A 115343-nucleotide genomic window follows, 5' to 3' on the forward strand; every position below is an offset into this window, starting at 1 on the left:
GGTGAGCAGCCCACCGGTTGTGAGCGCCCAGGTGACCAGTGGTGCCTTTGCCGATGACAACACAATCGAGGTGACGGCCATGGGCACTGGCGACCTTCAGGAGTTCGAGTACAGCCTTGACTATGGGGCGTACCAGGACAGCAACGTGTTCCACAACGTATCGGCCGGAGAGCACACGGTAACGGTGCGCGACAAGAACGGCTGTGGAGAGGCCAGCGTGACGGTAGCGGTGATGGACTACATGAAGTTCTTTACCCCGAACGGCGACGGCTACAACGACACCTGGACGATTTCCGCAATGGACAACCAGCCGGATGCAAAGATCTACATCTTTGACCGCCATGGGAAACTGATCAAGCAGCTGAGCCCGAATGGCGACGGTTGGGACGGAACCTTCAACGGTAGCCCAATGCCGGCAAACGACTACTGGTTTACCGTAGAGTACAGTGAACCGAGAACGGGCGAAAGAAAGACCTTTAGGTCGCACTTTACGCTCAAGAGATAGACCTTGTGTCTTTACATATAACAACAATGCCCGAGCAATCTGCTCGGGCATTGTTTTATTAAGTAGTTTTATTTTATGTTGAGCCTTGTCGACTTTTGTAAAATAAGTAAAGGATTTCTAACAGTGTTCTTGTTAGCTAAGTAGAGATAGTTTAGGTTATTTTGCAATCGACCTAATTGAAACGATTATCAATAGGTCGATAGCTAAAAAAAATCCCTGAAATAGCAGGGACTTAATATTTTCAATAAATGTATTGTAGAATTAAAAAATAACGTTTAGAGACAGAGTAAAATTATTGTTTCGATTGTCAAAATTGGCTCTATTAGTTAATCCTGTTTCGTATAATTGATACGATGTATTTTGATGGAATCCATCGTAAGTAAAGTCTAAGGATGCATTTCCAAATTTATATCCTATTCCTAATGAATATCCGTAAAGGTCACCTACAATGCTATTATTTTTATAGGGGCTTTCATGAAAACGATAGCCGCCACGTAAACTAAATTCGTTTAAACGAACTTCGCCTCCAATACGGTAGGTAGATGATGTTGTTAATATATCACTTATTAGAGCGTTTTGTTCTGAAAAGTAGGTGTCTGAAGTTGGGCGAAACTCAGTGTTACCATGGTTCTTAAGGGAGTAGTCAAAACTTATTAATCCATACCTTCCAAATATATAAGCTAGGCTAGCTGCAAAACTACCTGGTTCTTGTAGCCTATAACTTGGAAATACATTAATAGCGTAAGGGCTGATTGTTAATGAGGAGTTGGGACCATCAAAGGAGCCTTGAGTATTTAAAAACTGTTCGGTTTCTTCTTCTAAATAATACCAGGTTGGAGAGGTGTAAGTGAGCCCAGCCCTTAGGCCTTCAAAAATTTTAAATATACTTCCTATTTGAAATGAAAAACCAGTTCCAAAAGTGGTTAAATGGTTTTCAAAGTCTATATAATTAACAGTAGATCCGGGGTTGTTGTTGCCTTCAATAAGCCTGTTTACTTGATCGTAATAAAGGAAATGGGTGTTTAGATTTACCCCTAAGTGCATCCAATCTTCATATTGAGCAGAGGCATTAAAAGTGACTTTGCTGTTATATCCACTAGCGTCATAATAATACTTTTGATCGTAATTTCCTGAACCTATGTTGGAATAGTAAGAAGTGTTATCGTCTGTGTACTCGACTGGTTCAAGAATATAAGATTCATAACCAAGAAAAGCCTGTTGGTTACCATAACCATAAGCTTCACCAATTCCAATGTATGCATCAGTGTAGGTTTCGTTTTGAAACTTGGAAATTTCTACTAAGGGAAGTCCTTGCGCATAGTTTAGGAAATAACTATCGATTGATGTGTTTGTTGTTCCCCTTGCTGTCCACTCATCTCTGTAGTTAGCTGTTCTGTCATAGCCAATAGATAATGCGATAGTTTTCCAAGGAGAATCACTTTTTAAATTTTTTAAGACAAAAACACCGCCTATCTGAGGTAAGTTGAAATTAGTATCAGTACTTGAGTTGCTTGAATCACCATATTGTGTGTCATGGTAATTGTTCGTTAGTGCCATAGAGAAAGATAGTTGGCTTCTTGTAAAAACTGAAGAACTGGCGGGGTTTAGACTAATAGCAGAGATGTCTCCTCCCAATGCACCAAAAGCACCACTTAAGGCACGAAATCTAGCTGTTCCTTGAATTTCATTTTGGGAATATCTCATTGCATCCTGAATGTTTTGTGAAAACATTTGAGGTATAGTCAATAAGTAACCCATCAAAAGGACAATCTTTTTCATAGAATTCTATTAGTGGTTATTGGTTGTTTGAAGTAAAGTATTATCGTCTGCCTCCTCTTGATCCACCAGATGAACGACTGCCTCCATAGGATCCTCCTCCTGTATTTCCGGAACTTCTACTAGGTGTGTAAGAACGATTATACGATCTGTTGCTACGTGAAGGCGTGTTGTAATCACGTGTTGGCCTTGTGTTGGTTCGTGTTTGATTATATGAGCGTGGTGTGTATGTGCGATTAGTACTTCTTACGTTTCGAGTATTGTAGTTTGTGGATCTAGTAGATTGCATACGTCTCGAAAAATCAGCTGAACTCCGTCTCGTGTTATATGTTCTATTGTTGTAATAACTTCGACCATAGGAGTTATACCCTCTTCGCCCATAAGCGTAAGCTGTGCGATAACCGTGATAACCATAATAAGGTGAACCATAATAATATCCAGGATAGCCGTACCCGTAATAAGGATAACCGCCCCATCCCCAGCCATAGTAGAAGCCTCCATAAGGATACCAAAATGGGTCATAGTAGCCCCATCCCCAACCTATATTCCAATAAGGACGACCCCATCCGTAGGGATAACCCCATCCCCAATTGCCGTAGCCATAGTAAGGATTTGAGTAAACATTTATTGAAACTTCAGAACTCTCCTGTCCCCAACCAGCATAACCTCTATAGGAGTCTTGAATGGAATCGCTTTCTACATAGTTATTGGTACTATATGAATCTACATCTGTAAATACGGAATCCTGCTGTTGCTGGTAACTGTCGTATTCCATATTCTTTTCTTTGAAATAGTTTTGATAGTAATTATTATTGGTCACTTGCTGGGCTTCTCCATTACGAGTAGTCTCTTTATTATATTCAACATTTGGAGTAGAGTTGCCATAAATACCATCGTCCTCATAACCTGCTGGCTGATAAGAACCACAAGCAGTGGTGAGCAACACTAATAACCCGCTTAAGATAAATTGTATGGGCCGGTTATTTAAGTAGTATTGAAAAAGCATATCTAGAAAGTTTTTATTGTTGAACATAACAAAAATAGTTAGTTTTGCCGAACTATCTTTATATTTAACAAAGTCACAACTTTTGTGCCAAATAGCTGTTTATGAGTAAAAAACTTACTTCCCGTACTGAGGATTATTCAAAGTGGTATAACGAACTAGTGGTAAAAGCTGATATGGCCGAGAATTCGGCGGTAAGAGGCTGTATGGTTATTAAACCTTATGGTTTTGCCATATGGGAAAAAATGCAAGCTGAATTGGATAGGATGTTCAAGGAAACAGGCCATCAAAATGCTTATTTCCCTTTGTTTGTTCCAAAAAGTTTGTTTGAAGCAGAAGAAAAGAATGCCGAAGGGTTTGCTAAGGAGTGTGCAGTGGTGACTCATTACAGACTTCAGAACGATCCAGATAGAGAAGGTAAGCTTCGTGTTGATCCTGATGCTAAGTTGGAAGAGGAATTAGTAGTTCGTCCTACTAGTGAGGCTGTTATTTGGAACACTTATAAAGGCTGGATTCAGTCATACAGAGATTTGCCAATATTGGTTAACCAATGGGCTAATGTGGTGCGTTGGGAAATGCGAACCCGTTTATTTTTACGCACAGCAGAGTTCCTTTGGCAAGAAGGACATACAGCTCACGAAACTCAAGCCGAAGCGATTCAAGAGGCAGAATTGATGAACAACGTATATGCCAACTTTGTAGAGAACTTCATGGGGATTCCGGTTGTAAAAGGTATAAAGACCGAAAGCGAACGTTTTGCGGGAGCTGTAGAAACCTATTGTATTGAAGCATTGATGCAAGATGGAAAAGCGTTACAAGCTGGAACGTCTCATTTCTTGGGACAGAATTTTGCAAAGGCATTCGATGTGAAGTTCACAGCCAAGGATGGTAAGCAAGATTATGTTTGGGCTACTTCTTGGGGAGTGTCTACACGATTGATAGGAGCCTTGATTATGACACATAGTGATGATTATGGGTTGGTATTGCCTCCTAATTTAGCACCTAATCAGGTTGTTATTGTTCCTATATATAAATCGGAAGAACAATTAGAAGCTATTTCTAAAATAGCACGATTAATAATGAGTGATCTTAGAGACGTAGGTGTTTCTGTAAAATATGATGACAGAACAACTGTGCGTCCAGGAGCAAAGTTTGCCCAGCACGAATTACAAGGTGTGCCAGTACGATTGGCTATTGGTCCAAAAGATTTAGAAAACGGAACTGTGGAATTGGCTAGAAGAGATACCTTGACCAAAGAGGTGATTGCGTTAGATAATCTTACAAGTACGGTAAAAGGGTTGATGAAGGAAATTCAGGATGCCCTTTATCAACGTGCATTTAGTTTTAGAGCAGAACATACAACTGAAGTAAATTCGTTTAACGAATTCAAGGATGTTTTAGAAAATAAAGGAGGATTTATTTCCGCGCATTGGGATGGTACTCCAGAAACAGAAGATAAGATTAAGGAGCTTACAAAAGCCACTATTAGATGTATTCCTTTGGATTCCAAAGAAGAAGAGGGAGTGTGTGTTTACACGGGGAAACCGTCTAAGCAGAGAGTGTTATTTGCTAAAGCATATTAATGTGATTTTTTTTTAAAAAAAGTGATTACAACTATTGCGGCATTTAAAATTAGATGTATATTTGCAACCGCAATCAGGAAATGAAAACGGTTGCGAAAGTTCTTAAAAATATTTTCTAAAAACTTAAATTTAAAGTTGCAGTATTCGGAATTAGATGTATATTTGCAGCCGCAATGAGAAAGAGATTTTGAGTTGTGAAAGTTCTAAGAAAAAAGTTTTTAAAAAAAAGTGTTTGCAAGTTTGAAATTAATTTTTAAATTTGCGCTCTCAAAAACCCAAGGCCCGTTCGTCTATCGGTTAGGACGCCAGGTTTTCATCCTGGAAAGAGGGGTTCGATTCCCCTACGGGCTACAATTTTTTAATAAGATAAAGGTACAAATGGCAAATCATAAGTCAGCGTTAAAGAGAATTAGAAGTAGCGAGACCAGACGCTTGAGAAATAAATATCAGCACAAAACTACACGTAATGCTATCAAGAAATTGCGTAGTACTACTGAAAAGAGTGAAGCTGAAACTTTGTTTCCATCTGTAGTTTCTATGATTGATAAGTTAGCTAAGAATAACATCATTCATGCAAACAAAGCAGCAAACCTTAAGTCTGGATTAGCTAAGCACGTAGCTGCATTATAAGCGAAGAATTAAAGGTTATATAATAATATATAATGAGCTTCTCAGTAATGAGAGGCTTTTTATTTATAGTTTTTTTGAGTTGGTTTTGTTCATAGAAAGCCTTGACGTTACGTCAAGGCTTTTTTGTTGTTTGAAACATTTGAAGTGGTAAGCAGAAGGTTAGTGGCGTTCTTTGCCATATACTGTTATAATGGTATATCCATACTTTAACCATTAAGTATCCATTAAGTAGGGATTCTGCTAGATGAATACTGACCCGTCGTCCTAATATAACAAACGGGTTGATGGGGAAATCCTGTTGCCTCTAATCTCTCAGGATGGATAATAACAAACATTTGGTAAACCATTGTTCTGGCTTCTGGGATTGATAAGGAGATGCAATTTAATTGTTTGACGAAAGAGGATAAGAAATAAAACAAAAAATCCCACTTCTATCAAGAAGTAGGATTTTGTTATTTGGAGAATTCCTTTGTGTAATTATCCGTTCATGGAAATTAGGAACTCTTCATTATTTCTAGTTTGTTTAAAACGTTCCTGGATGAATTCCATAGCTTCAACGGGGTTCATGTCTGATAGGTATTTTCTCATGATCCACATGCGTTGAATAGTGGTATCGTCCAATAACAAATCATCACGACGCGTACTTGAGGACATTAAGTCGATAGCAGGGAAAATTCTTCTGTTAGCTATACGTCTATCCAACTGTAGTTCCATATTACCAGTTCCTTTAAACTCTTCGAAGATTACCTCGTCCATTTTCGATCCGGTTTCCGTTAATGCCGTAGCAATGATTGAAAGCGATCCTCCTTTTTCAATATTTCTTGCGGCACCAAAGAAACGTTTTGGTTTATGTAACGCATTCGCATCTACACCACCACTCAATATTTTTCCAGATGCTGGTTGTACCGTATTGTATGCACGAGCCAAACGTGTTATCGAATCCAACAGGATTACTACATCGTGACCACATTCTACCAAGCGTTTTGCTTTTTCCAAGACAATGTTGGCAATCTTAACGTGCTCATGTGCTTCCTTGTCGAAAGTAGAGGCGATTACCTCTCCACGAACATTACGTTGCATGTCGGTTACCTCTTCAGGACGTTCGTCTATTAGAAGGATAATTTGATATACTTCTGGATGATTTGCAGCAATGGCGTTGGCCACATCTTTTAATAACATGGTTTTACCTGTTTTTGGCTGCGAAACAATCATTCCCCTTTGTCCTTTTCCAATAGGTGAGAACAAATCCATTATTCTTGTGGAAAGTGTACTTTGTTTTTCTGCAAGGTTGAATTTTTCTTTAGGGAATAAAGGTGTTAAATGTTCGAAAGATACACGGTCGCGTACAACTTCTGGATCCAGGCCATTAATCTTGTTAACCTTGATAAGTGGGAAGTATTTTTCTCCTTCTTTTGGTGGGCGTACGTTTCCTAGAACAGTATCCCCAGTTTTTAAACCAAACAGCCTAATTTGTGATTGCGATACATAAATATCATCAGGAGAGGATAGGTAGTTATAATCGGATGAACGTAAAAAGCCATAACCATCTTGCATGATATCAAGAACCCCTTCACTTTCTATTATCGCATCAAACTCAAAGTCTGGCTCACGGTAACGGTTGCGGGTATCTTTATTCCCATTTGGTTCGTGTTTACCTTTTCCTTTGTGCGAAGATTGCAGATGTGGTTTTTGTTTTTGTTGCTGCTGCTGAGACTGCTGCTGTGGTTGGTTGTCTCTTTTAGGTTCGGCAGCTGTATCTTTTTGGTGTCTAGGCTTTTGTTTTTGCCTATTGTCCTGTTGTTGCTGTTGCTTCTGCTCAGCCTGTTTTTCAGGATGTTTTTTTGTTTCAGTTTTTTCTTCTGAAGCAGGCCCTTGATTTTTGATACGAGTACGGGTTCGTTTAGGTTTTTGTGGTGCATCGGCAGATTTGGCCGCTTCCTTTTTAGGTTCATTTTCTTTGTCAACTGTTACCTCTTTTACAGCTTTAGGGTTAGCTGCTTGGTGGTCAAGGATTTGGTAGACCAAGTCTAATTTCTTTAGAGTGCGAAATTTAGGAATGTTCAATTGCTTAGCTATCTCCTGAAGTTCAGGTAGCTTCATAGCTTTTAACTGTGATATTTCAAACATTGATGTTAGGTTGAATTGTTTGTTATAAATCCGTTGAATATTTCCGAAGAAAAATTGCTTAGGTAATTTTTTTGAAGTGTTAACCGGTTACGTGTGTGAGTTTTGCAAACGGTTACTGCAATTATACAACTTTATTTTGAGATTTTATGTGAAAATTATAAAGAAACTTTTATTTTTGCCAGCATCATTATAAAAATATGTTACAACGTATTCAATCCATATACTTACTCTTGGCAGCTCTTGTAGCTGGTGGGTTATCGTTTGTGTTCGACTTATGGACTAATGGCGATGGCATTACCGTTTTTGCTAAGGACCATATTGGTGTTATGGTTATGTTCATGCTGTCTGCAGTATTGTCGTTGGTAGCAATTTTTCAGTTTAAAAATAGAAAGTCGCAGTTTATGATAGGGCGACTTAACATCATATTAAACTTTATTTTACTAGGATTTTTCGTGTATCAATCACTAAATTTATCTGGAGAGACTGTAGTTTCTGAGAAAGGTATTGGGATGCTTCTTCCTATTGTTTCTATCGTATTTTTAGTGTTAGCTAATAAGGCCATTAAAAAGGATGAAGATCTTGTAAAATCGGTAGATCGATTACGTTAAACCTAACATCTTAGTAGTATTAGTGCGTTAAAAACCCAAACCGAAAGGCTTGGGTTTTTTTATGGAATTTTTTAAGAGATAATTACCTCGAATACTCAATAACCTCCAAATTTTTAATATCTGTACCGTCAATTTCAAACCTGAGCATGGTTCGTGCCTGATGAAACCCATGTTTACCAATAGCACCAGGGTTCATGTGCAGTAGGTTTAGTTTTTTATCGGGCATTACTTTTAAAATGTGTGAATGCCCACATATAAATAATTTGGGGGGATTGGCTTTTATTTCTTCTCTAATTCTTTGATTGTATTTTCCGGGGTAGCCGCCAATATGTGTAATCCACACATCAACACCTTCGCACATAAACCGATTATTTTCAGGGAAAACATTTCTGATATTGTAATCATCAATATTACCGTGCACGGCTTTTAAAGGTTTTAGTTTTTCAATGGCATCGGTAACGCTAAGGTCTCCAATATCACCAGCGTGCCATACTTCATCAACTAGTTTTGCATGGCTTAATATGGCATTGTCCATATAACTGTGGGTATCTGAAAGTAATAATATTTTTCTCATGAATGCGAATAATGGTAGGGAGCTAAACCCACAAAACTATTTATCTTTGTTGTCTAAACAAAAGTATCAAAAAAATAGTTTGAGGTATTTTATTGAATTGTCATACAACGGTGCTGGTTATCACGGTTGGCAAAACCAACCCGATGCCATATCGGTTCAGGAAGTTATAGAAAAAGGGCTGTCACTTTTATTGAGAAAGCCCATGCCAATTGTAGGTGCAGGTAGAACAGATACAGGTGTTCATGCCTCACAGATGTTTGCACATTTTGATTTTGAAGACGAAGTAGATAGTCTGCAACTGACTTACAAACTTAATGCCTTTTTACCCAAAGATATTGCTATAGACCGTATCTTTAGGGTTCGTGACGATGCCCATGCTCGTTTTGATGCTTTGAGCAGAGAGTACCTATACCGTATTGCTCTCAAGAAAAACGTTTTTGCTTATGATTATGCTTTCTACGTAAAGCAGAATTTGGACTCAGCTGTTATGAACGAAGCAGCAAAACAGTTATTTAACTATAGGGATTTTCAATGCTTTTCAAGATCGAATACTGATGTAAAAACATACAATTGTGACATTATGAAAGCGGAGTGGATTGTGAAAGATAATGAGTTACAGTTTATAATAAAAGCCGATAGGTTTCTGCGAAATATGGTTCGAGCCATTGTTGGAACCATGGTAAACATTGGTCTTGGTAAAACCTCATTAGAAGAGTTCCATGATATTATTCAATCAAAAAACAGAAGTAAAGCTGGTTTTTCGGTGCCGGGTCATGCGTTGTATTTAACGGCAGTAGAGTACCCTAAAGACATTTTGGATTATGAGTAAAAAAAGTGATCAATTATTGGATGTAAAATTGTTTAAACGCTTAATGGTGTTCATTCGCCCCTACAATCTAGTGTTTTTTGGGGTGTTGATAGCTGTAATCATGTTAGCGGGGTTTTCGGCAGCAAGACCAAAAATACTTCAGTTAGCCATTGACCAAAATATAGCTACTAAAACTGTAGAGGGCTTTTTACCTTATATAATGATAATGCTGGTGTTGTTGATATTCGAGGTAGTATTTCAGTTGTTGTTTGTGTACTATGCCAGTTGGTTGGGACAAACGGTGGTAAAGGATATCCGCGTGAAACTGTTTAAGCATATGCTTCGTTTTAAAATGAAGTATTACAATAATTCTTCTGTCGGAATGCTTATTACTAGGGCAGTAACCGATATGGAGCGCATTGCCGATATTTTTGGTCAGGGACTATTTATGATCGCTCGAGATTTGTTGACCATGTTTGTAGTTGCTGGAGTTATGGTGTTTATGAACTGGCAGTTGAGTTTAATAGTATTTTCAATGTTGCCTGTTGTGCTATATGCTACTAGGCTTTTTCAGAAATACATGAAAAAGGCTTTTGAAGAAGTACGTACCGAAGTTTCGAATTTAAACTCTTTTGTACAGGAACGTGTAACGGGGATGAAGATTCTTCAACTGTTTACCCGTGAGAAGGCAGAGTACGATAACTTTAAGGCTATCAATGAGCGTCATAAGAAGGCTTGGTTGAAAACCGTTTGGTATAACTCTATTTTTTTTCCTATTGCTGAATTATCGTCATCGATAACCATTGGTCTTGTAGCTTGGTATGGAGGTTTGGATACGGTTTTGGATAATACTTCCAGTTTGGGGGATCTTACGGCCTTTATCATGATGATTCCAATGTTGTTTAGACCATTAAGACAAATAGCAGACAAATTCAATACCCTGCAAATGGGGATGGTAGCTGCCAACCGTGTGTTTAAAGTCATCGATACCACTTCGCAAATCGATGATCACGGTACTTTGGAGGTAGATCACTTTAAGGGAGATATTTCATTCAAGGACGTTTATTTTAGTTATGTTGAGGATGAAACCGTATTAAAAGGAATCAATTTAGATGTGAAGGCGGGTGAAACGGTGGCCATTGTTGGGGCTACAGGGGCTGGTAAATCCACAATCATTAATTTGTTAAGTCGTTTTTATGAGATTAACAGTGGTACTATAGCTATTGATGGAATTGATATCAAACAAGTGACTTTGGCATCGTTAAGAAACCAGATTGCTGTGGTGCTTCAAGATGTGTTCCTCTTTGCTGATACTATACTCAACAACATCACATTAAACCATCCTGAAATTTCTCAACATCAAGTAGAGCAAGCAGCCAAGGAAATTGGGATTCACGATTTTATAATGAGTTTGCCTAATGGTTATCATTATAATGTGAAGGAGCGAGGAACAATGCTATCGTCTGGACAACGTCAATTAATTTCTTTTTTGAGAGCTTATGTAACCAATCCGAGTATTTTGGTGTTAGATGAAGCTACTTCTTCTGTAGATTCCTATTCAGAACAACTTATCCAAAATGCTACCGATAAAATTACTAAGGGAAGAACGTCCATAGTTATTGCCCACCGATTGGCAACTATTAAAAAAGCGGATAAGATAATCGTGATGGATACAGGTAAGGTTGTTGAGCAAGGAACTCACAAAGAATTGCTTAAAAAGACTGATGGGTACTACAAAAAACTTTATGAAGTACAGTTTAGTGCTGAGACACAAAGAGTGGTGTAGGTTTCTTTTGGAGAATAGACTCTAGATGCTAGAGCCTAGATGAAAGAAGGTGTGCTTTTTGGGTTGTCGTTTCATTTCGGCAGATAGCCACGTCGCCATTGGCTCCTCGCTATGACAGCTAATTCTGCATGGTTTTTTAGCGACAATCAAGTTTTTAGGGATATATTCGGAATTAGAAATAATTCAAAATATCTAGAAATTTCTTTACTACGACAAATCTTTCTTCACTAAAGAGGCAAGCTCCTGAGGGGTTTCGAAGCGTACAAATTCACCGTCTTTAAAATAGGAAACCTGCCCTGTTTCTTCACTAACAACTAGGGCTAAGGCATCTGTTTTTTCGGTAATACCTACTGCGGCACGGTGACGAAGTCCAAAGCGGCTAGGTAATTTCTTGTCGTTGTTTATAGGGAGGATAACACGGGTAGCTTTAACAATATTGTTCTCTATAATAATTGCTCCATCATGTAGCGGGCTGTTTTTGAAGAAGATACTTTCTATAATAGGTTGTGTAACCTTAATGTTCATTTCGTCTCCCGTACTCGTTAAAAAGTCTAGGTTATTATTGTTTTCCAAAACAATCAAGGCCCCTGTTTGTGAAGCGCCCATTTTTTGGCAGGCAGCAACAATAGAATCAATATCGGTTTCATTGATGCTTTCGGTCTTTAGAAACTTAAGTTGCTTGAAGAATTTTTTTCGTCGACCAATATTGGTCGATCCCAACATTAATAAAAACTTCCTGATTTCCTGTTGAAATACTACAATCAAGGCAAACATTCCAACACTAATAAAACCACCTAAAATGTTACTAAGCAACTGCATTTGAAGTGCTTGTGTTACCTTCCAAATCACATAAACAATTACAATTCCAATAAAGATGTTGATAGCCACCGTACCTTTTACCAGTTTGTAGACATAGTAGAGTAGGAAAGCCACTAACAGAACATCGATAACGTCTGTAATGGTGAATTTTAAAAGGTCGTCAAAAAGGTTCAATAGTTCAGGGTTTTGGTAAATTTATAAAAAATGTGTTTACGCTTTAAGTTGTTGATACAGTTTGATGCATTCCATGGCTTCCTTTACGTCATGTACCCTTAGAATAGATGCTCCTTTTTGAAGTGCTACCATATTCAATGCAGTAGTTCCGTTGAGGGCTTCTTGTGCCGAAATATCAAGTGTTTTATAAATTATTGATTTTCTGGAAACGCCAACCAATAAAGGAAGGTCGAGCATTTTTAAAAGTTCCATGTTGTTAAGCAGATGAAAGTTTTGCTCCAACGTTTTGGCAAAACCAAATCCGGGATCGGCAATAATGTCGATGATTCCCAATTGACGCGCTTGGTATATTCTTTCGGAAAAGTAATGAATAATTTCCTTGATCATGTCACCATATTGGATTTGCTGTTGCATGGTTTGGGGAGTACCGCGCATATGCATCATAATGTAGGGTACATGCAAATCGGCTACGGTTTGCAGCATGTTATCATCAAGATGTCCAGCAGAAATATCGTTAACCAATGCAGCTCCAGCATGTATGCATTGTTTGGCTACTTCAGCTCTAAAGGTGTCTATAGAAATAATAACTTCTGGAAACTTACAACAGATTAATTGAACCAATTTAACACTACGTTTGAGTTCTTCTTCCAAATCAATCGCCTCTGCATTGGGACGTGTGCTATAGGCTCCAACATCAATAAAGGTAGCGCCTTGGTTGAGGTAATTTTCCACTTTATTAAGTACATCGGTTTCGTTTTTATACGAACCGCCATCATAAAATGAATCGGGGGTAAGGTTTAAAATCCCCATCACCTTTGGTATTGATAGGTCGATGAGTTGGCCTTTGCAGTTTATGGATTTGGTCAAAATAATATCCTTAAGCGTTAAAGTTTTTTAATTCGGTTAAATTATGCGAAATTTACGCAAAATTCATGTCAAATCTATGCAAGATACCTCAAAACAGTACGATCATGTGATCGATATTTGTAGAAGTCTGTTTATTAATAAAATGAAGGATTACGGTAGTGCTTGGCGCATTTTAAGGCTACCATCATTAACCGATCAGATATTTATAAAAGCCCAAAGAATTAGAGGACTTCAAGAGAACGATGTCCGTAAAGTCGATGAAGGAGAGGTAAGCGAATTCATCGGTATCATCAACTACTGTATTATGGCGTTGATCCAGTTGGAGAAAGGTGTTGTAGAACAGCCCGATCTTTCGGTAGACGAAGCAACTGAGCTTTATGATAAAAAGGTAGATGCCACGAAAAAGTTGATGATGGATAAAAACCACGATTACGGTGAGGCTTGGCGCGATATGCGAGTAAGCTCGTTAACCGATTTAATTCTTCAAAAACTTCTTCGTGTAAAACAGATAGAGGATAACCAAGGTAAAACATTGGTAAGCGAAGGCATTGCTGCAAACTATCAGGATATGATAAATTATGCCGTTTTCGCCATGATTCACCTAAAAGCATAAAGAAAGTACAACCCAAAAATCACCATACATTTTAATGAAAGCACTAGTTAATATAAGCAGATGGATAGTAGGAGTTTTGTTTATCATTTCAGGAATGATAAAACTTAACGATCCCGTAGGATTCTCGTTTAAACTGGAAGAATACTTTGGTCCAACCGTTTTGGATTTGCCTTATTTTATTCCGTACGCTTTGGGAATTGCGCTTTTTGTTGTGGTGTTTGAGGTACTTTTAGGTGTATTTCTACTTATAGGCTACAAGCCTAAGTTTACGGTTTGGAGCCTTTTGGCAATGATTGTCTTCTTTACATTTCTAACGTTTTATTCGGCATACTTTAATAAAGTAACAGACTGTGGTTGTTTTGGGGATGCTTTAAAATTAACGCCCTGGGAATCCTTTACGAAAGATATAATTCTTTTAGTTTTCATATTGATATTGTTCCTAGGGGTTAAACACATCAAGCCTATTTTGGGACGTTTAGGCCTTACATCAGTAGTTATGCTTAGTTTTATCTTCTGTTTAATGTTTGCTTATCACGTATTGATGCACTTGCCGGTTAAGGACTTCCGTCCTTACAAAGTGGGCGATAACATTACAGAGAATATGATTATCCCTGATGATGCTCCAAAAGCAGATATCGATTACTATTGGACGTTTAAGGTTGATGGAAATGAAAAAGTAATCGTAAACAAAGGAAGTTATCCAAATGTTGATGGTGATTATGTTGACTTGCGAACCGAAATAATATCCGAAGGCTATGAGGCACCTATCCATGATTTCTCGTTAGAACAAGACGGAGCGGATTATACCGAAGACCTTTTGAATGAAGATAAGTTGATTTTTGTGGTAGCCTACAACTTGGCAAAAGCGGAGGCAGAGGGAATGGATAAGCTTAAGGCTATGGTAAAACAAGCCGAAACAAAAGGATACAAAGTTGTTGGGGCTACGGCTACAGGACCAGAAGAGCAAGCTCTGATTAGTGAGAAGTATAGTATAAACTTCGATTTTTATTTCTGTGATGAAACAGCTTTAAAAACCATTGTACGTTCTAACCCTGGAATTTTAAAACTTCATAACGGTACCATTCAACAAAAGTTGCACTGGAACGATATCGATGAGCTGGAGTTGTAAATTAAAACCATACTGTACATTTGCTACACTATCTATTGAATAAATCGTTTTATGCTTTACTCACTCTTTTTGGAGTTGTCACGGTAATATTCTTTTTGTTCAATGTATTGCCAGGTGATCCTGCACAGATGATGTTGGGACAGAATGAGGATAGTGAGCAATTAGCTATTCTAAAAGAAAAGTATGGGTTCGATAAGCCTATCGGAACACAATATCTTTATTATTTAAACGATCTGTCTCCTGTTTCGTTTCATTCTAAAACCGAAAGCGATTATACTTTTTTAAATCCAAAGAAATATTCGGCTGCATCATTATTCTCAGTAGGAAACACCACAGTGGCACTTAAAGTACCATATCTAAGGGAGTCATTTACTAAGCAAGGTAAAAAGGTGAGTGATGTGTTGGCAGAAACCTTGCCCAATACTTTTGTATTGGCGGTGTCGTCCATTATTTTGGCGATGTTGATAGGTGTGGTTTTAGGAATTGTTTCCGCTTTAAAAAAAGATACATGGATAGATAAGGGAATTCAGGTTTTTAGTACTATGGGAATGAGTGTGCCTTCCTTTTTCAGTGCAATTCTATTTGCCTGGATTTTTGGCTATGTGTTTCATAAGTATACCCATTTGGAAATGACCGGAAGCCTTTATGAACTAGACGATTTTGGTGAAAGGATCCATATCCGTTGGAAGAACTTAATTCTACCGGCTCTGGTATTGGGGATCCGTCCGCTAGCAGTTGTTATCCAATTGATGAGAAACTCACTTTTAGAGGTTTTTAATCAGGACTATATTCGAACAGCTAGAGCCAAGGGGCTGTCGGAGCTTCAAATAATTAAACACCACGCTATAAAAAACGCATTGAATCCTGTTGTTACCGCTATTTCAGGTTGGTTTGCCTCTATGTTGGCTGGTGCCGTTTTTGTGGAATATGTATTTGGTTGGAACGGATTGGGAAAAGAAATAGTTAATGCATTAAATACTTTGGACTTACCTGTAATTATGGGAGCGGTGCTGATTATAGCGCTACTATTCATAATTATCAATATTTTTGTGGACATTATCTACGCTTGGTTAGATCCGAAAGTAAAACTTCAATAAAAGAATTATGAGAAAACAAATTGTTGCCGGGAACTGGAAAATGAATAACGATCTGGCGCAAACAGAAGACCTAATATCAGCCCTTATAAAACAAAACCAAACCTCGAATGCAGAGGTAATGATAGCACCGACATTTACCAACTTATGGCATGCTTTTCAAGCGACAAGAGGCCTTTCGGTAGAAGTTGTTGCACAAAATATGCACTTTGCAGAAAACGGTGCCTATACTGGTGAAATCAGTGCCGATATGCTTAAGAGTATAGGGGTACAAACCGTAATTCTTGGGCATAGCGAGCGTCGCGCTTACTTTAACGAAACCGATGAATTATTGGCAAAGAAAGTAGATGCTGCTTTGAGTAAAGATATGCGTGTGATTTTCTGTTTTGGTGAGGAATTGGAAGACCGTAAAGCTGGACGTCATTTCGATGTTGTAAAATCGCAAATTAGTAATGCATTGTTCCATTTGGGAGCTAATGCTTGGGTAAATATTGTATTGGCTTACGAACCAGTTTGGGCCATTGGTACAGGTGAAACCGCTAGTCCTGAGCAAGCTCAGGAAATGCATGCTTTTGTTCGTGAGGTATTGACTGAAAAGTACAATAATGAATTAGCTCAGTCTGTATCTATTTTATACGGTGGAAGTGTAAAGCCAGCGAATGCCAAGGAAATCTTTTCTAAGCCTGATGTAGATGGCGGTTTAATAGGGGGAGCTTCGTTAAAAGCGGATGACTTTTTCGCCATTGTAAATGCAATCTAAACAACAGTAATAACTAGGGAAATGAGCAATGCTATTTATTTATCGTACCAGTTTAAAGTATCACCGTTACAGCCAGGTGTTGAGATATTGATAGCCGAATTGGGGTATGCCGGTTTTGAGAGTTTTGTGGAGACAGAAGAAGGGGTAACGGCCTATATTCAGAAAGAGGAGTGGCATGAAGGCATATTGAAAGATATCCAAGTATTGCATTCCGACGAGTTTGAAATTTCCTATGAATTTGAGGAAATAGAGCAGGTAAACTGGAATGCCGAATGGGAAAAGAACTTTACCCCAATTGTGGTTGATGATGTTTGTTCCGTTCGTGCACCATTCCATGAGGTGCCAAATACACAATATGATATTGTTATAGAGCCTAAAATGAGTTTTGGTACCGGTCACCATGAAACCACTCATATGATGATTCAGTTCATTCTGAAAAACGATATGGAAGGCAAGAAAGTATTGGATATGGGTTGTGGTACAGGAGTTTTGGCCATTTTAGCGGGTATGAAAGGAGCTAATCCAATAGATGCAATAGATATAGACAATTGGTGCTACCTGAACAGTATGGAAAATGTTGAGCGCAATGATACGAACAACATTACTGTTTATGAAGGGGATGCAAGCTTGTTGGAAGGCAAACAATATGATGTGATTATAGCCAACATTAATAGGAATATCTTGTTGAACGATATGGAAACATATGTGAAGAGTCTTAATAAAGGAGGGGTATTGTTCTTAAGTGGGTTCTATAATACCGACATCCCTACCATTCAGGAAGTTTGTGAAAAACATTTGTTAAAATTGGATGAAAAGCTAGAACGTAACAATTGGGTTGCGCTAAAATTCATAAATTAGCATAAAATATTGGAGATGAGTACGAAAGAGAAGACTTTAGAAGATGTGCTCTTGGGGGTAAACACCCAAAGGGAGAATGAGATAATTTTGTACAATGATGAGGTGAATACGTTTGATCATGTTATTGAAACACTAATTTATGTTTGTGATCATACACCGGAACAAGCAGAACAATGTTCCATTATTGTCCATTATAATGGAAAATGCACTGTTAAAACTGGCCCAATGAGGGAGTTAAAGCCACGTTGTTCCATGCTTTTGGAGGCGGGCTTGAGTGCCGAAATAGTGTAGCTTAAACTTTTTTCGCGTTTTTTTAAAAAAGGCTTTGGAGTAAAGAATTAATCTTCTATATTTGCAACCGCAAAACGGCCTCGTAGCATAACTGAATAGTGCACTTGATTACGGCTCAAGAGGTTGCAGGTTTGAATCCTGCCGAGGTCACAGAAAAAAAGCCCACAATTTTAGTTGTGGGCTTTTTCGTTTAAGCTTCAGGTTACCCTATTATATTTGCGTTTCAACTAGTTAGGTTTAAAGTAAGTGGCTGATTGTTAGGTGTCTTAATAAAATTCACTAAATTTAATCTGCTATAATCAATTACTTACATCAATGAAGGAAATGTCAAATACATCCACCCGGGTGCTGTTTTACTCCCTTCTTACTGTACTTAACCTCATCCAAGCGAATTATACAGGCTTGCTGTATGACGAAGCCAATTATTGGTATGCATCATTCTATATGGATTGGGGGCACTTTTACCATCCCCCTTTAATAGATGTTTTAGATCAAGCAGGGTATTTCCTTTTAGGGAACAGGCTCGGTTTACGGTTGTTTTTCATTATATTGAGTGTTATAAGTGTTTATTTGTTGGAAAAGTTGATTAGGCCAAAACAACTGTTGTTGTATTACTTGGTTATTTCAACTATTGTTTTTCTGCAAATAGGAGGCATATTTGCTGTACTTGACATTCCTTTGTTTTTTCTGGCAGTATGTTTCTTTAGTGTAGTTAAATTGTATATGATTAGGTCTACATTAGGTTACAGTATTCTTCTTGGTGTAATAAGTTCATTGATGCTTTACGCTAAGTATCATGGGATTATAGTAATTGTGTCCAGCTTTTTGTTTCTCTGGCCTATTTATCACAATAAGAGCTCATTTTACTTGTGGCCATTAATAGCGTTGCTCTTGTTTTTACCGCATTTGTATTGGCAGATCTCCCACCAGTTTCCAACTTTTAATTTTCACCTGTTTAACAGGCCTAGTACATCTTGGTTTGAGTTTCGGAATTTGGATTATATCCCAGGACAATTATTATTAGCAGGGCCAATAACCGGCTTTTTTATGTTCTATGGCGTGTACAAAAGAAAAATGTCCAATAGGTTTGAAAAGCTATTGCTAGTCAACCTTTTTGCTATCTATATCTTTTTTTTAGCTATTTCGTTATACACTCATATTGAAATGAATTGGGGACTCCTGGCTTTAATTCCATTAATTATTTTAGGTTATAAGGCATTGGAAGAGATGCCAAATCTTCAAGGTTATTTCAAAAAAACAGTGGTTGTTTCTTTAATACTGAGCTTTGTACTTCGATTGGTGTTGTTGTTCCCTGGGCAAAGCCCCATAGGTCGTTTAGATAAAGAGATGGCTGGTTGGGAGCAATTAGCACATACTATAGATAGTTTGGCTAAGGGAAAGCCAGTAGTTATGATGACGAGATATCAACATGCTGTAGCTTATGCGTTTTATTCTGAGAATAAATTTGTGCATGTAAGTTACCCAGATCAACCGAGTGATTTTTATTTGATGGGAACAGAGAAGCAGGTTTTAAACAAGGCTGTGTTGTTGTGTAGTAAAAAACCGTTTCAAGGGGCAGATTCTGTAAAAACCATAAAAGGTAAATGGTATTATAAAGATATTCCAAAGTTTAAAAGTTTATCGTTTGTAAAGGTTGAGGCAGTGAAGCCAAATCAAATTAATAAGAGTTTAGAGTATAGATTGCTATTGGAAAAGAATGAAAGTCCTGATAGTTTAAATGGAGAGTTGTCGGTTAAGTACTATAATAATGAGGCGGTTTTAGCTCTCCAAAACCTTGGTGGGTTGGAGTATCTAGGGCTAAGAACCGTGGAAGTCCCACGAAGAGTAGCGGAAACTCAAAATGTAAGGTGCCAGTTTTTTGTGAAAGCAGGCGATTTAATGCCTATGCCATGTAGCTTAGTATACGATTTAAGTTTTGAAAGTAACTAATGGGAACAAAAGAAACGAAAATATCAGTAGTAGTACCCTTATACAACGAAGAGGATTCTCTAAAAGAATTGTATAGCAGATTAACCAAGGTGTTACAATCTACAGATATGGACTATGAAATTATCATGGTCAATGACGGTAGTACCGACGCCACCCTCTCTATAGTTAAGGATTTTGAGTGTTCAGATAATCATATCAAGTACCGATCATTCTCAAGAAATTTTGGGCACCAAAGTGCTGTTACAGCGGGTATAGAAGTGGTCTCCGGAGATTGTGCGGTTTTGATAGATGCTGATTTACAGGATCCTCCAGAACTGATTTTGGAGATGTTAAAAAAATGGCGAGAAGGATATCATGTGGTGTATGCCCAACGTTATAAACGCAATGGTGAAACTTATATTAAAAAACTGAGTTCAAGACTGTTTTATCGTTTCTTAAGTAGCTTGACAGAGATAGACATTCCTGTAGACACAGGTGATTTTCGATTAATTGATCGTAAGATTGTAGATGTTCTTCAGTTGCTGCCCGAAAAACAACGATATACTAGAGGTCTTGTGTCATGGGCGGGATTTAATCAGATAGGTATACCTTATACACGAGACGCACGTTATGCAGGAAAGAGTCATTATTCTATCAGAAAATTGATGGTTTTGGGGCTGTCAGGGGTGATTTCTTTTTCTAATTATCCGCTAATGATTATTTCTGTGATTGGCTTCTTCTTGACGTTATTGGGTGTGTTAGCAAGTATTTATGTGCTTTTCATTAAGTTATTTACTGAAAATGTGGTGCCTGGTTGGACTTCTCTTATTCTTGTTGTTCTTTTTATTGGGGGGCTGAATATGGCCTTTATGGGAGTGATTGGTGTTTATGTTGGTAATATCGTGGCCGAAATCAAGGGGCGTCCAGTTTATATAGTGGAAGAAGAGCGGTTAAAGTAATGAGTGTATTGCAATTTTTTTATCTTGCCCCTCATTTACGTTTCAATTTAAAAGAGAATGAAAAAAGTTTGCCTAGTTTTTTTTGCTTTATTTTTTATCGTCACCTCATGCAGAATGGCCTCTTATCAAAGCACGGTTAATTCCGATGCTTATGGCATTGATTTTAGAGAGGGCACATGGTTGTTAGGTGATGTGGAATCCCCTCTGAGTATTAATGATAAACTCAATAAAATTGCAATTGATGGTTTTAGTAAGCATTTAGGTAACAATTTGCTTTTAGAAAAAGAGTTGAATCATGTTGGAGTACCTTTTGTCCCGTTGAGCCCTGATAACTTTACATTAGAGCAGCTTAAAGAAGACGTCAAAAGTGATTATTATATCAATATAAAATGTACCAAAATAAAGGGTGAGTTAGGAGTGATGCAGTTAGGAACGCTTTATAGCGAAGGTCAAAATATGGCGGAAACCACAGTTGAGGTTTACGACCTAAATACTTTTGAGGTGATTTATAGTAAAACTATAAAAGGAAACGTTACTGCTAGGGGGAAAGATGAGGATTTTAAATTTCAAAAGAGCACAACAGGAATGATGGTGTCTAGTTTAAAAAAGATTATCAGAAGTATTTAAAGAAAGTATCAAGATAGTGTAATAAATAACTTTTTATATTATGGTCTAAGATGATTAATTTTTACTTCGAGGCACTTTCTACAGCTTCCCAAGTATCCCAAATACCTTGTAAGTGATATTTAAATTGAGAGGCGTGTTCACCCTTGGCAAGACTATCAAATAGAGTATGCATATCTCCACGAAGATCTGGGTAATGGTCGGTTACTATGGTCATTCCCATCCAAGCATTTCGGTGTTCTATAAAAGCCTTTTTAAAAGAATTGGGGCAGCCACTATAATCCAATTGTCCCATGGCATTGGTGTAGTTTGTAATGGCCTGACTTAGGGGAATGTCTTTACAAGCAATATTGCGTATTTTTCCCAAAGCTCCATCTTTTGCAATAACGCGTTCAATACAAGTAATCTGAACATTAATTTGTGATTGAGTGTTTTCTGCAGGTGTTGATTTTGCATTCTGACAGGAATACAGAGATAATAAACAGATCATTATACTTCCGATAAGTAAGTCAATACGGTTCATACGAGTATATTAAGTACTTTTAAAATTACGGAAATATTTCGGGTTTCAGAGGAGCATAGTCATTAATGCTCGATGAATAATCCTATACAAAGACCTTGTCTATGAATTTAGAGTTAAGTAATCGAGCTACTGCCATATAGTTTGGCTTGAAAGTGATTTGGTCACCAACTTTAAAACGTTGTTTCCCATCATTACACTCGTTTCTGCCAATATCGATAACCATCATATCCGAGGTAACACCAACAAAAGTAATGCCTTTATCAAAAGCAACCAGGTTGTCTTGATCGACATCTAACAACCCAAAGTCTAAGATCGCTTTGTACGATTTGTCACTTTTACCTTCAGTGTTGAATTCGGCTGTTTGTCCAATATTAGCATCGCTAAGTATGCCTTCTGGAACTATTTTCTTTTCCTCCAATTCAATAATATTGGCTTTAAACTCAAAAGTATCAGTATGGAGATTTTCAAACTGCTCGTTGTTTAAAGGGCTTACTCCAAAAAAAGCGGCTTCACCAATACGAAAATGGTTGACGTCTTTAGGAACGGTCCCTTGATCTATAAGCGGTAAAGTGATGGACGATCCTCCTGATATAAGCTTAAGATCTTTCTTGAAGGTTGCTGAAATCAACTGTTTGTAAAGACAAAGATGAAGTAATTTATCATAGGAGGGTGCTACACCGTACATACAACCAAGATTTGATCCAATGCCAATTACATTGATGTTGGATAGGTTGAATACCTTTTGGTAAAAGTTCATAACATCATCACGTAAAACACCTTCGCGAAGCTCTCCAAGTTCAATCATGATAATGATATGGTGAGTTTTATTAGCTTCATTGGCGGCCTTATTCAAGGCAATAATAGTTGAAAATGAGGTGTTCAACGATATATCGGCATACTTTACAATATCTTTTGCATAAACAGCGGCAGGAGGCTTAATGTAAATAGTTCGCATCCTGGGGTTTACTGCCTTTAGGTTCTTTAGACTAGTGAGTCTGGAGTCCCCAACAGAGTTGATGTTTTGAATTATGTCTTCTGTAAGTACATTTTCCAAAAAGGCCATATCTCCAGAGAATACTTTTGTGATCAAGCTCCATTCTATATCGTGATTTTTGAAAAAGGCGCTTAAAGATTTTATGTTATTCTGTATTTTGTCTTTATGTATAATCAGTTCGGCCATAGTTTGGGCTTTATATATGAGGTATGAGGCTAATTTAGAAGAGTTGTCCTATCTTTTTAAACGCATTTCAAGGTAAGGGTTGGTAAAGCCGAGTTTTTCGTAAAGGTGCTTGGCTGGGTTATTATGTTCAACATGTAAAGCGATATCACCTTCGCAATAGTCAATAGCTGCTTTCATGAGTTTTTTGCCTACACCTTGGCCACGATAATCTTCGTGCGTAGCGATGTAAACCAAAATATTTTCCGGAATATACTCAGACATGCCCGTTTTGTTGATAACTACAGCGCCTATTATTTCAGATTTGTCTACCATTGTAAATACGTAGCCACCCAGGCCTGGTCGTTCTTTTGCAGCATATTGAATAGCTTTGGTAATGGCTGATTTGGAGTCGCCATATTCCCCTAAGTGTGTATAAAGAAAATTTACAACCTGTTCTATTTCTAAAGGTGAGATTCTGTTGAAAGCATCGTAGGCTTTTAATATCATAGGATTTTTTTTCTGATTTTTAATTTTTCTTACCCTATTATAACAAATTAATCGAGGATTCCAAATGGTTATCAGTTGATTATGATCTTTTTTGTTGCAATCCAATGAGCTGTAGTGAAGTAGAGGTAAAATCTTTTCCTACCAATTTAAATGTAATTTATAAAGACAAATTTCTATTTGGGGTTTAATTCCCCAGAGGTCATTTTTTAGAAATTGATAGGAATGGGCGTAAGTAATTTTTCCAATAAGATATTGGAATAAATAATGTGGCATTTAATAGCGTTAATTACTTTCCTTTATATAGCCCCATCCTTGTTTTTGTTTCGTGACAATCTCTAAAATTCCGTCGGGAACCACTTTAATACCCTTAATGAGCTTGTCTTGGGTAAGGTTATGACGCTTTAAAGTGCCATTGCACATCACAAAAGTGACATTATCACTATTGTTTATTAGTTCCGCAATATCTGCTGCTGCAGGTGATTTGTCTGGTAAAGCCATGTTTATTGCGCCGCTGTACATCACTACCTCAAATTGAGCATTAGGATATGCTTTAGACATTGCTTTTGCATGCCGTACTGCTGCTGCTTGGGTTTTTGGGTTGTCACTTGTAACGTCGAATACAATGTTTATAGGTTCATCTTGAGCCAGGCCAAAAAAACTATACCCTAAAGTAAGTAATAATAGAATGAATGTTTTCATAAGATCAAATGCTTTAAATTATCCTCCAGCATAAATGTAAGCGCAGCCGTGTTTCTGTGCGCGTTCAAGAGCCCATACACCAGAAGGTACTTTTTCGATGTCAGGTAGTACTGCAGCAGAAAAATCATTGTAAACTGTAGTTGCGTCCAAACCGCCTTTTTGAGCAATCATTCCACTGTAAACCTTCATGGCCAAATCGCAAACACAGAACATAGCACCACGTTCCTGTAGTCGTTTAATACCATCTATGCCAGGAAGAGGAAAATCTTTTTCCTTAGGCTCGTATAGAGTATTTCTCAGTGATGGTGCATCAGTATAATTATCTTTAATACCGAATACTTCCCCGAATTTATATTTTTCCCAAAGAGCAGAGTTAAAGGCGTAGGGGATGGCCGAATGTCTTAAAACGCAAACACCTGTAATATCATCATCTGGTGCCCCAGTTTGGTTATTTGTTAAATAAAACGCCCAAGTCCAGATAATTGGGAAACCATCATGAGGTGTAGATCCGTCATAAACCACGCGATGTGTTCCTTTGATTTTTTTGAACCATTCATCAGAATCCTGGATGGGCTTTTGATTGTTGAAAGTTGTTGCTGCTTGCAAGTTAGTGGTCAAAGTAGCGAGTCCTCCTGCTGCAGCACCAAGAGCCAATGCTTCTAAAAAGCTTCTTCTGGTTTTTAAGTTGTCGGTTGACATAATAGTAAAATTTTTTAAAGTAGATTTTGTACAGAAGAATTGAGTTTTACTATCACCAAGGAGTAATCCAAAGTTACGTAAATATTTGTTTACTTTTCTGGTTATTAGGTGTTTGGTTATTTTGTTTTCTCTATGTTGTAGTTTTTTTTGTAGTAATCCATTATCGGTTTATAGGGGCCTAGTTGATGTTGACTATGGGGAAAGCTATCCAAATATGGAGGGTAGGGAGTGGAAACGGGTTTCTTTTTTAAGTCAGGAAAGTCATTTTCTAGATTTGGTTTTGTTGGACGTTGTTGTTGGTTGATAAATCCAGCTACATCATAAGCTTCTTCGTCTGTAAGATAAGGTTTGTTGTAAGAAGTTCCATAAGGCATGTTGGCCTTAATGAATTGTGCGGCTGTAATAACTCGATTCATTCCTGCTCCATTATTAAAAGAATTTGGTCCCCAAAGAGGCGGGTATTCATAGCCATTGGATAGATACTGTTTTACACCTTGACCGTCAGTACCGTGACAAACACTACATATATTTTGAAATAAGAGTCTGCCGCGATTTAAGTCTACAGGACGATTAGGGATTTCAAGGGAAATGTAACCTTGCCCTTCAATGATTCCATTAGTGGGGGTGTCTTTATTAAGCCAGTTGATGTATTTGAGTAAAGCTTGCATTTCAGGAATATCAATGGGCATTGCCTTGCCGTTCATACTTCGTTCCATGCAACCATCTATGCGTTCTGTTATAGTGCCTTCTTTGTCTTCGCGTGCCCTATATTGGGGAAAGCGGTTGACTACTCCAACCAATGGACCAGAGTATGGCTTTGTTCCGGCGGAGAGGTGACAGTTACCACAAGCTAGATTGTTTCCAGAGAATATTTTTTTTTGGTTTCCATTATCGGGTCCAATATAATCAGCAGTATTGACAAATATGTCATAACCTAACCGGATTTCTTCGGCATCTTCTGTGTTTCCTAGAGTACTGATATCGTACTTGAGTTCTAGAGCACTTAGTGTTTTATCCTTTTTTATTTTGAAGACTTCAAAATGAAATAGAAGAGCTACCACCCCTATTGCTAAAACCGGTAAGCAGCAAAAACCAATTTTTCGCTTTAAGAGATTGAGCTGGGATATGAATTCCTTGTTTTCCATGGCCAACCATAAACTTAGCAGGGTGCGACATTAGGCTAAGGCGATTCATTTCAGTGGATTGATTGATAAAGATACTAAAAAAGGGAGTAATGGATTAATTGTAGTCAAAAGGTTAGAGCCATTTTTTTCGTTTAAAAAATAACAACGTTAATATAGATGAAGTTATCATAAGACAGATGGCTAGTGGGTACCCAAAAGAAAGATTGAGTTCAGGCATAAACTGAAAGTTCATGCCATACATACTTGCTATTAGTGTTGGGGGCATGAAAATTACCGTTACTACAGTAAATATTTTTATTATTCTGTTTTGTTCCATATCTACTAAACCCAAAAAGGTGTTTTGTAAAAACTCCAAACGCTCAAAGTTAAAGCTAGTATAATCCAGTAATGAACCAACATCCTTGATCATTATTCTGAGGGTTTCATAATCTTCTTTCGGAAAAAAGCGACTTTTAAGAATAGCGGATAATAGACGTTGCTTTTCAACAATATTTTCGCGAATGGCAATTGTTGATTCTTGTAGAGCCGTTATTTTTAAGAGAATTTCGCGTTCAAGCTCTTTTTCCTTTATCAATCCTTTGCTTATTGCTGTAATCTGATCGGTTATATTCTCGATGAGGTCAGCATCAAAGTCAATTCTGGTTTCCAAAAGAGTAAGAAAAATAGAATAGCCAGTTTCTGGTTTTAACACCTTTAATTTTCGATAGGTATCAGAAAAAGCCTTGTACTCATGGTCTCTCTGGGAAATTATAAGATGGCCTTTCAAAATAAATGAAACCGGTTCGTTGATGTAGCGATTTTTATCTGGACTTAAAAAGTTGAGGTTAATTCCAATTTCGTCTTCTGATTCGTTGTATTTTGAACTGGACTCAATTTCCTCACTTTCCTGTTCTGTAAATAGTTCAACTCCAAAAGCCGATTCTATAGCCTGCTTTTCGTCACTTGTTGGAGCAATAAGATCAAGCCAGACTACAGAATCAATATTTTCGGGAACACCTATAGAAACCTTAATGAGGTTATTTTCAAGGGTAACAAAATTAACCATCTTTTAAAAAACGTTTAATGTTTTGGTTGGAACCATAAACAACCAATATGTCTTCCTTTTTTAGAATGTGAGAAGGACTAGCCACACCGCTAACACGAGCTACATTTTTGCTACGACCGATAAAGCTTTTTACTTTTTCCTGAGAAATGGTGGTAAGCACAAGAAGATTGTGTTTTTCCCTAATGCCTGTGTCTTTAAGAGCTTTATTGTGATACTCTTCAGGAACATTTACCTCAACTATACTGTAATCATCCGTAAGTTCAAAAGAATCAACAACTCCTCTAAGACAAAGTTTTTTAGCCCAGCGTTCGGCAGTTTCCTCTTCGGGGTGTACAATTTCATCAACCCCAATGGCGTTGAGAACTTTTTCATGAAGCGGATTAATGCTTCTGCTTATTAACCGCTTCACTTGAAGATTTTTAAAAAGAGCGGTAACCATTAAGTTGGCACCTTGGTTTTCGCCAATAGAGACAATGACCATATCAGTATCTTTTAAAGGTAAACCGGTGACAGTAAGTTCATCGGTGGCATCCATGCAAATTGTATGTGATATTTTCTCTTTGAGGGTGTCAACCTTACTCATACTAATGTCTATACCAATTACTTCGTTTCCCTGCTCTGTAAGTTTTTGGGCTAGAGATGCACCAAAGTTTCCTAATCCTATTATGATAAACTTCATATTATCAAGGTGTTTTAGTTAATGGTGATTTCCTCTGTTGGATATCGGTAATTTTTATGTCTAGCTTTTTTGAAAACAGCTATTGCCATGGTAAGCATACTTACACGGCCAACAAACATAATCACAATAATTACAAATTTACTGTAGGTGCTTAGTTCGCTGGTAATACCCAAGCTAAGTCCAACAGTGCTGTAGGCTGAAAAACATTCGAAAGCAATACTTAACAAGTGTTTTTCGCTATCAAAGATAGAGATTAGCATAACACCAGAGCCAATAACCAATAAGGAAAGTGATATTACAGCGAAAGCCCTTCTTACCGATATGTCCGCTATTTCTCTTCTAAAAATTTCTATTTTGGATTTTCCTTTTGCAAGGCTTAAAAAATTAAGTGTTGCAATGGCAAAGGTACTTGTTTTAATACCTCCACCTGTCGATGCTGGAGACGCTCCAATCCACATAAGTAAAAATATCATCATTATAGTAGAGAAATGTAAAGCTCCCATGTCAATCGAGTTAAAACCGGCTGTTCTTGGGGTTGCTGCCCCAAAAAGGGCTGTGATAAATTTGCCAATACCTTGATGTTCGTTTAAAGTGTTATGGTACTCATTGATATAAAAATAAACAGTGCCCACAAATGTTAGTATTGAAGTTGTCATCAAGGTTATTCTACTATTAATAGTTAGCACCCAAGGCTTGTCATGGTGTTTTAGGCCTGAAAACCTAAAAATGTATTTCTTCATGAAGTACTTTATATACTTCAATATATTAACCACGATTGGAAACCCTAATCCACCAAGAACAAAAATAACGATTACGATAAACTGAAAGCTGTAATTATATCTAAAGCCAGCTTCGTATAAGCTATTAGGTAAGGTTGAGAACCCTGCATTACAGAAAGCAGAAACGGAGTGGAATACAGAGAAAAAAGTTGTATCGACTAAAGAGTTAAAAAGAGATTTATCTAAACTACTGTAGATAAGTAGAGCGCCAAGAGATTCAATCAATAATGTGATAACGATAATGCGTTTAAGTGTTGAAAATACTTCTCCAATTTTTTGAGAGTTGGTCATATCGCTGAGCACCAAGTGGTTCTCATAAGAAGTGCCTCCCTTAAAAAAATAGCTGAAATAGCTGGCAAAAGTTAGAATTCCAAGACCTCCAACTTGTATCAATGCTAAAATTATAGTTTGCCCAAAAGGAGTGAAATAGCTACCTGTGTCCACGACAATTAATCCCGTTACACAAACCGCACTAGTGGAAGTGAAAAGGGCATCGAAGTACCCAATACCCTCGTATGTAGCTTTAGGGAGCATTAAAAGAAAGGCTCCCAAAAGAATAATTGATAGAAAACTAACTATAAAAAGCTGTGCGGGGTTAAGTACTGTTCGTTTGTAATCTAATCGTTGTTCTGCTAGTTCCCTGAGAAAGGTAAGTACTATTGCAAATTTAATCCAATTGTCGTTGTAAAGTATGGAAATGTGCTTGTGGGCTTCTTCAGAAAAGAGATGAATGTAGATTACCCCTAGAGTGATTAGGATACTGATAATGTCAAACAGTAGTACGTTCTTTCTTAAATCCTTTGTTTTTGTGGCATACCTAACTGTTGTAGTAGTAAGTCCTAAGATTAAAACTATGAAATAAAATCCGTTGAGTATTTGTTGAATTTGTGAAGTTTGTTCGAACCCGAAGTCAATAATAAAAGCAAGCATGCCAATAAAACTTAAGGAGAAAGCAAGCTGAAAAATAGCTTTAGGTTGAAGAAGTAGATTAATTATGCTCTTCAATTGACTATGATTTTTCAATTCATTGTTAAAGTTAAGATAATTCGTGGATTTATTTAATAGTTGTTTCTGGGGTGGCACGCCTTACTCTGTACAAATGATCTGTTGCTTGCATTAATTTTTTATAGAGTGAGGGGTTGAGCTCCGGGTGGGATTCAAGGTGTTTTTCCAATATGTCGTATGCTTCTTGAGAAGAGTATTGACCAATAGTGTAGGTTAGCCAGTCTTTAGGGAAAAAGATATCCCCTGTGCGTTGTATTTCTTCCAATAAATCCAATGACATTTGCAAGTGCTTAATAGCTGTACCCTGTCGAAGAGGATGGTGAATGTATCCAAGTGCACTTAATACCCAAGACTCTTTTTCTCGATTTTCTTCTTCTTTTAGTGAAATGGTAAAGGAATCTCTAACGGAGTCTTTGATAGATAAAGCTGGAAGTAAAAATTCAAAGCGTTTTTGTTTGTCTGGATTTCTAATGGCATTGTGTGCTGTTTCTAAAATATATTCTGCTTTAGGATGTTCATACAAGGCTAAGGTCATCGCCATATCGGTATAATCATTCTCATTGAGTTGAAGACCAGGTATAGCGGTGGTTTTGTTCCAAATATTAAAAAGTTTTTCACGTCCTTCTTTTGAATAAGCTATACTACTAAACAATTTGAAAAGTGTTTTTTTGATATTTGAAGGCTTATTTGTGTAGAGTTGGTTGTGGATGAGGTCTTCTAAAGTTTTTTGTTCAGATTCCCTTTGGGAGTCTGTTAGGTAAGTCCAAAATAAGTTTTTTGTTTGGGCAGAAAGCATTTTAATTATTAGTTCATTGGATTCTGAAGCAAGACCGAGTTTTAGCAATTCAAGGTTTTCAATAGGGTATAGATTTCCATTTAGTGTGTTTTCATAACAGTTTAAATAGCTCTGTGCCCTTGCTACATCATTGTCAATTTTAACGATTTTTTTCATGCTGTTATTGTCAACCGGGAAGACGCCATATCCCAGCCCATTGTAATTGAAAACAATAGATTCAGGTTTTGGTAATCCCAGGGCTTTTAATATCTGTACGCTATTTGCTATACTATTTACGTTAATAAGTTTTGTGGAATCTGGGTAAACTAGACCAAGACTGAACTCTTGAGGCCAAATTTTTTCAGAACCATCTTCTGCGTGTTGGCTTAATGTTAATGAAGTTATAGTGTCGTTGCTGTAAGTTGTTTGGTAAGTAAATATGGGTCTTCCGTATTGATTAACCCAAACTTCGCTCCATTGTTTTAGATCAATTTCAGTTTTTGAGTCAAGAATGTCAATAAGTTGGTTCCAATCAGCATTTCCATATGCATATTTATTGATATATTCCCTTATGCCTTCACGAAATGCAGATTCACCAATAAGACGCTCCAATTGTCGCATCATAATAGGGGCTTTATGGTAAATAATATTACCATAAAGGGAGCCAGCATTGTTGAGGTTGTTCAAAGGTTGACGGATAGGATTACTACCACGGGTTCTGTCTTCATTAAATGCTGCAGGATAGTGGTTTATCAGAAATGACAGATTGTGGTTGATGCTAGGGAAAGAAGGGTTCATGATTTTGTCTGCCATAAAATTAGCGAAAACCTCTTTCATCCATACGTCGTTAAACCAGGTCATTGTTACTAAATCTCCAAACCACATATGTGAGGTTTCATGAGCTATCAGCTTGCCACGGTTAAGAATTTGGCTTTCTGTAGCTGTATGGTCTAAAAATAAAGAAGACTCCCTATATTGTATAGCCCCAACATGTTCCATACCTCCATATTGAAATCCCGGGATAGTGGCAATATCCATTTTGTTAAAAGGGAAAGGAAAATGAGTGTAAGCTTCCAGAAAATCAACCGATTTTTGATGGATATTGAATATTTTAGAAGTGCTCGATGTTATTTTAGCCGAATCAGTTTCTCGGTATAACATGGTCATATCGAAAGATTTAAGACTTTCTTTTGTTGAATTAAACTTACCGGCAACGAATGAAAACAAATAAGTGCTCAACGCTTCTGACTTCGCAAAAATATGTTCTATGGAATCTCCTTTTACAATTTGTTCAATTTCAGGTGCAGCACAAAGTACATCCCATTCCTTTGGTGCGGTAATTCTCAATAAATATTGAGCTTTTATGTTGGGTTGGTCAAAACAAGGAAACAAAGTACTAGCTCTATCAGGGACTAATAAAGTATAGAGATAGTCGTCGTTTCGATTGAGCGAAAGTTCTCCGGCGATAAAATTAATCGTAATGGTATTAAACCCTTTGGTAAGGTGTTCTGGTGCTATAATAACATGTTGTTTTTCGTGATGGATAGGAGTGGGTTGGCTGTTCACCGAGATGGAAATCAATTTATCTGGGCTCTCTCTAAAATCCAGAAATAAAGGATTTGATAAGTCTTTAATTGTTGTTTCCAATATTAGTTGAGCTGCAATAGGGGTCGTCTTGTCCTTAGGTATTTCGAAAGCTAGTTTATAGATGACATCAGATACTTGATTGCTTCTAAAATCAGCCATTTTCTTAGGAATGCCATTGTCTAAAAGTGTTAAGGAGCTGTCTTTTTTCTGGCAACTTATGCAGAGAATTAAAATGCAGACAATTCGTATTAGGAGTTTCATGTGATTTTATTTGGTTGGATGGTTTTAGGAATATAATATTTTATATGCCTAAGAGTTTTTCACTTTAACGAAATTACTGCTTTTAAAGGTTTAACCCAAGGAAAAACATTTAAACACAGTAGTAAATTGCTAGTATCTATTACTGTTTTTTTGGTTGCTCAAGAAACCGTTTTAAAAGTGTGTCTACTGCTGTTGATGTAAAATTGTGTTTGGCTATTTTTTCCAATTGAATAGGTTCAGCCGCACGAACTTCACAATTTTCAATAGGACAAGTTTCACATGTTACTCCCACAGATAACCTGCTTATTCTTTGGTCGTTTACGAATTTCACTTTGTTTTTAAGATGTTGTGTAATCAAAAAACCGATACTGATGCTACGGTAATGGTTTGCATTGAATGGGTCTTCGGTTGCAGATGAGAGTACTAAGTATTGGTTGCTGTCTTCTCCATAATCCGAAATTTGAAGGTCAAAAAGGTGTTTTGCTTGTGTTTCTTCAATACGTTGCAAGGTTTTTATGGAGATCCATCGTCTACAATAATGTTCATTCATTTCATTAGCTTGAGGTGACTGTTGGTGGGTTATGTGTAATTCCTTTTTTAAGTGGAATGATTCACTGCCAATTCTATGTTTGAACCTTAAAAAGAAAAGGTTTTTCATGTTGAAATCCTTAGGGAGTATATTTGTGAGTCGTTGGTAAAATGTTTCGGGCGAGCATTTGTAGGAGTTCATTATTTTGAGAAAGTCATTTTCGCTAAAATTTTCTGAATCAAAAAATGACTCTAATTTGGGGATTAGGTCTTTACGTGGAATAATCAAGGCTCCTGCAAAATATGAAGCATAAAAGTTATTTAGAACTTCATCAAAACTTTTAAACTCAATCCATGGAAAGGAATAGGGACGTTGTTCAATGTTGAGGAAATTAAAGGCAAGTTCTTTGGCGTAGATAAATGTACGCTGTGCTTCGGTAATCGAGTCATTTAAGAGTAATGTTTTACTGCTTGGAACAAAAACAGACCGCAAGGAGGTGAGGGCCTCTTCGTTTGAGAGTTCAGTTTCGTCTATAGTATAACCGTTCTCCTCAACTAATATTTCCTCTAAATCCTTGGATGTAATTGGAGGGTTGAAGCCTATTTGATAAGCTTTGGTAAAAGCTTCTACTTGCGACTCAATTTCTTCAAAGTAATTGTTGTTGGCTTCCTGGTAAGACCTCAAAGAGGCTAAGAAAAAATGCTCCTTACTTACATTGTAATTTTGAGCTATTTTAATAATCGTACTGACAAAGGCATTTACTTTGGCTGGAGCATTCGAGATAATGTCGATTAAGTCGTTTTCTTGAATGCCAAACAAATCCAAGGGGATTTCTTTAAGTATTTTAGAGTGTAATATTTCACCCAGGGGAGCTAGATTTTTATCTAGTTTTATCGACACCATTTGGTCGTAAGGTGTATCCAATGCTTCGGCCAGCAGTACTATTTTATCTGTTTTAGGGTATTTTTTTCCTTTCTCAATTTCATTGAGGTAGGATTTAGAAAGCCCTGTTAACTTGGATAGTCCAAACAGGGAGAGTTTTTTCTCGGATCTGAGCTGTTTGAGTTTTAACCCAAAAATCAAACGGATATATTCTTCTTCAATCATATAAGATAAAGATACACAAGTTTTTGCGAATATCGATTTTTTTAGGGATATGAGCTAATTAGCGAACGTTCGCTTTTAAGTGAAAGTTCTTTAATGTAATATTGAGTTCAAAATCTTAAATAAAATGGCAGATAAAGTACTAGACAAAGCGGTTATTGTAGAGGTTGTTAAATCAAGTAAGGCTTACTCAGATTTATTGACGCAGTCAGCGAAGGAGTTTTTAACCGAACTACACTTAAAATTTAATCTAAAGCGATTAAGTCTTCTTGAAAACAGGGTTTTGCAGCAAGCAAAATTTGACAAAGGAGAAATACCAAACTTTCCTGTAGAAACAGAATTTGTTAGGAAAGGAGATTGGATTGCTGCTTCTATTCCAGAAGATTTACAGGACAGAAGGGTTGAAATTACTGGGCCTGTGAGTTGTAAGATGATTATCAATGCACTTAACTCAGGAGCTAAGACTTTTATGGCTGATTTTGAAGATAGTACTTCGCCGACTTGGGAGAATATTATGGAAGGACAGAAAAATCTAATTGAGGCGGTGAATAAGACGATTTCCTTTTTCGATAGCAAACGTGAAAAACAATACGAGCTTAACGGTGAGATCGCTACTTTATTGGTTCGCCCAAGAGGGTTGCATCTCAATGAAAGTCACTTATTGGTCGATGGAGAGGAAATGTCTGCTAGTTTGGTTGACTTCGGATTATATATGTTCCATAACGCTAAGGAGTTAATTAGTCAGGGAACTGGGCCATATTTTTATCTTCCAAAGTTAGAGCATTATCAGGAGGCTCGTTGGTGGAACGAGGTATTCGACTTTGCTCAAGATTATTTGAATATTCCTAAGGGGACAATTAAGGCGACCGTACTTATAGAAACCATAACAGCAAGTTTTCAATTGGATGAAATTATATATGAGTTAAAGGATCACATAGCTGGTTTAAACTGTGGTCGTTGGGACTATATTTTTTCATATATCAAAAAACTCCGAAATCATAATGAGATAGTTATTCCCAATCGGGATCAAGTTACAATGACGACTCCTTTTATGAGTGCGTATTCCAATTTGGTTATTCAAAGATGTCACAAAAGAAACATTCATGCTATAGGGGGTATGGCGGCTCAAATCCCTATAAAAGGCAATGAAGTCAAAAATGAAAAAGCTTTTCATAAAGTTAGACTAGATAAGGAGAGAGAAGCGAAGAACGGTCATGACGGTACTTGGGTGGCGCATCCAGGTTTAGTACATGTGGCCATGGAAGTGTTTAATACATATATGCCAAACGCCAATCAAATAGAATTAAAAAAGGAAACATTAATTGTAACTCAAAAGGATTTACTGGAAGTGCCTAAAGGCACTGTCACAGAAGAAGGCATAAGAAAAAACATTAATGTGTCCATTCTTTATTTAGCCTCATGGCTGGATGGAAATGGAGCTGTTGCCTTGTATCATTTAATGGAAGATGCTGCTACAGCCGAGATCTCCAGAACACAGCTTTGGCATTGGCTTCACAGTAAGGTTGAGTTGGAGAATGGAGGTATACTTAATTCAGAGTTATTTGAGCGATTATTTAATGACGAGCTTAATAAGATTAGAGATTATTTGGGAGAAGATAAATTCGAATCAGGACATTACAAATTGGCAGCAGAATTATTAAAGTCATTAGTTATTTCAGAAGATTTTGAAGAGTTTTTGACTCTTCCCGCTTATAAATATCTATAACCCAAAATTAATTGATGCTAATTATTAGTTAACCACATTTTAAACCGTAAACACTATTAATATGGAAGCACAAGAAAGAATTCAGAGATTGATAGCCGATTGGTCTAGTAATCCAAGATGGGATGGGATTATTAGACCTTATACGGCTGAAGAAGTAGTACGTTTGCAAGGATCGTATTTTGTAGAACATAGTATTGCCAGACGAGGTGCAGAAACACTTTGGAGAAAACTAAACACTCAGTCATGGGTTGGAGGTTTAGGTGCACTTACTGGGAACCAGGCTATTCAGGAAGTAGATGCTGGCTTGGAAGCTATTTACTTAAGCGGTTGGCAAGTAGCAGCCGATGCTAATCTGGCGGGTGAAATGTATCCTGATCAGTCATTATACCCAGCTAATAGTGTCCCTATGGTTGTAAAGCGAATCAACAATGCATTACTTCGGGCAGATCAAATCCAATCAGTAAATGGATTGGAGGATAAGAAGGATTATCTTGTACCCATTGTTGCCGATGCCGAAGCGGGTTTTGGAGGCAATTTGAATGCTTTTGAACTCATGAAAGCCATGATTGAGGCTGGTGCATCAGGTGTCCATTTTGAAGATCAGTTATCTTCGGCCAAAAAATGTGGTCATTTAGGGGGTAAAGTTCTTGTGCCTACACAGGAGGCAGTTAATAAATTAATATCAGCTAGATTGGCTGCCGATGTAATGGGGGTGTCTACCATTATTGTAGCTAGAACAGATGCCAATGCCGCAGGATTGCTAACTAGTGATATTGATGATAGAGATAAACGATTTATAACAGGGGATCGAACAGCAGAAGGATTCTTTAGGGTTAGAAATGGTTTAGAGCAGGGAATAGATAGAGGAGTGAGTTATGCGCCTTATGCAGATTTGGTATGGTTAGAAACTTCTAAACCGGATATTGGTGAAGCCAAAGAGTTTGCTCAAGGTATTCATGAAAAGTATCCTGGAAAATTACTGGCCTATAATTGCTCACCATCATTTAATTGGGCTTCTAATTTAAGTGTAAATCAAATGGAAACCTTTAGAGAGGAGCTTGCAGATTTAGGATATAAGTTTCAGTTTATAACACTGGCAGGATTTCATGCCTTGAATACCAGTATGTTTGAGATTTCCAAAGCATATAAAGAAAAAGGCATGGCGGGCTATTCTGAGTTGCAGCAAAGAGAATTTGCATTGCAGCAAGAAGGGTTTAGAGCTATAAAGCACCAAGGATTTGTGGGAACAACTTATTTCGACGCTGTTCAGAATGCGGTTACCGCTGGCACTGCTTCTACAGTAGCAATGGTAAATTCAACTGAAGCTGCTCAGTTCTAAAATAGATAATTAATAAAATTGAAAAAGAACCCTTCCTGTAACGGAAGGGTTCTTTGTTTGAATTTTAATTATAAGTTACTTGTTTGTGAAGTCGGAATCGTCAAGGTTAAACTGTTGCATCACTTCATCTAAGTTGTTAATGTCAATATCAGAATCTAGATAATCGGCAGGTACAACCACTACACGGAATATTTGGTTTTGTGTGTAAGCGGAAGGCAAAGAGTCGAAATCAAGATAGCCGTCAAGAAATATTCTAACATCGATATCTGTGAAATCATAGTTGTACTGAAGTACTCCTTCATTAAAAAAGGCGTCTTGAGGCAATGGTCGCCAAATATCGGTGCCGTTTTGTACTTCCCAAAGAATATAAACCAGTGTAACATCAGAAGGGAAAACTTCGAACCCATATGGTTCAATTATGGAGTAATCATTATTGGCATTGAAGTCAACTTCTATTTCGAAAGCCGAAGCTACAAAAATAGCTCCAGGTTGACCAGGAGGGCCTTGTGGTCCTCTAGGGCCTTCGCAGGCAGATAGAAAAAGCGCAAAAAGAGCGAACAAAAGTAAAGTTGATTTTTTCATAAGAATATATTTTTAATAACCATCTTCAAAAAGCATACCTAATTTAAGGAAATGCAGAGCTAAGCTAAAACGAAGATAAAACTTATAAGATAAAATTACTTACTTTGCACGTATGAAAGACATCAGCAATTACATAAGGGATATTGCAGATTTTCCCAAGCCTGGAATAGTATTCAAGGATATTACACCAATGTTGAATGATTCGGAAGCTTCTCAATTTTGCCTCGAGGGCCTTATAAAGTGTATAGATGGTGAGAAAATTGATAAAGTAGTTGGAGTGGAGTCTAGAGGCTTTATTTTTGGACCAATGTTGGCGCAAAAACTAAATGCTGGTTTTGTGCCAGTAAGGAAACCTGGAAAATTACCTTATAAAACCATTCAAGAAAGTTATGACTTAGAGTATGGAGAGGATGTTTTGGAAATGCATGCCGATGCTATAAAAAAAGGTGATAAAGTTTTAATTCACGACGATGTACTTGCTACAGGGGGAACAGCTCAAGCCGTTTGTAAATTGGTTGAACGTTTAGGTGGTGAGATAGTTCAGTGTAATTTTATTTTAGAGCTTTCCTTCCTTAATGGCAAAGATAATCTTAAACCATATCCAGTTAAGGCTATAATTACCTACTAGTCTAAAGCACGAAGTGTAATATAGGAGCGCCATCCAATAATGGCCAATTGCAGTTTGTTAGCTTTGGCTATATCCAAACTTTTTTTTGTGTAACAGGGAAGTAATGCTTTGTTAACTTTTGCCAAAAGTTTAAAGAATTGCTTTTTCATAATCCATGATTCTTGGTTGTAAAAGTAGTAAAACTTATTCTAGAACTAAGTTTTACAATTGGATTAGATTATCCTACAGACACAATAATGTCGATGAGGATTTTAGCAATGGTAATCATAATACTTTTGGTTTTAGTGGTTAATTGTTTTCAATAGTTTGGTTATTGTTTTTTGAAGATAATAAGCGATAAGACTTACTTGCAAGAAACTTTAATGAAATCTGTGAAAGTGCCTTCGGGATATTTGTGAAAAAGATTAAAACTATTATAAGATGTTATTGTTTTTTCTTGGTAAGTGTTATGGAGTGTAATTAAATTAGCTTGTTTTTGTTTTAATATGAAATAATTCAAGGGGCTTTTTTGATGTGTCTTTAAAATCCAAGGGAGATTATAGGGTGAAAAGTGATGGTTTTTGTTGTTTTCATCTTTTTGTAAGATTTGGGGAATAAAAAAAGCACTCCCAAATAGAAGTGCTTTTTTAGATCAAATAATTGTTGTGTGGTTTATTTTTTTGTCTTGATGATAATAACACCATCTTCAGCTTTATCGCCGTACTCTTCTATAGCTTTATCTCCTTTTAAAACTTCTATGGTTTCAATGTCTTCGGAGTTTAGTTTTTTCATTTCTGATTTATCAACCTCCTTACCATCTATTAAAATTAGGGCATTATCACTATCGTTGTCTGAATAAAAATAAAAGTGGTTATCTCCTTTTTCAAAAGATTGAACATCTATGTTGGTGTCTCTGTTATTACTGTTCCAAATAATGGTTTTCACTTTTTTCTTGATTATTGAGTCGCTGGAAAACTCTACACCATCGTCTTCTACATCTATAGTGTAGGCAAATGCCTTGTCACTTCCTTTAAATTCAATCACTTTGTCTTCTCCGCTCAGTTCAATAATTTGGAAATCGTGATCGATCTCGTTATCAACATCGGATTTAATTTCATAACGGATTACTTTTTTGTTAGTACCATCTCCCTTTGATGCAAGGTGAATGGCATGAGGTGCAATGTTAGTTTGGCCAACAGATATGTTTCCGTCTTGGTCTAATGTTATAGCAATAGGTGAAATTGGTTTGTCTGTGCTAATACTGTGATTGCCTTTTCCGTTTTTACTTTCGTAATTGATGTTGATTGCAGTAATCTCGTCATTGGCGTTGCGCTTAATACCTTTAAATTTAATTTTTACATTCTCACCATTTAGCTTTTCTTTTAAACCATCCAATTTGCTATCCGTGGTAGATTTGGTTATAACAAACTTTTTGACTTCCGATTTGATCTCAACTACTTTCGCCGATTTGTCTTTGGGAGCTTGTTGCGCAATTGTTTTTGTATTAAAACCTAACATAAAGGCAGCGAGTAAAGGTAGAACAAGGACGACTTTAAAGAGGTGATTTGGGTTTGATTGGTTTTTGTGTAACATAACTATTCGTTTTTTGATTAATGAATTATAAAAAGTATTGGCCAAAGCCAGATGATAGTCGGAGATACTGTTTTTTAGCAATAAATGCTGATATTCTTTAGTCGATTCTGTTTGGTTTTGAGTCACTCTATCTGCGATAAATTCAAGATTGTGAATGATGGCTTTTTTATAGAGCCAAACAATTGGGTTAAACCATAATAAGGTACAGGCCAATTGTATCAATAATGTATCGATGCTATGCTTTTGCTTAGCATGAACAGATTCGTGGGTTTTTACTAATTCCAATTCTGATGAAGTAAAATTGTCCGGGTTATATATAATGTAATTGAAAAAAGAACAGGGAGAGGTACTTCTGGTTTCAACATAAACCAATCCTCCAGACCTATATCGTTTATTTTTTATTATGGTTTTTAAGATAGAAATAAGTTCTAAACCAAAATTAATTCCCAATAAAGTAACCCCTATTAAATAAACAAGCATGAGCATTTGCTCCCAAGTTAATATAGATTTTAGTTGGTCTTGACTTTCAATTAGGGGTAACCCCTCAAGTTGCCCTATAAGCATTGGTTCAACTTCTTTATATATAGGAATAACAACTAACGGAATTACAACACTACTTAACAACCCCAATAAAAGAAACCCGCGATTCCAGTTGAAAAAAGTATCCTTTCTTAAGAAAAAATAATAGCTCAAATAGAATAAGGTAATTACCGCCGATGCTTTTAAAAGATATTCCATGGTTAATCTTCTTTTTCTATTAGTGCTATAATTTCCTTAAGATCTGCTACGCTTATCTTTTCTTCTTTGGCAAAAAAGGAAACTACATTTTTATACGAACTGTTGAAATAACTTTCTATGGCCGAGTTCATAAACTTACTCCTATAAGCTTCTTTGCTTACCAACGGGTAGTACTCATGCGTTTTTCCATAGGCGTTATGGGATACGTACCCCTTGTCTTCAAGGTTACGGATAATAGTAGATAAGGTGTTATAGTGGGGAGTATCGTTTTTTATCTCAGCAAGTACGTCTTTTACAAAGCCCTTTTTTAGCTTCCAAAGGATTTGCATGATTTCTTCTTCTTTATTTGTGAGCTTTTGCATGGTTGTGGGGGTTCTAAATTTGTAATTCAAACCTACAACTAAAATTTTAGTTATACAACTGTTTTAATAGTTGTTTAACTAAAAATGTCGTTGGTTTAGGTTTCTAGTCAATTCGCTATTTGTGTTATCTTCGCAGGAAAATTAATTTGATGAGTTTAGTTTGGGTCATATTAGGTTTGCTTCTTTTAGTAGTGGGCGGAGAATTTTTGGTTAGGGCTTCGGTTGCAATGTCCTTTAAATTTAAGATCTCTAAAATGGTGATTGGTATGACGGTTGTATCGTTTGCTACATCGGCACCCGAGCTATTAGTTAGTTTACAAGCTGCTTTGGAAGGTTCTTCAGATATTTCTTTGGGAAATGTAATTGGTTCTAATATGGCTAACATAGGACTAGTTTTAGGGGTTACAGCCTTAATTTTTCCATTGAGCATAAGCAAGGATTTCTACAAATTGAACTGGCCAGTGATGATGCTTCTGTCCGTAGTGCTATACTTTTTCTTGAAAAGTGGCAATGTGTTGGACTTCAAAGAGGGGCTAGCCTTATTTGTATCACTAATAATATTCCTATATATATTGATTCGTCAATCACTTCGTAAAGATGATACGGTAGAGGTAGAGGAAATTGATGAAGCTTTAAAAGAAGTGTCCAATATAAAAACTTTGCTTTGGCTACTTATTGGTGCTTTGGCATTGTATTGGGGAAGTGAGTGGTTGGTGCATGGAGCGAAGACTATGGCGACTTCCTTAGGGGTCAGCGAACGTGTTATTTCGGTAACCATGGTTGCAGTCGGTACTAGCGTGCCAGAGTTGGCTGCTTCGGTAATAGCGGCCTTAAAACAGGAAAAAGCAATTTCTTTGGGAAATTTAATCGGTTCAAATATTTTTAATATTGCTTCAGTTTTGGGGTTAACGGCTATGGTTCAGCCTATTCCAGTGAAAAATGCAAATATTTTAGGAGTTGATATATTTTGGATGTTGGGCTTCTCGGCAGTATTACTGCCGTTGGTGTTCTTGCCTAAGGCCTTTAGTATTGGGCGCTACAAAGGAGGATTGCTTTTAATAGGGTATGTTATTTTTGTGTTCACAACGTTTTATTTTAACGGGTAAAATTTTAAGGGTTAAACATCTTTAAAGTTAAATTTAAGTAAAAGCACCCCTAATTTTATAGGGGTGTTTCTTTTTGTGTTGTATTTTTTGTTAGTTTTGTCCCATAATTAATTTGTTTTTCAAATAACTAATTTAAAATTATGTCAACGTTAAGATTTCATGCTATCAAAGAATCTCTTACCCGAAAACCAGTGAAGGTAGAGGAAAACGGACGTCGCTCAGCTATGTTTGGATCGAATGTATTCAATGATGAGGCTATGCGTCAGTACTTAACCAAAGAGGCGTACATCAGCGTGAAGGATGCTGTAGAAAACGGTTCTAAAATTGACCGTGTTGTGGCCGACCACATTTCTACAGGAATGAAGGAGTGGGCTATTTCAAAAGGGGCAACGCACTACACACACTGGTTCCAGCCATTAACTGGGGCTACTGCTGAAAAGCACGATGCGTTTTTCGAGCCTATCGGAAATGGTCAAGCTATTGAGAAATTTGGTGGAGGACAATTGGTACAGCAAGAACCAGATGCATCTAGTTTCCCTAACGGAGGAATTAGAAACACATTTGAGGCTCGTGGATATACTGCATGGGATCCTACATCTCCAGCTTTCGTTTACGGAACTACTTTGTGTATTCCAACAGTATTCGTATCGTATACTGGTGAGGCATTAGATTATAAAACACCTTTGTTACGTGCACTACAGGCAATTGACGGTGCTGCCGTAGCGGTTTGTAAGTACTTCGATAAAAACGTAAAGAAAGTAAATGCGTCTTTAGGATGGGAGCAAGAGTACTTCTTAATCGATCGTGCATTGGCTACTTCAAGACCAGATATTGTACTTACAGGTCGTACACTTTTAGGGCACTCACCTGCTAAGGGGCAGCAATTGGATGATCATTATTTTGGTTCTATACCAAGCCGGGCTATGGCTTATATGAGAGAACTTGAGCATGAGTGCATGCGTTTGGGGATACCTGTTAAGACACGTCATAATGAGGTGGCTCCAAACCAATTCGAGTTAGCACCTATTTATGACGAGGCAAACTTGGCCGTAGACCACAATTCCTTATTGATGGATGTAATGGAAAGAGTAGGGCAACGACATGACTTTAAAGTATTGTTGCATGAAAAACCATTTGCAGGAGTAAACGGTTCAGGAAAGCACAATAACTGGAGTTTAGGTACCGATACAGGTGTGAACTTGTTGAGTCCTGGTAAAACTCCAATGAGCAACCTTCAGTTCTTGACCTTCTTTATCAATACGATTAAAGCGGTTAATGATAACGAAGAGTTGTTAAGAGCTGCAATAGCATCGGCTAGTAACGATCATCGTTTAGGGGCTAACGAAGCACCACCTGCAATCATATCTATCTTCATTGGAGAGCAGTTAACTCAAGTATTGGAAGAGCTTGAAAGCGTTACCAATGGTAAGTTGTCTCCAGAGGAAAAAACTGATCTTAAACTTAACGTAGTTGGTAAGATTCCAGAAATTCTATTGGATAATACAGATAGAAACAGAACATCTCCATTTGCCTTTACAGGAAATAAGTTCGAATTCAGAGCAGTAGGATCCTTGGCAAACTGTGCCAACCCAATGACTGTGCTTAATACCATTATGGCAAAGCAGCTTGTTGAATTCAAGAAAGAGGTTGATGCTCTAATCGACGCTAAGTCAATGAAGAAAGATGATGCAATCTTTAATGTATTGCGCGAGTATATAAAGAAATCTAAAAACATCCTTTTTGAAGGGAATGGATATAGCGAAGAGTGGGAAAAAGAAGCTGAAAAACGCGGATTGAGTAACAATAAAACAACTCCAGAAGCTCTTAAAGTTAAGATATCTGATAAAGCTTTGAGCCTGTTTGAGGAAATGGGAGTGATGAGTAAAGTTGAAAGTGAAGCTCGTTACGAAATCGAAATGGAAGAATACGTATTGCGTATCCAGATTGAAGCTCGTACTCTTGGGGATATTGCTAGAAACCACATTGTTCCAACTGCAGTTAGATATCAAAACACATTGATTGAGAACGTATCTGGATTGAAAAATATCTTTGGTGATGGATTCAAATCGGTAGCTAGTGAACAAATAACTTTAATTGAAACTATCTCCAAGCATATTGAAGCAATCAACTCTAATGTTACAAAATTGATTGAAGCACGTAAAGTGGCCAATAAAATTGAAAACATTGAAGAGAAAGCTCATGCTTATTGTTTCGAAGTGAAACCGTTGTTTGATGATATCCGTTACCACTGCGATAAATTGGAGCTTTTGGTTGATGACGAATTATGGCCATTGACCAAATACCGTGAATTGTTGTTCACCAGATAAATTCTGTTTACATATTTAGTGTGAAAAGCCTTGCGAATGCAAGGCTTTTTTTGTGGGTGTGTAGTTTGGTTTACTAACGGTTTGTAACTATAAACATATGGGTTGTAGGTCTTTAACTGTATAATCATCTGCTTGTCGATTTTAATTAATTAAGTGTTTGTTATTTATTGGTTTACAGTGTTTTATGGTTAAATTTGATGTGCTATTAATCTATTTCAATTTATTATGAGAAGGCTAATTATAAGCGTATTGCTTTTATTGGCGGCCACGCTCTTATTTTCGCAAAGCAATGGAGACGATAAACAGTCGAATGAACAACAAGAGCTAATTAAAACACCGCTAGTGACCTCACAGGAGTAATTCCTATGCAGGGGCGAACCTAAGTTTTTTTACTGGTTATGGCCTTTTTATGAAACAGTAACCCGCGCATTGACGCGGGTTTTTTATTTCTAGCTAAAAAGCATCAATAAAAAATAAACAATCCTTACTTTTGCAACTCAATACAAGTACATTATCATGAGTCAAGAAATAAGCAAGCGATATGCGCAACGCGGGGTCTCAGCCTCAAAAGAAGATGTTCACAATGCTATTAAAAATATAGATAAAGGATTGTTTCCAAAGGCATTTTGCAAGGTGGTTCCAGATTATCTAACAGGTGATGAGGACTATTGCTTAATCATGCATGCAGATGGAGCAGGGACTAAAAGTTCATTGGCATATATGTACTGGAAAGAAACCGGAGATGTTTCGGTATGGAAAGGGATTGCTCAAGATGCATTGATTATGAACATAGACGATTTATTATGTGTTGGAGCTACCGATAATATTATGTTATCGTCAACCATTGGACGTAATAAAAACCTAGTGCCTGGTCAGGTGATTTCTTCAATAATCAATGGTACTGAAGAATTGATTTCCGAATTGAAGGAATTTGGGGTGACTATTCATGCTACAGGAGGAGAAACTGCCGATGTGGGTGACTTAGTAAGAACAATTATTGTCGATTCTACCGTTACGGCCAGAATGAAAAGAAGTGATGTTATAGATAATGCCAATATTCAATCTGGAGATGTTATTGTAGGTTTGGCTTCTTTTGGTCAGGCATCATATGAGAAAGAATACAACGGGGGGATGGGAAGTAATGGTTTAACTTCTGCCCGACATGATGTATTTGCTAAATATCTTGCTGAAAAATATCCGGAGAGTTTTGATGCCGCTGTACCAGATGATTTAGTCTATTCAGGAGGTGTTAAACTTACTGATAGTGTTCAAGATTCTCCAATAGATGCTGGAAAACTTGTGTTGTCTCCAACTAGAACATATGCGCCTATTATCAAAGCAATCTTAAATAAATACGACAAAACCTATATCCACGGTTTGGTACATTGTTCTGGTGGTGCGCAAACTAAAGTGTTGCACTTTGTTGACAATGTTCATGTTGTTAAGGATAATTTATTCCCTATTCCTCCGTTATTTAAGCTTATTCAGGAGCAATCTAAGACCGACTGGAAGGAAATGTACCAAGTATTTAACTGTGGTCACCGTATGGAATTATATGTGTCGCCAGAAGTTGCTGAGGATATTATTGCTATTTCCAAATCATTTAATGTTGATGCACAAATTGTTGGTCGTGTAGAAGCTTCAGACTCAAAAGAATTAACTATAAAAAGTGAATTCGGGGAGTTTAAGTACTAAGCACTTCCCATAAGCTAATTAATCAGTTCAAAAACAATTTGTCAGCCTCATGCGATTTGTATTTTGTTTACTACTTTGTTTTGCCTATGGTTTAGCCTATGCTCAACCAGATAGCCTTTATATTAAACCTGAGACGGTACCTGATTTAAGTGTGCCAGTTTGGGTTAAGATAAACAAAGCGGGGCTCGATATTAGTCAGGTTGCTTTTGTTAACTGGAATGCAGGAGGGACGAATTCTATTTCTGGTTTGTTCGGTTTTTTATCCGAGAGGAATTACAAAAAAAACCATTTGGTTTGGAACAATAAGTTAGAAGCGAAATATGGTATTAATAAGCAGGATGGAATTAGTGTTAGGAAAACAGATGATCTGTTAGAGTTTAGTTCAGCTCTGGGGTACAGGAAAAGTATAACCTCCAATTGGTACTATTCATCTAAATTTAATTTCAAAACCCAGTTTTCAAACGGATATAATTATGGTAACGAAGGGGCAAAGCCTATTTCTCGTTTTATGTCGCCAGGCTATTTGTTTCTTGGGGCAGGAGCGGCTTATGGAGAACATATAGAGTCCTTTTCTGCTTATCTCTCACCTCTAACGTTGAAGACTACTTTTGTGTTAGACGAACGGTTGGCAAACCTAGGGGCATTTGGTGTGGAGCCTGCAGTTTACGATGATGAAGGAAACCGAATAAGAAGGGGGCAGAAAGTGAGAAAGGAATTGGGGATTCTTGTTACTACAAACCACGAAACTCAGCTGACTACCAATATTCACATAAAAAATGAGTTAAGCCTCTATACAGACTATATCAACGACTTTGGAAACATTGATGTGGATTGGTTACTTAATGTGGATTTTAAGGTGAATGAATTCGTAAAAGCCACATTAGGCTCTCATATCAGATATGATAATGATATCAAGGTGCAGAAAGAAGTTGAAAACGCTGAGGGTGATACTGAGTATGTAGATGATGGTGCGAGAGTACAGTGGAAACAGCTTTTGGCTATTGGAGTAATTGTTGGTTTTTAAGATGGTTCATTCTCTATAAAAACAAGTTTTTCCAAACTAATTATTTCCCTTTACTTTTTAATGATTATGTGGTAAGAGGAAATTCTATTTCAATGTCCTCTATTAAGTGTAAATCGGTTTCAAAGCCATGAAGAAGATTTCATAATTTATCGTATTTTTGCCACTCAATTTGATAGCTAGATGTTAGAGAAATTAGAAATAGTAAAACAGCGTTTCGATGAAGTAAGTGATTTGATTATCCAACCGGATGTTATTGCTGACCAAAAGCGTTATATACAATTAAATAAAGAGTATAAAGATCTTAAGGTGCTTGTCGACAAGCGCGAAGAATATAAAACCTTAGTCGACAACTTAAAGGAAGCCGAGGAAATTATTGCAGATGGTAGTGATGCAGAAATGGTTGAAATGGCCAAAATGCAAATGGACGAGGCTAAGTCGAGAATCCCTGAAATGGAAGAGGAAATAAAATTCCTGTTGATTCCAAAAGATCCTGAAGATGCAAAAAATGCCGTTGTGGAATTACGTGCCGGTACAGGAGGTGATGAGGCGAGTATTTTTGCGGGAGATCTTTTTAGAATGTACACCAAATATTGTGAAAGTAAGGGGTGGAATGTAAGTACGGTAGATTTTAGTGAAGGTACTAGTGGTGGATTTAAGGAAATCCAATTTGAGGTTACAGGTGAAGATGTTTACGGAACACTTAAATTTGAGGCGGGAGTACACCGTGTTCAGCGTGTACCACAGACCGAAACTCAAGGACGAGTACATACTAGTGCAGCAACCGTTATGGTATTTCCTGAAGCAGAAGAATTTGATGTGCAGATTGACCCTAAAGATGTTCGTATAGATTATTTCTGTTCTTCAGGACCTGGGGGACAGTCGGTAAACACAACATATTCGGCTGTACGTTTAACGCACATTCCTACTGGATTGGTAGCGCAATGTCAGGATCAGAAATCTCAGCATAAGAACAAGGAAAAAGCATTTAAAGTATTACGTTCCCGTTTGTACGATTTGGAGTTGGCTAAGAAACAGGAAGAAGATGCTGCCAAGCGTGGTTCGATGGTTACCAGTGGAGACCGTAGTGCCAAGATCAGAACATACAACTATCCGCAAGGTCGTGTTACCGATCATAGAATTGGTTTAACACTTTACGATCTTCAAAATATTATCAACGGTGATATCCAGAAGATATTAGATGAGTTGATGTTAGCAGAAAACACAGAAAAGCTTAAAGCTAGCAACGATCAAATTTAAATAATACAAGAATTTTTAAAGCCTCTAATAGTAGGGGCTTTTTTTTAATATTAGCCTAATGAAAACAAGTGCCTTAGTAGAACAAATAAAAACGAAAAAATCATTTCTGTGTATAGGGTTGGATGTTGATGTCAAAAAAATTCCAAAGCATCTTTTGCAATTGGAAGATCCTATTTTTGAGTTTAATAAGGCAATTATCGATGCTACACATCATTTATGTGTGGCGTACAAGCCCAATACGGCGTTTTATGAAGCTCATGGTATTAAAGGCTGGGAATCACTAAAAAAGACCATTGATTATATCAATGCCAACCATCCTGAAATATTCACAATTGCTGACGCAAAACGTGGAGATATTGGGAATACGAGTACCATGTACGCCCAAGCCTTTTTTGAGGATATGGGATTTGATAGCGTTACGGTAGCCCCATATATGGGAAGGGATTCTGTAGAGCCGTTTTTGGCATTCGAAGATAAGCACACTATTCTTTTAGCATTGACGTCTAACCCCGGAGCTTTCGATTTTCAGACTCAGGAATTAAAAAATCAAACACTTTATAAGCAAGTGCTTGAAACTTCCAAAACCTATACTAATTCTGAAAACCTAATGTATGTGGTTGGTGCAACTAAAACAGAATATATTGCAGATGTCAGAAAGATTATTCCAGAAAGTTTCTTGTTGGTTCCAGGTGTTGGTGCTCAAGGAGGAAGTTTAGAAGACGTTTGTAAATATGGGATGACCGAAAACGTTGGGCTATTGATCAATTCTTCTCGAGGAATTATTTATGCTTCCCAAGCTGCTGATTTTGCTCAAGCAGCAGCAAGCAAAGCTCTAGAACTTCAACAGCAGATGAAGGCAATAATGGAAAACTAAATAAAACATGATCATTGTTGATCAGTTAAATAGAACCATTTCATTTCAGGAAACACCAAAACGAATTGTTTCTTTGGTGCCATCTCAAACCGAATTGCTGTGCGATTTAGGATTGGAAGAATTTATAGTAGGAGTAACAAAGTTTTGTGTTCATCCAAATCACCTTAGAAAAAGCAAAACGATTGTTGGTGGTACAAAAGAATTGCATATTGATAGGGTAAAAGCTTTAAAACCAGATGTTATACTTTGCAATAAAGAAGAGAATACCCAAGACATTGTTTTGGCTTGTGCTAAGATAGCTCCAGTCCATATTTCAGATGTCATCAGTTTAGAGGATAATTTTGATATGATTCAGCAATACGGTAAAATGTTTTCTGTTGAACAGCAAGCCAAGACTCTGGTAGCTGAAATTAATCATGAATACATCAGCTTTAAAGATTATATTCAAGAACTTCCTAAGATTAAAGTTACTTACTTTATATGGCGGAAACCTTGGATGGTAGTAGCAAATAATACATTTATCCACGAACTGCTAAAAGTAAATGGATTTGTTAATGTATATGCAGATAGTAAGCGTTATCCGGAGGTGCAATTGGAATCTCCTGATAGAGTTCCAGAATTGGTGCTGTTATCATCAGAACCTTATCCGTTTAAGGAAAAGCATTTAAGCGAATTAAAAGCGTTTTTTCCATGTGCCAAAATTCTATTGGTCGATGGAGAAATGTTTTCTTGGTATGGTTCTCGTTTAAAAAAAGCCTTTACCTATTTTAAAGAGTTTAGGGAAGAGTTTTCTGAAAAAATGTAAGGAATAGTAACACCTTAAATCGCTGCTGTAACATGAGCTTCTCGAGTGATATAGTTCAATCTGTTAATTTTACTTAGTAGTTTTACCGCTTTATATTCAAAGAAGTCTGCTAAAGCAGCATCTGTTTGTCTTACATTGTAGGCTTGCTCTATTAGTCTTTTGTACCGTCTAATGAGTTTTTGATGCTTTAATTGGATGGTATCGTTTGTTTCCATTGTTAATCATTAAGGGAGTAATGTTAAATTAAATATACGCTAATTATCTGAAAATAAAAACGTTATACTGTCTTTTGTTAATAAGAAAAAGCCAGATTCAATAATTGTTTGAAACTGGCTCAACTAACTCCTTTATAACTAACTAATTCAACTAACCAAGAGAAAATTTGTCTCTTATTTGTTTGATACAAATATCTGTTAATCATTGAAAATCAATGTTATGTTAATATTAGCTTTTTTTTAAAAAATATTCAATAGTTTTAATTGATAATCAATGTTTTAAATATGTTTTCAAGACTATTCTTTCCGTTCATTTTTATTTCATTTTTAAGCTTCTCACAGGGATTGAATTCTAACAAGTGTAATTGTTGTTCTGAAGTTTATAAGCAATTTGATTTCTGGGTTGGCGACTGGGTTGTTATGAAGCCTGATGGTAGTAAAGCCGGGGTCAATACCATTGTTAAGCAACAGGATAGCTGTGTATTGCAAGAGCAGTGGATAAGCTCCAGGGGGAATTATACAGGGACAAGCTATAATTTTTATAATGGTCAATTAAAACAATGGGAGCAGATTTGGATAGATAATCAAGGGGGAAGTTTACACCTAAAAGGGGAGCGTAAAGGAAATCTAATGATACTTAGGTCTGACGAACTTGTTAATGCTGATGGCAAACCATTTTTTCATAGAATTACCTGGACAAACAACTCTGATGGTACGGTAAGGCAACTTTGGGAAACCATTACCGAGGGGAGTGAGATCCAGATTTTGTTCGATGGATTGTACACAAAGAAGATTTCTGCTGAGTAGTTGCTCTGTCAATTCAAGCGAAGTCGAGAATTATTTCTATAGTGATTATTAATGATTTCGACTCCGCTCAATCTGACAAATTGATGTTTAGTTCCCACTTTAGGGGGAAGATTAGTCTAGCTTTTGTTGTCCTGTAATGCAAATACTTTTCTTAATAGGTCGGTACTTCTCTCGCTAACCTTATTTCTTATGTCTTTTTCTTCAACCGAAATCATGGTGAACACACCTTCAAGGGCTTCATTGGTTACATAATCCGTTAAGTCTGGATTTACATTTTGGGTAAACGGAACCTGATTGTATTTAGTAATTAGGTTGTTCCATATTTTATCGGCGCCAACCTTACGGAATGATTGTTTAATCACAGGATTGAACTTAGTGTAAAGCTGTGTTTGTGTTCTTTGCTGTAGATAATGTGTAGCGGCATTATCCCTGCCCATTAAAATGTTCTTAGCATCGGTAAAGGTAATGTTGTTTACAGCACTCACAAAAATAGGGGTAGCTTCCTTTACAGCGTCTTCGGCTGCACGGTTTAAAACCTTTAGGCCTTCATCGGCAAGATTACCCATTCCTATATCTCTTAAGGTTTTGTCAACTTTCTGTAGTTCTTCTGGAAGGAGGATTTTCACCATATTGTTTTTATAAAACCCGTCGGTAGCAGTAAGTTTTGTTACTTGATCGTCAATACCTTTATCTAAAGCTTGGCGTAAAGCTGCTGCGATGTCGGTATTGGTAATGCCCATTCCTGTTTGTGTAAGGTCTGGTAATTGGGTGGCCACTTGTTGTAACTCGGCACAGGAACATAAGCTCAATGCTAAAACAGAAGTTAATATGGTCTTTTTCATAATCTGGAGATTTTGGTTTTGTAGTTTTCAAAAATAGGGAATAGGATTTTAAGTTGACCCAATAAAAGTTTGTCTTAATTTTAAATCTTTACATTAGTGTTGTTAACCAAAGTTCTAACAACCAATGAAACCTGCAAAACAACAAATTACATTGACGCTTTATTTTTTGTTCAGTGCGATTTCACTAACACTTGTTTTATGTTTTACGGGAGACTCTATAGTTAAAGCTGCCTCTAGAGGGCTTGGAGCTTCAATACTTTCTACTCCAACATTGAATTTTTTGGTTATAAAACATTAGTGTGAATCTATGTAGTTTCCGCATACACTACGAAAATCTCTGCTCTAACAGAAGACGGTCTCATGTCGGGCTGTACCCTCTCCTCATGATGATAGCGGGATGTGGTGTTATTGAAAACTGAACCCCAAATTAACAAACCACTTATACAATACTGATTAATAATTTGTAACTTTAAAAAACAGAGCATCACCTCATTGTATTTGATTAAATTTTGCTGTTCGATTAACTTAAAATAAAGGCAATCCAATTTGGAAACACCAGTATTACATTGTGTATTTATCATGGCTAAAGCCTACAAAAAGCAACTGCTTCTTTCTTACAAGGAAGCAGTTGCTTTTCATTCACTATTGGAAAGTATTATTAAAAACGAAGTGTTATTAGTGAATACCAATATGGGGGTAGAGGTCTATTATCTGGCACCTCGCCAATACGATTTGGTTGTAGAGGAAGGCTTTGGGTTATACATCTTAAAGCAAAATCGTTCACTAAGCGACTTTCGTATTACCAGTTGCCATAATCCAGAGGAGATAAAAGCCTTTGTAAAGCACTCGCTTCGTTTGCTTTCTGCCATGCCTCAAACAGCTTTAAGTTATTCCAAGAGTTTGTTACATCAGCTAAACGACAAATACATTAAACACTCCTTAATTATCAGTGCCTTGTTTGTTATTTGGCAAGAAGCCATTATCGAGTTGAAAGCCAGCCAGATTTACTCTAAACGTTTGGATGAGTTTCAATATAGTCTTCAGGAGCATTTTTTATCTGCTAAGTACGAACCCCTTTTCAAGGATTTACTGATGGAGGCCATATCGGCTGCAAGGAGTAACTAACCTATTTCTTTCGAGTGTTCAAAAGTGTGAATACTACCTATCCTTACCTTAATTTTTTCAAGAAATGCGTAACTTGCAGCTCTTTAAAAAAGTTGATAAAAGGAAATGGAACAAATTGCACCTTACAAACCAAAACATAAAGTAAGAATTGTTACTGCAGCGTCGCTTTTCGATGGGCACGATGCAGCCATAAATATCATGCGCCGTATTATTCAAGCTACAGGCGTTGAGGTGATTCACCTTGGGCACGACAGAAGTGTGGAAGAAGTGGTGAACACAGCCATTCAAGAAGATGCGAATGCCATTGCAATGACTTCCTACCAAGGAGGACACAATGAGTATTTCAAATATATGTACGATTTACTTAAGGAAAAGGGAGCCGAGCACATCAAGATTTTTGGTGGCGGTGGTGGTGTAATCCTTCCTGAAGAAATCAAGGAGTTGATGGATTACGGAATTACTCGTATTTACTCACCAGATGATGGTCGTGAGATGGGGCTTCAAGGGATGATCAACGATTTGGTAATGCAATCGGATTTTGCCATTGGAGAGTCGTTGAACGGAGAAGTAAAGGATTTACCAAATAAAAATCCTAAAGCTGTAGCCCGTGTGATTTCATCGGCTGAGAACTTTCCACAAGTGGCGAAAGATGCGTTGGAAACCATCCACAAGAAAAATAAAGATTGTAAAACTCCAGTGTTGGGAATTACAGGTACCGGTGGAGCCGGAAAATCGTCTTTGGTAGATGAGTTGGTAAGACGTTTTTTAATCGATTTCCCTGAGAAAACCATAGGTATTATTTCTGTAGATCCGTCAAAACGTAAAACAGGAGGTGCATTGCTAGGAGATAGAATCCGTATGAATGCAATTAACAACCCTCGTGTATATATGCGTAGTTTGGCAACGCGTCAATCAAACTTGGCCTTGTCAAAATATGTGAACGAAGCTGTTGAAGTATTAAAGGCAGCCGAGTACGACTTGATTATTTTGGAAACTTCAGGTATTGGCCAGTCCGATACTGAAATTCTTGAGCACAGTGATGTGTCGCTATATGTAATGACACCGGAATTTGGTGCGGCGACACAGTTGGAGAAAATAGATATGCTTGATTTTGCCGATTTAGTTGCGATTAACAAGTTCGATAAGCGTGGTGCCTTGGATGCTTTGCGTGATGTGAAGAAACAATACATGCGTAACCATAATATGTGGCATGCAGATCCAGACGATATGCCTGTATTTGGAACGATTGCTTCTCAGTTCAACGATCCAGGAATGAACTCATTGTACAAATCGATTATGGATACTTTGGTAGAGAAAGCAGAGGCTAATCTAAAGTCTACTTTCGAGATCACCAAAGAGATGAGTGAGAAGATTTTTGTTATTCCACCGGCAAGAACACGTTACCTTTCTGAGATTTCAGAAAATAACCGTGCTTACGATAAGACAGCTGATGAGCAAGTTGATGTTGCGCAAAAGCTTTATGGAATCTACAAAACCATGGAAACCGTTTTGGGTTATGCGCCTAAACTAACGCGTTCTGGAGTAGATGAAGAAGCTTTGGAAGTAAGCGAAGACAACAAACTGTTGATGGACCTTCTTAAGAAAGAGTTCGACAGAATGAAAATGAACCTTGATCCATATAACTGGGAAGTAATTACCGGTTGGGATGAAAAGGTAAACCGTTATAAAGATCCTATATATTCCTTTAAAGTAAGGGATAAGGAAATTAAGATAGAAACACACACAGAATCATTGTCACACACTCAGATTCCTAAGGTGGCGCTTCCAAAGTACCAAGCTTGGGGAGATATCTTAAGATGGTGTTTGCAGGAAAACGTTCCGGGTGAATTCCCATATACTTCAGGATTATATCCGTTCAAACGTACAGGGGAAGACCCTACACGTATGTTCGCCGGAGAAGGAGGACCAGAACGTACTAACCGTCGTTTCCACTATGTGAGTTTAGGTATGCCAGCTAAGCGTTTATCAACAGCTTTCGACTCGGTGACTCTATATGGTAACGATCCAGACCACCGTCCGGATATCTACGGAAAGATCGGTAACGCAGGGGTGTCTATCTGTTGTTTGGACGATGCTAAAAAACTGTATTCAGGGTTTGATCTTGCTGATGCAATGACATCGGTGAGTATGACCATTAACGGTCCTGCACCAATGTTGTTAGGATTCTTTATGAATGCTGCCATTGACCAACAGTGTGAGATTTACATTAAGGAAAACGGACTTGAAAAAGAGGTAGAGACTAAGATTGCTAAAATCTATGAAGGAAAAGAGCTCCCTAAATACAACGGTGAGCTTCCTGAAGGAAATGATGGTTTAGGTTTGATGTTGTTGGGTGTAACCGGAGATCAAGTTTTACCTGCTGATGTGTATGCTGATATTAAGTCAAGAACTATTGCTCAAGTACGTGGTACGGTTCAGGCGGATATCCTCAAGGAAGATCAGGCTCAGAATACCTGTATTTTCTCTACTGAATTTGCTTTGCGATTGATGGGAGACGTTCAGGAGTACTTTATCGATAATAACGTTCGTAACTTCTACTCGGTATCTATTTCGGGTTACCATATTGCAGAAGCGGGAGCAAATCCAATTACCCAATTGGCGTTAACTCTTGCCAATGGATTCACTTATGTGGAGTACTATTTGTCAAGAGATATGGATATCAATAAGTTTGGGCCAAACTTGTCGTTTTTCTTCTCTAACGGTATCGATCCTGAATATGCGGTAATCGGTCGTGTAGCACGTAGAATTTGGGCTAAGGCGTTGAAGCATAAATACGGTGCCAACCCAAGAGCGCAGATGTTGAAATACCACATCCAGACTTCAGGACGTAGTTTACACGCACAGGAGATTGATTTCAATGATATCCGTACTACCTTACAAGCGCTTTATGCGATTTACGATAACTGTAACTCATTGCATACAAATGCTTACGATGAAGCTATTACAACACCTACTGAAGAGTCTGTACGTCGTGCTATGGCAATTCAGTTGATTATCAATAAAGAGTTAGGGTTGGCCAAGAACGAAAACCCTATCCAGGGATCGTTTATTATCGAAGAACTTACCGACCTTGTAGAAGAAGCGGTATTGACAGAATTTGACCGTATTACAGAGCGTGGTGGCGTACTGGGAGCAATGGAAACCATGTATCAGCGCTCTAAAATTCAAGAGGAAAGCTTGTACTATGAGACCTTAAAGCACAACGGAAAGTTCCCAATTATCGGGGTAAATACGTTCTTGAGTAGTAAAGGATCACCAACTGTAATTCCGGCGGAAGTTATCCGTGCGACTGAAGAGGAAAAACAATTCCAGATTAAGACCTTGGAAAACCTCAATGAGCGTAATGCAGCTGAGGTTAAGGAACAGTTGGCAGCGATTCAGCATGCCGCTATCAACAACCAGAATATTTTCGACCAGTTGATGGAAGCAACTAAATTCTGTTCGCTAGGTCAAATTACCAATGCTTTGTTTGAAGTAGGAGGACAGTACAGAAGAAATATGTAAGCTAAGCTTAATATCATAAAAGTAAAAACGCCACATTTTCTAATGTGGCGTTTTTTGTATCTCATTATTTTTGAGATTATGACTTTTTACCCTGATAGATTGGAACTTTAAGTCCGAAGTAAAGATCGATTTCTTTAGATTGATCTGAAATAAGGTTTGATAGTACAGAGCCAGATCCAACAAACAATGGCCCAAAACGCAATCCGGCACCCCAGGAGAATCCACTGTATTTCATTACGCTTGCAGGCGAATAAAAGCTAAACCATTTGGTTTCAAATCTAGGGGTAAGGGTTATGGCGTTTAGAGAATTGGAAGTGTTTAAATTATCTGCCGACCTCATGGAGATATCTGAGTTCAGGTTTAAATAAAGTTTTTTGTGTACATTCCAGTCTATGTTAAGGTGTAGTGCAGTTGGTAGATGAGCTTTTTCTCCCTTATTAGTTTCTGTAAGGGTGTAAAAAGTATCCAGAGCATCCTCAAAACCATCAGTATCCTCGAAAGCGTCTTCGTTAATGGTGTTGGTAACATCATAGGTGCTCTCGTTAAAACCTTTATATGTTAGGCTTCCCAAATCGGTTACCGACACGCCAACTTTTAAGATGTACTTATTTTGGTTTTTAAATGGAGTAGTGCTTAAGGAGTCTTTTACAAACTCTTTTCTACGGTATTCGTAGACAAAACCAAGGTCAATTCCTAAACCAGAAGCATTTCCGTTTGGCTCATAAGTGTTGTCAAAATCGTCAGTATCAAAATTGCTGCTACTCCCGTAAATAATGTTACCGCTACTTTCAATGGAGCCTGTAGTTTCGGTTGGTGAAATTTGAATACCATCGGCGTCGTAATTTACAGAAAGGTTTTCTGTTTTAATGTAGCCGTTTCCCATACCATATAGGTATTTTATGGATGTTCCTCCTTTTATGAAATGACGATCCTTATTATACAGTATCAATCCATAATTAACACCGACTTCTACCCATGAATTCGATGTAATTAGAACATTGTTGTTTTCAGTTATAAAGTCATCTTCAGATTCAATATCGTCAGCGATGTAAGACAATAGATCGCTATCAATACCAAAAACATTAATGTTTGACCTTCCTCTAGAGAAAAATCCAATGGAATGGTTAGGCAATAGGTTAAGCATAAATGAAGGCCCTAAAATATCAATATTAACAAAGCCATTTTGGCTATCGCCAGGGAAGGTTTTGGCCTGCTCGTTAAAATCGTAGTTGTTTTGGAGAACCTCTTGGAAACTAACGCCATAGTAGTCATTTCCAGCCAAACCACTAGAACTTATTATATTCGTCTCTGATTTAAAACGGGAGTCCACTACATTGGCAGGGTTTAATAAGGAACTGTGGATACCACTGTAGTTGTCGGTCAAAAATCCAAGGTAGGATTGAGCTTTGGCGTTAATTGAAAATAAAAAAGTAATACCAAGAGCTATAATGTACTTCATAGTTAAGTTTAATTATTGGTTTTTGTGGGCAAATATTTTCAGAATAAATTTCTTATTAAACTTTTTAAATTGCTTTTCGATAAATACCAAATTACTTCGACCAAATGAGTAAAGCGTAAATCTAAATTTTATTTTAGGCTACTTTTTATTTCTTTTTTTGCATCTTTTTTACATCTTTTCCGTCTATTAGATGGATACAAAATAAATCAATCATGAAAAATACTGAATGTACTTGTAATTGCGAAGCTTGTAAAAAAGGAAACTGCTCTGGCTGTACCTGTACCAATTGTACATGTTCTAACTGTAATTGTTAAACGTTATTAAAGACTAAGAACACGGAAATTATTCGTATTATAAGGAATAAGGTAATTTTCGTGTTTTCAATATGGTTTATGATGGACACAAAACAAATATGGGATTTATACAGTGATGATCTTTATCGATTTATTAAGAGTAAGGTGAGACATCTCGATATTACTGATGATTTGCTCCAGGAAACTTTTATAAAAATCCATGCCAATAATGAAACCCTGAGAGACGAAAGTAAATTGAAGTCATGGTGCTTCAGTGTCGCTCGCTATACTGTTATCGATTATTTTAGGAAGCAGGGAAAAGCAGTTGCATTTGAAGAAAATGATATTCAGGACGTTGATTCGGAACCAGTACCGGCACATACAGAGGTGGATTGTTTGCATGGCATACTCAAAACATTGCCAGATAAATATAGAACCCCCTTATTTCTGTCGGATATTAAAGGGTTGAAGCAAAGTCAAGTAGCTGAAAAACTAGACTTGCCATTGCCTACCGTCAAATCACAAATTCAACGGGCAAGAAAACTCATCACTCAAGGGTATATGGATTGTTGTGATTTTAGTATGAACGAAAAAGGTCAATTGGTAGGAGAAATTAAAGACAAAGAAGCGTGTATAGTTTGTAGTTAAGCTGTAATGTGATTTACAATAAACTTCGCGTGTACTCGTGAATTTTCAATAAACCATTTATGGGTTTCCATACCACCGCAGATTACACCAGCTAAATAAAGTCCGGGAACATTGGTTTCCATGGTTTCTGGATTATAAGTTGGAATGTGGTTATCATCTTCAGATAATTTAATTCCCATCTTTTCTAAAAATTCAAAATTTGGGCGATATCCAGTAAGTGCTAACACATAATCATTTGGGAGATGTATTATGCTATCTTTAGTTTTAACAACCACTTGTCCTGGAGTAATCCCAATAACTTTAGAGTCAAATTAAGTAGTAATACTTCCTTCAGAAATACGGTTTTCTATATCTGGCTTTACCCAATACTTTACCCGTTCACCAATAGTATTTCCTCTAACAACCATGGTGACGTTACCACCTTTACGCCATATTTCCAAAGCCGCGTCAACAGCCGAATTACTCGCGCCAATAACTACTACATTTTGCATACTATAAGGATGTGCTTCCTTGTAGTAATGCTTAACCTTATCAAGGTTTTCTCCGGGGACATTCAATAATTTGGGGATATCGTAGAAACCTGTTGCGATTACCACGTTTTTGGAGTGGTATTCTTGCTTTTCTGATAACACTGAAAACCTTCCGTTTCTTTTCTCAATGTTAATTACCTTTTCGTAAAGGTTGATGTTTAATTGGTTGGAAGTAGTTACACGTCTATAATATTCTAAAGCTTCATCGCGATTGGGTTTTGGGTTGTTGCTAATAAAAGGGATATCATCTATTTCCAAGCGTTCTGAAGTGGAGAAAAAAGTCATGTTTAATGGATAATTGAAAAGGGAGTTGGTTAAGGCTCCCTTTTCAAGAACCACATAGTCTAAGTTATGTTTTTTGCATTCCAATGCACAGGCAATACCAATAGGGCCTCCTCCAACTATTAAAACATCTTTTGTTATCACTTTACAGTCGATTTTTTGGTTTCCAAAATACGTTTGTTCGATCTGTTAACTGCCTGTTGCAACCACAACAATAGTCCACAACAACAAACAGTCAAGGCTGTAATAATAAACCAAGTTTTATTAAATCCCAAATGGTCTACCAATTGCATACCAGTATTGTGCCCTAATATATGGGATACCGAAAAAGCAATGCTGTACAAAGCCATATATTCCCCTTGTTTCCCTCGTTTGGAGCGCTCCATGGCAAAAGCATTGGAAAACGGAAAGGCCACCATTTCCCCAAACGACATAAGTAGGATACCTACAACCAAAATGCCTGCCCACGAGAAAAAGTTGAGAATTAAAAAGCTGAGCCCAGTTAAAATGGCTCCAATAAGCATTAATCTTACTTGTGAAAAGCTGCTATTTTCAAGCCATTTTATCAAAGGCATTTCAAAAACAAAAACTAAAAATCCATTAAGCCCTAGTAATAGGCCAATATCAAACTCACTTAAGGCATGAGCTTCTTTGTAGTAAATAGGCATTGTGGAGAAGTACTGTAAGAAGATCACACCAAAAAGCATCATAGCTGTTAGGAAAACAAAGTAAACCTTATCGCTATAAGCTGATTGAGGATTGTGGTTAATCTCATTATCCAACACTTTCGCTTTTTTAGGGTGTAGTACTTTTATGAGCAACAAACCAGCAAGGGCACATGTAATACCGTCTACCCAAAACAATCCGCCGTAATCCAATGAAGTAATGATGATCCCTCCAAGAGCGGGCCCTGCAGAAAAACCAAGGTTTATGGCAAGTCTTATCAGTGTAACCGAACGTGTTTTATTTTCCGGTTTACTATAAGCGCTTAAAGCTACAAACATGGCCGGCCGAAACATATCGGCAATAGCCATGACCAGAAAAATACCAATACATATGGAAGTAAAGCTATTGAGAAACTGAAGCAGTACAAATAACACCCCTGTACTTAAAAGACTCATCACCATAATTTTGTAAAAACCAATAGAATCGGTTAGCTTTCCTCCCAACCATGATCCAACAACAGAACCTAAACCAAAGGCACTCATAATCCACCCAACATCGGCCAAAGTGAAATTGAGACTTTGTGTTAGGTAAAGAGATAAGAATGGTATAACCATGGTTCCGGCTCGGTTGATTAGGGTTACCAAAGCCAACCACCATACTTCCTGAGAAAGACCGCTAAAAGTATTAAGGTACGGCCTGATGATACCTGAGAATAATAATTTGAATAATTTCATGATTCTGTTGGTTACTAAAAACAAAAAGTCCAACGCTAACGTTGGACTTTGCAATATGGTCTTATTAATAGTACGAAACTATAACACACCACAAGGCCCAAGCATTGCATAACGCTTATAGGTTTGTTGATATGTGACAGTAATTCGCGACATGATTTCTTTTCTGTTCTTCAAAGCTATATAAAAATCTGATTCGTTGTATTTTTGAAATGAAAAAAATAAGCATGAGGAATTTTCTTTTGATAATTACAATGGTATTCTTGACAGGGTGTAAAGATGATAAACGTCCGATAACAGGAGTGACTGATTTTCAGCGCAAATTAAACGCATCGTTCAAGGATGCAACAACATCTCCGTTAAAAGATAAAGATCGAAAGGAGTTTTCCGGTTTGGATTATTTTCCGGTAGATTCCAGTTATGTAGTTATGGCTCGATTAGAGCGTACACCAGAAACCGAGTATTTTGAAATGCGCACCACAACCGATAGGATATCTCGCGAACGAGTTTATGGAGTGTTGCATTTTAATTTAGAGGGAAATGCCTATAAATTGAACGTTTACCAAGGTGAGGGAAATCTATCCAAAAAAGGATTTGAAGACTACTTGTTTTTGCCTTTTCTAGATCAAACCAATGGAGAAGAAAGTTACAATGGAGGTCGTTATATCGATTTAAGGACTCCTCAAGGTGATAGTATTACCATTGATTTCAACACAGCATATAATCCATATTGTGCCTATAACGAAAAGTATTCATGCCCAATTGTTCCTAGGGTGAATTATTTGCCTTTAAAAGTTGAAGCGGGAGTAAAGGCCTTTAAAAAACACTAAAGCCCTTTTACAAAATAAAGCCCTAGAAAGACAGCAACAAGTCCGAGTACTATACTTCCAATGGTGTAAAAGGCAAAATGAGTTAAGTCGCCAGACTTTAGCAAAGTGTGGTTTTCAAAAGCGAAAGAGGAAAAGGTGGTAAAGCCACCGCAAAATCCAGTAGCCAAAAGTAAGGTTTGGTTTTCGGTGAGGGTATTGCTTTTGAATGCAAGCCCCAAAATCAAACCAATAAGGAGACAACCAAAAATATTCACTGTAAAAGTGCCATAGGGAATTTCGGATGGAGTGGCATTAAGGTATTTGCTGATAACATAGCGTAGCACACTTCCCAACCCACCACCAAAAAAAACAAGAATAAGTTGTTTCATACGAGCGAAGATAAATAAAAAACGCCATTCGGATTTAATCGAATGGCGTTAGTTATAATTGGTGGTTGTCAATTTATTTTACAGCAATGTAAATTTCTGTTAACCATTCTGCTGGGTTTGGGTGCTCTCCTGGGTCGTTGGCATAAACTTCAAGCATAGGCCCATCTTCAGTAAATTCCAAGCCTTGTTTTTCCATCTCTTTCATAGCTACATCCCAAGCTTCCTTTAGGTTGTCGTAATTACCTTTTAGGGTAACCTTAAGTGCTTTAAATGGTTCCATTTGTCCTGTAAGGATATCTCCTTCTGTAGTGATCACTCTCTCTGTAGTTGGTACGGCACATGAGAACATTGTTGTTCCGTTTTTTTCATCCCAACTATGGTAATAGGTAAACGGAGCTCCTGCCATTTGGATATTGTTAGACATCGCATAGCTGCCCACTTTAGGCATCATTTGCTGTATTTTACTTGCCACTTCATCGATACGGCAAGACACAGTATTGTATAGGTAGTATCCGCCACCGTGCTCTACAACACCATTTACTTTAATATTGTATGCTTTCATAGAAGAAATTGCTACACTGTCTAAACGCTCCAATCCTCGTTCAAAATCAGGTCCCATCATAGCGTCCATACCACCACTGAATGCGGCAAAACCTTTTAAGAAGAATGGTACTTTATCACTTTTCATGCCCCAAGTTACCTTAGTGCCATCTTCAGCAGGTTCAAATTTCCAGTAAACATCAGATGGATCGTAGTCTTCCCACTGCATTTGTTGATCGATAGTAGAGTATGGATTTGCGGCCAATGTTTTCATGTTACCATTGCCTTCTTTGTCTTCCCAAGAATAAGAGCCACCAACACCTTCGGTTTGCTCAGCCCAGTTAAGTTTCATATCTGGATTCTTTTCGATCCAGGCCATCCATTTTGGCCAAGACTTATAGTCAATAACTTCGTTATAAACCACAGAGGCAGGAGCCTTGATGGTTCTGGTTCGAGATACATCGTAACTGTTAGGCTGTACGGCTACGTAAATCGCTAAACCAATGACCACTATTAACAATAGTAGAAAAATGTACTTTAATGCTTTCATGTATGTGTTTTTGATTAGTTAGTTATCTCAAAGGTAAGCAATTTTGTCAATCATTGAAAAGTATTACATTTGCTTTCAACTTATTAAAATTATAACCAATGAAATTTAAGTCAATACTTGGATCGGCCTTGGCAGCTGGGGTTTTGTTAAGCTCTTGTGGTCAGGATAAATCTAATGAAAAAGAGGTAAAAATACCTCAGGAACAAAAAACAGAAGTTGCTTTTGATTATAACGTTGAGCAGTTTGCAGATATAAAGGTATTGCGTTACAAAGTTCCGGGTTGGGATAACCTGTCTTTGGAAAAGCAGAAGTTGGTGTACTACCTTACCCAAGCAGGTTTGGCAGGGCGTGATATCATGTGGGATCAAAACTACCGACACAACCTTTCAATTAGACAAGCGTTAGAGAATGTTTACAAAAATTACAATGGAGATAAGAATACTGATGATTGGAAAGCTTTCGAAGTATACTTAAAACGAGTTTGGTTCAGTAACGGAATTCACCATCATTATTCTAACGACAAGCTAAAAGCAGACTTTTCTGCAGATTACCTTAAGATGTTGTTAGCTGAAACTAATACCACTTTAGAAGGGGAGGCTTTCGATGTAATCTTTAATGATAGGGATACTAAAAAAGTAAACTTAGCTCAAGGCATAGACAACGTAGCTATGAGTGCCATAAATATGTATGGGCCAAATGTAACCAATGCCGATGTAGAAGCCTTTTATGCTACCAAACAGTCGCCAAACCCAGATAAGCCATTGTCTTTTGGTATCAATACGCAACTGGTAAAGGAAAACGGTGAAATTAAAGAACGCATATATAAGTCTGGTGGACTTTATGGAGGAGCGATTGATGAGATTATAAAGTGGTTGGATCTGGCTAAAGGTGTGGCCGAAAATCAGGCACAAGCAGATGCTTTAGGGTTGTTGATTGAGTATTATAGAACTGGAGACCTTCAAACTTGGGACGACTATAACGTTGCTTGGACTAACGCTACAGAAGGAGATATCGATTACATTAACAGTTTTATTGAAGTGTATAATGATCCGTTAGGCTACACGGGGTCTTACGAAACTATTGTACAGATCAAGGATTTTGATATGTCTAAAAAAATGGCTGTGTTATCTGAGAATGCACAGTGGTTTGAGGATAACTCTCCTTTGATGGACGATCACAAAAAGAAAAACGTAGTAGGGGTGACTTACAAAGTGGTAAATGTAGCGGGAGAAGCTGGAGATGCTTCACCAAGTACACCTATAGGAGTGAATTTACCTAACGCTAACTGGATTCGCGCTGCCGTAGGTAGTAAATCGGTGTCTTTGGGTAATATCATTGACTCTTATAACAATGCAGGCGGTTCCGAGCGACTTAAAGAATTTGCTAACGATGAAGAGGAAATAGCCTTAGAAGAACAATACGGAAAATTGGCCGATAAATTACATACTGCATTGCACGAAGTGATTGGGCATGCTTCTGGTCAGTTAAACCCAGGTGTGGGAGAAACAAAGGAAACTCTTAAAAACTATGCCTCTACTTTAGAAGAAGGTCGTGCGGACTTGGTAGGTTTGTACTATTTATACACTCCAAAACTACAGGAATTAGGATTAGTAGACGATTGGCAAAAAGTTGGTATGGCTGCTTACGATGGTTATATCAGAAATGGTTTGATGACTCAATTGATTCGTTTAAACCTAGGCGATGACGTAGAAGAGGCCCATATGCGTAACCGTCAATGGGTAAGTGCTTGGGTTTTCGAAAAAGGGAAAGCCGATAACGTTATTGAAAAAGTTACAAGAGAAGGGAAAACCTTCTATAACATTAACGACTATGATAAACTTCATGAGTTATTTGGGGTGTTATTAAGAGAGACACAACGTATTAAGTCTGAAGGTGATTTTAACGCTGTTCAGGCACTTGTTGAGGGCTATGGTGTAAAGGTTGATCAGGACATTCATGCTGAAGTACTAAAACGTAACGAACAGTTTGAATCTGCTCCTTACAGCGGATTTGTAAATCCTGTATTAGTGCCAGAAACCAATGATAACGGTGAAATTACTGCTGTTAAAGTAACACAACCAGAAACTTTTGCAGGACAAATGTTAGATTATAGTGCGCGTTACAACTTTTTACCTAACGTAAACTAAGTAAAGCACTGAAGGATAAATTGAAAGGCGACCAAAATGGTCGTCTTTTTTATTTAAAAATAAACTTTATGGAAACGATTAGAAGGATAAAAGCAATAAAGGCTAATAATACCCAAAAACTACCTTTATAATAGCGTTTGTGCAGTTTTAGGTCTTTTCTGTACATAAACACCATCACAATAATAAATGCGATAGCAAACAAAATTCCGAATATGATTTGACCTTTTGTAAACATGAGCTATTTTTAGCGCGAAGTTACTGAAATAATCAGATATAAATTACAAGTAAAAGACTATGCAAGATAAAATAGAAGCTGTAAAGGCATTCCATTCCGCATTTAAAATTGGACACCGCGAAACGCCAAAAGCCGATTTGGGAACCGATAAGAATATGTTGCGCTATAAATTGATGCACGAAGAAAACAAAGAGTATTTAGAAGCGGCTAACAATAACGATTTGGTTGAAGTAGCAGATGCCTTGGGTGATATGCTCTATATTCTTTGTGGTACCATTATTGAACACGGGCTGCAATACAAAATAGAAGAAGTATTTGAGGAAATTCAACGCAGTAATATGAGTAAGTTGGGTGATGACGGTGAGCCTATTTATCGCGAAGATGGTAAAGTGCTTAAGGGCCCTAATTATTTCAAGCCTAATATTGCTACAATATTGGAAGGTAAAAATTAAGCTTTTCTGTTAAAAAAAACGCCCACTCAAGGGGCGTTTTTTGTTTTGTGAGGGTTGGTATTTAATTTTTATTGAAAGTAAATATTCACTTATATTCAATTTCGAATCTCTTTATTTTAAGAGGATGATTAACTGTTTTATATAAAGCCAGTTACTAAGCTTCGTTTTCAATTTTATTTCTTTTTATCTCAAAGGTTTCTAAAGCGTCTTTTATGATATCAAAAGAATCAGATGCCCTTTGCATTACTTTATCAAGTTCTTTATCCAGTTCCTTAGATTGAATGCTAAAGAGCTCTACCTCTAAAACACCTATTTTTTCTATTAAGCTTTGCTGCGTGTTTTTTATGTCTTCCATTTTAACTAAAACAGAATTCATTATCGATAGTTTTTTTTCCGTTTTTTCGTCCATTTTCACCTTGTTTTGTTTGTTTAAATATACTAATTATCTAGTTATTAGTGTTTTAGGTGTGTTTTGTGTCGTGTGTAAAGGAATTTATAAAGAGAAAGAGTGTTGTGTTTAGGTGTAGGATAGGATTTTTGACTATAGTGAGATAATAACAAAAAAGCAACCCTATTAGGATTGCTTTTCAATATCTTTATTATGTCAATAATCTAAACTTCTTCCCTCCAGCTGTGAATATCTTCAGACTTGTTGTACTGTATGTTCATTAACTGTTGTTTGAAGAACGCAGAGTAAGGTTGCTCTGGTTTTCCAAATTCAAAAGTTTCACCTTGATGGGAGAAAGCTATAATCGGACTGATGATAGCTGCGGTTCCCGTACCAAAAATTTCCTTTAGTTCACCATTGCGGGCAGCTATTTTTATTTCTTCTACCGGTACACGGCGTACCTCAACTTTAATGTTATTGTCCTCAGCGATTTGTATCACACTCCTTCTGGTAATACCATCTAGGATTCTATCGTTTGTAGGAGCCGTTATCAAAGTATCGTTTATTCTAAAGAATATGTTCATGGTACCAGCTTCTTCCAGATATTCGTGGGTGTTGGCGTCTGTCCAAACAATTTGTTGGAATCCTTTGTCCTGTGCTAATGAAGTAGGGTAGAACTGTGCAGCATAGTTTCCGGCAGCTTTAGCAAACCCAACACCACCATCGGCAGAGCGACTGAATTTTTCTGAAAACATTACGCGAACATCACCAGAATAATAGGCTTTTGCAGGTGAACAAATAATCATGAATTTGTATTCATGCGATGGTGCTGCAGAAATAGCAGGCTCAGTGGCAATCATAAACGGACGGATGTACAAAGAGTTTCCATCACCCTTCTGTACCCAATTTCTGTCCATATCGATTAAGGTTTTTAATCCATCTATAAAATAATGTGCAGGTAACTCAGGCATAGCCAAGCGAGCAGCAGATTTGTTCAATCGTTTAAGGTTTTCCATTGGACGGAACAACCACACTTTATCGTTTTCGTCTTTATAGGCTTTCATACCTTCAAAAATGGCTTGGCCGTAGTGGAACACCCGAGCCGAAGGGTCGATGGTTAAAGGGTGGTATGGAGAAATTTTAGGAGTCTGCCAAGCACCGTCTTTAAAGTCGCACTCAAGCATATGATCGGTAAAGGTGCGGCCAAAAGCTAAATTGTCAAAATCCACTTCGGGGAGTCTGCTTTCAGTAACCTTTACAATATCGATATCGGTAGTTATGTTGTTCATTTTTATTGAGTTGTTTTGTGTTGCGAAAGTAGCTATTTAATGCTTGTTTTGAAACAGAAACATTTTTAAAAAAAATGGTATCTTTACCGGAAAACTTTTAATTAATCAATCCCTATTTTAGCTATGAAAAAGATTGTAGGTCTTCTAGTGGCCTTGTCCTTTATGCAGGCCTGTAAAAAAGAACCAAAAGCTGCACAAGCCGAAACGGAAACCAATGTGGAAATTACCACTTCACAGAATTCTGAATATGTTTTTTTTGGTGAAAAAATCACAGATGAAAACGCAGTTCAAATAACCGAGTTTGCAGAAAAATATTCATCTATGTCTGTTGGAGACAGTCTGCCTGTTAAATTAATTGGGAAAGTTGATGCCGTATGTCAAGCTAAGGGGTGTTGGATGAAACTTGACATGGGAGATGGTGAAAAGGTTATGGTAAAGTTTAAGGATTATGCCTTTTTTGTACCAATGAATATTGCTGGGCAGGAAGTAGTTATCGATGGAAAAGCGTTTTTAGATGAGGTGAGTGTTGACGAACTCAAACATTATGCATCTGATGCGGGTAAAAGTGAAGAGCAGATAGAAGCCATTACAGCGCCAGAGCGCAGTTATTCTTTTATAGCTGATGGTGTTTTGATTAATCAATAAATATGAAACACTTATTAGTTGCTCTAATTTCTTTTTCATTTTTTGGGTGTAAAGAACAGCTAAAAGAGACTGTCAAGAAGAGTGATGCTCCTTTGGTTTTTGATATGTACGAACCTTCAGAAATGGCTAATTTAATGAATGCCATGTACGCGCATAATCTTGAAGTAAAAGAGCAAATAATAAAGGGGGAGCTTCCAGCGGAGTTCCCTTTGGGTTTTTTGAGAATTCATTCAGCTGAGTTGTCCGACTTTAAGAAACGCAATGCAACCTTTGAGAGTTTTTCTGAATTATTTATTCAGGCCGAAAGGGAAATCTACAATACCGAATCTAATCTAGAGCCTAAGGAGCGCTTTAACAATGCTGTTAATGTTTGTATTTCTTGCCACCAAACCGAATGTACTGGTCCAATTCCAAGGATTAAAAAATTACTGATACCCTAACTAAACCTTTGGAGAGAAAGATTATTACAACAGCAGATGGTTCCAAAACCATATATATTCCGGAATGGAATGAACACTATCATTCCAAACATGGTGCGATCCAAGAAGCTTATCATGTGTTTGTAGAATACGGGTTACGTTATTTTCTAGAGACTAATAAACCAAAGCAAGATTTGAATATACTTGAAATTGGTTTTGGCACAGGGCTTAATGCTTTTATTACTCTGCTTGAGAGTATTCGTGATGGTTTTGCTGTGAATTATACAGGAGTGGAAGCGTTTCCTGTAAGTCTGGAACAGGCCTTGGCGATGGATTACCCGAAGGAGCTTAATGTTGATGAAGTTCAGAATCTTTTTGTAAAGCTTCATGAAACACAATGGGAAGAAACAGCAGAAATAACTTCGATATTTTCATTGCATAAGAGAGAGCTCAAGTTTGAAGAGATTACCGATGAAACCAAATATGACCTAGTTTATTTTGATGCTTTTGGAGCTCGAGTGCAGCCGGAATTATGGACTGAGGATATTTTTGAAATAATGTACAAAGCACTTAAAAATAGCGGTGTATTGGTGACATATTCGGCGAAAGGAAGTGTAAGAAGAGCTATGCAATCTGTAGGCTTTACCGTTGAGCGATTGCCAGGCCCCCCAGGAAAAAGAGAAATGCTAAGGGCGACCAAAAGTTAAAATCTTAATGAGGCGTTACTTTTTTGTTAAACGTTGCTTAATCAATCCTTTGTTTCCGTTTACAATACCTAACTTTAAGTAAAAACCTCTATGAAAGTTCTAATTACAGGGGCAACAGGTCTTGTAGGGCAAGCAGTGGTAAGGCATTGTTTGTCCCAGGGGATTCATGTAAATTACTTAACTACTCGATCTAGTAAGGTTAAGGATGATATACAATACCGTGGTTTTTTGTGGAGTGTTGATGCTGGGAGTATTGATAAATCATGTTTTGATGGAGTAGATGTTATTGTACATTTAGCTGGTGCTACTGTTTCAAAACGTTGGACCCCTAGGTATAAAAAGGAAATAGAGGATAGTCGAATAAAGAGTACTGAGCTGTTGATTAATAGTTTGAAAACTGTCAATCATCAAGTTCGTCAGGTTGTGACTGCAAGTGGTGTGAATATCTATCCCGATTCCCTAACAGCTTATTATGAAGAAGATTGTAAAGAGGTAGATAATTCTTTCCTGGGAAAGTTGGTTTACCGCTGGGAAAGAGCTGTTGATGGATTTTCCAAATTGAATATCAGTATTACCAAGATGCGGATTGGTATGGTGCTTTCTGCACATGGAGGGGCGCTTCCGGAAATGGCAGCGCCAATTAAACTGGGTATGGGAGCTACATTTGGTAAGGGAACACAATGGCAATCTTGGATTCATATTGACGACTTGGCGGGTATTATTTTATTTCTTGCTGAAGAGAGATTACAAGGTGTATATAATGCTATAGCCCCTAACCCTGTAACTAACAGGGACTTTACAAAAACTCTTGCAACTGTTATGAAGCGGCCTCTTTTTTTGCCTGACATACCAAAGACTATCATGAAATTAGTTTTGGGCGAAATGCATGAATTATTATATTCAAGCCAACGTGTTAGTTCTAAAAAAATAGAAGCGGCTGGTTACATCTTTAAGTATCACAGTTTAAATATGGCTTTGAAAGCCGAGTATGGCGAATAAAAAAAAGCTACCATTGGTAGCTTTTTATAGTTAGTATAGTTGGGGCTTATGAATCTTGCTAATTAAGCTTGTTTTTTTGCTTTAATATTGACAGCCAAAACAATATCGTCATTAACGAATTTATCTCCTAAATCTTCAAAGATGGTTTTAGAGCCATAGTTAACGCCCCACTTGGTGCGGTCAATTGCAAATTCCTCACTCTTGATAGTAATATAATCTCCTTCTGTAGTTACAGTAACTGGAAAGGAAATATTGTGCTTAGAGTCCTTTAAAGATAGGTTTCCGGAAAGCAACAACAGTCCTCCGTCCATTGGTTTTGTTTCAGTAATTTCAAAAGTACCTGTCGGGAATTTTGCAACATTGAAAAAATGGTCTTCTTTGCCTTCCACGGTTCCTTTCAAATGTGACTCAAGATTGTTTTTGTACTCACCTTCTAAATCTAGAACGGTAATTGAGTTCATGTCGATTAGGAAAGTTCCACTAAGAATTTCGCCATCTTTTACTTGTAGTGTTCCTGTTTCAATGTTAATTGTTCCGTTATGGGTTCCGGTTGGTTTAGAGCCTTTCCATTCAATAATGGAGTTGTCGGCGTCGGCAGTGTAATTGTTTGTCAAGCTTTCGGCTACAGCAGCTGGCTGGGCTTCTGTAGTGTCAGCTTCCTTAGCCTTTTCTTTACATGATGAGGTTCCAAAAGCCAAGGCCATAACAACAAACATATTTAACAATGTTCTTTTCATAAGTTAAATTTTTAATGGTTAAACCACAAAAATACGTATTTGGGAGACTCACTGCCAAGAAATAAAAAAAAATATTGGTGACATTTTGACATTTATTTGATAATGGCAGTACTTTTGCCTACCAAAATTGCAAGATTGATTTAAATCACTTTACAAATGAGTAAAAAAGATAATAAAGAGCATTTAGTGGATGACCAGACCGAGACGACACAAGAGCAAACTGTTGAGGTAGAGGAACAAGAAGTACAGAGCATAGAGGAAAAACTTCAAGAGGAGTTAAAACAGGAGAAAGATAAATTTTTACGTCTATTTGCTGAGTTTGAAAATTATAAAAGACGTACAGCTAAAGAGCGTATTGAACTTTTTAAAACGGCAGGAGAGGATGTGATTAAGGCCTTGCTTCCTGTTCTTGATGATTTTGACAGAGCTTATGTAGAGATAGCAAAAACACAAGAAAAAGACTTACTAAAAGGGGTTGAGCTTATTAGTAGTAAACTAAAAAGCACTCTTGAGCAAAAAGGGCTGAGTCCTGTAGAAGTGGTTCAAGGAGATGTGTTTAATGCCGACGATCATGAAGCTGTTACTCAAATACCAGCGCCTAGTGAAGACCTTAAAGGTAAAATTATCGACGTTATAGAAAAGGGGTATAAATTGGGTGATAAGGTTATCCGTTTCCCTAAAGTGGTTATTGGGCAATAAAGAATCTATGTTTAATGCGTTTATTTAAAAGAACTACGCACGACAGCTTATAAATCAATATGAAGAGAGATTATTACGAAATATTAGGAGTAGATAAGGGGGCCAGTGCGGCAGAAATAAAAAAAGCTTACCGGAAGATGGCTATTAAGTATCATCCGGATAAAAACCCTAACGATCATGAAGCCGAGGCTAAGTTTAAGGAGGCGGCCGAAGCGTATGAGGTTTTGAGTAATCCTGAGAAGAAGTCGCGTTATGATCAATTTGGTCATCAGGCCTTCGATGGTGCAGGAGGATTTGGCGGTGGCGGTATGAATATGGATGACATATTTAGCCAGTTCGGAGATATTTTTGGAAGTGCCTTTGGTGGTGGAGGATTCTCTGGTTTTGGAGGAGGATTCAATGGCGGAGGCCAACGTCGCGTTAAAGGTAGTAACCTACGTATTCGCGTAAAATTAACCTTGGAAGAAATTGCCAATGGAGTTGAGAAAAAAATTAAGGTAAAGCGTAAGGTTCAGGCAGATGGTACAACTTACAAAACTTGTACTACTTGTAACGGAAGTGGTCAAGTAACCCGCATTACAAATACTATATTGGGCCGTATGCAAACGGCAACAACATGTAATGCTTGTGGAGGTGCAGGTCAGATAATTGATAAAAAACCAGCCGATGCCGATGCGCAAGGTATGAAGGTTAAAGAAGAAACTGTTTCTATTAAAATACCTGCAGGTGTTGTTGATGGTATGCAGCTTAAAGTATCTGGTAAAGGTAATGAAGCTCCTGGTAATGGTATCGCAGGAGATTTATTGGTAGCTATTGAAGAGTTGGAACATGCAACCTTACAACGTGAGGGTGATAACCTTCATTATGATCTTTACGTAAGTTATCCAGATGCAGTATTGGGAACTTCCAAGGAAATAGATACGGTTACAGGTAAAGTGCGTATTAAGATAGATCAAGGAGTACAATCTGGTAAAATATTACGACTTAGAGGCAAAGGGATACCGAGTATAAATGGTTATGGTAGAGGTGATCTTTTAGTTCATGTTAATGTGTGGACACCTCAAGAGCTAAATAAGCAACAAAGAGAATTCTTTGAAAGCATGAAAGATGATGATAATTTCAATCCAAAACCAGAAGGGTCCGAAAAATCTTTTTTTGAAAAAGTAAAAGATATGTTTTCATAACATATTGTAAGTAATATAGTTATAAAAAATCCACTTTGATAAAAGTGGATTTTTTTTATTTATTTTAACTTAAATGCAGAAAAATTAATAAATATTTAAGAAAAAACCTTATATTTGATTAATCACTAATCCATTTTAGTGGTAATTTTTCTTTTTCATAGCAATTTTTTCCCATCCTTATTTCAAGTTGATTACTTAAGGATGGGTTTTGTGTTTTATGAGGCTTCTCAAAATTTAAATCATCGAAGTAAACTTTGCTCTACAACATTTAATATCTTTATCCCCTAGCAAATAATTACGGATATGAACAACATATTAGAAGCTCAATCTGTTTCTAAAAAGTTTGGAGAAGCTACTGCTCTTAACGGCGTTTCCATTTCAGTGCCTAAAGGGAGTATCTTTGGGTTGTTGGGGCCTAATGGTGCTGGTAAAACAACACTTCTTAGAATTATTAACCAAATAACAATGCCTGATTCAGGTCAAGTGCTCCTTGACGGAGAACCTTTGCAATTAGAGCATATTAAAGATATTGGATATTTACCTGAAGAGAGGGGATTGTATAAATCTATGAAGGTTGGTGAGCAGGCTTTATATCTAGCACAGTTAAAGGGGCTTAGTAAAGCAGAAGCAAAAGTAAGGTTAAAAGTTTGGTTTGAGCGCTTGGAGATTGGCGATTGGTGGGACAAGAAAATCCAAGAGCTTTCCAAAGGTATGGCTCAAAAGGTTCAGTTTATAGTTACCGTGCTCCATAAACCTAAACTATTGATTTTCGATGAGCCTTTTTCTGGATTTGATCCAATTAATGCTAACTTAATAAAAGATGAGATTCTGCGTTTGCGTGAAGAAGGAGCTACTGTCATTTTTTCTACCCATCGTATGGAATCTGTTGAAGAGCTTTGTGATGATATAGCTCTTATTAATAAATCAAACCTTATCCTTAAGGGTAAGTTAATGGATATAAAGCGCCAGTACAAAACAAACACATACGAAGTAGGTATTACCAGTAAGGACAATGCCTTTCTAGAGAGAGAGCTTAAGAGTAAATTTTCTGTAACACCTGCGGAGTTTAAAACTATTGATGAACAACTTAAGCTTAATATCAAACTAAACAACGGAGAGTCACCTAACGAGCTATTATCATATTTGACCACTAAAGGTGAGGTTTCCCATTTTGTTGAGTTGATTCCAAGTATCAATAATATTTTTATTCAAGCAGTAAAGAGTCATAAACCATGAACCATTTACCACTAGTTATAAAACGGGAATACCTTACTAAGGTTAGAAATAAGTCGTTTATTGTTATGACTATTCTCAGTCCAGTTATAATGATAGTACTTGTTGCAGTAGTCGCTTATTTATCCCAAATCAACAATAATAAAAAGCGTAGTATCTCTGTATTGGATGAATCTGGAATGCTGCAGGAGGTATTTCAAAACACAGATAACATCACTTATACTTTATTGGGGCATATGTCCTTGACTGAAGCTAAGAAGATAGTAGCGGAAACCAATGCCTATGGTTTGTTGCATGTGGCACCAGTTCAAAGTTTGGATAGCTTGTCTAAAGGAATTACATTTTATTCTGAAGATAGTCCTTCCTTAAGTTTGATGACCGATTTGGAGAAGAAATTGGAAAAACAGATTGCAGATCAAAAATTGAGCAATTCAGGTGTTGATCTTCGGCTTATCAACGCCTCTCGAATTCAAGTAACAATTGATCAGGAAAGTTTTTCTGGAGAGAAAACCTCAAAAATTGATAGTGTTATTAAGCTAACGTTTGGTGGTGCGGCTGGTTATTTATTGTTCATGTTTATTATCATTTATGGTAATATGATTATGCGTAGTGTTATTGAGGAGAAAACCAGTAGAATTATAGAGGTTATCATTTCTTCAGTTAAACCTATTCAGTTGATGTTGGGCAAAATTATAGGAACATCTTTGGCAGGGATTACTCAATTTGTTATTTGGGTCATACTTGGAGGGGTGCTGTTAATGATTGTTTCTACTATTTTTGGGGTTAACTTTATGGAAATGCAAACCCAGCAACAAGTCGTGGTTGAACAAGCCATTCAAAGTCAAAATGTAAACATGGAAATACAGCAAATAATTACAGCTTTTTACCATTTACCCATAGCTAATCTTGTAATTGCATTTGTTATGTTTTTTATTGGAGGCTATCTTTTGTATAGTTCCCTATACGCCGCAATTGGAGCCGCTGTTGATAATGAAACAGATACCCAACAGTTTATCCTGCCAATTTTAATGCCTTTAATACTTGCCGTTTATATTGGTATATTTACAGTTATCGAGGATCCCCATGGAACGGTTTCTACTGTGTTTTCTTTTATTCCGTTCACCTCGCCGGTAGTCATGTTGATGCGTATTCCGTTTGGGGTGCCTTTATGGCAACAAATTCTATCACTAATGTTGCTTCTGGTAACGTTTATGGGAACGGTTTGGTTTGCCGCAAAGATTTACCGAGTAGGGATTTTAATGTATGGAAAGAAACCGAGTTATCGTGAACTTATTAAATGGATTAAATATTAGTTTTAATGAAGGAAATTAAAGAGGTTTTGTGGTATACTATCCAATTTACGGACCAAATTAGTATTCCGGTATATGGAATTTTAATGCTCTTTGTAGTATTGTTGGCTGCGAGCTTTTTAATGAGATTCCTTAAGCGGGTTATTACCAGTAAACTACCCCATGACGATAAAGTGAAATTTGGAATGCTGTTTTCTTATGGGCGATGGCTTATTTATCTTATTATTTTTCTGATAACCCTTCACTCCATGGGGGTGAATGTAACTGCGGTTTTTGCTGCATCTGCTGCGCTATTGATAGGTGTTGGTCTCGCTTTGCAAACCTTGTTTCAGGATATTATTTCCGGGGTATTCATTTTGGTTGATCAATCAGTTCATGTGGGAGATATTATAGAAATTGATGGTAGAGTAGGGCGTGTAGAGGAAATAAAACTACGTACTACAAGAGCGGTTACCATCGATAACAAAGTGATGATTATTCCTAATCACCTTTACCTAACCAATAGCTTGTACAATTGGACGCAGAATGGCACAGCAACACGAGAGAGTGTAGATGTTGGTGTAGCCTATGGTAGCGATGTACAATTAGTTAAGCGCCTATTATTGGAGGCGGCAAGCTCACATCCAGAGGTTTTGGATACCCCTCCTCCAGCTGTACGATTTATGGATTTTGGTGATAGTGCTTTGGTATTTAGGCTGATCTTTACAATTAACGACAGTTTCACAGCAGCCGTCCCTAAGAGCGATATCCGTTTTAAAATTGATGAGCTTTTCAGGGAGCATAATGTTAGTATACCATTTCCTCAACGTGATGTTCACATCATTCAAAAATAGAGATTTAAAATGCCTAAAATTTTAGTTATAGAAGATGAGGCTTCGATTCGTCGTGTCTTGGTAAAGATTCTTTCTGAAGAAAGTGAAAACTACGAAGTAGCAGAAGCAGAAGATGGTCTAGTCGGAATTGAAAAAATAAAAGATAACGATTTCGATTTAGTGCTATGCGACATAAAAATGCCTAAAATGGATGGGGTAGAGGTTTTAGAAGCAGCTAGAAAGATTAAACCTGAAACCCCTATAGTGATGATTTCAGGTCATGGTGATCTGGATACCGCAGTAAACACTATGAGACTGGGAGCCTTTGATTACATATCTAAACCGCCAGATTTAAACAGGCTATTGAATACAGTTCGTAACGCTCTAGATAGAAAGGAGCTAGTAGTTGAAAATAAGATTCTAAAAAAGAAAGTTGGGAAGAACTACGAAATGATTGGCAACAGTGAGGCTATTACACATATCAAAGGAATTATAGAGAAAGTTGCTCCAACCGATGCACGTGTTTTAATTACTGGACCCAATGGAACAGGAAAAGAATTGGTAGCTCATTGGTTGCACCAAAAGAGTGAACGGTCTAAAGGGCCTATGATAGAAGTGAATTGTGCTGCAATTCCAAGTGAGTTGATAGAGAGCGAATTGTTTGGTCACGTGAAAGGAGCTTTTACAAGTGCCAATAAAGATAGAGCTGGAAAGTTTGAAGCTGCCAATGGGGGAACGATTTTCCTGGATGAAATAGGAGATATGAGTCTCTCTGCACAAGCAAAAGTGTTACGTGCTTTACAAGAAAATAAAATTCAACGTGTTGGTAGTGATAAGGATATTAAAGTTAACGTGAGGGTTGTTGCTGCAACCAATAAGGATTTAAAGAAGGAAATTGAAGGAGGTAAATTTCGTGAGGATTTGTACCATAGATTGGCTGTTATTTTAATCGAGGTACCAGCACTGAACGATCGACGCGATGATATTCCGTTACTTGTGGAATATTTTGCAAATAAAATTGCATCAGAACAAGGTACAGCTGTTAAAGGTTTTGATTCTAAGGCAATAAGGCTGCTTCAGGAATATGATTGGACTGGAAATATTAGAGAGTTAAGAAACGTGGTAGAGCGTTTAATTATCCTCGGAGAAAAAAAGGTAAGTGTTAACGATGTTAAACTCTTCGCTTCAAAATAGAAAACACAAAAAAAAGCCGGAACTGAAAAGTTCCGGCTTTTTTGTTATGTGAATACTAATTAATTGCACAACTACTAAGTTTGTCAAGATAGCTAGAGGTAAGGGTTTTTAAGTAGTCAATGTAATAGTTTTTAATAGTTGTAAGACTTTCTGAGGAATCGGCCTTTTGAATGTTAGATGCAGAAATTGGATTCTCATTACAACCACAAATTTTCAATGCTTTGTTGTAATTCTCAACATTGTCATTGATAACCAACTGATACGATTTTATGAGTTCTTCCTTCTTTATCAGGAGTTCTTTTTCCTTTTGTTCAGCAAGCTTTTGTTTTAATTCCTCTTCTTGACGCTTTAAAGCTTCTTGTTGATCTTTTAAGCGCTCCTGTTCCTCTGCCAAACTGGCCAGCTCTGCTCCGGGACTCTCTTCTTCAATTTGAGAACACAAGGCGAGTTCATCCATGATTGTTACTGATAGCTCTTTTGCTTTTTGAGTGTAGTAGCGCCCTGTTTCGTATTTTTCAACCTCTTCAACTTTAGATAAATATTCAATGTTATCATAAGTAAGGTTGTTAGCTTTTTGACAGTTTCCACATTTGTCTAAAATAGCCTTAACCCTTTCGAAAGATTCCTTGGATCGGTTAGCGTAATATTTTAAATGGGTTAGGTTGTTGGCTTCGTAGGCTGATTTAACATGCGAATAAGCGTAAACCATATCGGAGTCTGCTTCGGAACATTGTGCCCGTCCTGATGTATGGACATAACATGTCAATATTAGGGAAAATAAGTAGTAATTTTTCATTGATTTGAGTTTTTAAAATTCATAAGTAGGTAGGGTAAAAGTAAGAAAAAATTTCTGTAGGGATTCTTTTCTTGGCAACTTCTACCGAATGTGGTATCTTGAAAATAGAAAATCTTTACACTTTATCTCATGAAATCCGTTAACGTAAAACAGTTCAAGGCTACTTCAAAAATGAATCTTTCAAAAATTCCAACTAAATTGGATCTTAATGCATCAGAAAAGAAACTGGAAAAAGAATTGGAAAAGGTGAGAGAGTCTTTGGGAAAACTTCAGGATACTATGTATGCTCATGGTAAATATTCTGTTTTGGTTTGTTTACAAGGGATGGATACGGCCGGAAAGGACAGTTTGATTCGCGAAGTATTCAAGGATTTTAATAGTCGAGGTATTGTAGTGCATAGTTTTAAAACACCTTCAAGTTTGGAGCTTAAACATGACTTTTTATGGCGCCATTATTTTAGGTTACCAGCAAGAGGGAAATTTGGGGTTTTTAATAGAACACATTATGAGAATGTGCTTATTACAAGGGTTCATCCCGAATATTTATTGAATGAAAATCTTCCCAATATTAATAAAGTTGAAGATGTAACAGAAGCCTTTTGGGATCAACGCTTTAAATCGATTAACGATTTTGAAAGACATATAACTAATAACGGAGCTATTGTGTTTAAGTTTTATCTTCATTTATCGAAAGGGGAACAGCGTAACAGGTTGTTAAGGCGTTTAAGAAAGGAAAACAAGCACTGGAAGTTTTCTGCCAGCGATTTAAAGGAACGTAAACTTTGGAGTCAGTATAGGATGTGTTATGAAGATGCCATCAACCGAACGTCTACAGATTATGCTCCTTGGTATGTAATACCATCTGACGATAAAGCTACAGCAAGGTATATAGTAGCAAGAATACTTTATGATAACTTAAAGAAGTATGAGGATATCAAGGAGCCAAAGCTTGATGAGGTAACTAGAGCTAATTTAGAATTGTATAAACGACAATTGGAGGAGGAGTAATAGGTTTTACATTCAATTTTTATGAATTTTTTACGACTGTCCTTAAGGGAAATTTTATCTTTAACCCTTAAATCACCAAAATGAAATTGCCAGGTATGAAGTATTTTTTTACGCTGTTTGTGGTGCTGTTAATCCATTTAAACAATTTTTCGCAAACCAATGAACAGGTAATCAAAACAATTTATAATAAAGCACTCACCAATGGTAAAAGTTATGAATGGTTGGATTATTTGTCCAATCAAATTGGTGGCCGTTTATCGGGGTCTTTGGGTGCAGAACGTGCTGTAGCCTGGGGGAAGGAAGAGCTTGAGCAATTAAGGTTGGATAAAGTTTGGTTGCAACCCGTTATGGTACCTCGCTGGGTACGAGGGGCTAAGGAATATGCTTATGTAGAATCTTCTAAAGGACAAACTACAACTGTTAATATTTGTGCGTTGGGAGGTTCTGTTGCTACATCTGCCCTTGGTATAAAGGCTCCAATTATAGAAGTGAAATCTTTTGAAGAACTCCAAGATTTGGGTAATGAAAAAGTTTCAGGGAAGATTGTGTTTTATAATCGACCAATGCAAGCCGATTTAATCAATACGTTTGAAGCTTATGGAGGATGTGTTGATCAACGTTACAAAGGTGCCCTCGAAGCGGCAAATTACGGTGCCATAGCCGTAATAGTAAGGTCTATGACTTTGAGTGATGACGATAGTCCCCATACGGGATATATGACCTATGAAGATTTGCCAGAATCACAACGTATACCTTCTGCAGCCATAAGTGTTCATGGTGCTGAATTGTTGAGTAGTATGCTGAAGCTTGACGAGGGGGTTCAATTTTATTTTAAACAAAATTGTAAGCAAATGACAGATGTACAATCGTATAATGTCATTGGCGAAATTAAAGGGAGTGAATTTCCTGATGAATATATCGTTGTAGGGGGACATTTGGATTCTTGGGATCTTGGAGATGGGGCTCATGATGATGGTGCGGGAATTGTACAGTCAATGGAGGTGTTAAGGTTGTTCAAGGAAACAGGCATTAAGCCTAAACGCAGCATTCGAGTTGTTATGTTTATGAATGAGGAAAATGGTTTACGAGGTGCAAAAAAATATGCTGAAGAAGCAAAAAGAAAAGGTGAAACCCATATTTTTTCTCTAGAAAGTGATGCCGGAGGATTTACTCCTCGAGGTTTTTCTTTTGATTGTAGTGATGCTAATTTTAATGCGGTATTAGAGTGGAGGTCACTGTTTGAACCGTATTTGATTCATTATTTCGTTAAAGAAGGAAGTGGTGCAGATGTTGGTCCACTAAAAACAAATACAAATGTAGTCGCAGGCTTGAGACCAGACAGTCAACGTTATTTTGATTACCATCATACCACAAAAGATACTTTTGAAGCTGTCAACAAAAGAGAATTGGAGTTGGGAGCAGCGACTATGGCTGCTTTGGTATATCTCTTTGATAGATATGGTCTTAATTAGATAATTAACAAGTGTTATGCGCAGATTTTTAATTTGTTTTACCCTTTTATTTTCAATATTTACTATGGCCCAGAATCCTTCAAATGAATTGCCTTATAAGGAGATTCCTGAAGCTCCTAAGAACTTTACGGCAGGAACGGTAGCTTCCCGAATGGTCGACGGTTTGGGCTTTCGGTTTTACTGGGCAACAGATTCGCTTACGGAAGAGGATTTAGCCTTGCGGCCAAGTCCTGAAGCACGTTCGGTAGGAGAAACCCTTGAACATATTTATAGGCTATCTAAAGTGATTGTTAATGCTGCAACAGGAACGCCAACAATCACAAACATAGAGGAGTCTGAATTGGATTACGAAACGCTGCGTGCTCAAACTTTGAGGAATTTAAAAGAGGCTTCAGGAATTTTGAAAGAAAGTGAAGATCTTTCCTTGATTACCATTGAATTGGTAGGGGGTGATAGTAGCGCAAGTTTTCCGTTTTGGAATGCAATCAATGGTCCCATAGCTGATGCAATATGGCATTGTGGTCAGATCGCATCGTTTAGAAGGATGTCTGGAAATCCAATTTACTCGGGAATAAGCCAGTTTTTAGGAAGTGTAAAATAACAAAGGGGCTTTAAGCCCCTTTGTCTTATATATAGTTACCATTTTTTTCTAGCCAATTGTCCCATAGATGAACGGACATAAGATTGGTATTCTTCGTGGATTTTATCCGCCTTTTCTTTGTCTCCTACCAGCTTTGTGAAAGCTTGGCGCCACTTAATATCATCAGGGCTAATTTCCCAATTCATGCTATCAAGCCCGTCTTTAAGTTTCCAGACTACCATTAAATCGTATTCCCCTGAGTTCATTTCCATAACCATATAAGGGCCAGGGAGATTAGCGCTTTTAGTAGCTTTCATATAATAGTTCTCTACAATATCCATGGCCTTTTGGAATTTACCGGTTTCATAGTCAATGTAAACAACATAATACCATTCAGGATTGTCGTACTTCTTTGGTTTCATTTCTTCATCCTGAGCATTCACAGTTCCGGAGAACATGAAAAGGGCCAGAGTAAAAAACAAATAATTGAGCGTTTTCATATTAAAGTGTATTTAGATGGTTAATAATCAGTATTGAAACGCTATAGGGGACCTTAGGGATAACATAGGTAGGTTTTGGAAGAAAAGTAGCAAGGTCAAAAGTAAGAAAAAATAACTCTTGTTGTTTGTTTAAATTGCTGTTTTTTAATTGTTTGGGAGTTTTATAAGTAGCTTAGCCACCACTTTTTAGGGTTTGTTGCTTTGTACTGCTGATACCATTGACACAAGGGGTATAACATAACAACTACCATAATCCAAACAACATATGTTACCCAAAGGTCGAAGCCGTACGAAGCTAAAGTGCTAGATGTAAATCGCGTAGGGGTTAGTATATACTCTTTCCAATTAAGTCCTAAAACATTTAATGCTATAAAGCCAATGAGGTGTACAATGTAGAGATGTATTATATAATAGAAAAATGGTACTCTTCCAATGATAACAAGGGCTTTGCTTAACCAACCCTTTGCTGATTCTGTAATCGCTAAAAAAAAGAGGGAGGGACCAACTGTCATCAATAAGTAAAGTAAAGATGGAGGGTATTTTGTTGTATTTAGGAAAGACATGAAGGTGAAAAGTCCATTTTTTTGAACACTCCAAGTACCCATATCCCCATAAATATTCAATGCCCGCAAAATTATAAACAAAACAATACTACTACTACCAAGTATGTATAGCCATTGCTTCCGCTTCGAAGCATAAAATTCTGGTTTGTAAAGACTTCCGAAGCAATACCCCAAAATCATTACGCCAATCCAAGGTAGTATGGGGTAAGCGAAAGCAACCATGTTTCCGTTGCTGAATGGTACAAAATTACTTTGATGTAATATATACCATAATATATTGAAAGGACTTGATCCAGAAAAAGTGATGTTGTCCAAAGTATTATGAAGAAAGACTATTGCCAAACCTATTACAAGTAGTGCTTTTTTGGAAAGGAAAACGCATACCGATAAAACTATCATAGAAAGTCCAATAGCCCAAATTACCTGAAGTATGTGAACACCTAAACGAATGTCAAATGTCCAGGCGAAGTTTACCACAGTCAATTCGATAAATACGAGCCATAGCCCCCTAGTAAACAAGAATTTTGAAAGTGTTTTAGTGTTTTCCTGTTTTTGTCCGTAAAGAAAGGCTGATGTTCCAGCTAGAAATACAAACACAGGAGCACAGAAATGGGTAATCCAGCGAGTAAAAAATAACGCAGGTGTTGTGGTGTTCAAATCGGTGGGATTGCTGAAAAGAAATCCATGATGTGTATAGTCTCTAACATGGTCCAGGGCCATTATAACCATAACCAATCCGCGCAATAAGTCTATTGATTGAATTCTTTTAGTTCGATTGGAAATAGTATTCATGGGTAGGGAGATTAGCTTTTTGGGGTGAAATTTCCATTATTTACATCCTTGATGAATTTAATAAGTCCACTGAAATAGGTTTTCTGATCATCATACTGGGATAAGTGACTCCCATTTGGGCAATATAAAAAGCGTCCGTTATGTACTTCACTGGCCATCCATTCCATGTATTTGGGATCCATGGTGTCATATTTAGCCCCAATCATTAAAGTTGGAACAGTTATGGAGTTTAATCTGTTGGAAACATCCCATCCTTTTAAAGAGGCATTACCTGTAACTCCAAACTCACTGTATCCTTGCATATAAACATATATGTTTGGGTTGAGATGCTCCATCATTAAGTTTATGGATTTGGGCCATTGATCTAAGGGCATTCTCAATACATGTTCAGGATAATAGTAAGAGGTAACCAACTCTTCGTATCTGGGATTGCCAAAATCATTGTTTGCTTCCAAAGATTTAATTTCTTCCAAGATGTTCTTAGGTAGTTGTGGGCCTAATACATCGGCTGCATATTGCTCATATTTTGGAATGCTCGCCATCATATTTGAGATAATAAGGCCCTTTAGATGTTGCTGGTATTTTAGAGCGTATTCCATAGCTAGGATTCCACCCCACGACTGTCCGTACAGATAGAAATTATCCTCATTCAAACCTAGCGCTTTCCTAACTTGCTCTACTTCTTCTACAAAGCGATCAGTAGTCCATAAGGTAGAATCATTAGGTTTATCACTATAGTACGAGTCTAATTGGTCATAGTAAATGTATTCAATTCCTTCTTTTGGTAAATAGCCATCAAAACAGCCGAACTGTTCGTGAGTGCAACCAGGACCGCCGTGAAGCAATAGTACTCTCATTTTGGGGTTGTTGCCAATACGTTTTGTATAAACCTTAAAAGTTCCTCTAGGCGTTTCTATGGGAATCATATTTATACCTCCTGTAAACTGATCAGGACTATTAGAGTAGTCCAAATAGGTTGAAATCGTAGATTGTTCAGGTGTTTTGGTCGATTGCTTTTGTTTACAGGAAAATGAAAGCATTAAACTTAAAAGTAAAACAACCTTTATGGATTGTTTTTGAAGGAAGAGTAGACTCATCATTTGGTTTGTTTGTAGAAGTAGGAGAGGTTAGTAGTAATGGGGGAAATTACATGTTTACATACTCATAACCAGCAAGCCCTACATTGCGCAAGTCTACATCGGTTTCATTTAGCATAATGTTGTACTCTAACTTTGCTTTGAGATTGGCCAACCAAAAGGTCCAGCCGTTGCTGCAGCCATAGAAAATTTCTAATTTACTTTTTTCGTCTTTTGGAATATTGGCCTGTTCTAAGGAAACCAATACACTTGAATCCTTTTGTTCCATTTTTACTGTTACTATGCATTTTCCTGCAAAAGTGAATTTTATGAGATTTTTGCCATTGGCTTCGAGTATTTGACCTTTTTCCTCTCCATCCCAATTATGCCATCTCCAAGTATAATCGTCCCCCTTTTGTATGGGCTCTTCGGGTGCCAGATGTTCACCGTGCCTGATAAAATCTGCCGACTCTAAAAACCATGAGGTAATTCCTTTTTCTGTAGACCAACAGTCGTAAATAATCCTTAAAGGTGCTTTAATGTGTATACGTTTAGTGAATGCATCCCAACTTAGTGCTTTCATAATCAGTGATGTTTATTCTAAAGGTATAAAAAAAGCGCCAACATTGTGGCGCTTACTATTTTAAAATTCCATTTCAACTTGGTTCCTTGTTAGGTCGTCGAATGTTTCTCTTTTTCTTATCAGATGGGCTTCGTTGTTATACCAAAGCACTTCAGCAGGTCTGTAACGTGAGTTATAGTTAGAAGACATAGAGTAGCAATATGCTCCTGCATTTTTAAACGCCAAAATATCACCTTCGGTAATTTCCTTAATGCGTTTATTGTTGGCGAAAGTATCCGTTTCACAAATGTAACCTACTACAGAGTAGAAACGTTCACGTCCGTCAGGGTTTGAGATATTTACAATTTCATGTTTCGCCCCGTAAAGCATAGGACGAATCAAGTGGTTGAAACCAGAATCTATTTGTGCAAAAACAGTAGATGTAGTTTGTTTAACAACATTTACTTTGGTTAGAAACATTCCAGCTTCACTTACCAAAAATTTACCAGGCTCGAAAGCAAGGGTTAAATCCTTTCCGTAGTTTTTACAGAATTCATTAAAACGCGCACTTAGTTTTTCGCCAAATTCTTCAATATTGGTTTCTATGTCACCTTCTTTATAAGGTACTTTAAAGCCAGAACCGAAATCTACAAATTCAAGATCTTTAAATTGCTTAGCAGTATCGAAAAGGATTTCACTGGCATAAAGAAATACATCAATATCCAAAATATCACTACCAGTATGCATGTGAATTCCGTTAATGTTCATCTTGGTATTTTCAACAATACGTAAGATGTGTGGAATTTGGTGAATGGAAATCCCAAACTTACTGTCTATGTGTCCAACAGAAATGTTTGTATTTCCTCCCGCCATTACATGAGGGTTAATACGAATACAAACTGGAGTATTTGGGTATTTGGTTCCAAATTGTTCTAGAATAGACAAGTTATCAATATTGATCTGAACTCCAAGTTTAGCCGCCATTTCTATTTCTTCAAGAGATACACCGTTTGGCGTATAGATAATCTGCTCAGGATTAAATCCAGCTTTAAGACCAATTTGTACCTCTTGGATAGATACTGTGTCTAAGCAAGACCCCAAAGTTTTAAGAAGTTTAAGGACTGATATGTTGGACAGTGCTTTTACAGCATAGTTCACACGGATGTTCTTTACCTTACTGAAAGCCGAGGTTAAGCGTTTATACTGACTTACAATCTTCTCTGCATCATAAACATACACAGGGCTTCCAAAATCATTTGCTATCTGCAATAAGGTATTATTATCCATTGTTTTATTAAGGTAAAATTAATAGGCTGCAAAATTAGCGAAGTTTTTTCATATATACTTTATGAAGTTAGGGCAATAAAGCAATAGGTGTATGAGTTGGTGAAAGAAAATGAATCTTAACAAAATTAATTGGTTAAAACCATTAGGTTGTTTACTTTTGTGCATCTATAAATTTTTTGATTAGGAAAATGAATTTACACGAATATCAAGGAAAAGAAATATTAAGCAGTTTTGGAGTACGCGTACAACGCGGTATCGTAGCCCAAAATGCTCAAGAGGCAGTAGCAGCTGCAAAACAGTTAACTGAAGAAACCGGAACCGGATGGCACGTTATCAAGGCTCAGATTCACGCTGGTGGCCGTGGTAAAGGTGGAGGTGTAAAGCTTGCTAAAAACCTACAGGAAGTAGAAGAAATTGCAGGACAAATCATAGGGATGAACCTTATCACTCCACAAACATCTGCTGAAGGTAAAAAAGTTCACCAAGTGCTTGTTGCCGAAGATGTTTACTATCCTGGAGATAGCGAGCCGGAAGAATTCTATATGTCTGTTTTATTGAACCGTGCTACTGGTAGAAACATGATCATGTATTCTACAGAAGGTGGTATGGATATTGAAACTGTAGCAGAAGAAACTCCTCATTTGATATTCACTGAAGAGATAGATCCTGCTGTTGGGATTATGCCTTTCCAAGCGCGTCGCGTAGCCTTTAACTTAGGGTTGTCTGGTGCTGCATTCAAGGAAATGACAAAATTCGTTACAGCTTTATATACTGCATACGTAGAATCTGATTCGTCTTTGTTTGAAATCAACCCAGTATTGAAAACAAGTGATGACAAAATCATGGCTGTTGATGCTAAAGTAACTATTGATGACAATGCACTTTACCGCCATAAAGACTATGTAAACTTAAGAGACCTTAGAGAAGAAAACCCAATCGAGGTTGAAGCTAAGGAAGTAGGTCTTAACTATGTAGACCTTGATGGTAACGTAGGATGTATGGTAAATGGTGCTGGATTGGCAATGGCTACTATGGATTTGATTAAGCAAGCAGGAGGTGAGCCTGCAAACTTCCTTGACGTTGGAGGAACTGCAGATGCTGCTCGTGTTGAGGCTGCTTTCAGAATTATCCTTAAGGATCCAAATGTAAAAGCTATTCTTATCAATATATTTGGTGGTATTGTACGTTGTGACCGTGTGGCACAAGGTGTGGTAGACGCATACAAGAACATGGGCGATGCTATTAATGTGCCAATTATTGTTCGCCTTCAAGGAACAAACGCAGAGATTGCTAAAGAGTTAATCGATAACTCAGGATTAGCAGTACACTCAGCAGTAGAATTCCAAGAAGCTGCAGATAAGGTACAGCAAGTACTTGCATAACAGAATAACAAGCTAATAAAAAAAGAGTAGTGTCGATCACTACTCTTTTCATTTTAGGTAACCTCCACATTCTTTAGGAAACAGTAGATTGTTAAACTCGTTTTTTGACAAACGAAGTGCGAACTGTATTCTTTTTAAGGAATAACGTTAAAAGAGAACAGCGTTAATGAGTAGGATTACAACCTAATGGATTAAAAGATTTTCCAGTTACTCAGGCCTGGATACCAAAAACCTGAATTAGTCTTTAGAAACCCCTAATGTCCACTATTAGGGGTTTTGTATTTTTAAAGGTGGAGCCCACATTCGGTTTTTGGGTTATTGTTCCAGCGCCCGCTTCTGTCTTCTCCAGGTACTGTACAGTGCTTACAGCCAATGGAATTGTAGCCTTTTGGTACAAGAGGGTGAAATGGTAAAGCATGTTCTTTAATGTATTCATCTCTTTCATCTTTGGTAACATCCAATAAAGGATAGAATTTTAGAATGTCACCACGCATTTCAAAAATATCCAATGTTGAGCGATGATCGCTTTGCCACTCCATAAGCCCGGAAACCCAAACACTATAATATTGTTTTATAATATCCAGAGGCTTGACCTTGTTTATTGAGCAACAAAAATCAGGGTTTTTGCTCCAGGTTTTATCTTTTAGAGTAAATTCGTGCTCTTCTTGTAGTGCACTAATTGATTTTACATCAAGATTATAAAGCTCTATAAGCATCTCCTTATAGGCTAGAGTTTCTTCAAAATGATAACCAGTATCAATAAAGTAAACTTTTTGTTGGTTGTTTACATCAGAAAAAAGCTTTAGTAAGAATGCAGACGTGGCAGCAAATGAGCTTGTTAGCATAACTTCGGAAAGGTTAAAGTCCGTATATAAAGTTTCAACACGCTGTTCAATCGTCAATGGCCTGTATCTGGCGTTGAGAGCTTTTATTTGTGAGGCAGAAAATTTGGGTCTTTTTTTGACCTGTACTAAGTCGGTAAACATAAAAGTTGGTTGAATTATATGATTATAAGCGGCTTGCAAGGTAATGGCTTTATATGAGCTATAAAAATAGGAAATAGAATTTTGTGAAATTTTTAAAGCTGTTTGTAGGATGATTTAGGAAAAACCTCTTGGAAAGACCAATATTGTTAGTGGTAATAAAGGTAGAATGTAATACTAATGAGGCTTTAAAGTATTTATATTTAGATGAAAACATAATAATAACCGACCAATACCCGATTTATTTTCGATAACTAGCGACTTATCAACGATTATCAAAACTTTCTTATATGTAAATTTATAAATGTATAATTATTAATAATATTGTTATGGCTAACAGAGTGGAAAAGTTGAGCTTATTATCGGAGATGATAGCTTTTGCCAAAACAGATAATTGCCTCAAAAATATCGAGTACAATTTCCTGTTGGCCATAGCCGGACAGTTAGATGTCAGTAGGGAGGATTTTGATTATTTGGTTAAAAATCCCATTAACTGTATCCATTTAAAGTCACATAGTGAACGCATTGTACAGTTTCATAGGCTATTATTGTTGATGAATATAGATCATAACCCTTCTGAAAATGAACTCTTTAAATTGTACGATTACGGTCTTAAAATGGGGTTAAGTCGTGAATCGATTAATCGAGTGCTTTACTTAATGGAAAGTTTTCCAAATCGAGTAGTTCCTGCTGATGTACTTATCGATATTTTTAAAGTTCAATATAACTAGCTAAGATTTGAGGTTTTGCAGTTGTTCTTGATAGGCCTTCATAGTGTCTCTTAATTTTGCTGCAGCTATGAAATCTAGGGCTTTAGCTGCTTCTTCCATTTGCTTTCTGGTTTCCCTAATTTTCTTTTCTACCTGTGGTTTGCTAAGGTATTCACTTTCTGGCTCTGCAGCCTTTTGTTTTTCCAACTCGTAGTATCCTGTACTTAGTGAGTTTTTAGCCAATGCACTATCCAAACTTTTGTTTAAGGCCTTTGGTGTTAAGTTATTGGCTAGATTGTAGTTAATCTGTTTTGTACGTCGGTAGGTTGTTTCATCAATAGTTTGTTGCATGCTTTTGGTAATTTTATCGGCGTACATGATAGCTTTACCGTTTAGGTTTCTTGCAGCACGTCCAACGGTCTGGGTAAGCGATCGTGCTGAACGAAGGAATCCTTCCTTATCGGCATCTAAAATAGCAACCAAGGATACTTCTGGAAGATCTAGCCCTTCTCTTAGTAGATTAACACCAACCAATACATCAAATAATCCCTTTCTTAGATCTTGCATGATTTCTACCCGCTCCAAAGTATCTACATCGCTGTGTATATAACGACAACGGATTTGTATTCTTGCCATATATTTGGTCAACTCTTCAGCCATACGTTTGGTAAGTGTTGTAACCAATACACGTTCATCTTTTTCAATTCTGGTTTGGATCTCTTCAAGCAAGTCATCAATCTGATTCAAACTTGGGCGGACTTCAATTTCGGGATCCAATAACCCAGTTGGTCTAATAACTTGTTCAACATAAACCCCATCACTTTTTTGAAGCTCATAGTCTGCTGGAGTAGCACTTACATAAATAACTTGATTTTGTAGAGCTTCAAATTCCTCAAACTTAAGTGGTCTATTGTCCATGGCAGCAGGTAGACGGAATCCATATTCAACAAGGTTTTCCTTTCGACTTCTATCACCACCATACATGGCGTGAACCTGAGACACGGTTACGTGGCTTTCATCAACCACCATAAGGTAATCTTCAGGGAAGTAATCCAAAAGGCAGAACGGACGTGTTCCAGAAGCGCGACCGTCAAGATACCTCGAGTAGTTTTCAATTCCTGAACAATATCCAAGCTCGCGAATCATTTCAAGATCAAATTCAGTACGTTCCTTAAGACGCTTAGCCTCCAGATGCTTACCTATTTCCTTGAAATAGTCGTACTGTTTTACCAAATCGTCCTGTATGTCTTTAATGGCATTTTGAAGTACATCCGGTGAGGTCACGAACATATTGGCCGGATAAATATTCAGACGGTCGTATTTTTCTATGACTTCGTTGGTTTGGGCATTGAATGCCTCAATATCTTCAATTTCATCTCCAAAGAAATGGATTCTGAAAGCATAATCAGCATAGCTCGGGAATATATCCACAGTATCTCCCTTTATTCTGAAGTTACCGTGGTTAAATTCGGCTTCGGTTCTAGCGTAAAGGCTTTGAACCAAACGGTGAAGCAATTTTGTTCTGGAAATGATCTGATCGCGTTCCAGTGAAATCACATTCTTTTGAAATTCTATTGGGTTACCAATACCATATAAACATGATACCGAGGCGACAACCAATACATCACGTCTTCCTGAAAGCAGGGAAGAGGTTGTGCTTAAGCGCAGTTTTTCAATTTCCTCGTTTATGGATAGGTCCTTTTCTATATAGGTTCCGGTAACGGGAATATAGGCTTCAGGCTGGTAATAGTCATAATAAGAAACAAAATACTCAACAGCATTGTCAGGAAAAAACTGTTTGAATTCAGAATATAGCTGAGCAGCCAAAGTTTTATTATGTGCTAAAACAAGAGTAGGGCGCTGTACTTCCTCAACTACATTGGCAACGGTAAAGGTTTTCCCCGATCCAGTAACCCCCAGAAGGGTTTGATGTTTTTCGTTGCTATTAATTCCCGCTACCAATTGCTTAATGGCTTGAGGCTGGTCACCCGTAGGCTTGTAATCTGAGCTTATTTTGAATCGCATATTGCAAATCTAAGGGAATTAGTAATTTGGAACAATACGGTTTGGAATATATTAACAGAAGCTAATATTATCGATGGAATGAATAGTAAAGATTATGTATTAAAGAATTAAAATTTGATTTATCTCTTAAGTGTGAAATGCCCCTTTACATCAAAACTCTCACTGTCCTGTCTAATTTTTGCCAAAAACCAATAATCGTTCGTTGGCATAGGGGTGCCGTTATAATTACCGTCCCACCCTTCTGAATTAGCAGATAATGTAGTTAATAGTTTGCCGTAGCGATCAAAAATATGAACTATGGTGCCAGGGAGTTGCTCAATGCCGATGATGTGCCAAGTGTCGTTATAGGTGTCGTTATTGGGTGTGAAAAATTTAGGGTAGTCAAATACCAGTACTTCTTGGGAAACTTCTAAGCAGCCATTTAAGTCAACTACCGTTACCATATGTACTCCTGGAGAAACGTCGTTAAAAACGTTAGAACTCTGTAAGGGGCCATTATCCAAAGAATAGGCATAGCTGCCTGAACCAGTTATGTTAACAGTAATGCTGTTAGGGTCTGAAAAATCAACCGTCGATGTAAATTCAATAGTAGCAGATTCCGAGGGGATTACAGTGAAGTTTTTAGTTGATATACAGCCCACTTCGTTGGTTACAGTCACCCAATGTTGTCCCAAATCTTCTTCATAAAGGTTTATTTCCGAAGTTGTTTCGCCTGTTGACCATAGGTAAGTATCAGAAGGTATTCCAGTATCTGCCGATATCGTTAAAGGCATATTGTCTGTACATAGCGTTACCTGGTCTGGAATATCGATTTCAGGTGTTGGATTAACAATGGTAATGAATTCGGCAAGGCCAACACAGCCTGTTGAACTGCCTTCTACACGAACATAAATGGTTTGCCCATTAAATGCAATATAGGGAGACTCTAATGGATTATTACCAGACATGGCATTGGCCAGACTATCAAAATAGTTAACGGTGAATATGTTTGGGTTTTGGTTGCCCAAAACTGTCGAGTCTTGTTGATTAAGATCGAAAGATGCGCTTCCGTCATTGTCTATATCACATACCACTAAGTCATTGGGAGTGTTAGCTTGAGGGGTTGGGTTGATTATCAATGTGAATTGGGTAGTTAGAAAACAACCTGTAGTTGGATTTTCAATACGCACATAAATAATGTGACTGCTAGCTGTGTACTCGAAAATATTGTTGAGTGGATTTGTTGCTGTTTCGGCATCACTCATTGAGCTGTAATAACTAACGGTAACCGGATCAATGGATTCAGGGTTGTTTATAAGTAATGGGGTTACTAAGTTAAGGTTGTAAGTGCCTGACGGGGTGTCGCAAATGGAAACCTCGGAAACGGGATTGTATTCTGGAGGAAGGTTAACTATTAAATCCAATGGAATTATGTTGAAGCAATCCGTTATGATGTTAGTCACTTTAATATATACTGTTTGAGGGTTTGTAAGGTTTGAATATGCTTCTGGGTTAGTTATAGGATTTGTATTGGTGTCAGCATCTTCAATATTTTCAAAATAGGTGATTTCAAGATCCTCTGGGCGTACCTCAAGTATTTCGTATTCAGCGTCTAATAAATTAAAAGAGGTAATGCCGTCGTAATCCTCATCACAGAGCACCATCGGCTCTGAATCTCCAACTTCAGGAGATGAAATGATACTTGTCTGGAAATCTGAGATAATGGAACAGCCAAATTGGTTTTCAATTCTTACATAAATTAGTTGAGGGTTATTGATGTTTGTGTACTCTAGCGGAAGAGCAGCGATATCCATCTGTGCTGTTTGGTAAGTTTCATGAAAAGTAATGGTTAGTTCGTCAGTTGAATTTAAACTGATTTCGATTAGTTTTTCGTTCAGATCAAAAGATGCAATGCCATCGTTGTCACTATCATCACAAATTAACCAATCTTCAGGTTCATTGTAGACGGGATTTGGAGCAACTTCTAGAGTAAAGAAGCTGGTTCCGAAGCAGTCAATATTATCTACGTTTTCAACCCTAACGTATATAGTTTGAGGGGAAGAGATATTCTGATAGGCCGAGAATTTATCTATAGAATTGGTTCTGTTAACGGCATCTGTTTGGGTTTCAAAATACAGTACATCTTTATCTGTTTGGGCATTAAGGATTTCTTCATCTTTTTCGTTTAGGAAAAAATCCGTTACCATATCGTTGTCATCTTCACAAAGTTGGTAATTGGAGATTTCTGTGAATTCAGGCAAGGTAGATATGATTACATCAAATGTTACGATATTATAACAACCAGTAATATTGCTTTCAACACGACAATATAGCGTCTGACTATATGTTGGAAAATTAGATGTGTTGGTTATTGGATTGGTGTTAGTTTCAGCATCGGATAACTCAGTAAAAAAGTTTAAGATTAAGTTTGTAGTATTCGGGGTAATATCGGGAATAATATTGTTTAGATTGATGGTGCTAAAACCGTCTTGATCATTATCACATATTAGTATATCTTCGGGTTGGGATGTTGCAGGTGCAGGAATAATATTTAGAACAAAGGATGAGGTTGAAGAGCAGCCATTTGTAGTATTGGCAAAACGAACATAAATGGTTTCTGGATTGGATTGGTTTTCGTAAGAATCAGGTAGCGGGTTTAGGTTGTCTTGAGCATCTGATTCGGTTGGATGAAAAGTAACACTAACCCCAGGGTAACTAGCCGTAATGATATCGTCTATAACTTGCATATCTACGGTAGTGAGCCCATCATCATCTGTGTCACAATAATCAATAGGGGCTATGGGAAGGTCACCAAGATATGGGAATACTTCTAAAGTAATTTCAGCAACCTCAGTACAATTGCCATCATCAAGTTGAATGTATAGGGTTTGTTCGATATTAACTTCATAGAGTTGGTTAATGTTTAAAGGGTTCGTGCCGTTATCTAAATCTTCTTGAGTTTCATAAAATGAGATGGAAACATCAGGAACATCGTAAGCGATAAAATCAGCAATGCTTTCAAGGTCGAACTCTTCAATACCATCGCCTCCCTCGTCATCACAAAGCGAAAAATCCTGAATTTGTGTACCGGTTAGTAGCAGATTAGTGTGAATTTCTACTTCTGTGATTGAAACACAGCCAGTGACATCATCTACTACTCGAATGTATAAAACCTGAACATTTTGATCGACGTTTTCATAATCGGTTTCGTTGGCAATAGGGTTGGAGCCAGTCTCAGCATCATCGTAGGAGGTGTAAAAAGAAGTGGAAACTCCCGTTAAGCCATCGATGATTTCATCGATAATTGTTGTTAAGTCGAATGCCGCAAAACCATCATGTTCGGGGTCACAAGCATCAATATAGTGGTTTGAAGTATCAATAACCGGGGTTTGAAGAACAGTAATTGTTAATGTAGTGGTGTTAAAGCAACTTGTGTCAGGGTCTTCTACTCTAACATATAAGGTCTCGCTTGGAGTTATTGTGTTGGTGTAGGGGGATGCTATGGAGTTTTCACCTGTTTCGGCATCTTCTTGTGTGTAATGGTAAGTTACATTATTTGTGCTTTCGTTGCCTGTAATCTCTTCATTTTTTACAGTTAGGTTAATTGCAGTATAGCCATCAGCGATGTCATCGTCACAAACTTCCAAAGGAGTGGGCGCGGTAATTGAAGGAAGCTCACCAACAACAAGGTTGAAGGTTGCGAAGGCGAGGCAGCCATTGTCAATATCTTCAATACGGACATAAATAGTTTGAGGATTGCCGTCATTTTGAATTGGGGAGGTAATGGGATTGTTATTATTTTGGGCATTTGCTTGTGATGCATGATAAGAAATACTGTAGTTTCCTCCGAGAACGGCAGCTAAGACGTCATCGTTTTTTGAATTAAGATCGAAGATTTCCAGACCATCTTCAGAGGCATCGTCACAAAGTATGTAATCGGGAATAGGGTCGGCGGTTTGTTCAGAGCTTAGTTCAATAACAATACTGTCCTCAATCACACAATTTGTTTCATTTAAAGGGATTGTAATTTCAACTGTATAAGTGCCGCTTTCGGTTACGGATAAAGTGGGTGAAATCTCACCGGTAATTGGAGTGTCATCTAGAAGCCAAACGTAATTAGCTTGTGGATTATCTATATCTCCATTAAGGGTAATTTGGCTAGCACAGGTAGTAATGTCTTCACCTAAATCAAAAATAGGTGCAAAGCTGTTCCCCTCTATAAATACTGCTGAATCGAAGAATTGGTCGGTTTGGTCTGCAATTATTAGTTTAATATGGTATTGAGTATAGGGTGTTACGCTGGCGGTGGCTGAAAGCACAGTCGTACGTCCATTAAAATTGGTGTCGCCTACATTGTAGCCAAAAAAGTATTCTGAATTTTCGGCAGGGCAACCTTGAGGTCCTGCAATCTGATCATGAATGGTTGTGGTGTTTACTGGTGTTGATGTTCCTGGAATTACAGCTAAATTTTGGTATGGGCTGCTACTCCCTGTCTCTTTAATTAAAAAAGCAAAACCGTCGGAATAGTTACAGGGATTAAACTCGAAATATTCCTCTGAGGCTAAAATGTAATTAAACTGAACTTCACTTGAAATGGAAATGAAATCGAATTCAATAGAGGTTGCATTAAGGGTATTGCTAAGACCTAAAGCCGTTTCGAGATCTGGGTCTGTTCCCCAATCTGTTCCTCCTTCGTTAAGCGTTGCCGTGTTTACCGGAGTACCTGCAGAATTGGCGTTTCCCGTAGATAATATTATTCCATTTTGAAAGGGGAAGTTAGATGTTCCTGCCTCGAAATATCCAAAACTTGAAAAGCCACTTTGGGAGCCGTTTATCGTTGAGATAACATTGGTGATATCAACACAACCTTCAACCAAAGTGTTCTGTATTAATTGCTGTGGAGTTTGGGAATCGTCAACAGTAATTTGTTGAGCATATGCAGAAATACAGACACAGAAAAATAAGTGTAAAAAAAAGTAAATAGGTTTTATTCTGTATAGCATTTCTTACTAAGTTATAATGATATAACAGTTAGGGTGGATAAAAATTAGAGATAAATAGATTATCTCCCAAAAAAATCAATTGAAATGCAGATATAGTAGTTCTAATGTAAATCAATAGGTGAGATATACCCATCCATTGATTGGTTTATAATTAGGGTCGTTAAGGTAAAGCACATAAAAATAGGTGCCTACGGGTACCAATTCATTTTGACTGCCTATTCCTCGATTTGCCCTACCATCCCAATGATTATTGTTATTACCTTCAAAGATAAGTACTCCATATCGGTTATAAATAAGGAGTTGGTGCTCTTCAAAAATGTTATAAAGACCTTGTATGTTAAACCAATCATTGTACGAATCATTGTTTGGAGTAAACACTTCTGGTATTGTGGGTGGACAATTCTCTATCAAAAGGTCAAATTGTGCAATTTCATAACAGATGTCTGTGAACAATTTTATCGCTATTGTTTGGGGAAAACTTATATTTTGATAGTGGAAAGGGTTTGTGATTTCATTGGTGTCGCCTTCAAGATCTTCCAGACTAGGGTAAAAGCTGTAGTCGTTGTATAGTGACATATTAATATCATTAAGTCCTTCCCATAAATTAAAGTGAGCTGTATTATATCCTTCGTCGCAAGCTGTAAGTGAGGTAAGCTGAAAGGGAGGAGGAATATTAATGAGACTAGTACTTTGGGAATTACTGTTGTTGTTTTCGTTAATTTCGGTTACAGTACTTTGTCCGGAACCATTATCATCTACATGAACCACTACTGTAAAATCACTTTCAACTGAAGATGGAACTGTAATGGTTGTGATATGCTGTTCTAACCCATCAATGGGAAGAGTGTTAAAAGTGGCATCTGTTCCTACTAGTTCTCCTTCAATGTAAATGGCGATAGGGGTATTTGCCGGAAGTGGGTCAGTAGCATTGGTATTGTAAATAGTGTATTCCAATTCAATTACTCTACTTCCACAATCTAATGGGACGTTGTCAATTTGAACAGTGGCATCAGGTAATTGACTATTAAGTACAGTAATAATATTGTTTAATATAATGAGGTCGGCTAAAAGATTGCCATTGGCATCGTAATCTCCAGTAGTTAATTTTATGGTTGCCGATGTATCTCCTATATCAATGTTGTTTTGAATATTGTACACGTCTAGGTCTCCATTGTAGAAAGTTGAGGAGTTTGTAAAACTGTTTGTACCATTGAAGGCGTTGTTGGCAGGGTTTAATGGAGGGTTTGAAAGTATGTTTCCATTTAATAAGAGCGATTCTCCATAATTTAAGTTGGTATCACCTTCCCATGCTAAAAAACCAATTTTCGCTCCTTCGTTATCCAAAACATTAATATTGTCCAGTATAATTGTTTTTTCTTGGTTATTTCTGTTGATTATGTCCAACCCCTGAAATAAACTAATTTGGTTGAGTGGTAAGTTTTCATCTTCATAAATGAGATAAACACTCCATCCAGCAAAATTTGTTCTGTTATTACAGTATCCTGGATTTGAAGCTAGGGCTTCAGAAATATCGAGTTCTGAAAATTCATAGGTTGTATTGCCTAAATCGGTAATTAAGTCTGTAACATCAGCGTAACAAGAAAAATAATTCAGTGTTCCATAGTTGGAGTCATCATAGTTTACGTAATAGGCTTGAGCAGCAGTTACAATACTGTCATTTAATTTTACATTTTCGTCGGCTTGGCCTGATCCAGCCCAATAAAGGTAGGCTGCTACAATGGTTGTGTTTTCAGGGAGCTCTAATGTGGCTTGGGATGATGGTAGGATACTACAAAAGCCTTGATCTAAATTATTCTCATTAATATTCAAGGTGTTGCCAATTGCCAAATAATCATAACGACCATTAAATTGTTGAAACAATTCAATGCTTTGTGCTTGTGCCTTTAAATTGCAAAAGATTATTAGGATGACAGATAATACTCGAACCATTTGTAATAAAATTGCTTAAAAGTACAAATTTTCAATTGATAGTAATAGAATACACCTAATCAAAAAATCTAACGGATTAATGAAAAATGTGATTTGTATACCCGTCCGTCTTCAAGGGTCACAACAAACCAATAATCGTCTGCGGGTAATGGTGTGCCATTATAAGAGCCATCCCAACCTCGACTCAATGGGTCTACCTTGGTGATGAATTTACCATAGCGATTAAAAATATAGATTTTTGAGTTGGATTGAAATTGGGGCGTTATACCGTAAACCTGCCAATAATCTTTAGTCCCATCTTGGTTAGGCGTGAAAAACTTTGGGAAACCTATTACAGAAACAAGTTGCTCTACAAGACCACAGTCGTTTTCAATGTCCTTAACGTAAACGGTGTATATACCAGGGGGAACATTTGTAAATGTATTGCTGTCCTGAAAAGGAACTACCACCAAACTACCTAAGAATAACGCGTATTGATATTCACCTTCTCCAGAGACAAAAACTGTTACTGTATTATTTTGTGAGGCATCATGAATTTCAATTTCATCTATTTCAGCTAATCCAGAAGGCTCAACAACTACCGTTCTGTTAGAAGAACAACCTTCCACACTTGTAATTGTTACGGTGTAGGTTCCTGTTTCGTTCACTTGAATTTGGGAAGTCTGTTCGCCAGTAGACCAATGATAATAATAACTGTTAGGAGCGTTTGAAATACCTCCAGTTAAAGTGATGGATGCAGGATAATGATTAAGGCAATAATAAACGGTTTCCTGTTCAATTACATTTGGTAGTTTGTGCACTACAAGTGTGACTTCACCAATTCCAAAACAAGCATTATCATTTTCTGCTCTAACGTATATTGTTTGTTCATATGCGATAGTATTGGTAAAAGAAGTTGTTAAAGGGTTTATCTCTAGAAGTGCATGGTCATAAGTTTTATACAAGGTTAGTTCAAGCTGGTTGGGAAGGTTACTGTTAATGTTGTTTAAAGCCTCATTGAGGTTGAAAATATGAAAACCATCTTCATTGCCGTCATCATCACATACTTCTAGTGAAGTATCTGGAATAGCTGTTGTGCTCACCTCTAGTTTCAATTCGGCTAGGTTAATACAGCCAGTAATGTTATCAATTACTTGTGCATATAAAATTTGAGGGTTTTGTGAGTTTTGATAACTATTTGGCGATACTGGATTGGATTCTGATAGGAAATCAAAAAGGGAACTATAATAAACAACCGAAATGTTATCGATTCCCGCTGTTATTTCCTCTTTCGACTGACTAAGGTTAAAAATAGTGATGCTATCAGAGTTACCATCTTCATCACACTGTATAAGGGTAGTATTAATGGCTAGAGGTATAGGGTTAACTATAAGGTTAAATTGTGAAGTAATGTAACAGTTAATATTATTTTTGTTTTCTAATCGAAAATATATGATTTCCTCAAAAGGTGTTAGGTTGTAGTAACTATTTGGTAGTGGATTAATTTTGTTTTCGGCATCTTCAAAAGAGCTGTGATAGCTAACTTCGAATTCCAGAGGGTTCAACCCATTTAAAATTTGACTATTCCAAGCTGAAAGATCAACTGTTGTTTTTCCATTAAAACTATCATTGTCTGTGTTGTCATCGCAGACTTCAAAGTCAGGAATATCGTTGGTGAGCGGTGTTTGAAATACGCTTAGGTAAAAGGAGGTTGTGTCAAAGCAATTTGAATTTCCATTGCTTTCTATTCGAGCAAAGATCTGCTGTGGGTTTTCCGTATTTGTGTAAATAGCAGAGATTTCATTAGTGTTGTTTTGAGCATTTTCAAGCGATTCAAAATAACTCACATTACAATTAGTTTGACTGCCTATAACTTCTGAGTCTTTCAAGCTAAGATCAAAAGGGAAATGGCCATCATTGTCATCATCACATGCCTCAAATGTTTCTGGAGTGTTAGCAATGGGAATATCGAAATAAGCAACATATGCTTGCCCTTCTATTATGCATTGTTCCCCATTATTTGCTTCAATATATACTTGATAATGTCCGCTTTCATCAATAAAAAGGTCTTGATCTGTTTCGGGAAGAGGTGATCCGTCAAGCATCCAGGTATACGTAGCGGTTGGAATATCTTCTGCGTTTAAAATGTAAGTGTCTCCTTCACAAAGCGCTAAATTAATGTTGCTAACACCGTTGTTTATAATGTCTACTTGTGTATTGAACAGGGATTGAATAAAAGGAGGAAGTCCTTGGGCTGAAAAACCAGGAGATACACTTATGGCATTGTGTTGGTAATCACAAAGTGCTCCAGCTAGATTTGGGTTGTTTATCACTCCAAGAAAGGGTAGGCCTTGGTTATAAGTTGCACTAAGGGCTCGATATATTTTACCATCTGGCCCCAATTGAAGACCTCCTCTGTATAGCTGACGTGTTTCTACCTCAAATTCTGATGTTTGTATAAGAGGGACGCTTAAGTCGAATTGAGTTAATGTTGAGCTGTGAACAGCAGGATCTGTCCCGTCATCTACGTTTACATCGTTTGAAGAATGAACGTATAAAAATCTGCTGTCAGGAGAGAATTCAATACCATAGGGTTTATCGTTAATCGAGTTAATGGCAAGAGAAAGTTGGTTGCTGACCAGCCCAGTTTCAACATCAAAATCATATAGAAACAAGCCATCGGTTACATTGGCATTTGCAAGTTTTGTACCATCGGGAGAAAGTTTTAAGTATCCTCGCTGGTCATTAATGTTCAAAAAGAAGTTTGAAGAAACCGAAGAGGAGTTAACTCCAGAAGCTGTTACTTGAAAAGCATGGAACGTGTTAAAGGTATTGGAGGTGCCATTGACAGAAGCAAATGTTATTACCCAAACCGACTCATCACTACAGTCTTTTAAAACGGCAGATATCTTTTCTGAGCATAAGGCAAGCAAGTTTATGTTTTTTGTTGTTACTGCTCCTAGTCCTCCATTTAACGAGATGTCTACTATTGAATAGTTTAATCCAAAATTTTGCCCATCTACGCCATTGTCTACAGTAAAAATGTAATATAAATTATCATCTTGGGGTTTAGGTACAATAATAGCCGATTGCGTACTTGAAGAATCTCCAAATAAGCCAAAACCATTGGCCATTACGTTATGGTTTTTATTGTAAACTACAGAACCATCTGTGTAAAACAATAGTTCTCCATTTCCATTGGAGATGGAAGTACAGCCTTCGTTAGTAGATAAAACTCCATTTGTCATCGTTTCTACTGTACCTAATGCCTGGTTAAAATGTATTCCTGCACCATAGCCAAAATACCAATTGGCAGCTTCTTCTTGGGAAAAACAAGAACCAGTAAATACGAAAAGGAATAGTAGAAAGAGGTGTTTAATCATGTTATTGATAGGCTAGCTATCAAATATATCATAAATCTCTTTTTTTCAATAATTCATACGACGAAAAGACAAAAACGGCAGTCCAAAATAAAACAATGGTAATTTCGCTCCAATGTACAGCATAATCGTACACCATTTCTGTTTTATCCGGGAATTTAGTCATAATAACCCTTTGAAATGGTTGATCTATCAGTTTGTACATGGATTTTAAGGGAAAGAAATTCTGGATTTTTTCGGCAGTGTCGCTATCTAGCTTCCATGCCATAATACCGTAGGCAACCCATTCTAAAATGTAAAGAATGAATAAAAAAGCTAATGCAAAGGCCGAACGTTTTACCAACATTCCAAAAAACAAACACAAACTAAAAAAGCCAACTAGTTTTATGAAATAACTAAATATAAAGTTGGTTTCCCTTAAAATAATACTAGCCTCGTTATAACTCGAATAGTAAAGACCAATGGCTAGTGAAATCAAGGTGATTAATACTGTGGATACTAGCGAAAAGAAAACAATTGTGTAAAACTTTGATAGAATAAACTCCTTTTTACTTAAACCATCAATAAGGTTTTGTTTTAAAGTGCGGTTGCTATATTCGTTACCAATCATACTCACCACAACTATGGCGAAAAAAAATTTAAACTGAGAAGCAAAAAAAGTAGTAATGTGCCAAATGATAGGGAAGTTAAAAATTCCCAATTCACCTAATTCGAGTGTAAACAGGCCAAAAAAGTTAATTTTAAATGATGATAGAAGAATTACAAAAAACGGTAGTACAAACGAGACGAAGATGAGAATCTTGCTTGTCCGATTTAATAATAATTTCTGTAATTCCAGATTTAAAAGGCGTATCATGAGGCAGTTTATTTATTGTCGGTTAGTTGTAAAAATTGCTCTTCTAGGCTTTCCTTGCGTTTTACTATATGAGATAGTACAATACCTTGGTCGAACATATATTTATTGAAATAATCAGCTTCCATAGGTTCATTTAAAAAAGCTGTGATTACTCCATTTTTAGAGTTTATCTTACTAAAAGAAGGGTTTTTTTCAAGATGCTTTAATAAAGTTTCTCGGTCTTTGCACTTTAGTTCAAAAAAGCCATGACTCGAAATCATTTCATCCACTCTACCCGAATAAAGCTTTTCTCCTTTACGGAGTACTACAACGTGAGAGCATACTTTCTCCACTTCGTCTAAAAGATGTGAAGCCAATAAAATGGTCGTGCCTTGAGCTGCAATTCCTTTTATAATTTCTCTAATTTGATGAATTCCTTGAGGGTCTAGACCGTTTGTAGGCTCATCAAGAATAAGTATTTCTGGATCGTTTAATAGAGCAGAGGCAATAGCTAAGCGTTGTTTCATACCAAGCGAATAAGTTTTAAACTTACTGTCTTTCCTTTCCAAAAGTCCAACCAATTCCAGTTTTTCGTCAATTTTAGAAAAGTCGACCTCCTTAATTTTACACACCAGCTTCAGGTTTTGCTCTGCTGTCATATAAGGGTAAAAGTTTGGTCGTTCAATAATTGCGCCTACTTTTTTCAAGGCATCATGAGTGGAAATTGAGCCATCAAACCAGTGAAAATCTCCTGATGTTTTGTTTACAACATTAAGTACTATACCTAACGTTGTGGATTTGCCACTTCCGTTAGGTCCTAAAATGCCGTAGACATTTCCCTTATTTATTGTAAATGAAAGATTTTGTACAGCCTTTACATGACCGTAATGTTTTGTAAGGTTATTGATGGTTAGGATTGGCTCCAAAATAGTACGTTTTTTTGGTTGTATAAATGTGACGACCGTAAATAGGATTTGTTACAATTCTATTTTGTTATTTAGGTTTTGGAAAGTTACAAAAACAAAAAAGCATCCTTTAAAAAGGATGCTTTTGTATTTGGATGTTTGCTATAAAGTTAATTCCAGTTTTCGTCGAAGTCGAAATTATCATAATCATCTACATCAAATTCGTCTTCAAACTCATTGTAGTCGTCATCAAAATCCTCTGCTTCAAAGTTTTTTTCTGGAGCGGTATCTGGAATTTGCCCATGAACATACATTAGGTTTGGATAGTCTGCACCTTCAGCTTCCTCAACAATTTCAGCCAATTCAACAAAGAATGTCCACATACTTAGAAAATCGTAAACATAAATCAGCTTGGTTTGTTCTTCATTAAGTGTGTCCTGAAGTGTTGTTTGACTCATTAGTCTTGCAGGAGCATTACCTTCACTCATGTCGAACAAAGAGATCTCCTCGCCTTGGTTCCATTCATCATCACTTAAATAAAAAGAAGCCATTTCAGAACCATCGAATCCAAAGGATTGGGTAATGACATTGTGAAGGTCTTCTAATGTATCGGTTTCACGGATTTCAATATCGCGGAAAATATCGTCTTCCGTATCGTTATCCAGTACTATTCTAAATCTGTAAATCATTGTTGTATATTGAGCTGCAAAGTTACAAAGATTGTAATTTCTTTTGGTTAACAAAAGCCTCTAAAATAATGTAAAACTGTACACCGAAAAGAATAGAGGCCAAAACCAAATGGATGGTCTGCGAACCGAAAGGAAAATGGAAATAAGCCATTGCTATACCTGATAGAACCTCAAAAGCTAGGAGTAACAATACTGTGTTTAGTTTATTAAATCCTAGTTTGTGTTTTCTATGAAGAATGAAAGCCCAAAGATTTACTAATAGAACTAGGATAGAAAAGGAGCGATGTACATAAAACTCAATTGTAGCTTCGTTTAACCAAAGTTCTGGATTCTGATCGCCTAAGAGTTTTACTTGCTCGTCAATAAACTGGCGTACCTGAGTTCCTATGATAATTTGAATTAAGGTAAGACCAAATGCAATTAACAACAGGTTTTTAAATCGGTTTGGGACTGCTTGTAATTGATTCAGAGGTTTGAAAATAAATATGATATAAAGAATTACAGCTACAATGGCAAGAGCCATAACCATGTGAGTTGTAATTTTTAGTGGCGCTAAGTTAGAGTCAACAACCGTTTTTCCGAGCCAAGCTTGGAAGCCCATTCCAATTACCACCAACCATGATAATATTGCTATAGTTTTGTTTTGTTTCCAATAGTATAGTGAAGCAATAGCCATAAGTAAAGTTGCTAGTCCCGCAAGAGCACCAAAAAGGCGATTGATGTATTCTACCCATGTGTGAACAGGGTTAAAAATAGCATAATCATGCTTGGTGTATGTTTCCCAATTAGAAGGTGAATATTGATCTGATGAGGTGAAGCTTTTAGTAGCTACTTTTAAGCTTTCGTCAAGGATTATAACTTGTCCTTTTTTATATTCATGGCTAGGGAGCCATTCTAATTGAGATTCTTCTGTTGGTGGAACAAAATAGCCAAAACACTTAGGCCAATCTGGGCAGCCCATACCGCTACCAGTCATCCTAACTACAGCGCCGGCAATAATCACAAGGTAGGTAAGCACCAAAGTGATTTTTGCAATTTTCAGAAAATTTTCTTTAAGTTTCAATGTGAAATATTATTGATTGTTCGAGGGGCTATTGTTAATTATTATTTTTTACTCTGAAATCTTTAACCCTAAACGATTTCCTTCCTTTAACATTAGTTGATAAGCTGCTTCATATTCATTAGGGATATCACCTTCGAGTATGGCTTCTTTGATAACTTCTTTAATAATCCCAATTTCTCGCGAAGGCTTAATATTGAAGGTATTCATAATATCGTCACCGCTAATCGGTGGTTGGAAATTACGAACCTGATCACGTTCTTCCACCTCAATGATTTTATCACGTACAATTTTAAAATTGTTGTGATACTTCTTGAATTTTTTAGGGTTTTTGGTTGTGATATCGGCTTCGCAAAGCGTCATTAAGTCGTCTACATTGTCGCCAGCATCAAAAACCAATCGCCTAACAGCCGAATCGGTTACGATATCCTGAGCCAAAACAATTGGACGCGAGCTCATCAATACCATTTTTTGGACAAATTTCATCTTGTCATTCAAAGGCATTTTCAAACGCTTGAACAATCGGTATACCATTTTTGAACCCTCGAATTCATGTCCGTGAAATGTCCAACCAACTTTTTTACTGAAGCGCTTTGTAGGTGCTTTGCCAATATCGTGTAACAAAGCAGCCCATCTTAACCAAAGGTTATCTGTGTTTTCAGAAATATTGTCTACAACCTCTAGAGTGTGGTAAAAATTATCCTTGTGACGCTGTCCCTCAATTTCATCAATACCCTTAAGAGCTGTTAGTTCTGGAAGGATAAATTCCAATAATCCTGTTTTCTCCAATAACAAAAAACCAATTGAAGGTATAGGGCTTTCCAAAATTTTATTCAATTCAACAACAATACGCTCTTTGGTGATGATTTTAATACGGCTATTGTTTCTTGTGATAGCGTCTAGCGATTCCTTTTCAATTGTAAAATTCAACTGGGTAGCGAATCTGATTGCGCGAAGCATACGCAAAGGATCATCACTATAGGTGATATCTGGGTCGAGCGGTGTTCTGATAATTTTGTCTTTCATATCTTGAACACCATTAAAAGGATCTAGCAATTTTCCAAAACGCTCTTCATGTAAATCTAGTGCTAATGCATTAATGGTAAAGTCACGACGGTTTTGGTCGTCTTCTAAACTTCCATTTTCCACTACGGGGTTTCTGCTGTCCTCATTGTACGATTCCTTGCGGGCACCAACAAATTCAATTTCCATGTCGTCGTAGCGCAACATTGCCGTTCCGTAGGTTTTAAAAACCTGTACTTTAGGTTTGGTCGGCAGGTTTTTGGCTACCTGTTTCGCCAGTGAAATACCACTTCCAATAGCAACAATGTCAATGTCCTTATGTGTGCCGCGATCTAGAATATAATCCCTAACATACCCTCCGATGACATAAGCATCCAATTGAAGTTCTTTGGCCGATTGAGAAACTATTTTGAAAATATTATGTTGTAAAGCGTTTTCGTACTTCATGTGCATTATTCCAAATAATGGAAACCCTTGGGTTTAATCGTTTTGACTTGAAAAAGTAATGGTGTTTACTTTCTGATTACTTGTACTTTACCGTCGTTACTTAGTTTGATGATAGATGAAGGTTTTGTACCCATTTTAATGTTGGGCAAATTTACTACATAGTCTACACCTTTTAAAATCTCCTCAGGGATTTCTTTAAACGATAATGGTGTAGGCTGTCCGCTAATGTTAGCCGATGTAGAAACGATAGGTTTTCTGAATTTACGAAGCAATTGGTTACAAAATTTATCTCGAACAACACGTATTGCCAGTGTGTTATCTGGAGCTATTAAGTTCTCAGAAACCCGAATAGGTTTATCGTAAATAACCGTTGTGGGTTTATCGGTATATTTTAATATATCGTAAGCTACTTCAGGAACGTCCTCAACATATTGTTGCAACATTTTAAAATCGCTTACAAGACAAATCATGCTTTTGCTTTCCTCTCTCTGCTTTAAAGCATATATTTTTTTTATGGCGTCAAAGTTTGTGGCGTCACATCCAATACCCCAAACAGTGTCTGTAGGATAGAGAATTAATCCGCCTTGCTTTAATGTTGTTAGAGCCTTATTTATATCTTCATTCATTTTTTAGTGCTTTTTGGCGCTACAAATTTAATGTTCTGTGGTTTAACAAAGGGTATTTAAGAGCTGCTTTTCCATAAATATGACGAGCTGTTTTTATCTCCATTGTAAAATGTTGTAATATTGCTTCATGAAAAATGAGTTTGCAAACACTTACCAATCTTATAAGGCGGACATTAATGGTATTATAGAAAGGTTTGATTCTTCGGGTGAAGAGTTCGGAAACCAAGATAGAAATACGATTAAATTATTTGAGTTTAATGGTCAGGTTTTAAACGTTAAATCGTTTAGGGTGCCTAATATTGTTAACCAAATCGCTTATAAGTTTTTTAGGAAGAGTAAGGCCCAGCGTTCATTTGAGTATGCAAACAAACTCATGGAGATGGGAATAGGTACACCACAACCTATTGCTTATTATGAGTTTACCTCTCCATTTTTATTTAAGAGAAGCTTTTATATAAGTGAACATTTAGATTGCGATTTAACGTATCGTGAATTGATAACCAACCCCAATTATCCCGATCATGAAGAAATTTTAAGGGCTTTTACTCGTTTTACTTTCGAACTTCATGAAAAAGGCGTTCATTTTTTAGATCACTCACCAGGAAATACATTGATTAAAAAGGTAGATGATGGCTATGCCTTTTATTTGGTAGACTTGAACCGGATGGAGTTTAAGACCATGTCTTTTGAAGACCGAATTAAAAACTTCTCCCGTTTATCCAAGTTTCAACCTATGGTTGAGGTAATGAGTGACGAATATGCCAAATGCATCGGAGCGCCTTATGAAAAGGTTTTTAAGGCAATGTGGGGCGAAATCCAAGGCTTTCAAGCTAGGTTTTCACGACGAAGACGCCTTAAGCGTATGTTTAAGCCTAAACGTAAATAATTAAACGGAATCTATAAATTTCTTTCCTTTAGGAATTTTTGGTAAGGTTAAATGGTCGCCAAAAATACGATTGTACTTTTCTGGATTGAACTCCGTTCTTCCATCTCCAGGGTAAAATGTCATTTCACCAAATATGGTTTTACCGTTAACAGAGAAAAAATCAACTCTAACAAAAGGGAATGGTTTTGATAGTTTTTTTGATAATTCTATCATTTCTTCAAGGTTTTCCGGCTTAGGAGAATCATCGGGGAATAATTGGTTTTTTCCCTTGGTAAATGGTAGCTTTTTCCAGGCCATATCATAGAAACATCTATAGTTGTTGATGTTTCTATCTATATCTATCTGAACAAATTTAGGTTCGCCGTTAAAGCAGTAAAACTTATAATCGTTAAGGACTTCTTTCCCTTCCTCTTCCATAAAGGTTTCGGCAATAACCCTTGGCGGAACATTTTTATAAGCCCATTCCAAGCCCGATCTGTAATAATAGTTACGCCCCAACCATTTTTTCATTTTCTTCTTAGAAGTCTTAATGGTGTCCTTATCCTTATTGGTTACGATGTAGTTGTAATTGCTACCGTGAGTTCCTTTTAATACAAACCTATTGGGTAGTTCGTCAAAATTAACTTCCTCAACAGAGCTATAAACCCCTAGTATACTATTAAGGTATTTATCTCCAATTACATCCTTTACATAGTCTCTTACTTCGTATTTGTCCACTAATTTGCTTAGAATGTTCGGTTTATAGAAAACTTTAATCCATTGTATTTTTTCGTTGAACTCTTTCGGATTGTCCAAATCAAGCTTTTTTCCAGTATAGTATTCATGATAAATCTTCATGTAAAATGGAGGAGGAAGAAACTTCAGTTTCTTTATTAAGCCGTATATTGTTTTCTTTATTGGGTTCATATGGGTCTTTCTGTTTGAATCAGAAAAATGGTTTGATTCACAATGTGATTAAAATGCAAAAATATTCATTACGCTTTTAATACTTTTGCTATTCTTAAATTAAGTTGAATGAATTTTTTAAAGAGGAAGTATTATCAATTTTTAGTAAAGCGGTTAAAACGCTATTCTAAGAATGACTTAAGCTATTTAAAGCCTTATTACTATTTGAAGAATGAGAAAACTTTAAATATTGATAATCCAATGGACTTTACTGAAAAACTTAATTGGCTAAAACTTTATAAATACAGGGAAGATTATAAAGATTATGTGGATAAATATGCTGTAAGAGAAATTGTAGAAAAAAGCATAGGAGAGAAATATTTAAATGATCTTATAGCTGTTTATGACAATGTTGATGATATTGATTTTAATGCATTGCCTGATAAGTTTGTATTAAAGGGTACGCATGGCTCTGGCTATAATATTATTGTAAGAGATAAAGCTAATCTTGATATAGATCAAACCAAAAAGGAACTCAACAAATTCTTAAGTGACAACTACTTTTATAAATATAGGGAGTATATTTATAAAGATGTGAAACCTCGTATTATAGCCGAAAAATATTTAGGTCAGTTCGATTTTGGACATATCATAGACTATAAGTTTCTTTGTTTTCAAGGTGAGCCTAAGTTAATCCTTGTGAAAACACAAGACCAAGGAACAGAGAAAAAGTGTTTTTACACAATGGATTGGGAAAAGGTGATCGATGACAACCCTACACAAAGTTATTTAGCTAAAGATATTCCAAAACCAGATAATTTTGATGAAATGGTGGAGGTTGCCACAAAACTATCGCAAGGTTTTATCTATGTTCGTGTTGATTTATATTCTATAGAAAAACAAGTGTATTTTGGTGAGCTAACCTTTTTTAATACTGGAGGTATGAAACGCATCAATATTGAAAAGCTCAATAAACAGTTAGGGGATCTTATTAAGTTACCTAGCATTAAGTACATTTTGTAATTCATTTAACATTTTCTTGGCTATGACTTCTTTGGTGAAATTATCCAATAAGTACTGATAACCATTTGTAATGAATTTTTGCTGTAAATCTTTATTATCAATAAGTGTCATTACCTTTTCTGCAAAATCCCTACCGTTGCCAACTTTTGCCAACAAGCCAGTTTCACCATCAACAACCACTTCAGAGATTCCTCCTGCATTGGCTGCTACAATAGGAACATTACAGGCATAGGCTTCCAATAGAACACCACCTGTTGGTTCGTTATTTGATGTGAAAAGGAACAAATCGAACTCAGGTAGAATTTCAGGGACATCCCTTCTAAAGCCGGCAAAAATAATGTGGTCTGTTAGACCTTTATCGTCCACATACTGTCTGATCTCTGCTTCCAATTTCCCCTTACCAACTAAAATGTATTTGGCTTTAAGTTGGTTCTCCTTGACCAAAATCTCTACAGTGTCTACCCAGGTGTAGTGATCTTTAAAACCAGTGAATTCTGCAATATTACCAATGATTTTATAGTCTTCAGGGATATTGAACTGCTTATGTAAAAGTCCAGCGCTTTCCTTTTTTGGGAATTTCTCAATATCGGTAACACTTCCAACGACACAAAGTTTACTGTGGTCATTTACAGCAAATTTTAAGGTTTCAACCACAGGGTTAGAGACACAAATGATTTTTTCAATACCCTTATAATTGTATTTCCACTTTCTGAAAAAGTTAGTGTCCACCCGTTTAATCAGGGTTCTACACAAAACCAAAGGAATGTTCAAGCCAAACAGTAAATGCGATAGTACAGCCAAAGTGTGTGATTTACTGTTATGTATAAAAACGATATCAGCTTTGTTCTTAACAGCAATTTGCTTGAGGGCTTTTGCGAATTTTAAATCGTATTCCGATTTCACTTCCAAGCCAATAACCTGCATGTTCTTTTCTGTGGCCACTTGGTAGATTTCAGAATCCTTGGGGCAAACAATCCATTGATCCTCAACATAGCCATATTTTTTAAAGGCTTCGTAGAGGTAAATTATTTTTTGTTCATGACCACGCCATACTCTAGAGGCAGTAACTTGTATTAATCGCATGCAGATGATTTAAAGGGCAAAAATATTAATAATTATTCGCATTGTGTTTTGTTTGCAATCAACTGTTTCTATACTTAAGTTGTAATTCCCTCAGTTTGGTGTATTTCAAGAAGGTAAGATTGGCTGATTGAATACAAATAACCAGTCCGTTCAATCCGTCTAAAAATCCAAGTCTCAAAATATAGGATTTAAAAAACGCCCAAGTAGGGTTAAAAAGAATTTTAAAAAGTGTTCCCTTTTTTCCCAGATCGTAATAAGCCTGAGCCGAAATACTTGAAAAATGTTCCATTTTCTGATTGAATTCCGAATAAGTTTGATAAGTCAAGTGGAGAATGTCTCCTTTTAGCCGCCCTGTTTTTTCAGTAGGTGTATTCATGACAATCTGGTCATGTGGGTTAATACCTTTCCATTTTGCCTTCCTTCTATCGAAAACACGGAGCTTTTTGTTTGGGTACCAATCGGAGTGTTTTATCCATTGACCACAAAAATTGTTATAGCGGTTGCAGTAATAACCATTGAGTTTCCAATTGGATTTCAGTTTGATAATGGACTGTTGTAATTCTTCCGAAAGGGATTCATCACCATCTAAAGAAACAATATGGTCAAAAGAAGCTTGCTTTAGGGCGAAGTTTTTCTGTTCGATATACCCCAAAAACTTCTGTTCTATGAACTTAACATCATAGCGGAGACAGATTTCCTTGGTGCTGTCTGTAGAGAAGGAATCGACCACCACAATTTCGTCTACAACATTGACCAGCGATTGTAAGCAGCTTTCAATATTCCGTTCTTCGTTAAAGGTGATAATTACGCCTGATAGTTTGATCATTTTGTATAGAATTGCTTGTAAAAATAGTACTTTTGCTTTAATGGAGACTTGTAAAGCATCGGTTATTATAAGTACGTACAACCAGCCTTTTTGGTTGCGAAATGTACTGTGGGGATATGAACTACAAACTGAAACAAAGTTTGAAGTAATTATCGCTGATGACGGCTCTTCAAATGAGACTAAAGCAGTGATTGATGAATTTGCCCAAAAGTCAAAATTGACCATTACTCATGTTTGGCAGGAAGATGATGGGTTTCAGAAAACAAAAATTTTAAATAAAGCCATTGGAAGTGCTCAATCTGATTATCTGATTTTTACTGATGGTGATTGCATTCCAAGAAGGGATTTTGTAGCAACACATTTAAAACTTCAGCAAGAGAATTGTTTTTTATCAGGAGGGTATTTTAAACTACCAAAAAAAATTTCTAAGTTGATTACAAAGGAGCATATTGTAAATCAGGATTGCTTTAATGCTAATTGGTTGTTAGAGCAAGGTTTGGATAAGAACTTTAAGTTAAATAAACTCACGGCTGAAGGAACTAAGGCATGGTTTTTAAATACCTTCACACCAACTAAGGCAACTTTTGATGGGATGAATGTTTCAGGGTGGAAGCGTGATATTTTGGAGGTTAATGGTTTTGATGAGCGTATGCAATACGGAGGAGAAGATCGCGAAATAGGTGAACGACTAATGAATAAAGGCGTAAAGTTTTTACAGGCGAGATATAGTGTTATCTGTGTGCATTTATATCATGATCGACCATACAAAAATGAGGAGGCCTTGAAGAAAAACCAAGGAATAAGAAAAGCAACAAAAAAACACAAATCGACCTATACCAATTACGGAATAGAACAATAATATTATGAGTAAACCGGATATTTCAATCATTATAAGTACTTATAATTCTGAGGCTTGGTTAGAGAAAGTCATGTGGAGTTATCAGGCGCAAACCTTCAGGAATTTTGAAATGGTAATTGCCGATGATGGCTCGAAACAGCCAACTTTCGATTTGATTGAAAAAATGAAATCTCAGTTGGATTACCCTATAATTCATGTTTGGCATGAAGATAATGGCTTTCAGAAGTCACAAATTCTTAACAAAGCCATATTGGCATGTAACGCCGATTATATTTTAATGAGTGACGGTGATTGCATGGCTCGTGAGGATTTTGTTCAGGTGCATATGGATAAGCGTGAAAAGGGATATTTTCTCTCAGGAGGCTATTTTATGTTGCCTATGAACATTTCTGAAGCTATTGAAAAAGATGATATTTTATCGCAACGCTGTTTTGATGTAAAGTGGTTGAAATCCAAAGGACTTAAGTCAACCTTTAAAAATAATAAACTTACAGCTTCTGGTTTTAAAAGCAAGCTTTTAAACACGGTTACACCAACCAATGCCAGTTGGAATGGACATAATGCTTCGGGTTGGAAAAATGATATTTTAGATATTAATGGTTTTGATGAGCGTATGCAATATGGTGGTCAGGATAGAGAATTGGGTGAGCGTTTGTTCAATAAGGGTATCAAATCTAAACAGATTAGATATAGTGCCATTTGTGTGCACTTAGATCATCCTAGGGGATATAAAACACAGGATTCTATCAATAAAAATCTAGCAATTAGGGCTACTACAAAAAAGGAAAAATTAAGCTGGACTGATTATGGAATAAAAAAGTAGTTTAAAACTGCTCTAAAAAACGTCCTAATTTAGGGAGAATCAATTGAGGTTCGAAGATTTTGTAAAGAGTATATACTTGTTTTTTCATTTCCTTATAGGTTTTTCCTTGGTAAAGTTCTGGGTTAATATCATTCAGGTGAATTGAAATGTTTTCTTTACCATCTTCAAACATATTCCAGGCATCTTTTCTAATCCATGGAGAGAAAATAGTGAACGTAGGAATATTTAGAGCTTTTGCCATATTTACGGCACCACCTTCGTTGCCTATAACTGCTGTACAATGTTTTGTTATAGATAAAAACTCTCTTAGACTTTTACCAAAAACATCAAAATAGATATGTTTTTGGGTTTCTGTTTTGCAGTTTTTAAAAATAACTTCGGCTTCTGCCAGTTGCTTCGGAATGTAATTGAACAGAATTTGACCTTTGGTTTTTGAAACGATGCCATCAATCAATTTGGCCATATAATCCAAAGGGTAGGTCTTAGTGTCTGAACTTCCTAAAACACTCATCATAAACAATGGTTTGTCTAACGCTATTTGTGAGTTGACTAAGTATTGCCTTGCCTTTTCAATTTCTTCTTCTTGTAAATAAATCTTCGGCTTAAAGATGAATTTTGAAAGATTTTCAGAAATTGGGGTTAATAACTTCAGTCGATTCTCTACTGCTAAACCAGCATTAGTGCTGGGATTTTTTTTGTTTTTAAAGGTATGGGTGTAAAAAAATACCGAATACGATTTGTCTTGAGATATTTTTGTTTTAGCTCCAGAGAAGTAAGTGATAAGATTACTGGAAAGTTTAGAATAAACATCAATAACCGTATCGTACTTTTCTTTTTTTACTGATTGTAAAAAACGCCAGAATTCGAGCTTGCTGTTCTCGATTTCTGGCGTGATAAATAAAATCCTATCTATAAAAGGGTTGTTCTCAACAACAGGAAAAGTGTGTTGGTTAATCACATAATGTAATTCCGAATTCGGGAATTGTTTTTTTAGTGCTTCAAACAAAATACTTGTTGTCAGCACATCACCAATCATTTTCTGTTGTATGATTAAAACCTTCATCCTAATGTTAAACCGCTACATCGTATTCACGCAAAGCGTCGTTCAAGGATGTTTTCTTATCTGTAGTTTCTTTACGCTTTCCAATAATCAACGCACAAGGTACATTATAGCTTCCAGCAGCAAATTCTTTAGTGTAACTTCCTGGGATAACCACAGACCTTGCAGGTACAATACCTTTCATTTCTATTGGTTCGTCACCTGTTACATCGATAATTTTAGTCGATGCCGTTAGTACTACGTTAGCACCTAGAACAGCTTCTTTCTCTACACGAACACCTTCTACTACGATACATCTAGAACCTATAAAGGCATTGTCTTCAATAATTACTGGAGCAGCTTGAAGAGGCTCTAAAACCCCACCAATACCAACACCT

General features: G+C 37.0%; 103 protein-coding genes, 2 tRNA genes and 1 pseudogene (1 of these 106 running past the window's edge). 53 read left to right on the forward strand and 53 right to left on the reverse strand.

What is annotated here, in order from left to right; genetic code table 11:
- Positions 1-505, forward strand: a 505-nt coding sequence (locus tag PWU04_RS11405; RefSeq protein ID WP_274476238.1) for a T9SS type B sorting domain-containing protein, incomplete at its 5' end; no start/stop codon positions are given.
- A gap of 261 nt (positions 506-766) precedes the next feature.
- Here the strand turns inward: PWU04_RS11405 and PWU04_RS11410 are convergent.
- Together PWU04_RS11410 and PWU04_RS11415 are read right to left on the reverse strand one after the other, a co-directional pair.
- The gene (locus PWU04_RS11410) at positions 767-2284 is read right to left on the reverse strand and encodes an OmpP1/FadL family transporter (protein WP_274476239.1); all 1518 of its coding nucleotides are present in this window, start codon (positions 2282-2284) and stop codon (positions 767-769) included.
- A 40-nt stretch (positions 2285-2324) separates the two neighbouring features.
- Positions 2325-3314 carry a hypothetical protein gene (locus tag PWU04_RS11415; RefSeq protein WP_274476240.1) on the reverse strand — a complete coding sequence of 330 codons (990 nt, stop codon included), beginning with the start codon at positions 3312-3314 and terminating at the stop codon, positions 2325-2327.
- 74 nt (positions 3315-3388) lie between these two features.
- Here PWU04_RS11415 and proS point away from each other — a divergent pair, with 74 nt between their 5' ends.
- The 3 genes from proS (at position 3389) to rpsT (ending at position 5497) form a co-directional block, all read left to right on the forward strand.
- Complete coding sequence (gene proS / locus PWU04_RS11420; RefSeq protein WP_274476241.1) at positions 3389-4867, forward strand: proline--tRNA ligase; 1479 nt, start codon at positions 3389-3391, stop codon at positions 4865-4867.
- A gap of 279 nt (positions 4868-5146) precedes the next feature.
- A tRNA-Glu gene (locus tag PWU04_RS11425) sits at positions 5147-5218 on the forward strand.
- A 27-nt stretch (positions 5219-5245) separates the two neighbouring features.
- The gene (gene rpsT / locus PWU04_RS11430; RefSeq protein ID WP_274476242.1) at positions 5246-5497 is read left to right on the forward strand and encodes a 30S ribosomal protein S20; all 252 of its coding nucleotides are present in this window, start codon (positions 5246-5248) and stop codon (positions 5495-5497) included.
- Positions 5498-5974: 477 nt separating this feature from the next.
- Here the strand turns inward: rpsT and rho are convergent, their stop codons facing one another.
- The gene (gene rho / locus PWU04_RS11435) at positions 5975-7624 is read right to left on the reverse strand and encodes a transcription termination factor Rho (RefSeq protein WP_274476243.1); all 1650 of its coding nucleotides are present in this window, start codon (positions 7622-7624) and stop codon (positions 5975-5977) included.
- Positions 7625-7821: 197 nt separating this feature from the next.
- Here rho and PWU04_RS11440 point away from each other — a divergent pair, with 197 nt between their 5' ends.
- On the forward strand, positions 7822-8232 hold the full coding sequence (locus tag PWU04_RS11440) for a DUF4293 domain-containing protein (protein ID WP_274476244.1): 411 nt from the start codon (positions 7822-7824) through the stop codon (positions 8230-8232).
- An 82-nt stretch (positions 8233-8314) separates the two neighbouring features.
- Here the strand turns inward: PWU04_RS11440 and PWU04_RS11445 are convergent, their stop codons facing one another.
- Positions 8315-8806, reverse strand: a complete 492-nt coding sequence (locus tag PWU04_RS11445) for a metallophosphoesterase family protein (protein WP_274476245.1) — start codon at positions 8804-8806, stop codon at positions 8315-8317.
- Positions 8807-8885: 79 nt separating this feature from the next.
- Between PWU04_RS11445 and truA the strand changes: the two genes are divergently transcribed.
- Entirely contained in the window at positions 8886-9635 is a 750-nt protein-coding gene (truA, locus tag PWU04_RS11450; RefSeq protein WP_274476369.1) for a tRNA pseudouridine(38-40) synthase TruA, read from the forward strand.
- Positions 9628-11400: an ABC transporter ATP-binding protein gene (locus PWU04_RS11455; RefSeq protein WP_274476246.1), complete on the forward strand. Its 1773-nt coding sequence runs from the start codon at positions 9628-9630 to the stop codon at positions 11398-11400. The genes truA and PWU04_RS11455 overlap by 8 nt, the downstream gene beginning before the upstream one ends.
- 207 nt (positions 11401-11607) lie before the next feature.
- Here PWU04_RS11455 and cdaA read toward each other — a convergent pair whose 3' ends face one another.
- On the reverse strand, positions 11608-12393 hold the full coding sequence (gene cdaA, locus PWU04_RS11460) for a diadenylate cyclase CdaA (RefSeq protein WP_274476247.1): 786 nt from the start codon (positions 12391-12393) through the stop codon (positions 11608-11610).
- Between the two features lie 36 nt (positions 12394-12429).
- The gene (folP, locus tag PWU04_RS11465) at positions 12430-13203 is read right to left on the reverse strand and encodes a dihydropteroate synthase (protein ID WP_274476370.1); all 774 of its coding nucleotides are present in this window, start codon (positions 13201-13203) and stop codon (positions 12430-12432) included.
- A 133-nt stretch (positions 13204-13336) separates the two neighbouring features.
- Here folP and PWU04_RS11470 point away from each other — a divergent pair, with 133 nt between their 5' ends.
- The 10 genes from PWU04_RS11470 (at position 13337) to PWU04_RS11515 (ending at position 21520) form a co-directional block, all read left to right on the forward strand.
- A complete protein-coding gene (locus PWU04_RS11470) occupies positions 13337-13873 on the forward strand; it encodes a DUF1599 domain-containing protein (protein WP_274476248.1) in 537 nt (178 codons plus the stop codon).
- Positions 13874-13907: 34 nt separating this feature from the next.
- Positions 13908-15002, forward strand: a complete 1095-nt coding sequence (locus PWU04_RS11475; RefSeq protein ID WP_274476249.1) for a BT_3928 family protein — start codon at positions 13908-13910, stop codon at positions 15000-15002.
- A 20-nt stretch (positions 15003-15022) separates the two neighbouring features.
- Positions 15023-16099, forward strand: a complete 1077-nt coding sequence (locus PWU04_RS11480) for an ABC transporter permease (RefSeq protein ID WP_274476250.1) — start codon at positions 15023-15025, stop codon at positions 16097-16099.
- 7 nt (positions 16100-16106) lie between these two features.
- A complete protein-coding gene (tpiA, locus tag PWU04_RS11485) occupies positions 16107-16856 on the forward strand; it encodes a triose-phosphate isomerase (protein ID WP_274476251.1) in 750 nt (249 codons plus the stop codon).
- A 21-nt stretch (positions 16857-16877) separates the two neighbouring features.
- A complete protein-coding gene (gene prmA, locus PWU04_RS11490) occupies positions 16878-17714 on the forward strand; it encodes a 50S ribosomal protein L11 methyltransferase (protein WP_274476252.1) in 837 nt (278 codons plus the stop codon).
- Positions 17715-17729: 15 nt separating this feature from the next.
- A complete protein-coding gene (locus PWU04_RS11495) occupies positions 17730-18005 on the forward strand; it encodes an ATP-dependent Clp protease adaptor ClpS (RefSeq protein ID WP_274476253.1) in 276 nt (91 codons plus the stop codon).
- A gap of 76 nt (positions 18006-18081) precedes the next feature.
- A tRNA-Arg gene (locus PWU04_RS11500) sits at positions 18082-18155 on the forward strand.
- Positions 18156-18329: 174 nt separating this feature from the next.
- Positions 18330-19955, forward strand: a complete 1626-nt coding sequence (locus tag PWU04_RS11505) for an ArnT family glycosyltransferase (protein WP_274476254.1) — start codon at positions 18330-18332, stop codon at positions 19953-19955.
- A complete protein-coding gene (locus tag PWU04_RS11510) occupies positions 19955-20893 on the forward strand; it encodes a glycosyltransferase family 2 protein (RefSeq protein ID WP_274476255.1) in 939 nt (312 codons plus the stop codon). The genes PWU04_RS11505 and PWU04_RS11510 overlap by 1 nt, the downstream gene beginning before the upstream one ends.
- A 114-nt stretch (positions 20894-21007) precedes the next feature.
- Complete coding sequence (locus PWU04_RS11515; protein ID WP_274476256.1) at positions 21008-21520, forward strand: hypothetical protein; 513 nt, start codon at positions 21008-21010, stop codon at positions 21518-21520.
- A gap of 61 nt (positions 21521-21581) precedes the next feature.
- Here the strand turns inward: PWU04_RS11515 and PWU04_RS11520 are convergent, their stop codons facing one another.
- From PWU04_RS11520 to PWU04_RS11570, 11 genes are all read right to left on the reverse strand, one after another.
- Entirely contained in the window at positions 21582-22040 is a 459-nt protein-coding gene (locus tag PWU04_RS11520; RefSeq protein ID WP_274476258.1) for a hypothetical protein, read from the reverse strand.
- 82 nt (positions 22041-22122) lie between these two features.
- A complete protein-coding gene (locus PWU04_RS11525; RefSeq protein ID WP_274476259.1) occupies positions 22123-23220 on the reverse strand; it encodes an alanine racemase in 1098 nt (365 codons plus the stop codon).
- Between the two features lie 48 nt (positions 23221-23268).
- Positions 23269-23706, reverse strand: coding sequence for a GNAT family N-acetyltransferase (locus PWU04_RS11530; protein WP_274476261.1), 438 nt, complete (start codon positions 23704-23706; stop codon positions 23269-23271).
- Positions 23707-23988: 282 nt separating this feature from the next.
- The gene (locus PWU04_RS11535; protein ID WP_274476262.1) at positions 23989-24405 is read right to left on the reverse strand and encodes a DsrE family protein; all 417 of its coding nucleotides are present in this window, start codon (positions 24403-24405) and stop codon (positions 23989-23991) included.
- An 18-nt stretch (positions 24406-24423) separates the two neighbouring features.
- Positions 24424-25104 carry a twin-arginine translocation signal domain-containing protein gene (locus PWU04_RS11540; RefSeq protein WP_274476263.1) on the reverse strand — a complete coding sequence of 227 codons (681 nt, stop codon included), beginning with the start codon at positions 25102-25104 and terminating at the stop codon, positions 24424-24426.
- Between the two features lie 116 nt (positions 25105-25220).
- Positions 25221-26249, reverse strand: coding sequence for a c-type cytochrome (locus PWU04_RS11545; protein ID WP_274476264.1), 1029 nt, complete (start codon positions 26247-26249; stop codon positions 25221-25223).
- Positions 26250-26361: 112 nt separating this feature from the next.
- On the reverse strand, positions 26362-27294 hold the full coding sequence (gene corA / locus PWU04_RS11550) for a magnesium/cobalt transporter CorA (protein ID WP_274476265.1): 933 nt from the start codon (positions 27292-27294) through the stop codon (positions 26362-26364).
- Positions 27287-27973, reverse strand: a complete 687-nt coding sequence (locus PWU04_RS11555; protein ID WP_274476266.1) for a potassium channel family protein — start codon at positions 27971-27973, stop codon at positions 27287-27289. Before PWU04_RS11555 ends, corA begins: the two co-directional genes overlap by 8 nt.
- Before the next feature lie 14 nt (positions 27974-27987).
- Positions 27988-29682 (reverse strand): TrkH family potassium uptake protein, encoded by a 1695-nt coding sequence (locus PWU04_RS11560; RefSeq protein WP_274476371.1) that lies wholly within the window; start codon positions 29680-29682, stop codon positions 27988-27990.
- 124 nt (positions 29683-29806) lie between these two features.
- Positions 29807-32380, reverse strand: a complete 2574-nt coding sequence (locus PWU04_RS11565) for a M1 family metallopeptidase (RefSeq protein ID WP_274476267.1) — start codon at positions 32378-32380, stop codon at positions 29807-29809.
- A 139-nt stretch (positions 32381-32519) separates the two neighbouring features.
- Positions 32520-34013, reverse strand: coding sequence for a helix-turn-helix domain-containing protein (locus PWU04_RS11570; protein ID WP_274476372.1), 1494 nt, complete (start codon positions 34011-34013; stop codon positions 32520-32522).
- Between the two features lie 127 nt (positions 34014-34140).
- Between PWU04_RS11570 and aceB the strand changes: the two genes are divergently transcribed.
- On the forward strand, positions 34141-35739 hold the full coding sequence (gene aceB, locus PWU04_RS11575) for a malate synthase A (RefSeq protein WP_274476268.1): 1599 nt from the start codon (positions 34141-34143) through the stop codon (positions 35737-35739).
- A gap of 61 nt (positions 35740-35800) precedes the next feature.
- Complete coding sequence (gene aceA / locus PWU04_RS11580) at positions 35801-37078, forward strand: isocitrate lyase (RefSeq protein ID WP_274476269.1); 1278 nt, start codon at positions 35801-35803, stop codon at positions 37076-37078.
- Between the two features lie 75 nt (positions 37079-37153).
- On the opposite strand, the gene PWU04_RS11585 is transcribed toward aceA, so the two are convergent.
- Positions 37154-37660: a hypothetical protein gene (locus PWU04_RS11585; RefSeq protein ID WP_274476270.1), complete on the reverse strand. Its 507-nt coding sequence runs from the start codon at positions 37658-37660 to the stop codon at positions 37154-37156.
- Between the two features lie 112 nt (positions 37661-37772).
- Here PWU04_RS11585 and PWU04_RS11590 point away from each other — a divergent pair, with 112 nt between their 5' ends.
- Positions 37773-38288 (forward strand): adenine phosphoribosyltransferase, encoded by a 516-nt coding sequence (locus PWU04_RS11590; protein WP_274476271.1) that lies wholly within the window; start codon positions 37773-37775, stop codon positions 38286-38288.
- On the opposite strand, the gene PWU04_RS11595 is transcribed toward PWU04_RS11590, so the two are convergent.
- From PWU04_RS11595 to PWU04_RS11605, 3 genes are all read right to left on the reverse strand, one after another.
- Complete coding sequence (locus tag PWU04_RS11595; RefSeq protein WP_274476272.1) at positions 38285-38437, reverse strand: SsrA-binding protein; 153 nt, start codon at positions 38435-38437, stop codon at positions 38285-38287. The two genes, PWU04_RS11590 and PWU04_RS11595, sit on opposite strands and share 4 nt — an antisense overlap.
- A 502-nt stretch (positions 38438-38939) precedes the next feature.
- A complete protein-coding gene (locus PWU04_RS11600; RefSeq protein WP_274476273.1) occupies positions 38940-40598 on the reverse strand; it encodes a M56 family metallopeptidase in 1659 nt (552 codons plus the stop codon).
- 2 nt (positions 40599-40600) lie between these two features.
- On the reverse strand, positions 40601-40960 hold the full coding sequence (locus PWU04_RS11605) for a BlaI/MecI/CopY family transcriptional regulator (protein WP_274476274.1): 360 nt from the start codon (positions 40958-40960) through the stop codon (positions 40601-40603).
- Between the two features lie 149 nt (positions 40961-41109).
- Here PWU04_RS11605 and PWU04_RS11610 point away from each other — a divergent pair, with 149 nt between their 5' ends.
- The 7 genes from PWU04_RS11610 to PWU04_RS11640 all read left to right on the forward strand — a co-directional run bounded on the left by PWU04_RS11610 (position 41110) and on the right by PWU04_RS11640 (position 50048).
- Positions 41110-42066, forward strand: a complete 957-nt coding sequence (locus tag PWU04_RS11610) for a calcium/sodium antiporter (RefSeq protein WP_274476275.1) — start codon at positions 41110-41112, stop codon at positions 42064-42066.
- Between the two features lie 140 nt (positions 42067-42206).
- Positions 42207-44393, forward strand: coding sequence for a glutamine synthetase III family protein (locus PWU04_RS11615; RefSeq protein WP_274476276.1), 2187 nt, complete (start codon positions 42207-42209; stop codon positions 44391-44393).
- A 516-nt stretch (positions 44394-44909) separates the two neighbouring features.
- Positions 44910-46088: an AIR synthase related protein gene (locus PWU04_RS11620; protein ID WP_274476277.1), complete on the forward strand. Its 1179-nt coding sequence runs from the start codon at positions 44910-44912 to the stop codon at positions 46086-46088.
- Between the two features lie 49 nt (positions 46089-46137).
- A complete protein-coding gene (locus PWU04_RS11625; RefSeq protein ID WP_274476278.1) occupies positions 46138-47112 on the forward strand; it encodes a DUF3078 domain-containing protein in 975 nt (324 codons plus the stop codon).
- A 180-nt stretch (positions 47113-47292) separates the two neighbouring features.
- On the forward strand, positions 47293-48369 hold the full coding sequence (gene prfA / locus PWU04_RS11630) for a peptide chain release factor 1 (RefSeq protein ID WP_274476279.1): 1077 nt from the start codon (positions 47293-47295) through the stop codon (positions 48367-48369).
- Between the two features lie 58 nt (positions 48370-48427).
- On the forward strand, positions 48428-49243 hold the full coding sequence (pyrF, locus tag PWU04_RS11635; protein ID WP_274476280.1) for an orotidine-5'-phosphate decarboxylase: 816 nt from the start codon (positions 48428-48430) through the stop codon (positions 49241-49243).
- 7 nt (positions 49244-49250) lie between these two features.
- Positions 49251-50048: an ABC transporter substrate-binding protein gene (locus tag PWU04_RS11640; protein WP_274476281.1), complete on the forward strand. Its 798-nt coding sequence runs from the start codon at positions 49251-49253 to the stop codon at positions 50046-50048.
- Between the two features lie 14 nt (positions 50049-50062).
- On the opposite strand, the gene PWU04_RS11645 is transcribed toward PWU04_RS11640, so the two are convergent.
- Positions 50063-50263, reverse strand: coding sequence for a Lacal_2735 family protein (locus tag PWU04_RS11645; protein ID WP_274476282.1), 201 nt, complete (start codon positions 50261-50263; stop codon positions 50063-50065).
- A 285-nt stretch (positions 50264-50548) separates the two neighbouring features.
- On the opposite strand from PWU04_RS11645, the gene PWU04_RS11650 reads away from it, so the two are divergent.
- Positions 50549-51070, forward strand: coding sequence for a hypothetical protein (locus tag PWU04_RS11650; protein WP_274476283.1), 522 nt, complete (start codon positions 50549-50551; stop codon positions 51068-51070).
- A 116-nt stretch (positions 51071-51186) separates the two neighbouring features.
- Here the strand turns inward: PWU04_RS11650 and PWU04_RS11655 are convergent, their stop codons facing one another.
- Positions 51187-51912 (reverse strand): DUF4197 domain-containing protein, encoded by a 726-nt coding sequence (locus tag PWU04_RS11655; RefSeq protein WP_274476284.1) that lies wholly within the window; start codon positions 51910-51912, stop codon positions 51187-51189.
- Positions 51913-52458: 546 nt separating this feature from the next.
- Between PWU04_RS11655 and PWU04_RS11660 the strand changes: the two genes are divergently transcribed.
- Entirely contained in the window at positions 52459-53037 is a 579-nt protein-coding gene (locus PWU04_RS11660; protein WP_274476285.1) for a hypothetical protein, read from the forward strand.
- Positions 53038-53142: 105 nt separating this feature from the next.
- On the forward strand, positions 53143-56562 hold the full coding sequence (locus tag PWU04_RS11665; protein ID WP_274476286.1) for a methylmalonyl-CoA mutase family protein: 3420 nt from the start codon (positions 53143-53145) through the stop codon (positions 56560-56562).
- 76 nt (positions 56563-56638) lie between these two features.
- Here the strand turns inward: PWU04_RS11665 and PWU04_RS11670 are convergent, their stop codons facing one another.
- On the reverse strand, positions 56639-58021 hold the full coding sequence (locus tag PWU04_RS11670; protein ID WP_274476287.1) for a DUF5723 family protein: 1383 nt from the start codon (positions 58019-58021) through the stop codon (positions 56639-56641).
- 392 nt (positions 58022-58413) lie between these two features.
- On the opposite strand from PWU04_RS11670, the gene PWU04_RS11675 reads away from it, so the two are divergent.
- Entirely contained in the window at positions 58414-58962 is a 549-nt protein-coding gene (locus PWU04_RS11675; RefSeq protein ID WP_319946483.1) for a sigma-70 family RNA polymerase sigma factor, read from the forward strand.
- Here PWU04_RS11675 and PWU04_RS11680 read toward each other — a convergent pair.
- Both PWU04_RS11680 and PWU04_RS11685 read right to left on the reverse strand, forming a co-directional pair.
- A pseudogene (locus PWU04_RS11680) lies at positions 58959-59915 on the reverse strand (YpdA family putative bacillithiol disulfide reductase). The gene PWU04_RS11675 and the pseudogene PWU04_RS11680 sit on opposite strands and share 4 nt — an antisense overlap.
- Positions 59915-61174 carry an MDR family MFS transporter gene (locus tag PWU04_RS11685; RefSeq protein ID WP_274476288.1) on the reverse strand — a complete coding sequence of 420 codons (1260 nt, stop codon included), beginning with the start codon at positions 61172-61174 and terminating at the stop codon, positions 59915-59917. Before PWU04_RS11685 ends, PWU04_RS11680 begins: the two are co-directional and overlap by 1 nt.
- Before the next feature lie 224 nt (positions 61175-61398).
- Here PWU04_RS11685 and PWU04_RS11690 point away from each other — a divergent pair, with 224 nt between their 5' ends.
- Entirely contained in the window at positions 61399-62001 is a 603-nt protein-coding gene (locus PWU04_RS11690) for a DUF1684 domain-containing protein (protein WP_274476290.1), read from the forward strand.
- On the opposite strand, the gene crcB is transcribed toward PWU04_RS11690, so the two are convergent.
- Both crcB and PWU04_RS11700 read right to left on the reverse strand, forming a co-directional pair.
- Complete coding sequence (gene crcB, locus PWU04_RS11695) at positions 61998-62369, reverse strand: fluoride efflux transporter CrcB (RefSeq protein ID WP_274476291.1); 372 nt, start codon at positions 62367-62369, stop codon at positions 61998-62000. The two genes, PWU04_RS11690 and crcB, sit on opposite strands and share 4 nt — an antisense overlap.
- Positions 62370-62442: 73 nt before the next feature.
- Positions 62443-63459, reverse strand: coding sequence for an SRPBCC family protein (locus PWU04_RS11700; protein WP_274476292.1), 1017 nt, complete (start codon positions 63457-63459; stop codon positions 62443-62445).
- Positions 63460-63557: 98 nt separating this feature from the next.
- Between PWU04_RS11700 and PWU04_RS11705 the strand changes: the two genes are divergently transcribed.
- Both PWU04_RS11705 and PWU04_RS11715 read left to right on the forward strand, forming a co-directional pair.
- Positions 63558-65606 (forward strand): dipeptidyl-peptidase 3 family protein, encoded by a 2049-nt coding sequence (locus PWU04_RS11705; protein ID WP_274476293.1) that lies wholly within the window; start codon positions 63558-63560, stop codon positions 65604-65606.
- Between the two features lie 294 nt (positions 65607-65900).
- On the forward strand, positions 65901-66293 hold the full coding sequence (locus PWU04_RS11715) for a nucleoside triphosphate pyrophosphohydrolase family protein (protein ID WP_274476295.1): 393 nt from the start codon (positions 65901-65903) through the stop codon (positions 66291-66293).
- 154 nt (positions 66294-66447) lie between these two features.
- Here PWU04_RS11715 and PWU04_RS11720 read toward each other — a convergent pair whose 3' ends face one another.
- Together PWU04_RS11720 and PWU04_RS11725 are read right to left on the reverse strand one after the other, a co-directional pair.
- Positions 66448-66669 (reverse strand): hypothetical protein, encoded by a 222-nt coding sequence (locus tag PWU04_RS11720; protein ID WP_274476296.1) that lies wholly within the window; start codon positions 66667-66669, stop codon positions 66448-66450.
- A gap of 236 nt (positions 66670-66905) precedes the next feature.
- The gene (locus PWU04_RS11725; RefSeq protein WP_274476297.1) at positions 66906-67970 is read right to left on the reverse strand and encodes a branched-chain amino acid aminotransferase; all 1065 of its coding nucleotides are present in this window, start codon (positions 67968-67970) and stop codon (positions 66906-66908) included.
- Positions 67971-68093: 123 nt separating this feature from the next.
- Here PWU04_RS11725 and PWU04_RS11730 point away from each other — a divergent pair, with 123 nt between their 5' ends.
- The 4 genes from PWU04_RS11730 (at position 68094) to PWU04_RS11745 (ending at position 70740) form a co-directional block, all read left to right on the forward strand.
- A complete protein-coding gene (locus tag PWU04_RS11730; protein WP_274476298.1) occupies positions 68094-68615 on the forward strand; it encodes a DUF4920 domain-containing protein in 522 nt (173 codons plus the stop codon).
- 2 nt (positions 68616-68617) lie between these two features.
- Positions 68618-69055 (forward strand): hypothetical protein, encoded by a 438-nt coding sequence (locus PWU04_RS11735; RefSeq protein ID WP_274476299.1) that lies wholly within the window; start codon positions 68618-68620, stop codon positions 69053-69055.
- An 8-nt stretch (positions 69056-69063) separates the two neighbouring features.
- Entirely contained in the window at positions 69064-69741 is a 678-nt protein-coding gene (gene mnmD, locus PWU04_RS11740) for a tRNA (5-methylaminomethyl-2-thiouridine)(34)-methyltransferase MnmD (RefSeq protein WP_274476300.1), read from the forward strand.
- A 90-nt stretch (positions 69742-69831) separates the two neighbouring features.
- Positions 69832-70740: a TIGR01777 family oxidoreductase gene (locus tag PWU04_RS11745; RefSeq protein WP_274476301.1), complete on the forward strand. Its 909-nt coding sequence runs from the start codon at positions 69832-69834 to the stop codon at positions 70738-70740.
- Between the two features lie 62 nt (positions 70741-70802).
- Here PWU04_RS11745 and PWU04_RS11750 read toward each other — a convergent pair whose 3' ends face one another.
- Entirely contained in the window at positions 70803-71477 is a 675-nt protein-coding gene (locus tag PWU04_RS11750) for a YceI family protein (protein WP_274476302.1), read from the reverse strand.
- Positions 71478-71633: 156 nt separating this feature from the next.
- Here PWU04_RS11750 and PWU04_RS11755 point away from each other — a divergent pair, with 156 nt between their 5' ends.
- The 6 genes from PWU04_RS11755 to PWU04_RS11780 all read left to right on the forward strand — a co-directional run bounded on the left by PWU04_RS11755 (position 71634) and on the right by PWU04_RS11780 (position 77909).
- Positions 71634-72176 carry a nucleotide exchange factor GrpE gene (locus PWU04_RS11755; RefSeq protein ID WP_274476303.1) on the forward strand — a complete coding sequence of 181 codons (543 nt, stop codon included), beginning with the start codon at positions 71634-71636 and terminating at the stop codon, positions 72174-72176.
- 59 nt (positions 72177-72235) lie between these two features.
- Positions 72236-73360, forward strand: coding sequence for a molecular chaperone DnaJ (gene dnaJ / locus PWU04_RS11760; RefSeq protein ID WP_274476304.1), 1125 nt, complete (start codon positions 72236-72238; stop codon positions 73358-73360).
- 303 nt (positions 73361-73663) lie between these two features.
- A complete protein-coding gene (locus PWU04_RS11765; protein ID WP_274476305.1) occupies positions 73664-74596 on the forward strand; it encodes an ABC transporter ATP-binding protein in 933 nt (310 codons plus the stop codon).
- Complete coding sequence (locus tag PWU04_RS11770) at positions 74593-75906, forward strand: ABC transporter permease (RefSeq protein WP_274476306.1); 1314 nt, start codon at positions 74593-74595, stop codon at positions 75904-75906. Before PWU04_RS11765 ends, PWU04_RS11770 begins: the two co-directional genes overlap by 4 nt.
- A 5-nt stretch (positions 75907-75911) precedes the next feature.
- Entirely contained in the window at positions 75912-76736 is an 825-nt protein-coding gene (locus PWU04_RS11775) for a mechanosensitive ion channel family protein (protein WP_274476307.1), read from the forward strand.
- Between the two features lie 9 nt (positions 76737-76745).
- A complete protein-coding gene (locus PWU04_RS11780; protein ID WP_274476308.1) occupies positions 76746-77909 on the forward strand; it encodes a sigma-54-dependent transcriptional regulator in 1164 nt (387 codons plus the stop codon).
- 55 nt (positions 77910-77964) lie between these two features.
- Here PWU04_RS11780 and PWU04_RS11785 read toward each other — a convergent pair whose 3' ends face one another.
- Positions 77965-78705 carry a hypothetical protein gene (locus PWU04_RS11785; RefSeq protein ID WP_274476309.1) on the reverse strand — a complete coding sequence of 247 codons (741 nt, stop codon included), beginning with the start codon at positions 78703-78705 and terminating at the stop codon, positions 77965-77967.
- Between the two features lie 129 nt (positions 78706-78834).
- On the opposite strand from PWU04_RS11785, the gene PWU04_RS11790 reads away from it, so the two are divergent.
- The 3 genes from PWU04_RS11790 (at position 78835) to PWU04_RS11800 (ending at position 81786) form a co-directional block, all read left to right on the forward strand.
- Positions 78835-79713, forward strand: a complete 879-nt coding sequence (locus PWU04_RS11790) for a PPK2 family polyphosphate kinase (protein ID WP_274476310.1) — start codon at positions 78835-78837, stop codon at positions 79711-79713.
- A 95-nt stretch (positions 79714-79808) separates the two neighbouring features.
- The gene (locus PWU04_RS11795) at positions 79809-81185 is read left to right on the forward strand and encodes a M20/M25/M40 family metallo-hydrolase (protein WP_274476311.1); all 1377 of its coding nucleotides are present in this window, start codon (positions 79809-79811) and stop codon (positions 81183-81185) included.
- Positions 81186-81249: 64 nt separating this feature from the next.
- Entirely contained in the window at positions 81250-81786 is a 537-nt protein-coding gene (locus tag PWU04_RS11800; RefSeq protein WP_274476312.1) for a DinB family protein, read from the forward strand.
- Positions 81787-81821: 35 nt separating this feature from the next.
- Here the strand turns inward: PWU04_RS11800 and PWU04_RS11805 are convergent, their stop codons facing one another.
- The 5 genes from PWU04_RS11805 to lysA form a co-directional block, all read right to left on the reverse strand.
- Positions 81822-82265 (reverse strand): hypothetical protein, encoded by a 444-nt coding sequence (locus PWU04_RS11805; RefSeq protein WP_274476313.1) that lies wholly within the window; start codon positions 82263-82265, stop codon positions 81822-81824.
- A gap of 161 nt (positions 82266-82426) precedes the next feature.
- Positions 82427-83620 (reverse strand): DUF1624 domain-containing protein, encoded by a 1194-nt coding sequence (locus PWU04_RS11810; protein ID WP_274476314.1) that lies wholly within the window; start codon positions 83618-83620, stop codon positions 82427-82429.
- Between the two features lie 11 nt (positions 83621-83631).
- Positions 83632-84720, reverse strand: a complete 1089-nt coding sequence (locus tag PWU04_RS11815) for a proline iminopeptidase-family hydrolase (RefSeq protein ID WP_274476316.1) — start codon at positions 84718-84720, stop codon at positions 83632-83634.
- Between the two features lie 46 nt (positions 84721-84766).
- A complete protein-coding gene (locus PWU04_RS11820) occupies positions 84767-85279 on the reverse strand; it encodes an SRPBCC family protein (RefSeq protein ID WP_274476317.1) in 513 nt (170 codons plus the stop codon).
- Between the two features lie 60 nt (positions 85280-85339).
- Complete coding sequence (gene lysA / locus PWU04_RS11825; RefSeq protein ID WP_274476318.1) at positions 85340-86545, reverse strand: diaminopimelate decarboxylase; 1206 nt, start codon at positions 86543-86545, stop codon at positions 85340-85342.
- Positions 86546-86733: 188 nt separating this feature from the next.
- Between lysA and sucC the strand changes: the two genes are divergently transcribed.
- Positions 86734-87927, forward strand: coding sequence for an ADP-forming succinate--CoA ligase subunit beta (sucC, locus tag PWU04_RS11830; protein WP_274476319.1), 1194 nt, complete (start codon positions 86734-86736; stop codon positions 87925-87927).
- Positions 87928-88211: 284 nt separating this feature from the next.
- Here the strand turns inward: sucC and PWU04_RS11835 are convergent, their stop codons facing one another.
- Positions 88212-88913 carry a phosphoadenylyl-sulfate reductase gene (locus PWU04_RS11835; protein ID WP_274476320.1) on the reverse strand — a complete coding sequence of 234 codons (702 nt, stop codon included), beginning with the start codon at positions 88911-88913 and terminating at the stop codon, positions 88212-88214.
- A 326-nt stretch (positions 88914-89239) separates the two neighbouring features.
- On the opposite strand from PWU04_RS11835, the gene PWU04_RS11840 reads away from it, so the two are divergent.
- Positions 89240-89641 (forward strand): TerB family tellurite resistance protein, encoded by a 402-nt coding sequence (locus PWU04_RS11840; RefSeq protein ID WP_274476322.1) that lies wholly within the window; start codon positions 89240-89242, stop codon positions 89639-89641.
- Here the strand turns inward: PWU04_RS11840 and uvrB are convergent, their stop codons facing one another.
- The 10 genes from uvrB to PWU04_RS11890 form a co-directional block, all read right to left on the reverse strand.
- Entirely contained in the window at positions 89642-91645 is a 2004-nt protein-coding gene (gene uvrB / locus PWU04_RS11845; protein WP_274476323.1) for an excinuclease ABC subunit UvrB, read from the reverse strand.
- Positions 91646-91764: 119 nt separating this feature from the next.
- A complete protein-coding gene (locus tag PWU04_RS11850; RefSeq protein WP_274476324.1) occupies positions 91765-96627 on the reverse strand; it encodes a T9SS type B sorting domain-containing protein in 4863 nt (1620 codons plus the stop codon).
- 111 nt (positions 96628-96738) lie between these two features.
- Complete coding sequence (locus PWU04_RS11855) at positions 96739-98577, reverse strand: T9SS type B sorting domain-containing protein (protein ID WP_274476325.1); 1839 nt, start codon at positions 98575-98577, stop codon at positions 96739-96741.
- Between the two features lie 68 nt (positions 98578-98645).
- Positions 98646-101939 carry a T9SS type B sorting domain-containing protein gene (locus tag PWU04_RS11860; protein ID WP_274476326.1) on the reverse strand — a complete coding sequence of 1098 codons (3294 nt, stop codon included), beginning with the start codon at positions 101937-101939 and terminating at the stop codon, positions 98646-98648.
- Positions 101940-101967: 28 nt separating this feature from the next.
- Positions 101968-102792: an ABC transporter permease gene (locus PWU04_RS11865; protein WP_274476327.1), complete on the reverse strand. Its 825-nt coding sequence runs from the start codon at positions 102790-102792 to the stop codon at positions 101968-101970.
- Between the two features lie 8 nt (positions 102793-102800).
- Positions 102801-103697: an ABC transporter ATP-binding protein gene (locus PWU04_RS11870; protein WP_274476328.1), complete on the reverse strand. Its 897-nt coding sequence runs from the start codon at positions 103695-103697 to the stop codon at positions 102801-102803.
- A gap of 149 nt (positions 103698-103846) precedes the next feature.
- Positions 103847-104365 carry an IS1096 element passenger TnpR family protein gene (locus PWU04_RS11875; RefSeq protein WP_274476329.1) on the reverse strand — a complete coding sequence of 173 codons (519 nt, stop codon included), beginning with the start codon at positions 104363-104365 and terminating at the stop codon, positions 103847-103849.
- Between the two features lie 22 nt (positions 104366-104387).
- Entirely contained in the window at positions 104388-105428 is a 1041-nt protein-coding gene (locus PWU04_RS11880) for a COX15/CtaA family protein (protein WP_274476330.1), read from the reverse strand.
- Positions 105429-105476: 48 nt separating this feature from the next.
- Positions 105477-106895, reverse strand: coding sequence for a CCA tRNA nucleotidyltransferase (locus tag PWU04_RS11885; RefSeq protein WP_274476331.1), 1419 nt, complete (start codon positions 106893-106895; stop codon positions 105477-105479).
- Positions 106896-106960: 65 nt separating this feature from the next.
- Positions 106961-107521 (reverse strand): L-threonylcarbamoyladenylate synthase, encoded by a 561-nt coding sequence (locus PWU04_RS11890; RefSeq protein ID WP_274476332.1) that lies wholly within the window; start codon positions 107519-107521, stop codon positions 106961-106963.
- Between the two features lie 127 nt (positions 107522-107648).
- Here PWU04_RS11890 and PWU04_RS11895 point away from each other — a divergent pair, with 127 nt between their 5' ends.
- A complete protein-coding gene (locus tag PWU04_RS11895) occupies positions 107649-108407 on the forward strand; it encodes a lipopolysaccharide kinase InaA family protein (RefSeq protein WP_274476333.1) in 759 nt (252 codons plus the stop codon).
- On the opposite strand, the gene PWU04_RS11900 is transcribed toward PWU04_RS11895, so the two are convergent.
- A complete protein-coding gene (locus PWU04_RS11900; RefSeq protein WP_274476334.1) occupies positions 108408-109313 on the reverse strand; it encodes an ATP-grasp fold amidoligase family protein in 906 nt (301 codons plus the stop codon).
- A 108-nt stretch (positions 109314-109421) separates the two neighbouring features.
- Between PWU04_RS11900 and PWU04_RS11905 the strand changes: the two genes are divergently transcribed.
- Positions 109422-110315 (forward strand): ATP-grasp fold amidoligase family protein, encoded by an 894-nt coding sequence (locus tag PWU04_RS11905; RefSeq protein WP_274476335.1) that lies wholly within the window; start codon positions 109422-109424, stop codon positions 110313-110315.
- On the opposite strand, the gene PWU04_RS11910 is transcribed toward PWU04_RS11905, so the two are convergent.
- Both PWU04_RS11910 and PWU04_RS11915 read right to left on the reverse strand, forming a co-directional pair.
- Positions 110289-111398 carry a glycosyltransferase family 4 protein gene (locus PWU04_RS11910; RefSeq protein WP_274476336.1) on the reverse strand — a complete coding sequence of 370 codons (1110 nt, stop codon included), beginning with the start codon at positions 111396-111398 and terminating at the stop codon, positions 110289-110291. The genes PWU04_RS11905 and PWU04_RS11910 overlap by 27 nt on opposite strands.
- A gap of 58 nt (positions 111399-111456) precedes the next feature.
- The gene (locus tag PWU04_RS11915) at positions 111457-112224 is read right to left on the reverse strand and encodes a glycosyltransferase family 2 protein (protein ID WP_274476337.1); all 768 of its coding nucleotides are present in this window, start codon (positions 112222-112224) and stop codon (positions 111457-111459) included.
- Between the two features lie 40 nt (positions 112225-112264).
- On the opposite strand from PWU04_RS11915, the gene PWU04_RS11920 reads away from it, so the two are divergent.
- Complete coding sequence (locus tag PWU04_RS11920) at positions 112265-113083, forward strand: glycosyltransferase family 2 protein (RefSeq protein ID WP_274476338.1); 819 nt, start codon at positions 112265-112267, stop codon at positions 113081-113083.
- A gap of 4 nt (positions 113084-113087) precedes the next feature.
- On the forward strand, positions 113088-113906 hold the full coding sequence (locus PWU04_RS11925; protein ID WP_274476339.1) for a glycosyltransferase family 2 protein: 819 nt from the start codon (positions 113088-113090) through the stop codon (positions 113904-113906).
- A gap of 1 nt (position 113907) precedes the next feature.
- Here PWU04_RS11925 and PWU04_RS11930 read toward each other — a convergent pair whose 3' ends face one another.
- Both PWU04_RS11930 and PWU04_RS11935 read right to left on the reverse strand, forming a co-directional pair.
- On the reverse strand, positions 113908-114969 hold the full coding sequence (locus PWU04_RS11930; RefSeq protein ID WP_274476340.1) for a glycosyltransferase family 9 protein: 1062 nt from the start codon (positions 114967-114969) through the stop codon (positions 113908-113910).
- A 7-nt stretch (positions 114970-114976) separates the two neighbouring features.
- Positions 114977-115343, reverse strand: the end of a protein-coding gene (locus PWU04_RS11935; RefSeq protein WP_274476341.1) for a 2,3,4,5-tetrahydropyridine-2,6-dicarboxylate N-succinyltransferase. Its footprint extends 449 nt past the window's final position; only the last 367 of its 816 coding nucleotides appear in the window; its start codon lies off the right edge, out of view; the stop codon is at positions 114977-114979.

The sequence above is a fragment of the Mangrovimonas aestuarii genome (assembly GCF_028767185.1).
Classification (GTDB): Bacteria; Bacteroidota; Bacteroidia; order Flavobacteriales; family Flavobacteriaceae; genus Mangrovimonas_B; species Mangrovimonas_B aestuarii.

What these genes read in the sequence shown, in the direction of transcription:
- PWU04_RS11560 (WP_274476371.1), bottom strand. Translation starts at nt 29,682, where the DNA reads ATGCTTGCTTTTATTATTGACTTCGGGTTCGAACAAACTTCACAAATT.
- PWU04_RS11785 (WP_274476309.1), bottom strand. Translation starts at nt 78,705, where the DNA reads ATGAAAAATTACTACTTATTTTCCCTAATATTGACATGTTATGTCCAT.
- PWU04_RS11735 (WP_274476299.1), top strand. Translation starts at nt 68,618, where the DNA reads ATGAAACACTTATTAGTTGCTCTAATTTCTTTTTCATTTTTTGGGTGT.
- corA (WP_274476265.1), bottom strand. Translation starts at nt 27,294, where the DNA reads ATGGTTAATTTTGTTACCCTTGAAAATAACCTCATTAAGGTTTCTATA.
- PWU04_RS11780 (WP_274476308.1), top strand. Translation starts at nt 76,746, where the DNA reads ATGCCTAAAATTTTAGTTATAGAAGATGAGGCTTCGATTCGTCGTGTC.
- dnaJ (WP_274476304.1), top strand. Translation starts at nt 72,236, where the DNA reads ATGAAGAGAGATTATTACGAAATATTAGGAGTAGATAAGGGGGCCAGT.
- PWU04_RS11890 (WP_274476332.1), bottom strand. Translation starts at nt 107,521, where the DNA reads ATGAATGAAGATATAAATAAGGCTCTAACAACATTAAAGCAAGGCGGA.
- PWU04_RS11905 (WP_274476335.1), top strand. Translation starts at nt 109,422, where the DNA reads ATGAATTTTTTAAAGAGGAAGTATTATCAATTTTTAGTAAAGCGGTTA.
- PWU04_RS11565 (WP_274476267.1), bottom strand. Translation starts at nt 32,380, where the DNA reads ATGAAACTCCTAATACGAATTGTCTGCATTTTAATTCTCTGCATAAGT.
- PWU04_RS11540 (WP_274476263.1), bottom strand. Translation starts at nt 25,104, where the DNA reads ATGTCAACCGACAACTTAAAAACCAGAAGAAGCTTTTTAGAAGCATTG.
- PWU04_RS11525 (WP_274476259.1), bottom strand. Translation starts at nt 23,220, where the DNA reads ATGGCCGAACTGATTATACATAAAGACAAAATACAGAATAACATAAAA.
- PWU04_RS11865 (WP_274476327.1), bottom strand. Translation starts at nt 102,792, where the DNA reads ATGATACGCCTTTTAAATCTGGAATTACAGAAATTATTATTAAATCGG.
- PWU04_RS11900 (WP_274476334.1), bottom strand. Translation starts at nt 109,313, where the DNA reads ATGAACCCAATAAAGAAAACAATATACGGCTTAATAAAGAAACTGAAG.
- PWU04_RS11640 (WP_274476281.1), top strand. Translation starts at nt 49,251, where the DNA reads ATGATCATTGTTGATCAGTTAAATAGAACCATTTCATTTCAGGAAACA.
- PWU04_RS11725 (WP_274476297.1), bottom strand. Translation starts at nt 67,970, where the DNA reads ATGAACAACATAACTACCGATATCGATATTGTAAAGGTTACTGAAAGC.
- PWU04_RS11515 (WP_274476256.1), top strand. Translation starts at nt 21,008, where the DNA reads ATGGCCTCTTATCAAAGCACGGTTAATTCCGATGCTTATGGCATTGAT.
- PWU04_RS11505 (WP_274476254.1), top strand. Translation starts at nt 18,330, where the DNA reads ATGTCAAATACATCCACCCGGGTGCTGTTTTACTCCCTTCTTACTGTA.
- PWU04_RS11445 (WP_274476245.1), bottom strand. Translation starts at nt 8,806, where the DNA reads ATGAGAAAAATATTATTACTTTCAGATACCCACAGTTATATGGACAAT.
- PWU04_RS11595 (WP_274476272.1), bottom strand. Translation starts at nt 38,437, where the DNA reads ATGAAAAAGCAATTCTTTAAACTTTTGGCAAAAGTTAACAAAGCATTA.
- PWU04_RS11835 (WP_274476320.1), bottom strand. Translation starts at nt 88,913, where the DNA reads ATGTTTACCGACTTAGTACAGGTCAAAAAAAGACCCAAATTTTCTGCC.
- PWU04_RS11620 (WP_274476277.1), top strand. Translation starts at nt 44,910, where the DNA reads ATGAGTCAAGAAATAAGCAAGCGATATGCGCAACGCGGGGTCTCAGCC.
- PWU04_RS11745 (WP_274476301.1), top strand. Translation starts at nt 69,832, where the DNA reads ATGAAAGTTCTAATTACAGGGGCAACAGGTCTTGTAGGGCAAGCAGTG.
- PWU04_RS11470 (WP_274476248.1), top strand. Translation starts at nt 13,337, where the DNA reads ATGCAAGATACCTCAAAACAGTACGATCATGTGATCGATATTTGTAGA.
- proS (WP_274476241.1), top strand. Translation starts at nt 3,389, where the DNA reads ATGAGTAAAAAACTTACTTCCCGTACTGAGGATTATTCAAAGTGGTAT.
- PWU04_RS11810 (WP_274476314.1), bottom strand. Translation starts at nt 83,620, where the DNA reads ATGAATACTATTTCCAATCGAACTAAAAGAATTCAATCAATAGACTTA.
- PWU04_RS11600 (WP_274476273.1), bottom strand. Translation starts at nt 40,598, where the DNA reads ATGGAATATCTTTTAAAAGCATCGGCGGTAATTACCTTATTCTATTTG.
- PWU04_RS11730 (WP_274476298.1), top strand. Translation starts at nt 68,094, where the DNA reads ATGAAAAAGATTGTAGGTCTTCTAGTGGCCTTGTCCTTTATGCAGGCC.
- PWU04_RS11860 (WP_274476326.1), bottom strand. Translation starts at nt 101,939, where the DNA reads ATGATTAAACACCTCTTTCTACTATTCCTTTTCGTATTTACTGGTTCT.
- PWU04_RS11875 (WP_274476329.1), bottom strand. Translation starts at nt 104,365, where the DNA reads ATGATTTACAGATTTAGAATAGTACTGGATAACGATACGGAAGACGAT.
- PWU04_RS11645 (WP_274476282.1), bottom strand. Translation starts at nt 50,263, where the DNA reads ATGGAAACAAACGATACCATCCAATTAAAGCATCAAAAACTCATTAGA.
- rho (WP_274476243.1), bottom strand. Translation starts at nt 7,624, where the DNA reads ATGTTTGAAATATCACAGTTAAAAGCTATGAAGCTACCTGAACTTCAG.
- PWU04_RS11520 (WP_274476258.1), bottom strand. Translation starts at nt 22,040, where the DNA reads ATGAACCGTATTGACTTACTTATCGGAAGTATAATGATCTGTTTATTA.
- PWU04_RS11750 (WP_274476302.1), bottom strand. Translation starts at nt 71,477, where the DNA reads ATGAAAAGAACATTGTTAAATATGTTTGTTGTTATGGCCTTGGCTTTT.
- PWU04_RS11625 (WP_274476278.1), top strand. Translation starts at nt 46,138, where the DNA reads ATGCGATTTGTATTTTGTTTACTACTTTGTTTTGCCTATGGTTTAGCC.
- PWU04_RS11840 (WP_274476322.1), top strand. Translation starts at nt 89,240, where the DNA reads ATGGCTAACAGAGTGGAAAAGTTGAGCTTATTATCGGAGATGATAGCT.
- crcB (WP_274476291.1), bottom strand. Translation starts at nt 62,369, where the DNA reads ATGAAACAACTTATTCTTGTTTTTTTTGGTGGTGGGTTGGGAAGTGTG.
- PWU04_RS11410 (WP_274476239.1), bottom strand. Translation starts at nt 2,284, where the DNA reads ATGAAAAAGATTGTCCTTTTGATGGGTTACTTATTGACTATACCTCAA.
- lysA (WP_274476318.1), bottom strand. Translation starts at nt 86,545, where the DNA reads ATGGATAATAATACCTTATTGCAGATAGCAAATGATTTTGGAAGCCCT.
- PWU04_RS11545 (WP_274476264.1), bottom strand. Translation starts at nt 26,249, where the DNA reads ATGGAAAACAAGGAATTCATATCCCAGCTCAATCTCTTAAAGCGAAAA.
- PWU04_RS11915 (WP_274476337.1), bottom strand. Translation starts at nt 112,224, where the DNA reads ATGATCAAACTATCAGGCGTAATTATCACCTTTAACGAAGAACGGAAT.
- PWU04_RS11655 (WP_274476284.1), bottom strand. Translation starts at nt 51,912, where the DNA reads ATGAAAAAGACCATATTAACTTCTGTTTTAGCATTGAGCTTATGTTCC.
- PWU04_RS11705 (WP_274476293.1), top strand. Translation starts at nt 63,558, where the DNA reads ATGAAATTTAAGTCAATACTTGGATCGGCCTTGGCAGCTGGGGTTTTG.
- folP (WP_274476370.1), bottom strand. Translation starts at nt 13,203, where the DNA reads ATGGGGATTTTAAACCTTACCCCCGATTCATTTTATGATGGCGGTTCG.
- PWU04_RS11850 (WP_274476324.1), bottom strand. Translation starts at nt 96,627, where the DNA reads ATGCTATACAGAATAAAACCTATTTACTTTTTTTTACACTTATTTTTC.
- PWU04_RS11800 (WP_274476312.1), top strand. Translation starts at nt 81,250, where the DNA reads ATGGCCCAGAATCCTTCAAATGAATTGCCTTATAAGGAGATTCCTGAA.
- aceA (WP_274476269.1), top strand. Translation starts at nt 35,801, where the DNA reads ATGGAAGCACAAGAAAGAATTCAGAGATTGATAGCCGATTGGTCTAGT.
- PWU04_RS11455 (WP_274476246.1), top strand. Translation starts at nt 9,628, where the DNA reads ATGAGTAAAAAAAGTGATCAATTATTGGATGTAAAATTGTTTAAACGC.
- PWU04_RS11805 (WP_274476313.1), bottom strand. Translation starts at nt 82,265, where the DNA reads ATGAAAACGCTCAATTATTTGTTTTTTACTCTGGCCCTTTTCATGTTC.
- PWU04_RS11615 (WP_274476276.1), top strand. Translation starts at nt 42,207, where the DNA reads ATGTCAACGTTAAGATTTCATGCTATCAAAGAATCTCTTACCCGAAAA.
- PWU04_RS11855 (WP_274476325.1), bottom strand. Translation starts at nt 98,577, where the DNA reads ATGGTTCGAGTATTATCTGTCATCCTAATAATCTTTTGCAATTTAAAG.
- PWU04_RS11670 (WP_274476287.1), bottom strand. Translation starts at nt 58,021, where the DNA reads ATGAAGTACATTATAGCTCTTGGTATTACTTTTTTATTTTCAATTAAC.
- PWU04_RS11415 (WP_274476240.1), bottom strand. Translation starts at nt 3,314, where the DNA reads ATGTTCAACAATAAAAACTTTCTAGATATGCTTTTTCAATACTACTTA.
- PWU04_RS11665 (WP_274476286.1), top strand. Translation starts at nt 53,143, where the DNA reads ATGGAACAAATTGCACCTTACAAACCAAAACATAAAGTAAGAATTGTT.
- PWU04_RS11925 (WP_274476339.1), top strand. Translation starts at nt 113,088, where the DNA reads ATGAGTAAACCGGATATTTCAATCATTATAAGTACTTATAATTCTGAG.
- PWU04_RS11700 (WP_274476292.1), bottom strand. Translation starts at nt 63,459, where the DNA reads ATGAAAGCATTAAAGTACATTTTTCTACTATTGTTAATAGTGGTCATT.
- PWU04_RS11440 (WP_274476244.1), top strand. Translation starts at nt 7,822, where the DNA reads ATGTTACAACGTATTCAATCCATATACTTACTCTTGGCAGCTCTTGTA.
- PWU04_RS11910 (WP_274476336.1), bottom strand. Translation starts at nt 111,398, where the DNA reads ATGCGATTAATACAAGTTACTGCCTCTAGAGTATGGCGTGGTCATGAA.
- PWU04_RS11590 (WP_274476271.1), top strand. Translation starts at nt 37,773, where the DNA reads ATGAAAGACATCAGCAATTACATAAGGGATATTGCAGATTTTCCCAAG.
- uvrB (WP_274476323.1), bottom strand. Translation starts at nt 91,645, where the DNA reads ATGCGATTCAAAATAAGCTCAGATTACAAGCCTACGGGTGACCAGCCT.
- PWU04_RS11930 (WP_274476340.1), bottom strand. Translation starts at nt 114,969, where the DNA reads ATGAAGGTTTTAATCATACAACAGAAAATGATTGGTGATGTGCTGACA.
- PWU04_RS11510 (WP_274476255.1), top strand. Translation starts at nt 19,955, where the DNA reads ATGGGAACAAAAGAAACGAAAATATCAGTAGTAGTACCCTTATACAAC.
- PWU04_RS11885 (WP_274476331.1), bottom strand. Translation starts at nt 106,895, where the DNA reads ATGAAGTACGAAAACGCTTTACAACATAATATTTTCAAAATAGTTTCT.
- PWU04_RS11685 (WP_274476288.1), bottom strand. Translation starts at nt 61,174, where the DNA reads ATGAAATTATTCAAATTATTATTCTCAGGTATCATCAGGCCGTACCTT.
- prmA (WP_274476252.1), top strand. Translation starts at nt 16,878, where the DNA reads ATGAGCAATGCTATTTATTTATCGTACCAGTTTAAAGTATCACCGTTA.
- PWU04_RS11790 (WP_274476310.1), top strand. Translation starts at nt 78,835, where the DNA reads ATGAAATCCGTTAACGTAAAACAGTTCAAGGCTACTTCAAAAATGAAT.
- PWU04_RS11555 (WP_274476266.1), bottom strand. Translation starts at nt 27,973, where the DNA reads ATGAAGTTTATCATAATAGGATTAGGAAACTTTGGTGCATCTCTAGCC.
- PWU04_RS11495 (WP_274476253.1), top strand. Translation starts at nt 17,730, where the DNA reads ATGAGTACGAAAGAGAAGACTTTAGAAGATGTGCTCTTGGGGGTAAAC.
- PWU04_RS11535 (WP_274476262.1), bottom strand. Translation starts at nt 24,405, where the DNA reads ATGAAAACATTCATTCTATTATTACTTACTTTAGGGTATAGTTTTTTT.
- PWU04_RS11475 (WP_274476249.1), top strand. Translation starts at nt 13,908, where the DNA reads ATGAAAGCACTAGTTAATATAAGCAGATGGATAGTAGGAGTTTTGTTT.
- PWU04_RS11920 (WP_274476338.1), top strand. Translation starts at nt 112,265, where the DNA reads ATGGAGACTTGTAAAGCATCGGTTATTATAAGTACGTACAACCAGCCT.
- PWU04_RS11815 (WP_274476316.1), bottom strand. Translation starts at nt 84,720, where the DNA reads ATGATGAGTCTACTCTTCCTTCAAAAACAATCCATAAAGGTTGTTTTA.
- PWU04_RS11530 (WP_274476261.1), bottom strand. Translation starts at nt 23,706, where the DNA reads ATGATATTAAAAGCCTACGATGCTTTCAACAGAATCTCACCTTTAGAA.
- PWU04_RS11585 (WP_274476270.1), bottom strand. Translation starts at nt 37,660, where the DNA reads ATGAAAAAATCAACTTTACTTTTGTTCGCTCTTTTTGCGCTTTTTCTA.
- PWU04_RS11775 (WP_274476307.1), top strand. Translation starts at nt 75,912, where the DNA reads ATGAAGGAAATTAAAGAGGTTTTGTGGTATACTATCCAATTTACGGAC.
- PWU04_RS11675 (WP_319946483.1), top strand. Translation starts at nt 58,414, where the DNA reads ATGATGGACACAAAACAAATATGGGATTTATACAGTGATGATCTTTAT.
- PWU04_RS11720 (WP_274476296.1), bottom strand. Translation starts at nt 66,669, where the DNA reads ATGAATTCTGTTTTAGTTAAAATGGAAGACATAAAAAACACGCAGCAA.
- PWU04_RS11690 (WP_274476290.1), top strand. Translation starts at nt 61,399, where the DNA reads ATGAGGAATTTTCTTTTGATAATTACAATGGTATTCTTGACAGGGTGT.
- PWU04_RS11715 (WP_274476295.1), top strand. Translation starts at nt 65,901, where the DNA reads ATGCAAGATAAAATAGAAGCTGTAAAGGCATTCCATTCCGCATTTAAA.
- PWU04_RS11765 (WP_274476305.1), top strand. Translation starts at nt 73,664, where the DNA reads ATGAACAACATATTAGAAGCTCAATCTGTTTCTAAAAAGTTTGGAGAA.
- prfA (WP_274476279.1), top strand. Translation starts at nt 47,293, where the DNA reads ATGTTAGAGAAATTAGAAATAGTAAAACAGCGTTTCGATGAAGTAAGT.
- rpsT (WP_274476242.1), top strand. Translation starts at nt 5,246, where the DNA reads ATGGCAAATCATAAGTCAGCGTTAAAGAGAATTAGAAGTAGCGAGACC.
- tpiA (WP_274476251.1), top strand. Translation starts at nt 16,107, where the DNA reads ATGAGAAAACAAATTGTTGCCGGGAACTGGAAAATGAATAACGATCTG.
- PWU04_RS11755 (WP_274476303.1), top strand. Translation starts at nt 71,634, where the DNA reads ATGAGTAAAAAAGATAATAAAGAGCATTTAGTGGATGACCAGACCGAG.
- pyrF (WP_274476280.1), top strand. Translation starts at nt 48,428, where the DNA reads ATGAAAACAAGTGCCTTAGTAGAACAAATAAAAACGAAAAAATCATTT.
- PWU04_RS11795 (WP_274476311.1), top strand. Translation starts at nt 79,809, where the DNA reads ATGAAGTATTTTTTTACGCTGTTTGTGGTGCTGTTAATCCATTTAAAC.
- PWU04_RS11610 (WP_274476275.1), top strand. Translation starts at nt 41,110, where the DNA reads ATGAGTTTAGTTTGGGTCATATTAGGTTTGCTTCTTTTAGTAGTGGGC.
- PWU04_RS11605 (WP_274476274.1), bottom strand. Translation starts at nt 40,960, where the DNA reads ATGCAAAAGCTCACAAATAAAGAAGAAGAAATCATGCAAATCCTTTGG.
- aceB (WP_274476268.1), top strand. Translation starts at nt 34,141, where the DNA reads ATGGCAGATAAAGTACTAGACAAAGCGGTTATTGTAGAGGTTGTTAAA.
- PWU04_RS11895 (WP_274476333.1), top strand. Translation starts at nt 107,649, where the DNA reads ATGAAAAATGAGTTTGCAAACACTTACCAATCTTATAAGGCGGACATT.
- PWU04_RS11820 (WP_274476317.1), bottom strand. Translation starts at nt 85,279, where the DNA reads ATGAAAGCACTAAGTTGGGATGCATTCACTAAACGTATACACATTAAA.
- PWU04_RS11650 (WP_274476283.1), top strand. Translation starts at nt 50,549, where the DNA reads ATGTTTTCAAGACTATTCTTTCCGTTCATTTTTATTTCATTTTTAAGC.
- PWU04_RS11770 (WP_274476306.1), top strand. Translation starts at nt 74,593, where the DNA reads ATGAACCATTTACCACTAGTTATAAAACGGGAATACCTTACTAAGGTT.
- sucC (WP_274476319.1), top strand. Translation starts at nt 86,734, where the DNA reads ATGAATTTACACGAATATCAAGGAAAAGAAATATTAAGCAGTTTTGGA.